Below are 115343 nucleotides of genomic sequence, written 5' to 3' on the forward strand. Positions count from 1 at the left end.
GCCCGCGCCGGGAGCCGGGGACGACGCGAACCACCGGGGCGGTGCGGACCACCGGGGTGACGCGGACCACTCGGGCGGCGCGGACCCCCTTGACGATGCGGAACCCCGGAGCGCCGCGGACCACCGGGACGACGGCGGTGCCGGGGCCCGCACGGACGAGGTGACCGTCGACCACTGGTACCGCACCGGAGACCGCGTCACCGTACGGGACGGCGCCCTCGTGCACCTCGGCCGAACCGACCACCAGATCAAGGTGCGCGGTCACCGCATCGAGCCGGGCGAGGTCGAGGCCGTACTGCGTGAACTGGACGGTGTGCGCGAGGCGTACGTGCTCGCGGTACCGGACGCCCACGGCTCGCCCGAACTCCACGCGGTGGTGACCGGCGGCGCGTGCGATCCGCAGAAGCTGTTCGCGGAGCTCACCGACCGCCTCCCGCCCTACATGCGACCCCGCCGCATCTCGGTCCTCGAAAGCCTGCCCCTGAACGCCAACGGAAAGATCGACCACCGTGCGCTGCTGACAGAGCTGTCCCTCACACGCTGACCGGCACCGCGCGGGCCCGGCCTCCCGGGGGAGGGGCCTGCCCGCCGCGGTTCAACCCACCATCCCTATGAGGCAGCACCCACATGCTCGACGTCATCGTGGTCGGCGCGCGCGTCGCCGGCTCCGCCACCGCCCTCCAGCTCGCACGGGCGGGCCACCGTGTCCTGGTTCTCGACCGCGCCATGTTCCCCTCCGACACCCTCTCCACGCACCTCATCCACCAGCCAGGAGTGGCGGCTCTGGCCCGCTGGGGCCTGCTGGACGAGCTGAAGGCCACCGGCTGCCCCCCTCTGGAGCGCGTGGGGTACGAGGTCGCCGGCATCCGCGTCGAGGGCTGCGGGCGAGGCGTGGACGGACAACGGGCCGCCTACGCCCCCCGCCGGCACATCCTGGACCCCCTGCTGGCCGAGGCCGCGGCCGAAGCCGGCGCCGAGATACGGCAGGGCTGCCGGGTGACGGGGCTGCTGCGCGACACCACGGGCCGGGTCGTCGGGGTGGAGGGCACCCACGCCGGGAAGGCCTTCCGCGAGCACGCGCGCCTGGTCATCGGCGCGGACGGCATGCGCTCCACCGTCGCCGGCCTCGCCGGAGCCCCGGTCACCGTCGAGCACCCCCGACTGACCTGTGCCTACTACTCGTACTGGCAGGACGTGCCGGCCGACCTCGAACTCTACGAGGCTCCCGACCGCTGGGTCGCCGCCGTCGCGACCCACCAGGCCACCCTGGTCCTGACCTACTTCCCCCAGTCCCGCTTCGAGGAGGTCCGCGCCGACGCGGAGCACCACCACCTCCAGCAGGTACGGGCCACCGCTCCGGACCTGTACGAGCGGCTGCAGGGAGCCACACAGGTGGAGCGCCTGCGCGGCACCGGCGACCAGCAGAACTACTTCCGGCAGGCGGCGGGGCCGGGGTGGGCACTGGTGGGCGACGCGGGACACCACAAGGACTCCATCACCGCGCGCGGCATCAGCGACGCCTTCCTCCAGGCGGAGTTGCTGGCCCGGCACGTCGGCGGACGGCTCGACGGTGATCCGGCCATTCTCGACGAGGCCCTCGCCCAGTACGGAAAGGACAGGGACGCCGCCCTGATGCCCGGCTATGAGGCGACCCTGGCCGTGGGCCGTCTCGCCGAACAGCACCCTCAGCGACTGGCGTTGCTCCGCGCGATCCGACAGGATCCCGAACTCACCTCGATCTACTTCGACATGGTCGCCGGCACCGCCACGATCGGCGACCTCTACACCCCGAAGTTGCTCGCGCTGCTGTGACCGGATTCAATCGGTGCCGCCGCCCATCAACTCGCCTTGCCCATGAGTCTGTTGACCGGGTCTGATGGCGGTGGGCGAGGCGTACCGGTAGCACGGACTCCTGATACGGTGCGCCTTGATCACTGCCGTGGTGCTCCTGCGTCAAGGCGCCACGCCGCAGGCGGTCAGGACCGCTGAGCATCATCTTCACTGTCGTCAGCTCGCTGCGAGGATTCCATTCAGATGTCAGGCACTAGCGACCCGAAGGCGCGGCACCGGCTTGCCCCGCGCAGGTCTCTCCGCACGCAGCTGATCATGCCGATCGTCGCCCCCGCCATCGCCCTCACCGGCCTCTGGGGCTACACGGCCGCCGGTCTGGCCGGCGAGCAGATCCAGCTCCAGGACGACGCGGAGCGCACCGCCACGACAGGCGGCAGGACCCTGAACGTGGTGTCCGCCCTGCAGCAGGAGCGGCGCCTCACGGCCCTCTGGCAGACGAGCCGCTCGGCCGCGGCGCGCAGCGCCCTGGACCAGGCCCGCGCGAAGACCGACGCCGCGGTCGTGGAGTTCCGGGCCGCGCTGTCCACGACGGACGGCTCGCTCGGCGCCGCGGCGGGACGCCTCGGAACCTCCCTTGACGCGCTGGCCGGGCGACGCGAGGCCATCGACTCCCGCACCATGTCCTCCGCCGACGCCTTCACACACCTCACCGACGTCATCCAGAGCGGTACCGACCTGATCGGCGCCGCGGTACGCAGTGAGGACGGGCCGCTCTCCCGGGGAGGCAACGCCACCGCCACCCTGGTCCGACTCGTCGAGATGCTCTCGCGCGAGGACGCCCTGCTGTCCACCGGCCTCCCTCAGGGCGGCATCTCCGCCGCCGACCACCAGCGATTCGGTCACTCGGTGGGCGCCCAACGGGAGATACGGGCCTCGCTGGCGGCGGACGACCTGCCCGGCGACGCCCGCACGCGATACGCGCAGATCGTTGCCACCCCGCAGTCCTCCTCGATCGCCTCCATCGAGGACGCGGTCATCGCGGCACCGGCGACACAGCTGCCCTCCTCGACGAAGGCCTGGAGCGACGACGCCGAGACCCTCGTCACCGACCTGCAGAAACTCAGCGCCACCTCGCTGGACGAGCTGGCCGACGCGGCCTCCGACCGCGCGACCGGCCTGCTCATCGGCCTGATCGCCGGAACGACGCTCACCGCGGCACTCCTCACGGCCGGCGCGGTCCTGGGGCTCAGGGCCCGCCGCTCCACCCTGGACGCGGTGGCGGAACTCCAGCGCCGGACCGAGGAGATGGCCCGCCAGTGGCCCCAGGCGCTGGCCCAGTCCGAGCGGGGGGAGCCACTCGCCCCCTTCCCCGAGACGCCGCCGCTCCTGGCCGCCGGTGAACTCCAGCTCCTCGGATCCGCGATCGAGGGACTCCGCCACACGGCCATCGACACCATACTCAGCCAGTCCCGAGGGCACGCGGGCGCCGAGAAGGTGCTCGGCCAGCTGACGCGACGCACCCAGACCCTGATCCACCGCCTCATCGCGCTCCTGGACGACCTGGAGCGCAAGCACGGCGACTCCGATCTCCTCAAAGACATCTTCAAGGTGGACCACCTCGCCACCCGTGTGCGACGGCACGCCGAGAACCTGGTGATCCTCGGCGACACGCCCCCCAGCCGCCGTATGACCGAACCGGTGACCATCACCGACGTGATGCGCAGCGCCGTCGCCGAGACCGAGCACTACACCCGCGTCAAGGTCGAGAACCTCCCGGCGACCAAGCGGATAGCACTGGCCGGCCGTGCGGTCGCCGACGTCACCCACCTGCTCGCCGAACTCGTGGAGAACGCCACCAACTTCTCCCCGCCCTACACCCAGGTCGTCGTCAGCGCGCTGCATGTCGCCGAAGGCGTCGCTCTGCACGTCGAGGACCACGGCCTCGGCATCCCGGCGGAGCAGCTCGCCCACGCCAACCACATCCTGGCCCATCCGCAGAAGCCCGACATGGCGGCCCTCGGCGCCGACCCGCGCCTCGGACACTTCGTGGTCTCCCGCCTGGCCCAGCGCCACCAGATCCGGGTCGAACTGCGCCCCTCGGTCTACGGCGGCACCCTCGCCATCGTGTTCCTGCCGGTCCACATGCTCGAGGAACTCGACTCCCCGGTCATGGACCAGCTCAGGGCCGCAGCCAGGGTCTCCGTCAACGCGATCAACACCGGTACGGGCCCGCAGCCCGGGGGCGCTCCCTCCTTCGGATCCGCGACCTCCGCGCTTCCCGACCCGACGCCGCACACCGCGCCGTCGGACGGCCCGCCCGCCCTCGTCGGGGTACCCGGGGGCCGTGACGAGCACGACCTCGCCGCGGACGCACGGGACATCGGCGGAGCCCCCGTCGCGCCTCCGCGGGAGACGCACAGCCGAGTCCCGGACTACAGCGGATTCCCCACGTACGGTGGTGCCGGACTCGTCTCGCCGCACCACCCGGACAGCACCGAGTCCGTCGACGCGCACCAGCGGCCTGCGAGCCCCGAACCGCCCCGGACCGCACCCGCTCCCCGCCAGGCGCCCACCGGCCGCCCCATGACCGAGGCACCGGTCCCGCCGATGCCCACCCGCCGTCCCATGGCGGACGCGCCCGTCCCGCCGGCGCCCACCGGCCGTCCCATGGCCGACGCATCCCTCCCCTCGGCGCCCACCGCCTCCGAGAGCCCGTACGGAACGCCGGGCGGCGACAGGCCGAACCTCGGGCAACCGGCCACACTGCCCCAGCGCACCCGCGGGTCCAGCCTTGCCGTACAGCTGCGCCGTGAGGCAGCGGAGGCCGGCAGCCGTCTCGACAACGAGGGCGGAGGTCCGCCCTCGCCCGAGGCGTCGGCCCGCATCATCGCCGCCATCCGACGCGGGATGGACCAGGCCACCGGAACCCACAGCGCACCACGCAACGACGGTGGACGGGCGTACTGACCATGGGACCCAACGAACTGCGAAGGAATGCAATGACTGAAGTGGCCACCAGCAGGCAGCTGGACTGGGTCCTGGACGATCTCGTGGGCCGTATACCGGAGATACGCTGCGCCATCGTGCTGTCAGGAGACGGTCTCCTCATCGGGAAGTCGCACGACCTTGGCCGGGACGACGCCGAGCGCCTCTCGGCCCTGGCGTCCGGCATGCACAGCCTCGCCCGGGGTACGGCGCAGTACTTCCGGGGCGGCGCGGTCCAGCAGACCGTCATCCAGATGGAGCACGCGTTCCTGTTCATCACCGCCGCCGGGCAGGGGGCGCGTCTGGCGGCCCTCGCCTCGCAGGAGGTCGACGCGGGCATGATGGCCTACGAGATGGGAACCATGGTCAAGCAGGTCGGAGCGTATCTGAGTGCCGCGCCGCGCATTCCAGGCCACCACACCGTCGCACACAGCCAGGATGCCTGAGCCGCGCGAGCTCGACGGGGCGATTGCCGGACGTCACCTCCGGCCCTACACCATCACCGGTGGTCGTACTCGACACAACCACTACCACTTCACGCTGATCACCCTGGTGGTCACGCGATCGCCCGACGTCGACCATCCCCACCTGACGCCGGAGGCGGCGCAGATCCTGGAGCTGTGCCGCCACAGGGCCATAGCGATCGCGGAGATCGCCGCCCATCTGGATCTCCCCGTAAGCGTCGTCAAAGTCCTCTGCGGTGATCTCCTCGGAGACGAGAAGGTCATCGTGCAGGCGCCACCCTCACAGTCCGACAGACCGAGCGTGGAACTCATCGAAAGGGTTATCGATGGCATCCGCCAGCTCTGAACAGATCCATCTCCCCACGGCCGTGAAGATCCTCGTCGCGGGTGGATTCGGTGTCGGCAAGACAACGATGGTGGGGTCGGTGAGCGAGATCGCGCCGTTGGAGACGGAGGAACGACTCACTCAGGCCGGCCAGAACATCGACAGTCTCGACGGAGTGGAAGGCAAGACGTCCACCACGGTCGCCATGGACTTCGGCCGCATCACGATCAGCCCGGAACTGGTGCTGTACCTCTTCGGCACGCCGGGCCAGGAACGCTTCTGGTTCATGTGGGACGAGATCGCCCACGGCACCCTCGGCGCGCTCGTCCTCGCGGACACCCGCCGCCTGGAAGCCTCCTTCGGCTCGATCGACTTCTTCGAGGAACGCGGCATCCCCTTCGCGGTCGGTGTGAACTGCTTCAACGGAGAACGGGCCTGGACCACGGAACAGGTACGCTCCGCCCTGGACCTCGACCCTGTCGTGCCGGTGGTCCTGTGCGACGTCCGCACCCGCGAGTCCAGCAAGGAAGTCCTCCTCGCGGTCCTGGAAGCCGCCCACCGCAAGGCGTCCCCGCAGTTCTCGACGACGGCGCCGTGACGGACCGGCAGAACCCGGGGCCGTCGGCCGTCAGCCCCGGGGCAGCGCGGTATACGCCTCCTTGGGCGTGAGGACCGGCGTGGAGCGGGACGCGGCGGCCGCGGTCGGGGACAACGTCCGGTGGATCATCTCGGCCACGGCCTGGAGCGTGTTCACACCGTAGTTCCGCAGTTCCCCGTGCCGGTGTCGTCGGTGAGCACGGAGACGGTGTCGTCGTGGCCGCCACCCTTGAACGTCCCGATGCCGTGCACGCACCGGCCGGGTCCCCGCCTGCCGAGGGCGGCGTCGACCTCGCTCCACAGCTTGGCGGCGAGCCCTGCCTGGCCGGCCGAGACCCGTCCAGCGTTTCCGTCAGGAACTCGACCGTGGCGACCGAGGGCGGGGACGCGTCGAAACAGAGGCGGTCCAGTACCGGCCGACCGACCGTACCCGGATGCCCCGGTTTGCGTGCGAGTCCAGGGGGCACGCGGACTCCCATGAGTCCTGGGACCCCGAAGAACCGGGACGCAACAGCGTGACCCCGCGAGAGCACGCGAAAGGGTGAGAGCCGATGTCGACCGGAATGGTCCTGATCGTCGCCGCGGTCGTCGCAGTCGTCGTTGTCGGGTTCGTCGCCGGCACCGCGGTCCATCGCCGCCGACGGGCGGTACTGCGCGACCGCTTCGGGCCCGAGTACGAACGGGCCGTCGAGGCGACCGGCAGCAGACGGGCCGCGGAGCAGGAACTGGACGCTCGCGAACGACGCTTCGCCGAACTGGAGATCAAGCCTGTGCCCGGCGAGGCGCGGGAACAGTACGCCCGACGGTGGATGCGCATTCAGGAGGAGTTCGTGGACCGGCCCGAGGCCGCGGTCCGCGACGCCGACGAGCTGGTGGCGATGCTGATGCGTGACCGCGGCTACCCCGACGAGGGGCACGAGCAGCGGCTGCGCGACCTGTCCGTGCGACACGGCCGGGTCCTGGAGGACTACCGGGCGGCCCTGGAGGTCCGCGCGATGAGCACGGGCAAGTCCGCCACCACCGAACAGCTGAGGGGCGCGATGATGCACTACCGCACCCTGTTCGACGACCTGCTCGCCGACGGCGAGCCGACCGGCACCCGCCGGTCCTGACGCGGAGGCAGGAGAAATGACACACCACGACACGTCCGAGCGCACGGCGCGAGCGGCGAGCCGACGCCACCTCGCGGACCCGACGAGCCGACGCCTCGAACCGCAGGCAGACCGTTCCGAACCCACGGCCGACCTCCCGGACACGCTCGCAGAGCAGGGTCGTTCCGGCGTCGCACGCCCCGAGCCCGGAGCGGCCGCAGGCAACGCGGAGAGGGCGCCGGAGCACGATCCGACGGTTACGCCGCCCGCGCCGCGACACGCCCAGCCGCGGTCTGCCGACCCTCGACCCGCCGACCCCGGGCCTGCCGACCCCGGGCCTGCCGACCACCGGTCTGCCGATCCCCGGTCTGCCGACCCCGGGCCTGCCGACCCGCGACCGGCTGACTCCCGACCCGTCGACGCCGGGCAGGTACCACCCCAGCGGACGACAACCGCGTACCCGTCCGCGCCGACGGCCGCGCCCCAGCACCCGCCCATGCCGATCACGCCCCCCGGCCACGGCGGCCAGGGCCGCCACGCGGCGCCCGGCCCCCAGATCCCCCGGCAGAACGCGCCCGACGCCGCTGCCGCGGAGCACCTGCCGGACCCCGCCCGTTCGGCGCGGCCTGGTGGCGACCCGGGCGCGGAGGAGATCCCGGACCTGCTCGGCCCCGCGGAGGAGGACGAGTTCCGCAGGCGCTGGCACGAGGTGCAGGGCCGGTTCGTCGACGACCCCCGCCAGGCGGTCCACGCGGCGGACGTGCTCGTCGGGGACGTGATGAGGGGACTGGCCGACACCTTCGCCCAGCACCGGCAGGCCCTGGAGGGGCAGTGGAGCCAGGGGCTGGAGGCCGACACCGAGAGTCTGCGCCGGGCCCTGTGCCAGTACCGCGCCCTGTTCCACCGACTCCTGTCCACCTGACATTCGTCCGCGGATGACCCCCGCCCCCTGCCCCCTGTGCCCGGCGGTGCGTCCGGTTCCCTCGCCCGCACCGCCGGGAGGGCTCGGCCCTGACGAGGAGGAGGGGGCTCCCTACCCCCCCATGGACGATCACGGACGATCACCGCTGTGCCCGTTTCTGGACCCGGTCGCGCCCTTGCCGGACGTAGGCTGTCGGCCATTCGTCAGGAGGCTCGGTGGACGCGCGGGCGGGCGGGGAGATCGGACTACTCCCGTCGTGTATCCGCCAGTTGGAGCCTTCACCTCTTGTACGTGGAGCCTGACCGGCGGCTGCCCCCTCCATGAAAGGCAGGGAGGGGGCAGAAGAACCGCGGAGGGCGGAGACGCCGGAGCGGTCGGCGGGCCCGGTTCCTACGGGTGCGGGGCGGAGGCTACTTGAGGCCCAGCTCGGTGCACTTCTCGGCGAGTTCAGAGGAGCAGATGTCGGCGGCCGTGTAGATGCCTTCCTCGACGACCGTGGACTTGATGTTCTTCTTGTCGACGACCACCGGGTCCAGGAGGATCGACGGGACGCCGTTGGTCTCGCTCTTGGCGCGGAGCGGCACATCCATCAGCAGATCGACCGCGAGCTCGGCGGCCTTGGGGGCGAGCTCGAGCGGGCTCTTGTAGATGGTGAAGGTCTGGGTGCCGGCGATGATGCGCTGGATGCCCGCGATCTCGGCGTCCTGGCCGCCGACCGGGATGTCCTTGATGCCGGCGTTCTCAAGCGCGGTGATGATGCCGCCGGCCATGCCGTCGTTGGCCGAGTAGACCGCGTCGATCTTGTCCTTGCCGACCGAGGAGATCGCGGCGGACATCTTCTCGCCGGCGACCTTCGGGTCCCACTCGCCGGAGGCCTCGTAGGCGATCTTGCCGACCTTTTCGTCGAGGGCGGTGTGGGCGCCCTTCTTGAAGAGACCTGCGTTCGCGTCCTTCTCGTCGCCGTTGATCACCACGACGTCGGCGGAGGCGGCCTTCGCGCCGAGGGCGGCGAGCAGGGCCTCACCCTGGAGCTCGCCGACCTTGTTGTTGTCGTGGCTGACATAGGCGTCGGCGCCCTCGATCAGACGGTCGTACGCGAGAACCTTGACGCCCTTGCCCTGCGCCTCCTCGACCCAGCCGGCGGCCTTGGTCGCGTCGACCGGGTCGAGCGCGATGACCCTGACGCCGTCGGCGATCAGCTGGTCGAACTGCTGCTTCTGCTTGACCACGTCCGAGACCGCATTGTTGTACACGATTTCGCAGGTGAGACAGGCACCCTTGACGGCCTTCTCGAACTGGGGTCTGTCCAGTGCCTCGTACCGCGCGGTCTTGTTCTCCGGAAGGAGCAGGCCGATCTTGGTCGAACTGCCCTTGTCACCGCTGTCGGCGCTGTCGCCGCCGGCCTGGCCGCAGGCGGCGAGCGAGAGGGCCATCGACACCGCGGCCGTGGACATGACGGCGCGACGCGTCACTGCGTTCATTGGGGTTGCCTCCCTGACGAGGCCGCGACGTTGCGGCCGAGGTGTCACGAAGTCAACTTGTCCGTCACATTGTCGTCAAGAAGTAAACGTTTAACGAGATGGCAACGGTAGTTACCGTTATGTAGGTGAATCCGAGGTGGGACACGAACGTGTGATGGGGTGGGCGGCGCGTTGATCACACCCGCCCTGTCGGCCATCCTCATGTTGACCTTCGGCGGCCCCGCCCGGTCTGCCGCTGCTGGTTCCGAATCTCCGCGGCGCCACTCGGCGGCCACTGGACCCCGCTGGAGTGTTGCTGATGTGCTGCTGATCACCTTGCCTGCCACCGACAAGAGGAAGGATCCGATGCCGGAGCCGGACCACGAAGAGGCACGCAGCTCCGTCTGAGAACGTGCCGGCACCACCACCCATAGCCGCAGGAACTGCCGCCCTTGCTGACGCCGAGCGCCTGGGCCAGGGCCTCGCCCGGCCGGCCTCGGGGCAGCCGACGGCAAGCGCACGCGGCCCTTCCTCGATCACCGCAACCGACCACGAGTCAGCACTGTCGAACCCCTTGGGCACCGGGGATGCCCGAGCGAGCCTATGACCGGGGCGTGCCGTGCCACCGCCACGTGGTGAGACGGGGCTGTCCGGGCAGTTCGCCTCGTCCGGTGGCCCACAAGAGGGTGGGCCAAGGATCGGTGGAGGACGACGCGTCCGGAAACAGTCGAGCGAGCACGCGAGAGCACAGATCGGCCGGCGGGCTCCATGCGAGACCGAGCCCCTGGGCCAGGTCATGTGTGTGCACCAGGGTCTCCACGATCCCCATCGCGGCGAAACCCTCGGGATCCGAAACGCCGAAGACGTGGTGGGCGCGGGTCTGCGGCGGCGTCGTGCGCACCATGGCGACCAGCAGCGCGGAGCTCGCCTCCAGGACCTGCAGCAGGCCGACCGGCCCCGCCTTGCGGCTCGCGTGAACCGTGTTCGCCGGGCCGCCAGGGCGTCGGCTCTCGTACACGAACGGCACCTCGCGGTCCAAGGGCGGTGTTCTGAGGCCCAGTTGCGCAGCGTAGGCGAAGAGGTCGTCACTGAGATGCTCCACGGTCTCCCAGCAGTCCCAGTCCAGCGAACCGGCCTTGTCGTCCCACGCGGCGGGGGGCGCCTCGCGCAGGACTGCCACGGCGAGTTGCACGGCAAGATCGAGGTCGTCCGCGGTGACGGGGGACTGGGAGGGCGACGTTTCGCCTGATGGGGACATGGCAGGACCGTATCGCGGCGGGAGTGGACCACCCTACTGTTTTGATCATCGGTCGTGAGTGATGGTCGACGCGCCCGGCGCCCGGTACTGGATTTGTTCGGCTTTGCGCAGCGCATCGATGGTTTCGTCGACGGCCAGGAGAACCGTCGTCTCGAAGGAGCTGAGCGCGCCGCCGCCACTGATCGCCAGGGCGACCGCGGCCATGGACACGTTGTCGGGCGCTTCCCACAGGTTGTAGCCGTCGTGCGTGCCGAACGCGTACCAGAAGCCGTGGAGCTTCCCGCCGACGGACTCGATGTACGCCTGAGCGGCCTTCGCGCGGTCCTCGGGGTGGACGGTCAGCCTCGCCCAGGTCTCCGGTGTGTAGCTGAACCTCGACAGATAGAGCGGCATGATGTCTCCCTTTCGTTGCACCAAGGGATGCCCGGCGGGGCGGGGGACGCCCCGGATGCGGCCCGCGTGTCCCCTGAACGGCGGGGAGCCCGGCATGCCGGTCAGCGGTCGTAGACGATCAACGACCTGGTCAGAGCTCTTCCGGTGGGCCCCGTGCTGGGGCGTCTACGTCGATCGGGTGCACAGGCGGTGTGGCGTCAGGCCGTTCCGGGCTCTGTCGACTCCGATGGACGGGTGACGGGACGAACGCGCGGCGAAGGACCGGCTCGGAGCGCGTACCTGCGCGCAGTGCGGCGCGGGCGCCGCCGCGGTACGGGCGCTCCCGACGCCGGCGGCCGCGGCCGGTCGCAGTGGCCCGTGCTCGCGGTGGCCGTCCTGCCCGGTCTGGCGGCCTTGGTGGCGCTGCTCTTCACCTGGCGGGAGGTACGGGTCGCCGAGCAGGGCCAGCTCACCGCCCGGTTCAACGACGCGATCACCAATCTCGGTTCCCCGTCGCTGGACGTGCGCTTCGGTGGGATCTACGCCCTTGAGCGCATCATGCAGGACTCACCGCGCGACCAGCCCAGGATCGTCCTCGTCCTCTCCGCGTACGTACGCCGTCACGCGAGCGTTCCCGCGACGGGCTTCGTGAAGGAGCCGACGGAACCGCAGCCGGGGCAGGAGGCGCCCGCCGACCGCCGGCCGCCCACGGACGTCACGGCCGTGGTGAACGTGCTGGCCCGACGTTCGCCCGGCCACGACGGGGACACCCAGGTCGACTGGAACCGGGCGGACCTGCGGGGGCTGTCCCTCTCCACCTGGAGCTTCAAGGACATCGCGAAGGTCCCCGAGGGCAGCGCCCTCCCCGACGAGCGTGCCCCCTTCGGATACGTGAACCTCGAAGGGGCGGACCTGCGCCACGCCACGCTGTCGGGGGTGGACCTGACAAGCGCCTTCATCGGCGAGGCCAACCTGAGCGGAGCGCAACTCCTGCGATCCGACCTCCGAGACGCCGACCTGACAGGCGCGGACCTGTCCGGGGCGAACATCGTGGACACGAACCTGACCGGCGCCGATCTCAGCGGCGCGGTTCTACGAGGGACGTCGCTGGCGCGCCCGGACGTGCTCGTACGCCTGAATCCCAACGACCTGTCCCGCGCTCTGCTCTGGGACGCGGACCTCACCGGCGCGGACCTGTCCGGGGCGAACCTGACGGAGGCGGTCCTGGTCGATGCCGACCTGACGGGCGCGTCCCTTGTGCGCGCCCGCCTCCGCGGTGCGAAGTTCAGCACCTTGGACACCTCTCTCCAGGCGAGGATCGTCTCCGGCACGGTCACGGAGAGCGCGAACCTCACCGACGCAGACCTGACGGGAGCCGATCTGCGGGGCGCCGACCTCCGCAAGGCCAACCTGACCGGAGCGACCCTGAACGGAGCCGACCTGACCGACGCGGACCTACGGGGCGCCCGCCTCACAGGCGTGACACTCGACGGCGCCAAGACGAAAGGGGCTCGCGGTCTGCCGACGTAGAGGTCGGCCCGTAAGCGATCTCGCCCTGCAGTGATCTCGATCGTGTCAGGTGTGATCACGGGGTCGGACCCGTCCTGGACAGCCCCGTCTCCCAGGCTGAGCCCGCGCGCCTTCGGCCAGTTGGTGACCACGCTTCGCCGCGAGGGCGCCGGCTCCCCGGGCCGGGGGCAGCCGTGGGGCCTGCCGCCTGAGGACCGGGTGCTGTCGGTAGTCGGTCATTGCCGCACGAACCCGACGATGCCCGGCAGTCGCAACGACTGCCGGGCACGGGAGGAGCCTGGCGCGAAGGGCCGCCGGGCAGGCAGGAACCTCATGACGGCCGACGGAGGCTATCCGGGCACCGGCCCCCTCATGCCCCACCGCCATCTTCCCGGGGCGAAGGAGCAGGCCCCGGGAGACGGCACCCGCCTCGCCGTCCTCGGAAAAGAATCAGGCGAGGCAGAACTCGTTGCCTTCGATGTCCTGCATCGTGATGCACGACTCGTTGACGCCATCGGCGCGCTGCGTCAGCACGTGTTTCGCGCCGAGCGCCATCAGCCGTGCGCATTCGGCCTCTAGTGTGGCCAGGCGCTCGTCACCCACGAGCCCTGTGCCGACCCGCACATCAAGATGCACCCGGTTCTTGACGACCTTGCCTTCGGGAACTCGCTGGAAGAGCACGCGCGGGCCCACACCCGAGGGATCAGTGCACGCGAAGTAGACCTCGTCCTCGGGCGGCAGCGAGTGGTGGTACTCCTCCCACGTGGCAAAGCCCTCCGGGACTGCCGGTACGACGTACCCCAGCACCTCGCACCAGAAGGCCGCGAGACGCGCAGGTTCCGCGCAGTCGAAGGTCACTTGGAACTGCTTGATCGTTGACATCGGCGCACGATAACAGGGGTCCTGCTCATCTCCCCGGGCGGGTGGATCCACACGTTGCCGGTAGGGCGGCCGCTGCCATCCGCTGCTGTGTTGTGCGGCGGTAGAACGCCTGGCCGGGGAAGACTCCCCGGCGGGCTCGCCGGCGCAGAACGGCGGAGCCCGTGAGATGCCTGGACGTCGGCTTCGACTGTGACGGGTAGTCAGGCAGCCCGGCCCTGCAGGGAGGGCTGACTGTAGGAGCCGGGCAGATATCGCGGGGAAGCAGTGGCCCTGCCCGCGGTCGGCTCAGCGCAGAGAGACGGGCCCGGGCTCCGTCGCGGCGGGATCCTGCCTGGCTGAGTTCCCGTCAAGCCGCTTGAGACCTGTCCGGCGGATCATGCTGGACAGGCACCCGTCCGGGGAGCCAGGCGGCGCGAGCGGTGAACCGGGGCCGCCCGCCCGGATCAGTGGTGCCACGCGTCACCCTTCACGTTGTGGATCATGCGCTGGAGGACCTTGAGGGTGCGGGCGTACTCTTCGTCCGGAATGCCCTCGTGTACCTGGCGGCGCAGCTCCGACTGCCGCGCCGCCGCACGGGAGTACAGCTCCGCGCCCGACTCGGTCCGCAGCAGGTGCCCGTCCTCGTTCTGAAGGACCAGGCCCCGGGCGACGAGGCTGTCGATGTCGCCGGGCAGGTCATCGTCGGGGCCCGGGTAGTAGCTGAGGAATTCGGTCAGTTCCGCGCGGCCCCAGCCCGTCGGGCGCTCGCTGAGGTGGTGCAGGACCCACCAGGCGGGCTGGGTCAGGCCGAGGACGCCGAGCGCGGTCCGGATGTTCTGGACGACGGCCTGGCCGGCCGCGTTGGCCCAGTATCCGATGGGCTGGGCGATGAGGCCGGCGTCGTCGTGGGAGGGGGCGAAGGGGGCTGAGGTGCTGCTCGAAGTGGTCATGGGAAGACCGTAGAAACTCAACTTGACTTGAGGTCAAGCGCCTTGGGTAACGAGTCGGGCCGGACGGCCGACGGGCGGACTTGTCCGGTCGCTCATGTTCGGAGCCAGACAGTCACCCGCGAGAGTGGCCGAAGTGGACCCCACTTCCGCGTTGCCGTAGCAGTGCGACAACAGGGCCTTCTGGAACGTACGTTGGCTTCGACGCCGTTCGAACTGCCACAAGGCCCTGCTCTCGTGCACGGCAGCCGCCGCAGTCTCCCGGTCGACTGACTTCTGGACGAGATCGGTACGACGGCAGTCGCGTCACCTCGTGATCGCTGGGACGGACGAATTCGCACTGCCCTCCAGGTAGACGGTCGGCTTGGTGACGCCCCGACGCCGCGTCGCGGGTTCGAGCTCGGTGCCGCGACTGACGAACCTGGCGAAGAGTCGTGTCTTACCGGCTCGAGGCGCGGCCAACCGCCCCCGCTACGTCCTACTTCTCCTCCGGCTCCCAGGCGCGGAGCAGGTCGAGCAGCCCTGCGTCTCCGTCAACGTGCAAGGAGTCGGCCTGGATCCGGTCGTACAAGTAGAGGACCAACTCACTGGCCGTGCCATGGACGGAGGCGCCGGCCGCGTCCGGGTCCTCGGCGGTCGAGGCAGTGGGCGCGGGGATGCGGGCGGAGCGTGCGCCGTCGCCGTCGACGGTGAGGCGCCAGGAGCGGCCCTCAGCTGCGTGGAAGTCGAAGGCCGTGGGCTTGTGCGGCCAGGCACTCGGCGTTGCGCAGACGGTGAACAGGAACTCCTCCACACCGTCGAGTGTCAGCTCGACCGGCAGCGGCTGCGGGGTGCCCCAGGCGAGCTGGGCGTCGTAGGTGTGCACCGCGGTCTCCTGGACCCGGTGCCGGGCGACACCGCCGGCGGTCTGCGGTGACTGCGACGCGGGCCACCACGTCCAGCAACCGCTCTCCGGTCCCGCCGCGCGCAGGGCGTCCAGCAGAAGCTGCGTCGACGCGTCCAGCCAGGCCAGCAGGGCCTCACGCTCCTGCGGCACTTCCAGCGCGGCGCGCGCGGCGACGGCCTCGGCCGGGGGAGCGTCGGCGGGCCCCGCGCCGACGATGGCGGCCCAGAAACGGTCTCCCCCACCCAGGTGCTTCACCAGATCGAACAGCGTCCACCCAGGGCAGGTCGGCACCTGCGCATCGAGACCGGGCGCGGCGGCGACCACGGCGCGGAAGGCGGTCGACCGTTCATCGATCAGTCGCAACAGGTCAGGGAACTCAAGATTCTTTTCCACGCAGGGTGTCTATCACCATGCTCCGATGATCGGACAGCGATTTTCACAGTCGCCGCCCGTTGGCCATTGCGGACGTCCTCGCCTCCCACCGCTCGGGTGACTGTGGGTGCTCTGGCCTCGCCGCGCGGCCGGGCACCTCGGCGACGTGACGTCCACCCGGTGCGCGTCGCGGTCATGCTGCCCCTCGATGTGATGGACGCGGAGGTCACGACGGCGGAGTTCGGACCAACAGCGGTCACAATGCGGCGGGTTCGGGCGTCTGGGGCATGTACAGGTCGGCGAGGAGTCCGCCGCAGGTCACGGGTGCGTCGTCCCGAGCATCGGTGGATCCGCCGGAACCGTGACAGTTTGGCGGGTCGCGAAGCCGCGGCGGGGCCGGACGGTGGACAGCTGGGGTGCTGGACAGCTGCGGGCGGGACACAAGCGGTGCGGGAGAGGGCCATGCACCTGGCGTGTACACCAGCAGTGCTCAGCGTCAGGCATGGGCAGGTTGTGGGTCCTGTGACCGAGCGAGCCGAACACCGTGCCGCTCGATGGCTCTGCACCCAGAGCGGCCTCACGCTGACGGACCCCACTCCGCTACTGTCCAACCGTGCGCCGATCGGACGCGGAGCCAGTGACACCGGAATCAGTCAGGGGCGCGCACGCGCTGCGGGCCGCAAACGAGGGTTGAACTCGTGAGGTCGCAGGGGCCTGACGAGCTCTGCCGCCCAGCTCCACCCAGGGACTCCTCCGCATCTCGCGCGTCCGATTAGTCTCCCGCCATGACCAAAGATCTCGGCTTCACCTGCTCGTGCTGCGGGGCGCACCACCCAGAGCTCCCGATGAACTATTCGACCAACGCACCCCACGTATGGGACGAGAGTTTCTCCGAACGTTCGGACAGTCTGCTCTCCTCTGACCAGTGCGTCATCCAGGCCCAGTACTACTTCGTCAAGGGACTGATCGAGATACCGGTCATCGGTAGCGACGACGTGCTCTCCTGGGCCGTCTGGGTCTCCCTGAGCCGCGAGAACTTTGCGCGCGCCGCCGACAGATGGGACACCCCCGGCCGCGAGGCTGAGGAGCCGTACTTCGGCTGGTTGAACACCGAAGTTGCCCTTTACTCGCCGAGCACCATCAATCTCAAGACCTACGTACACACCCGTCCCGTCGGCCAGCGCCCTCGTGTCGAGCTGGAACCCACAGAGCACCCTCTCTCGGTCGAACAGCGAACCGGGATCACCCTGGCCCGGGTCCGCGAGATCGCTGAAATCGCTCTCCACCCCACCACCGACAACGCCTGACCGAGCCGGAAAGCGAGGACCTGATGAAGCAGCTGTCGGAGATGGGATGGCGCTCCGCATCGCGGAGTACAGCGTGGGCGGCACCTCGTAGGCAGCGGTCTCAAGAGGTTGAACGTCGTCCGGCTGGTCTCCGGCCGAGAGGTGGACGGCTGCCCTCCTACGCCGAGGATGCAGTCCTTCCGGGGACGTCGATCCAGTGCTGGTGTCATGGGTGAGACAGGTCTTGGTGGCCGTTCGGTGGGGCTGGGCGTGGCCGGGTTCAGGGTGTGCGGCCGCTCGTCGCGAGGGCGCGGACGAAGGCGGGGGCGGTGGGGTCCATGGGCGCGGGGGCGGCGAAGCCCTCGTACGTGCGGTACATCTCGGCGTAGCGTTCGACGACGTCGAGAAGGTGGGTGCCGGTGTCCTCGGGCAGGGTGAAGTCCTGGCCTGTCGCGCGAGCCAGGTCCCAGCCGTGCAGGGCGAGTTCGGCGAGGAGCATGTCGGCGATCTCGCCGGCGGGCATGGTGGTGCCGCCACCGAGGTCGATGTCGCCGTCCCACGCCTCGGGCTTCGCCCAGGCCGTGAGCGCCCGGTCGAGCTGGGCGGCGTACTGCTCGGGCCAGTCGGCGTCCGCGGTGAAGTCGCGCGCCACCAGGTCGTCGGGGAGCTGAGTGCGCAAGGCGCGGTGTTCGAGGCCGTGGGCGGTGTAGAGGACGAGGTGGTTGGCGAGCTCGCGGACGGTCCAGCCTGTACAGCCGGAGGGTCCGGCGAGCTGCTCCGGGCTGATGCCACGGGTGACCCGGGCCGCTTCGAGGGCGCTGCTGGTGAGGTGTGCGTGGATCTCGTTCATGCCGCCCACGCTAGGGACCCCGGTCGCGTCGGTCTTGAACTTTCCCGACACCTCTTCGGGTGGGAGCCGGTCGAGTGTGTGGGATGAGTGGGGGAGCGGGCGAGGGGGAGAGCGAGCTTCACGTGTGGTGGGAGGGGTGAGGCGCCCGCCGACGGGCCTTCGGTGCGCGTTCGTGAGCGGGGGCGCCCGGGGCCCGGAGGCGACGTCCGCTCGGAACGGCCATCGCCCTCCGGGTCCGGGTCAGGTAGCCCCAGCGGATCTGCGGTTGGGAGGGTGGTGGGGGCCACCAGCGACTCACCTGTGGGTGACTGGCCTGCCGCACGCTGATTGCCAGGGGCGTCAGGCGGTGTCGGGGGCGCTGCCGGACGCGGTGGGGGTCGGTTCCTGTTCGCGCAGGGCCCAGGGGGAGCCGTATGCGGTGAGCAGGTCGAGGAAGGGGCGCGGCGGGAGGGCCTCGGGGCCCAGGACCCCCGGCCCTGACCAGGCGCCGGTGGCGAGGAGTTCGAGGGCCACCACCGGGTTGATGGCGGTCTGCCAGACGACGGCCTGCGAGCCGTACTCACGCATGGACCACTGGTTGTCGACCACGTGGTAGAGGTACACCTCGCGGGGCAGGCCGTCCTTCGTGCCCTTGACCCAGGTCCCGGCGCAGGTCTTTCCGGTCATCCGGTCCCCGAGTGCCGCCGGGTCGGGCAGGCAGGCGGCGACCACGTCGCGGGGCGAGACACGGGCCGGGCTGCCGTCCTCGCCGCGGACGGCGACCGGCGTGGTGGAGTCCAGGCCCAGGGCGTGCAGCGTCTTGAGCTTGTCGATGAAGTCCTGGCCGAGGCCGTACTTGAAGGTGACCCGGCGGGCGCCGACCCAGCGCGGGATCAGGAGGACCTCCTCGTGCTCGACGTTGACGCACTCGACGGGGCCGATGCCCTCGGGGAAGTCGAAGACCTCCGGCTCGCTGAACGGGGCGGTGGTGAACCAGCCGCGCTCGCGCTCGTAGACCACGGGAGGGTTCAGGCATTCCTCGATCGTCGTCCAGATGTTGAAGGAGGGCGCGAAGTCGTAGCCCTCGACGGACAGGTCCGCGCCGTCACGGATGCCGATCTCCTCGATGTCGTCGAAGAGCTCGTCGGCCGCGTAGCGGGCGAAGACGTCCGAGAGACCGGGCTCGACACCCATGCCGACGAGCGCGATGCGGCCCGATTTCTCCCACTCGGCGGCCCGTGCGAACTGCTCGTCGCCGAGTTTCACCCCGCAGATGTGGTGCGGGTCGTCGGGGTGCGGACGGGAGAGGGACATGGCCATGTCGAGGTAGTGGCTGCCCGCCGCCAGCGCGGCGTCGAACAGGGGCATCACGAAACGCGGATCGGTGGCGTTCATCAGTACGTCGCATCCGCGCTCGGTGAGCAGCCGGGTCACCGCCTCCTCGTCGGAGGCGTCGACGCGGCAGGCGCTGAACCGCGTCTCCTCGCCGCCGAGGGCCGCGACCGCGGCCTCGGCCCGGGCCAGGTCGTAGTCGGCGACGACGAAGTGGTCGAAGAAGCCGCGGCGGGCGGCGATCTTGGTGATCGCGCTTCCGACACCGCCGGCGCCCACAAGCAGAACACGCATGGCGCAGTCCTTTCTCGGTGAGGCGGGTGCCTCAGGGGGCTGATGGAACCCGGTGCTCCGAGTTAAGGTCAATGATGTTGGCATAAGGCGACGGACCCGGACGGCGACACGGAAGAGCGTGGCGATGGCGAAGGAAGTGGTCCCCGAGGAGGCCCGCAGACGGCGGCGCCCCACGCGGCAGGGGACGGTGCTCTCCGAGCGGCTCATAGTCGAGACGGCACTGCGGATGGTGCGCGAGCACGGGAGCGCAGGCCTGTCCGCGCGGCGGCTCGGCGCCGCACTGGGGGCGGACCCCAGCACCCTGTACCGGTACTTCGACGGCATGGACGGGCTCACACGCGCCATCGGAGAGGAGCTGATCGGCCGGGCGCTGGCCGGCTGGGCCGCGACGGGGCAGTGGCGTGCGGACCTCCGCTCGCTGGGCCTGCGCATCCACGCCGCCTACCTCGCCCATCCGCAGGCCGCGCTGCTGACCGCGAGCCGGGTGACCGGCCGACCGCGGGAGATCGCCGCCGATGAGGCGATCCTCGGGAGCCTGCGCGGCGCGGGGTTCGCAGATGTGGACGCGGTGCGGATCTATCACGCCTACATCGATCAGTGCCTCGCCTTCGCGGCCCTCGACGCGGGCGCCCTCGCGCTCACGGCGAAGGTGCGCGAGGCGGACGAGGAGATGTGGGAGTCGACGTATGCCCGGCTGCCGGCCGACGCGTACCCGAACATCGCGGCCACCGCCGGGCTGCTGGCCGAGCGGATGCCTCACAGCGCGTACCCGGTCGCGCTGGACATGCTGCTGGAGAGCGCCGAACGGCAGTTGGAGAGCGGCGCCGAACGGCAGCTGGAGGCCGGCGGCGGCTGAGTGGGCGGACTGTCACAACGCCTCTGGTCGGCCGGCCCGAGTATGCCTCGGCCCACTCGCGACGCCGGTGATCCCTGGTCCGGCACGCGCCTCCACCTGCCGCCCGCACGTCGTTCGGCTCCTGCTGCCGAGGTGCGGGGAGCGTCGTAGCCTGAGAGGAGACGAATTGCTGTTCCCTGGCAGGCGCACAGGGAGGACGCATCGATGCACACCTTGTTGCTGGCCACGATCATCGACGGCGCGGCGACGGAGTCGTGCGACTATGACGTTGCCGTCGACGGCGGTGCCTTTCAGCCGGCGTCAACCGCCACGCCGGGGCCCGCCGAGTTCCAGGTCGACGACGGGGCGAGCTTCCTGGACATCAGGGCCACGCCGCACGCGCCCGATTTCTGGCCGGTGCAGGGGCGGTTCAAGTTCCAGTTCCCGGGTTCCCCGGACCTGATACCCATCGACGCGCCGGACTCCTTCGGGCCGCCCCGGAGTTCCGGAAGTCCCGGCGCGTTCCTCATCGTGGTCGACACCTATCTGTCCCGGCTGCGGGACGCCTCTGCGGCCTGCCTTGCCTCGCTCGCGGCGGTCCCGCCGTACCGGCTGACGTCGGTTCCCGGCTCCTGGCCGCCGGCCGCCTGGGAGACTCCCCCGGTGTCCGGCATCGACTGCTTGGATCCCGCTCCGGTGGCGGGAGGCGTCCTGCAGGCGACCTCGCACACGATCGACCCGGCGGGTGAGGACGTCGTCTTCGAGCGCAAAGGGACAGCGGTGCCGCAGTTGATCGCCGTCAACTGGCCCACCACCGCGGCTCCGTACTCGGCCGCGGCGCCGACCCCGTTCCTCGTCTACCTCCACGCCAACATGAGCCAGAGCGCGGCGTCGTACTACCTGGGGCCGTACCCCTTCCATTTCGACTACGTCTTTTACGGGCTGTGGAACTACCTCAACTACCGCCAGAGCCCCTTGACTCAATGGCCCTTCTCCCTCGGCCTGCCCTACCAGGTCGCGATGTCGGGCAAGCCGGTGGTCACCGTGCTTCCGTGCAGCCATGTGAGCAAGGAGATCGGGTCCTTCCGGGGCGCCGCCGACGTGGCCACGACGCTGCGGGACATCCAGGGGTGCATGTTCCGCAGGGCCGGCGTCTACGACCCTCCGCCCGACCTGGGGCGGGTGGCACTCGCCGGATTCAGCGGTGCGGGCGGCTTTCTCGCCGCCTTCCTCAACGACCCCGTGAACAGGACGGGTCCGTTCTACGCGAACCACCTGCGCGAGGTCTACAGCTTCGACGTACCGGACGACACCGTGCTCGGCCTGGCCACCGCGATCACGAACTGGCGTGCCTCCGTCACGGCGACGGACACCCGGGCAGCCGTCTACCGGCAGACCGACCACATCGCGCTCCACTCGTACTACCCGCTCGCCGAACGCCCCGCGTCCGGACCGTTCGTGACGACGACCGGGGACGGCAGCCGGACCCTCGGTCTGATCGGGGCCGGCCACTGGCGCGCCGCGGCCGCAGCTCGCGGCCACCCGACGATGGGCTACACGTTCGAAGAGGTCCATCACATGTTCCCCAGCACCCTGCTCGTCGACGCGCTCCGCCGCAGCGGATTCTGACCGCGCCGCCCGTACGGAGGCTCTGAGATGACCCGCGCCGAACTCATCGAACTGCTCGTCTCCCAGACCGGTGGTCTCAGACCCGACAGCGGGACCGCGCAGGCGGAGCTGACGGATCTGCGCACCGCGATGCTCCGGGCCTCGAACGCACGCGGCACGCACGGAGCCTCGTCCGGAACCGACCCCCGGATCGAGACCGGCACGGGAGTCGGGGGCGAGGCTCCGCGTACCTCTGTTGCTGGTAACGGTGTTGGGGGCGAGGATCTGCGTACTTCCCACTGCGGTAACGGTGTTGGGGGCGAGGCTCCGCGTACCTCCGACTCCGCTACCGGTCCCGGAGGTGAGGCGCTGCACACCGAACTGGACTACCTGGTGGGACGGCATCTCGCCGCCGACGCGGCGGACGGACCCGCACCCCGGCTCGTACGGCGGACGTCACCGCAACCGACGGAGAACGAGGCGACACCCGACTGGGCCGTCGCGGCACGACCCGACCGACGCTTCGGACCGTTCAGGGAGGCCGGTGGGCGGCGCGTCTGGTTCGACCTGTACCTGCCGTGGGAGAGGAGGTTCCTCGTACGGCTCGGGGCCACGGGGCCCGCTCTCGCCGTACTGCCCCGGAACGTGGGGCCGGACGGGGAGATCCCGGCCGGAACGGTGTGGGTCGCGGCCAACCGACTGGTGTCCACCGCCCCTGCCGACGGCTGGGTCGGCCTGCGCGTCACCGGCGGCACACTCGGGGTCGAGGGAGGAAGCGCCCAGCTCACACCCGGTCAGCTGACCGTGACCGCCGACAGCCTGGTGACCCTGACCCTGACCCTGGAACTGGAGCGAACCCGCGAGTCGGGCGGCGGCGAGAGGCCTCCCACGGCCGACGAGGTCCCCGCCGTCCGTCGACTGCCCGGTGCCGAGGCAGAGGCGACCGGCTGCGCGCTGCCGACGACGGCGGTCCTGCGCCTCGACCCGGACGGATCCGGGACGGTCGGCGACCTCGACGCGTCGCTCACGGTCTACGGGCACGAGGTCGTCCTGAGCCGCCGCTCCGGCGGCGCTCGCCTCCCGGAGTACAGCCGCAGGCTCCGCCGCGTGCTCGTTCCACTGGCTGCGGCCCCCGAGCGCCTGACCGTCTCCACCACCGAGGCCGCGCTCTTCACCCCGTCCGGCAGCGGGAAGATCCGGCGCGCCTGGTGGAGCCTGCCGGTCACCGTCGACCCCGCCGGACTGCTCGGTGAAGGGGCCGGCACCGGCAGCCTGCTGCTCTCCGTCTCCTCGGGGCTGCGGGCCGACTGGTACGGGCATGAGGGCGGCCCCGTCTCCCTCGCGTCCGCCGAGATCGACGCGGACGGCTCCTCCCTCCGGTTTGCGGCAGGCCCGGCGGACGAGTCCGCCCGCCAGGTGTTCCGGCTGTGGGAGGAGACCGGCGGCCCCGGAGCCGAAGCGGGGGCGGGGGCGAGGGCGACGCGCTCGACGGTCGAGGTCTCTCTCCCGCGTGCGTTCACCTTCACCTTCTCCAGTCACCACACCGGCACCACCCCGGGGGCGGGTACCGGAACGGGTACGGGCATAGGGACCGGAACGGGCACCGGCACCGACGAGTTCGACGCCCGCGGCGTGGCCCACACCTGGCTCGACCGACCCGTGACCGCGGGCGGCACCCGTCTCGACAGCGTTCTGCCCGTGACATACCGCCTGTTCCACGAGGCGGAGGGCTTCCGGCTGGCCCTCACGACGCATCCCGGGGGAGGCGGAGTCGGCGAGTCGCAGGCGCCCCTCGCCCTCGCTCTCACCAACGCCCTGCTGACGGTCACCACCCCGGACGGTCTCCGGCTCGACGGGCCGCTGGCCGCACCCGACCGGCTGGACATGGGCGAGCTCGGCCTCTCCTTCCGGCTCCGCCATCTGCTCCCCACCCTCCCCGACCCCTACGCGGCCAACTTCCGCACGCCGGCTCTCCGCAGCACGAACCGTGCAGCCCCGGCCGTCCAGGCCCGCGTCAGCTGGGCCGATCCCGCGGCGGCCTCGCTCGACATCCGTGTGCTCCCCGACGCCGAGGGGGAGGCGGACGTGCCGGCGGAACTCGTGCCCGATCCGGAGCCCCTGCCGCTCGAGGTCGGTGCGCGGGAGCCGAACCTCCCCGCGGAGTTCGAGGAGTGGCTCGGGGCCCGTCAGTGCCGCAGCGGCCTCGCGCTGCTCGATGTCTCGTCCCACTCCGACCAGCTGGGCGTCACCGTCACGCTCAGCCGACAGGAGCGACGGGTGCCCCTCAGCGTCGACGGGCTCACGCTGCACGCCGAGGCCGCGCACACGCTGGTCTTCCTTCTGCCGCAGTTCCAGTGGGAGCCGGTCCGCAACCGGGCCAACCCGCTCACCGGCGACGAGGAGGCGCTCCTCACCTTCGCCGGCGACGGCGGACCGACCCTGGTGGGCGCGCGCTCCGACTCCGTGACCCTCGTGCCCGTCACCCCGGTCGCGGTGGCCCGGGAGGTCGTGCGGGCGCACGAGGAGGACGACGTGCCCGCCGCCGTGCTGTGCACGCTGCCGTTCGGCATGAAGGCCGTCGTGCGGCTCGACCCCCTCGACCAGCGCTTCGCGGAGCCCGCCACCCTCCGACTGCGGCGCACCCACTTCACCGGATTCACCGGAGCCCGGCAGATCGCTCTGCGAGCGGGCGTCCCCGCGTCCGCCGGCCTGCGGCCGGCACCTCTCCTGATCGGTCGGGCGTGGCAGTCGGCGACCTTCGAAGGAGCGGGCCCGCCCCATCCGCGACCCGACTCGGTTCTCGGGCCCCTCCGGGAGGACTTCAACGCGTCTTTCACGGGCGAAGTCCCTTTGTCTCGGATCGACTTCGGCGGCTACGGTGCCGGCGTCGTGAGCCGCTGGGTGAACGACTCTCCGGCGGAGGTCCGCGTCAGCCAGGTCACCTTCGACGGATACCACGGGCGGACGGCCTTCGAGCGGATCCAGCTCACCACCCTGCTCGTGCCGTGCTTCGCCGTGCTCGTGCGGACCATCACGCTCGAACGGTACGGCAGCGGCGCCGTCGTCCGCTGGGACAGCGGCTGGACGGCCACCACACCGGGCCGGTTCCGGCACCCGAGGATGGGGCGCATCGGCCACCCGGGCGCCGTACGCGGCCTGTTCGACATCCGCGAGATCCGCGACACCGACGTGTACGTCGAGATCCCGGCCTCCGGCGGCGGGGCCTCGGTCCGCATGCAGGCGGTCCGCTTCGACACCGATGTCGAGATCGGCGGAGTGCAGGAGGGGCAGGGCGCCGAGGGCCGCGTTCCGGGCCGCGGACACCTCGGGTTCGTGCAGCGGATCCCGCTCGAACAGCCCCTTGCCGACATGGAGGTCGGAGCACTGACGCCCGATCAGCTCAGAGAACTCTTCGACAGTCAGGGGCCGATGGGCGGTCAGGTGGACTGCACGGTGAGGGTCGGGTCCTCGCCGCACACGATGCGGGTGCACGGCGTGTACGCGGACTCCGCGGGCGTCAACCCGGGTACGGGCGACGAGGAGTTCGCCGTCGCCCTCTACGGAAGTCCCCGGCTGCCCGCGGCCGGCCGGTGGAGCGTCGTCCGGGTCGACAACACCCGTCGAACCGTCGGGCCGGTGGACGCGCAGCGGGGCGTGCCACTGATTCAGCGGAACAACGCCGTGTCTCACGAAGCGAACCGGTACCCGATGCGCTGGGCCGATCCACGGCACCTCTTCCGCAACTCTCCGGACTCCGACTACGCGTTCCTGTACGCGGGCGAGAGCCAGCGCGTCCTCTACCCGCGCCCGAGGGTCGGCTACCTCGATGCGAACATCAGCAGCCCGCTCGTGCCGCTCTACGCCGACCCCTACACCATGTTGCGCTCCGGTGGCCTCTTCCCCTCGCTCTCCGAGGCCATGACACTCAAGGAGCCGTATCCGCTGTCACTCGCGTCCGGACGACTCACGTTCGTCCCCGACACCGTCACGGCCACGCCGGGCGCGCACCACCAGCGCCTGGTGAACACGACCGCCTGGAACGCCGAAGCCCAGTACGACCAGGCCGAGTTCACCCTGTGCACGGCCGACGACTGGAGGATGTCGGCCACGGCGATCAAACAGCGCCTGGAGTTCAGTCCGGTGAAGGAGATCCTCGTCTTCCAGCACGGCCTCACCTCCCCTGCCACGGGAACCACCGGCTTCCCCCAGTGGCAGGTGAGTCCGGGCAAGGCGCTGGAGCCCGTCGCCGAGGTCCTGGACCTGCTCCGGAAGCTGGTCCCCGGCGTCGACGCCGCCGGCGGGCACGAGGAGCAGGGCCTGCCGGGTCCGCTGCACGTCAGCTCCTCCTTCACCGGCACCGGCTACCGGCTGGCGGCGGTCGCCGACTTCCAGATCCAGGGCGAGCAGGGGGAGGGAGTGAACTGCGGCATCGGGAAGGTCCGGGGCGGACTCACGCTCGGCGCGGAACTCGTCGCGGATCTGCTCGCGGCCGAGGTCGGCGGTTCGGTCTTCCTCGAGATCCGCGGCAGCTACCAGCAGCTGATCTTCCCGTTGATCTACGCAGGCGGGGAACTCCGGTTCCGCATCCGGGGAGACGCCTCCGGCACCACCGCCGTGGAACTCGACGCCTGCTCCGTCGGTTCGGTCGGCGGCGACCTGATCCCCGGGCTCGTCGAACTCGAAGCGTCCGTCACCTACGGCTACTTCATCGGCTACGACGACGCCACCTCCCGGTTCCGTCCCGGGATCGTGCTCGGGATGTCGGGGCGCGCCATGCTCCTGTCCGGACTGCTGGGCTTCAGCCTCTCCGTCGAGGGCCGGCTGGTCCTCCAGCGCGCCGAGCTCGATCCGTCCCACCCGAAGAACGCGGAGGTGCGGCTGCGCGGCGACATCCTCGTCGCCGGCACGGTGACCGTCGCCTGGGCCGTGAAGAAGCGCAAGTCGTTCCACACCACCTATGACGTCAAGGTCGGCTGGGAGACCCTCGCCGTGGCCGCCAAGGCCGGGATCCTGCCGGTGCCCTGACCCCGCCCCGTACGCGCCCCCTCCCAGGAGACAGGGAGACCGGGAGACAGGAGGCCTCGATGCCCATCCACAGCGCACCGCTGAACATCCTGCTCCTGCCCCGACGCTGGGAGCCCCGAGCCGGAACGTCCACGCTCACCCTCGCCGTACTCGTCATCCCCAAGGGCGACCCGAGGGCGCCGTTCCTCGGCACGCCGACCGCGTTCGCCGACGCGGACCTCTCCTTCGACGCGGTGCTCGTGCCGAGTCCCGACGCGCTGCCGGCCCCCGACGCCCCCGCCAACGTGCGCCTCCCGCTCGCCACCGTGCGGCCGGCCCGCAAGCGGGCCCTGTTCGACGCCCTCGCCGGTGCCTTCACCATCCGTCCGGCGAGCACGCCGGACGACCCGGGACAACCACAGGGCGTGAAGAAGTTCCTCCCGCCCAGCTACCGGCAGGCCACCCACTACACGGGCTCGGACTCCCCGTTCTTCGTGACGGACCGGTCGTACGACTGCGCGCTCAAGGCCACGGCACCGTCCCCCGCACCGGGGGAGCCCGGCATCGGGCTCGACTGGGAGGAGATCCTCGCCCTGGTGCTGCGCCAGCCACTGCTCGCGACCGAGCTGGGACTGATCCACGAGACGCGGCTCGACTTCCCGGCCGGTGCTCCCTCCACCGACAACCCCTTCGCCCGAGGCGGCTATCTCTACGCCGACCTCGCCACCGACGGCGACTACGGGACCGAGACCGGGAGCACACCAGGTCTCCTCGCCCGCTTCGCCGCGCGGATCCCCCCGCTGGACGCGGCCCACCGGCGTCCCGTCTTCGCCGCTGTGCTCTTCCCCGTCGATGGCACCGGAGGCGACACCTTCGACGAGGTGTTCGTCGAGGCAGACGCCTACGACGGCGGGTTCGCCCGTGCGGTGCACGGCTCCCAGGCACGCACTTCCGCACAGGTCGAGGTGGAGGCGGAGCCACCGGCCGACGCACTGCCGCCGGTCAAGGACACGGGGATCCGGCTCGGCTGGGACGACGAGCAGGTGACGATCTGGGTCAACCGGCAGTTCGACGTCAACGCTTCCGGCCCCGGTGCCTCGCCCGACGCGCCCCTGGGGGTGGCCGGCTACCGGGTGGACGTCCGGGAGGAGCCCCCGCCCGGCACTCCGGCCGGCTCCTCCTGGCACTCCCTCGTCGCGGTCCGCGCCGACGCGCTCGACCTGGCGGGCGTTCCCCTCGGCGCGTACGACGGCGAACTGTCCGTCGAGACCGTCCCGGTCAACCACACCTTCGACCCGACGGGTCCCTTCTGGCTGCCGAGCTACTTCACGGCCTGGACCGGCGGCTCGGTCGTCCTCACCGACCCGGAGGCCTTCCGCATCACCGGAGACCCGGACCTCGGAGCCCGGGCCGTCTACCGGGCGGTGACGGCCGGCACGCCCGCGCTCCGGTACGGACGCACCTACCGGTTCCGGGTCCGGCTCATGGACCTGGCGGGCGGCGGACCCACGGTCTCCGACGCCGAGGACCCGACCGCGGGAGCCGCACCGACGGCGACGGTGCCGTTCCGCCGCTTCGTACCACCGGGGGCCGTGCGGGTCGCCCCCGACGGGGGACTGCTCGCGGACGGGAGGACGGCGATCCATCGGATCCACCGCCCGCTCCTCGGCCACCCCGACATCGTCCACACCGGATTCCCGAACGCCATGGACCTCCTTCTCGCCGATGCCGTCACGGCCAGGGCGGAGCAGCGGGAAGCGGCTCTGCCCGACCCGGACGCCACCCACGTACGCATCGACGTACTGGTGCGCACACCGGCCGGCGACCCGGCCGCCGGCCGGGCAGGCCGGGCCGGGACGTCCGCCGCGGCCGATCCGGCGACGGCCACGGACGCTCACGGCTCCGACTCCGGCTCCGGCCCCGACTCCAACTCCAACTCCGGCTCCGACACGAGCCTGCCCTATGTCCCCCTGTACTCCGTGGTCAGGGAATTCCCTCCGGGCGTCGACCAACCGCTGGTGCTGCGCTCCGTCTTCAAGGACGAGCATCGCGCGGACGCCCTCAAGGACGTGGACCTCGGTCCACTCGACCCGCTCTGGCTGCCCACCGCACGCGACGTCCGACTGGTCCTCACCGCCGTCGGCACGGCGGACCCCGCGCTCGCGTACTGGGGCTCGCAGCAGGCGCGCACCGGTTCCGCGTCCGTCGCCCTGTCCCTCCGCGTGCCCTCCGCCGACGAGCGTGAGCTGCTGCGCGTACCGGCGGACGGTCGCGACATCCAGGCAGTCTTCCTGCAGCCCGATCCGCCGTCCTCCCCGGCGCTCGCCGCACAACTCGCCGTGGCGGGACGCCGCCGCCATGACGCGCCCTCCGATCTGGTGGACCGCCTCGCCGACCGGCTGGGCCTGGTGCGGTCCGGACTCACGCTGTCGGCACCCGCCGGCACCCGCCTGGTCATGGGCGTGTCCAACGGGCTGCGGCACACCCTCAACCCCGACCGTTCGTCCGTCACCTTCGCCTCCAAGGACGACCTGGCCCTGCGCTGGCTCGTCTGCGTACGCCTCACCGTCGCACGCGACTGGACCTGGGACGCGCTGGAACCCGTCGCCTTCACGGTCCGCCGTGACGGCGAGACGGTCGGCGAACTCGTACTGCCGGCCAGGGTGAACGAGACCGCGGCGCGGCACACCGAACCGGGCGACGGATCGGGGACGGGGGCGCCGGGAACGGGATCCGGGCCCGGGGGCGGCGCCTCCGGTGCCGACGGCGCGCGGAACCGGGACCGTACCGAACTCCTCTTCGTCGACGCCTACGACCCGACGCGTGTCGCCGGAGCTCCCCGCGAGGCGCGACTTGACTACACGCTGACACCGTCCTTCCGGGGCGACGAGCAGTCCGCGCTGCAGGACCCCGACCCCGCGTGGGAGCTGAGGCTGCCCGTCACCACCCCGCCCACCCAGGTACCCCGCCTGCTCTCCGCGGGGTTCGCCGCTTCCGGAGCCGTACGCGACCCCGACCGGTACACCTTCACGGGCGAACGGCGCCGCATGCTCTCCGTGGAGCTCGACCGGTCACCGGACGATCCGGACGACCGCTACTTCGCCCGCGTCCTCGCCTACGGTCCGGACCCGATGCTCCTCGACGACGTCGTCGTCCTGCCCGAGCCCGCCGAACCGCCGCTCGACGTGGACGAGCCCGTCCGCGTGGTCACGCCGAGCAGTTCCCGGGACTGCGCGGGCATCACCGCGATGCAGCAGCTCATCCCCGCCGAGCCGCCCCCGGACGGCCTGCCCGGGGCAGGCCACCACTACCTGCTGCCGCTCCCTGAGGGTCTCCACCCCGACGCCCCGGAACTTCTCGGCTTCTTCGTCTACGAACTGAGGGTCGGCCACGACTGCACTCGCTGGTCCACCGCCCGGGGCAGGTTCGGGCTGCCGTTGCGGGTCGCCGGCGTACAGCACCCGCCGCCCCCGCTGCGGTGCGCCGTGACCCGGACCGAGCACGCGGTGACCGTCACGGCCCCGCACGCGGCTCCCGTCCACGAGGGCGCCGACATCCGACCTTTCCCGCCTCGCACGACGATCAGCGCCCTCCTGTACGCCCAGGTGCGGCAGGCGGACGGGGCGGACTGGCGCAACGTCCTCCTCCGGACCCACTCCGCACCGGAGCCGGACGACCAGGTGTACGACCCCGCCGACCGGCCCTACTTCCAGAGCGTGATCACGTTCCCGTACGCCGACATCAGGGGCACCCTCGACGCCCTCGGTCTGCCTGCCGACGCCTCTCTCAGCGTCCTCGCCGTCGAGCTGCTCCCCACCGCGTCCCCCGAGCGCGACCCGCTCACCGCCGGCCTGGGCAGCACCGGCATCCTCCGGACGTCCCCGCTCACCGCGGTCCCGGCCGTGTGCCTCCCGCAGCGGCTCGTGTGAGCCCTTCGCCCTCACGGGAAGTCGGCGTCACGGCACGGCCCTTCCTCGGGCGCGACCCGCAGACGACCCGCGAGAGGGGAGCGCCTACGTGTCGCTGCCCGTCTCCGGGTGGGCCCCCGGGCCTTGAGGGCGGGCGACCAGGGGCGTGGGGGAGAGGGTGGAGGTCTCCTCGCCGGGCTCGAGGAGGGTGTCCGCGGCGCCCACGACGAGAGGGTCGGGTTCCCCCACGGCCTCGGGATCCTTGCTCTCGTAGTCGATGCGCCAGAGGAGGCTGCGCATGGCCTCCAGACGCCCGCGCCGCTTGTCGTTGCTCTTGACGACCGTCCAGGGCGCGTGCGCGGTGTCCGTCGCCCTGAACATGTCGACCTTGGCGGCGGTGTAGTCGTCCCAGAGGTCCAGCGACGCCAGATCGGTGGGGGAGAGCTTCCACTGGCGCACCGGGTCGACCTGCCGGATCGCGAACCGGGTGCGCTGCTCGGACCGTGACACCGAGAACCAGAACTTCACCAGGTGGATGCCGTCGTCGACCAGCATGCGCTCGAACACCGGGCACTGGCGAAGGAACAGCGCGTACTCGTCGTCCGAGCAGAATCCCATGACGCGCTCGACGCCTGCCCGGTTGTACCAGGAGCGGTCGAAGAAGACGATCTCGCCGGGGCCGGGGAGGTGGGTGACGTAGCGCTGGAAGTACCACTGCCCGGCTTCCCGATCCGTCGGCTTGTCCAGAGCGACGATGCGGGCACCCCGAGGGTTCAGGCGCTCGGTGAACCGCTGGATGGTGCCTCCCTTGCCGGCGGCGTCGCGGCCCTCGCACACGACGACCAGCCGCGCGCCGGTGTCCTTGGCCCACCGCTGCAGTTTCAGCAGCTCGATCTGCAGGGTCCGCTTGGCCCGCTCGTACTCGCCTCGCCGCAGCTTGCGGTCGTAGGGGTAGTTCTCCCGCCAGGTACGGATCGGGGCACCCTCGGCGTTGAGGAGAACGGGCTGTTCGGGATTGGTCTCGTCCACGCTCAGGCCGCTGAGCAGCTCCGCCCGGTCCCCGTCCCCGTCACCGGCGTCTCTGATTCCCGTCACACCCTTCACCTCATTGCCGTGTCGTCGGCTGCGGGCCCGTCCACGTCGCCGGGGCCGGAGTTCTCCGCAGCGCTCCTGCCCCGATCATGAAGGACCGTCGGCGGAGCCGGCGCTCTTCTCCGGGTCCCCGCCGCGAGTCCACCCGGTCGTCGGTGAACAAGGATCGCGCGTAGGTCTCGCGTTCGGTTTCCCGCTTCTGCTCGCGAACCGGTGGACCGGCGCGATCGTCCGGCTTCCCCTCTCACCGTTGGCCGCTCAGCGAGACGGGGGCCGTGGGATCCGTGGCGGACGCATCCCAGGGGGCCGGCGTGAGCTGGTCCGTCCACGCCGCCAGCGCCTCGCCGTCCACGCAGACGATCCCGCACGTGGCGGCGTACTCGACGGCCGGCGCGGTGAAGGAGCTCGTGGTCACGACGACGGCCACGTCCGCCTCGTGGATGGTGAAGCAGGTGCCGCCGAACCTCTGCAGGTCCTGGGAGCCGACGTGGTTGTCCGGTGCGTAGTGCTTGCACTGGACCACGACACGCCGGCCGTCCACGGTGACCGCGATGACATCGGCGCCCAGATCGCCCGCTCCGCCCACCACTTCCACGGGGGTACAGCCGTCCCTCGCGCAGAGCGCGGCCACCGTGTGCTCGAAGCCGTCGGCGTCGACGGCCGAGTGGTCCAAGGCCTCGCCGCCGATGTCGGGCGTGACCGGGGCGATGACCAGGTCGTCCCGCCGGACGTCACGCCCTCGCCCGTGCATGCGGAAGGGCAGCAGGTCCCTTCTGGCGGTCGACAGTCCGACGGACAGCACTCCCAGGGCGCCCAGCGCCACGAGGACGGCCGCGACGACTCCTGAGCCGCGGCTTCCCGCCGCCTGGGCTGCTTTGAGGAAGAGCGTCAGCCCAGCGACACCTATCCCCACGAGCCCCACGGCCAGGACGAGATCGCTCCAGACCCTCCGGCTCCTCCTGACCGCGTTCGTGCCCACGCCGGTCGCCTTCATCCGAACCCCTCCCACCCTCACGAGTCGACGGTCCGTCTGTCCGCGCAGGGGGCCTCGAAACGTGGCTGCCGAAGGGGAAGCCCGTGGCGTACGTCTCCATCCAGGTGCCGTCCCGCTGCCGTCCCGCTGTCGTCCGTCCGGCCGCAGGACGGCGCTCGGCCGTGGCGCGCGAGAAGGTGCCGCATCGCCTCGACGATCGACGGCGGGCCCGTGGCACGGGCGAACGGGGGTGACGTGCGGGCGTGGCCTGCTTGACCGGTCCCTCCACCACCTGCAGAGTCGGGATGCGGCACCCGTACCACCGCCGCTCACTCCGCCGGCCGGCCCGCCCGTCCGCCGGCACACCACCCTCACGTGCGGGAGCGGCTGACTCGATGGTCCTCGACCTGATTGTGATCGGTACGGCCATCAGCCTCGGACCCCTGCACAACAGCGCCTTCATCCTGCTGCTCTCCTCACGGCGCGGCTTTCGCAAGGGGCTGGCGTTCCTGTTGTCGTGGTTGGCCAACCTCGTCGCGGTGATCGCCTGCGTGGTGCTGCTGACCGGTGGCCGGCCCCCCGCGCACAACAGCGCTCCCTCGACCGCCGCGGTCGTCGGGAAACTCGTCATCGGGGTGGCACTGGCGCTGTACGGCGTGCACCGGCACCGCCGCCCGCGCCCTCCGCACGGCCCGCCGCGCTGGGCCGCCCGGATCGACGGTGCCTCCCTGGCCACGGCAGCCGCCCTCGCCTGGCTGCTGCAGCCGTGGGCGCTGGTGGGCGTGGGCGCCGCGACCGCCGTCGACGCGAACCTCTCCACCCTGACCGACTGGCTCGCTCTGAGCGGCTACTGCCTGCTGGCCACGCTCAGCCTCGTCGTGATGGAGGTGTACGCGGTCCGGGCGCCCGCAGCCGCGAACGCCCGGCTCAACGCCCTGCGGAGCTGGCTGGAGCAGCACCAGGAGCAGCTGATCGTCGGCCTCTCCCTGTTCGTCGGCCTGTGGGTGACGGCCCGGAGCATCTACGAGCTGGTCGCCTGACACGTACGGCCGCGGCGGCGACGTGCGTCCTTCACTCTGTGCCGTTCGCCGGGGCCGACCGGGTTGTTCCGGCCCGGCCGGCCCCGGCGAACCGGCTCACCTGGACTGCGTGAAGAGAGTCACACCGCTGAAGCCCTGTGCGGCGGCGAGGCTGAAGTAGACCCAGCCGGACGGCGGGTTGTCGATCGTCAGCGTCTCGCCGTTGCCCGCCTTGGCGGACTTCGCCTGGTGGTTGCCGGTGGTGGCCCAGCTGCCGCCGCCGTAGTACAGGTCGGCGTTGCCGGTGCCGCCGCCGCTCGTGATCGTCAGCTGCTTGACGCCGGCGGGCAGGTACACGAAGTGGTAGCTGTAGTCGCCGGTGGCGGCCGCGAGGTGGTCCCGGCGGCAGTTCTGGTCGAACTGGCGGGAGTCGCTGAGCGTGCAGAGCGGGGCGGGCGCGGCGGCCTCCGGCAGCGGGCCGCAGTCCTGGGTCGCGCAGGTGGTCGTCAGCCAGGTCGCGAAGCCCGCGTCGTAGCGGGTGCCGATGGTCTCCTTCAGGAAGGTACGCGCCCCGGTCCAGTCACCGGCGCGGTACTTGGTCAGCACGGTCTCGACGTCGGCCGGGTGCGCCTGGAGCATGTAGCGGACCGCGAGGAAGCCCCAGCGGTAGACCCGGTTCGAGTTGACCTCGGGGTCCTCGTCATGGCCGTAGACGGTGTCGAACAGGTCGCTCAGCTTGTACGTGTTCCTGCGGGCCTCGGCGATCGCGTCGGCGTTGCGCTCACCGCGGTAGCCGAACGAGATGTTCTCGGCGATGCCCTCGACCCACCAGATGGTCGGCGTGGTCATGCCCGCCTCGAAGTCGCCGTACATGTTGAAGCGGCCGTCGAGGTAGTGGGTGTACTCGTGGTTGAGGTTCCAGATCTGGAAGTCCGGGCGCAGCCAGTGGGCCTCGTGGGCGATGAAGCGGGCCTGGTTGCCGGCGGTGGCCGGGTCGCCCTCCTCGTACATGCCGCCGTTGTCGACGTCGATGTTGTAGATGGCCCAGGCGTACAGGGCGTACTGGGTGTAGTCGTCGAAGACGACCACCTCCAGGTCGGTGTTCACGTCACCGGGGATCGCCCCCTTGTCGCCGATGATCCGGTGGAAGTAGGCGTCCTGGTTGACGAGACTGGTACAGGTGCTCGCCAGCTGGCCCGGGGACATGTCCTGGGCGCGGATCTTCAAGCCCGGGGTGCACGTGTGCTGGATCGGGAGAATCGCCGGGAGCACACGCTCGCCCAGGTCGCAGATGGCGTAGGCCGCGCAGTTGTTCCTGTCGTACTGCCGCGTGTACCAGCCGAGGTTCATGGTGAGAGGTGCGGTGGGGCCGACGTTCGGGTAGCGGTTGATCAGGTCCTTGAGCAGCGGCCGCAGCCGGTCCTTCAGCTCGGGGACGTCGAGTGCGTGGCCGAGGTAGCGGCCGACGTTGCTGACGACGTCCAGGCGGTTCAGCTGTGCGCCGTTGCGCGTGATGAAGCCGGCCCAGGTGTCGAGGATCGCGGGGTCGGCCTTGAGGGCCGCCCGCCAGCCACGGCCGTCGTCCTTGGCCTTGAACCCGTTCTCGACGACCCACTCGACGTGCTGCATGGCCAGGTTCATCTGGCCGGGCCACGTGCCGTCGTAGCCGGCGAGCATCCACTTGACGACACCGGCGTACCGCCCGGCCGTGTGGGTGCTGTCGATCAGCGTGACGACCTCGTTGAGGATCTCGCCGTTGGCGTCGGTGACGTCCTTGCTGCGCGGGGAGGCGAAGTACGCGTCCAGCGCGGCACGGGCCGCGGTGTCCAGCGCCGTGCCGTAGTCGCCGACGACGTCCGCGTTGTTGTCCTGCACGTAGTAGCCGGCGCGCAGGAACAGCACCAGCTGGCCGATCGCGGCGTGGTTGTCGCCCGCGTACGTGGCGGAGGCGTCGCGCAGAGCGTTGGCGACGGTCACCATCTGGGCCTCGTGGAAGGCCTTGCGGGCGTTCTCCCCGGTCAGGTTGAACAGCGGGTAGGTGCAGTTGATCCGGGGGAGGGACGTGAGCTGCCGGACCAGCAGGCTGCCCGAGGCGTTGACGACGCCGGAGAGGTCGCCGCACTCGTCCGCGGCGGCGGCCGAGGACCGCCGGCCGGCCTTGACGGACGTGAGGGTCGGGGCGGGCGCCTGGGCGGACTCCTCGGTGCTGTCCTGCGAGGAGATCCGGAAGCGGGGGCTGTTGCTCATCGCGTCGGGCGACTTGGGCACGGGGATCGACCGCGGCGCCGAGGCCGCGGGTCCCTGCGCGGTCGCACGGGCCGGCGTGGTGGCGCCGGCGGAGGCGGCTTGGCTCTGCGGGGTGAGCAGGCCGAGCGCGATGAAGACGGCTGCGCCGAGCGCGGGAAGTCTGCGCGCGTTGGCTCTCGATATCCGGAACGGATGCATCTGCGGGGGCCTCCGGGGCCGTTGAAGCCACGTGTCGGGAAACGCGGCGATGATGTGTGACATGTAAAATTGCACAGACTCTCGCGGGTCGGAAGAGTTCCGGCCGGATTCAATGCCTCGGGGAACGGAAACGCCGTCGACTTCGGGCAGGGGAACGCCGCCGACTCCCGGTGCGGCCTACGAACGGGGAGGCATCCGTGAGGGCCGGGACCCGCCCGACGACGCTCACAAACGCCTGTCTCCTGCCCCCGGCGTGCTTCAGTCCGTCTCCACCGCGGTCTCCCGCCTCGAACGGGGCTCTGGACGCCTGGCCCGCAGCGCGGCTCCCGCCGCAGCGGTCTCCTGTGTCGCCGGCGGCCGCACAACGATCGATCAGGCCCGGCGGACGGCGGACGGTCCGCCCTCCGTCGGAGAGGGAAGCAACGTTTCCGCACCGGGTGTCATCCCACAGGGCGACCAACCGTGCCCACCGATCCCTTCAGGCGGAAGACCACCGTGGACCACCCCTCCGTTCTCCCTGCTCCCTCCCTCTCCTCCGCACCCCCGGAGGGAAGACGCCGGACCGGCTACCGGGCCACCGTCGAATCCGTCTCCCCCTCAGCCCACCGCGACACAGCCGACCAGCACGAGGCGTGCTTCCTCGGCGTCAGCCTGGACAACAGCAGTTTCAGCCCCGCCAGGTTCGACGCCATGCTCACGTGGGTCTCGCGCCGCTACAGCCGCTGCACCGTGCTGATCGGCGACAGCATCCACCGCCTCACCCTGGCCTCGACCCGCGGCATGGACCCCGACCGGGCCCTCGCGCACGCCCTCGACCTGGGCCGGCAGTTCATCCACGACCGACAGCCGGCCCTGGACGCCCACCGGGCGCAGACCGAGTTCACCTTCGTCACGTGCGGCGAGGTCCAGGAGACCGTGGAGTACGCCGAGTTCCACCACGCGTTGCGCACCCTGTTCGCCAAGGACGACGACTTCCGCGCCTCGGTGGAGGCCTTCGGCCGCGCCTATCACGCCAAGCGGTCCGCCACGGTCGACGACGCGGAACTCCGGCGACGCGTCGACACATCAAGCGCCTATTTCCTGGAGGAGTTCGCCGTCTTCTGCTGCCTCACCCGCCGCGACCTGCCGGTCATGGTCTACCCCGGGCAGTTCAGCACGCTCGCCGAGATAGCCGCCGGGCACCATCCCCAGGCCCCCGACGAGCTCCGCGACCTGACCCTCGTCTCCCTCCGCGTCCGGGGCCGCTAGGTCCTGTCGTCAGACTCCCGTCTGCCCCGCGACGCCACGCACGCGCTCTCGCCGCACCGGGCACAAGCCCGAGTACGTCCAGTACGAGGGCTTGCGCCCGGCACGCCGAGAGCACGCACCTGACGCCGCGGGGCCGCCCTTCGGGCGACGACGGGAGTTTGACGACAGGGCCTAGCCCAGCTCCGTACGTCTCCCGCGAAAAACCTGTGGAACGGCGGCGCCGTGCGCCCGTACCGTGCTGCCGAGCCACGTCGTCGAGCCGAAGGCAGGCCCTTGTACACCGTCTGAGACCCCCCGAGCGCTGAATCGTCGCGCGTCGCGCCCTGCGCGACGTGCTCCTTCTTGCTGTGGATCTCTCACTGAAACCGGTGTACTCCTGTGCTCAACAGCTGGGTGGTCATGCCCACCTGCCTTCCTGCCGTCCTCCGCCGCTGCCACACCTGCGGATCCGAACGCTTCGGGGCGAACGGCAAGTTCCGCGTCAACGCGCACCACAAGCTCCTCGACGCCTGGCTCCTCGTGCTCTGCACCTCCTGCGGGGAGACGGCGAAGCTCACGGTCCTCGAGCGGGCGAACGTCCGCTCCGTACGACCCGAGCTGCTCGACCGGATGCACGACAACGACCCCGGCCTGGCAGCCGAGTTGCTCCAGGACCCGGCCCTACTGCGCCGCAACCGCGTCGCCCTCGACTGGGACGGCGCGTGGCGCCTCGACACCGGCGGACCGGATCACCTGGACGGCGACACCCTCGACGTCTCGGTCCGCTTCGCCGCCCGGATCCGCGTACGGCCGGTCCGGCTGATCGCCGAAGGCTTCGGTGTGTCACGGGCCGAGGTCGAAAGACTGATCGCGGAGGGCAGGCTCGTCTCGGCGGACCGGCTGAACGGCCGGCTCTCCGGCGACTTCACGTTCATGCTCAAGCGCTGAATCCTCCGCGGGACCAGGGGACTGTCCGGCGGCGTCCGCCACCGGACAGTCCCCGGACATCCCTAGTCCTGCCAGTAGAAGAGCAGCGCGTCGACCGTGAGGGGGTTCCGTCCGCCGAAGTGGTAGACGCAGAGGTCCGTGACCCGGATCGCTCCCGTCTCCCCGTCGATCCAGCGGAAGCCCGCCGATTCGAGCGCACGCCGGGCGGCGTCGGGAGCGTTCTCCTCGGCGGTCGCGAACGGACCGAGAGTGCTGATCAGCAGCCGGTGCCCGCCGACTCCGATCACGTGGTACGTACCGTCCCCCTGCTGGTTGTCGTCGCCGCAGGAGACCGGGGGCTCCGGCGCCAGGCCGGCCGCCGTGAGGGCGGCCGTCGCCCGGCGAAGCCGGTCGTCCGGGTCGGGACGGGCGGGCGGCTCGGTGCAGACGGCCTCGAGCCGCCACCGCGGGTCGCTCAGACGCTCACAGCCGGGACCGTACTCGTGGACGATCGCGCCGCGGAGCTCCTCGTCCAGGCCCTCGACCTCGACCCGGGGGCGTCCCAGACGTTCGTAGACCGCCTTGGCCTCGGCCCTGTCCTCGGTGAGGCCGTACAGCGCGTACGCCGCCCAGACCTTCGCCTCGGTCGTCGGCGCCTCGTCGAGGTAGGCGCGCAGACGGTCCGCGTCGGTCGCGAGCGACTGGGCGACGTACCCGACCCGCCGGTCCGGGTCCGCGAGCGCGTAGGTCACGTCCTCGTCGGCCCGGTACCGCATCCGGACGCGGAACTCCCGGTCCTCGGGGCGGTCCTCGCCGAGTCGCGCCAGGATCGCGTCCGCTCCGTACCGGTCCACGAGCCCGTCCAGACCGGCATCGCCCGCGTGGCGGACGCGCTGCCACGGCGAGGCGGCGAGCGTCGCCAGTTCCCGCGCGGCCGACCGGTCGCCGAGCAGGCCCCGCGCCTTCAGGAAGGCCTCTTCCATGCCGTACGAGGTGTCGGACGAGCGATCCTCGTGCCGCAGCCACGGCAGCAGCTCCGTCCGGTCGGCGAGCAGGTCGAGGAGGGCCCTGCGCACCTCGGCGGTGTCCTGGGGGTCCTGGACGCACGCGATCAGCTCGGGGACGTACCGCTCGGGGACGCGGCCGGTCAGCGCGAGCACGCACGCCCTGCGGCGCCACCACGGGTGCCGGGGGTCCGCCACGTAGCGGGCGAGTTCCTCCGGGCCGGCCTCCCGCAGGCCTGCGGTGTTCTGGGATCCGGCCTGCGGTATCAGGGCCTCGATGCTTCGCATCCGGGGATGCTACTGCCCGGGCAACGCCCCGAGCAGGCCTGTTTCGCCGGCGCGCACGCTCTGCCCGATGGGGACACCATGGACGTATGACGCTGCCGGGCGAGCGTGTCCTCGCCGTCGTCGAGGCGCCGTCCGTACTCGGGTTGCGGCCGTCCGGGGTGCAGGAGCTCCCGGACGCCGTGCTCGGCGGAGTGGCGCGGGTCGCGCGGGTCGAACCACCCGCGTACGACCCGGTGCGGGACGCTGGCACCGGAGTGCTGAACCCGGGCGGGATCGCGCGGTACTCCGCTCAGCTGGCGCAGGTCGTCGGCGAGGTCCTCGACTCCGGGCGCTTTCCCGTCGTCCTGGGCGGCGACTGCAGCATCCTGCTCGGGAACCTGCTCGCCCTGCGGCGCAGGGGCCGGTACGGGCTGCTGTTCCTCGACGGACACACGGACTTCTACCAGCCGTCCGCCGAGCCCACCGGCGAGGTCGCGTCCATGGAACTCGCCCTGGCCACCGGGCGCGGCCCCCGGGAGCTCGCCGACCTGGAGGGGCGGGGGCCGCTGGTGCGGGACGAGGACGTCGTCGCGTTCGGCTTCCGGGACGCCGACGAGTCCGCCGCGGCGGGGAGCCGGCCGCTTCCGCCGGGGCTGTACGCCCTCGCCCTCGACGACGTGCGGGCGGCCGGCGCGGGGGAGGCCGCGCGCGGCGCCGTCGCCCGGCTCGCCGAGCGGGACGGGTTCTGGGTCCACCTCGACGTCGACGTCCTGGACGACGCGATCATGCCCGCCGTCGACTACCGGCAGCCCGGCGGGCTGAGCTGGGCCGAGTTGGAGGACGTGCTGAGGACGGCCCTGGGCCACGAGCGTGCCGTCGGGTTCGACGTCACGATCTTCAACCCGCGGCTCGACCCCGACGGGACGATCGCCGGCCGCCTGACCGACTGCCTGCGGCGGGCCCTGGCCGTCGAGGGCCCGCCGGTCTAGCACTCCGGCGGTTCCGGGGACCTGTCGGCCGGGGGACTGGTGGGGACCACGGGCGGTCAGGATCGACCACCGCGCGGCGAGCCGGCCGCAGTCAGCGCCGTCCTCCCCGCCTGCGTCGTATCCAGATTCCGGCGGCGGCTCCGGCCAGTGAGGCGACCGCGAGGCCGATCGTGGTCAGCCAGGGACCCCAGGTCTGCGCGTCCTCGTCCTCGGCCGCGGTGCGAGACGCCGACGGGGACCGGGAGGCGTCCGGAGCCGGCGATGTCTCCCGCGCTCCCGAAGTGGTGTGGGTCGGTGCGGCTGCGGTTCCGCCCGGAACCGATGAGGCAGGGGACGACGTGGGGACGGCCGCAACCGTCAACTGCCGCTCGGCGTGCCCCAGTGCGGGCTGTCCGGCTGAGACCGTGACCTTCCAGACGCCGGACGGCAGGGTTTCGGCGGTGGTCCAGTCGGTGGGGCGGGCGCCGCGGACCAGTTTCCAAGGGCCCGCCGTGCGGGAGCCGTCCGAGCTGACAGCGCTGACCAGTGCGGCGACCCGCTCGTCGACGGGGTCGCCGTCGTTCTCCCAGGTCACCTTGGTCAGGACATGGCCGTCCCGGTGCCCGGTGATGACCACTTCCAGGTTGTCGCCGTGGGCGGCGGCGGGCTGCGGCAGGGCGAGACCGAGGACGAGCGCTGTGGTGAGGACGAGTGCGGGTCGGGTGGCGGTGTGCATGGCGGTGCTCCGGTCCGGTCTGGAGGGAAGGCATGGGGCTTGCGCGGCTGAGGCTGACGAGTCGTGGCCCCGTGAGGCGCTCGGGGGGCGCGAGGACGGCGGTTCGCGAGGGCGAGGGTCCGCGAGGACATCGGTTCGCGAGGGCGAGGGTCCGCGAGGGCGGGCCACCGATCGGCGGCCCGCCCGAGGTGCCACGCGGATGCGACCCGCGGGCCGGCTCAGCCGGCCTGGCGGGCCGTCCAGCTCTGCGCCGGCCGTCCGTCCACGCGCTGCAGGTCGAGCAGCCAGGACCCGTAGTACGGGCGGTTGCTGACGGTCAGTGCGTAGGACCCGCTCCGGTCGGTGAGCGTGACCGTGCCGTTCGCCACCGTCATCCGCCACTGCTGCGCGGAGGAGCCGGCGGCACAGGGCTGCTGGGCCACCCACATCCCGGGGGCAGGCGTGCCGCCCGGCTGCAGGCACTTGGCGGAGGCCGCCGACCGGACGCGTACGAGACCGCTGCCCGCGTCGTCGAAGTACCACTGCTGCTGCTCGTACCCGTTGCTCTGGGCACCGACCAGGACCGTGCCGTCGGCGCTCCGCCCGCCCCACAGCTGGGCGCTCAGCCCGGTGCTGCCGTTGGACAGCAGGTAGCGGGTGCCGGGAGTGGTGGTGCCGCCCGCCCCGGCGGTACGGAAGCTCGTGGCCCGGCCCGGTCCGCTGTCACGGCCCTGGCTGTCGCGGACGGAGACGGCGGCGGTGTGCGAGGTGCCCGGCCGCAGGTTGTAGATCCGCAGCGCGGTGCCCTGGACCCAGGTCAGGTGCCTGCCGTCGAGGAGTACCTGGTACCAGGACGCTCCGCTGACCCGCGGCCAGCTCACCACGACGGAGTCCGCCTGGATCTGGCCGACCGTCACGTCCGGCCCGGCGCCCGGCCGCGGCCCGGTCGGCGTCGGCGTGGGGGTGGGCGTCGGCGTGGGGGTGGATGTCGGGCTGGGCGTGGGGTTCGGCGTCGGGTCCGGTCCGGTACCGCCGCCCTTGGCCCGCATGAGGAACTGGTTGTCGGCGATGTTCCAGTGCGTGGCGAGGTAGCTGCCGGGCCGCGGACTGGTGTGGAAGTAGTCGTCGTGGTTGCAGTCGAGGATGTTCTCGGAGGCCCGGTTGGTGCAGACGTTGCGCATCTGCGGGTAGTACGGGGTGTCCGAGTAGCACATCACGTCCCACTCGTCCGTACAGTGCGCACCCCGGCTGGTGTTGGGCGCGCTGTTGTTGACCGCTCCCAGGTTGTGGCCGAGCTCGTGGGCCGCGGTGTGCCCGCCCCAGCAGCCGCTGTCGGTACGCCCGTACGAGGGACCGAAGTTGCTCAGGTTGGACTGGGCCGGCCGCTCGTCCCCGGCGAAGGTGCCGATGCCGCAGTACACCTGGGCCTCGGCGAAGATCATGTACTTGCGGTCGCGTCGGTCGAGGCCCTTGGCGGCGAGCGCGCGGTTGGTGGCGCTGAACTCGGCCAGTGCGGAGTCGGTGAGTTCGATGTTGAGGACGGTGGGGGTGCAGTCCGCGGCCGTCACGTACCGGATGTGGCGGACGCCCCCGGTCTCCTCGGCGCTGGCCGAGTAGATGAGGTCGGCGTCGGCGGCCCATTTGCGGAAGGACGCGAGGTACTCGGAGTACCGGTCGCGTCCCGGGCCGTGGACGTACACGACCTGGACACGGTTGCCGGTGCTGCCGTCGCCGTCGCACTGGACGGTCTGCCCGGCGGGCCCCGCGGCGGTCGTGGTGGTCCCGGTGGCCGCCGGAGCGGCGGCGGTGGAGGGGCTCGGCGGTGCGGCGGCGGTCGTGCGCGGTGCCTGCGCGTCGGCGGCGGGCGTGTCCTGCGAGGGCCCCCGGCTCGTCCGGGGGGCGGGGCGGGGCGCGGCCGGCTTGGCGGGATCGGCCGCGGGTGTGACGGACTTGACCGCCGGGGGAGTGTCCTTCTTGATGTCGACACCCTTGGGCGGCGCGTCGGGGCCATGGGTGCAGAGCCCGGTGGCCGTGGCGTAGACGCCCGCGCAGCGGTCTCCCTCAGGGGCCACCTTGAGCCCGTCGTACACCATGCCCTTGGCCGGCTCGTTGGCCGGCTTCTTCTGGATCGGTTCGGGCTCCACGCTCCTGGCCGGCGCGGCGGCGGGAACGGCGGTGTCGGTGATGGCGGTGACGGGGGTCTCGAGGCGGGCGAGCGGAGTCCTCTCCGAGTCCGCGCGTCCCGCCCCGTAGGCGATCCCGCCGGCGACGACCGCCGCGACGGCCATCGCGGCTGTCACGCCTATGAAGGGTCTGCGAGACCGTGCCCCGCGTACCTGACTCTCCTTCGGCTTCCTATGTCTAGGCATGCACACCTCAACTCTTTGGTCAGAAGACTGGGTGCGCGGAAGCCTGTCAGAACCTCCCCGTGAAGAATTCGGACAAAGGGGAGAGCGTTCAAAGAATCCATTCCGTTACCTACGCTTCCGTTTCTGATGAACACTCAACTGCCGTGCAAACAAAGGCAGTTGCTTGAATCGCGCTTCCTTGGTCCAGGCCTTTCGGGTGATCCTGTTATCTAATCGAAATAAACTCTGGCGGTTATTGACGCGAATTCAGTGAAGGATTCACCTAATTTCTCACCTCGCGAATCCCCTCGATCACCACCTGTGAGCACCTGGCCGACTCGGCCGCGAACGACAGGAGACGAGGGCTTCCCTGGACGGTGGGACGAGCCGGAAGGAACATGCCGCCGAACGGGGCGTTCTCGCGTGTCCCGTCACCACCCTTCACCGGGCAGGCGCCGGAGTGGACAACCCTTGCTGCAGGCTCCTCAGAAGGCTTGCCCGGTCGGGCGGCGGACCGGGTGCCGTCTGAGGGGCTGCGGAGAGGGTGGAGGTGGGCGAGTGCCCAGAGGGCCGCTCTTGTCCCTGCGCGGGATCACCAAGCACTTCGGCGGGGTCGTCGCCCTCGACTCCGTCGACCTCCAGGTGGACCGGGGGCAGGTGCTCGGCCTGGTGGGTGACAGCGGAGCCGGCAAGAGCACCTTGGTGAAGGCGGTCTCCGGGGTGATCCCGCCGGATGCGGGGACCATCGAGTGGCAGGGCGTCTCCGTCGAGCTGCGCCGGCCCTCCGACGCCCAACGGCTCGGCATCGCCACCGTCTACCAGGACCCGTCGCTCGTGGACCGCCTGGACGTGGTCGCCAACCTCTACCTCGGCCGCGAACTGCGCAGGTTCGGGGTTCTGCGGCAGATCGAAATAGAGAAGCGGACCCTCGCACTGCTCGAACGACTCGCCATCAGCCTCCCCGGCATCAGGACCCCCGTCAGGGCGCTCACCCTGGGCCAGCGTCAAACGGTCGCCATCGCACGGGCGCTGCTGGGCGGGCCTCAGCTCGTCGTCCTGGACGAACCGACCGCCACGCTCACCGTGGGACAGACCTCGCGGATGCTCGACCTGATCCGCCTGCTGCGGGACCAGGGGCACGCGGTGATCATGGTCAGTCACAACCTCGACGACGTTCAAGCCGTCGCCGATCGCATCACCGTGCTCCGTTTGGGCTGCAACGGAGGCGAATTCGAATCCCGGTACACCAGCCAGGAGCAGCTCGCGGCCGCCATCAGCGGCGGCCATCCGCTCGCGGTGACTCTCCAGCAGAGCCTCCTGCCGCGCGGGCTGCCGGCCCAGGACGCCGTCGAGGCCGCCCACCGGTACCTTCCCGCACATTCGGGGGTGGGCGGAGACTGGTTCGACGTGATCCCGCTGTCCGGCGCCCGTGTCGCACTCGTGGTCGGTGACGTCGTCGGACACGGCCTGCACGCCGCCGCCACCATGGGACGCCTGCGCACCGCCGTGAACAACCTCGCCACGCTCGACCTGCCGCCCGATGAACTCCTCACCCACCTCGACGAGGTCGTCGCCCGCATCGACGACGAGCAGACGGCCGGCGGCCGCGAGGACGCCGTCATCGGCGCCACCTGCCTCTACGCCGTCTACGACCCGGTCACCTGCCGCTGTCAGCTGGCCCGCGCCGGGCACCTGCCGGCCATGCTGGTGAGCCCCGACGGCACCACGGGCATCCCCGAAACGCCGGTCGGACCGCCCCTGGGGCTGCGCGGGCTGCCTTTCACCACGGTCGAGTTCGACGTCCCCGAGGGCAGTCAGCTGGTCTTCTACACCGACGGGCTGGTGGAGTCACGGACCCGCGACATCGACGTGGGCCTGGAGCGGCTGCGTACGGTCCTGTCCCACCCCGGGCGCAGTCCGGAGGAGACCTGCCAGGCCGTGCTCAGGGGCATGCTGCCGGCCGACTCGGCCGACGACATCGCCCTGCTGGTCGCGCGTACCCGCGCGGTGCCCGGCGACAGGATCGCCGAGTGGAACGTCCCGCCCGACCCTTCGGCGGTCGCCGCCTGCCGGGCCGCAGCCACGGCCCAGCTGCGCCGCTGGGGTCTGGAGGAACTGGTCCTCGGTACGGAGCTGATCCTGAGCGAACTGGTCACCAATGCCATCCGGCACGGCGGCAGCCCCATCGGCGTGCGTCTGGTGTACGCGCGGACGCTGATCTGCCAGGTCGCGGACGGCAGCAACACCTCGCCACGAGTGCGGCTGGCCGCGGACACGGACGAGGGCGGACGGGGCCTCTTCCTGGTCGGGCAGATCGCCCAGCGCTGGGGGACGCGATACACCGAGGCCGGGAAGATCATCTGGACCGAACAGCGTCTGCCCTGACGCGGGAGACCCCCGTACCCGGGGAACCACGGCGCACCCCGGCGCCCGGGCGCACGGAGGCGCGCGGAGGCGCGCGCGAAGGCGCCTGCGGGTCGAACACCTGACTCCCGGCCGCCTGCCCGAAAGGATGAACGGCGCCCGTCGACGGCGTTTCGCCCCGATGCCGCCGTCACCCTGCTGACGTGCGCAAAGAGCTCGAAAACACGGTCCCGCCCCAGCGGCCGTCCCCTCCCGCAGCCGTCCCGGCCCCACCTCCCCCGGCCCCGCCCCGCCACCGGCACGCGCCGTCGCTGCGGGACCGGACGCAGTACTGGGTGGACCGGACCGTGGTGAAGGGCATGACCACGGCGGCGGGTTGGCTGGCGCTGGTCTGCCTGGCCGTGGTGGCACCGGCGAGCGCCCTCCTCGTCTGGACCGACAACCGCTCGCCCGACACCGTCCAGGGCAAGGTGGCGACCGTCTGGCGGACCGTCGGCCAGACACTCCGGCTCGGCGGCGAGGTCGGCCCGCCGCTGCGGATGGTCCTCTCCGTCCTGCTGGCCCTCGTCTCCCTCCTCTACGTCTCGACCCTCGTCGGCCTCGTCACCACGGCGATCACCGACCGGCTGACCGAGCTTCAGCGCGGCCAGTCGACGGTCGTGGAGCGCGGCCACTCACTGGTCCTCGGTTGGTCCGAGCAGACCCCGACGCTCGTCGCCGAGCTGCTCGCCGCTCATGCCCAGCGGCGGAACAGCGCGGTCGTGGTCCTCGCCGACCGTGACAAGCTCGACATGGAGCGGGAGTTGCGGGCGGTCCTCATCGCCGCCGGCGGCGGCCGACGCGTCCGGCTGCTCTGCCGCCGGGGCCGCCCCGCCGACCCGGCGGCTCTCGCCCGCGTCAGCCCGGCCGCCGCCGGGGCGGTCGTGGTGCTTCCGCCGGACACCCCCGAGGCCGACACCCAGGTGGTCAAGACGCTGCTCGCGCTGCGCGCCGTGGTCGGCGACACGAGGCCGGTACGGGTCGTCGCGGCGGTCCGGCAGACCCGGTACGTCGCCACCGCTCGGCTCGCCGCCGGGCCCGGAGCAGTCGTCCTCGACGTCGACGGCATCGCGGCCCGGACCCTCGTGCAGTGCGTCATCGAACCCGGACTTTCGCTGGTCCTGGAGGACCTGCTCGACTTCGCCGGGGCCGAGCTGCACGTCCACCGAGTCCCCGGGCTCGCCGGCCGGACCTTCGCCGACCTGCGGGCGGCATGCGTGGACGCGTGTGTGGTGGGCCTCGTACGCCCGGACGGCTCTCCGCTCCTGAACCCGCCGCCGCAGACGGTTCTCGGCCCCGGCGACGCCGTCGTCGTCCTGGCGGAGGACGAGACCCCACCGACCTGGACCGAGCCCCCGGCAGCATCGCCCCCACCGACCTGGACCGAGCCCCCGGCCGCATCGCTCCCGCCGACCTGGACCGAGCCCCCGGCGGCGCCGTCCCCGCCGCCCCCGTCCGTGAAGACCGCGACCTCCGCCGACCTCCGCGCCGCCCCCCGACGCGTCCTCGTCCTCGGCTGGAACCGGCGCGGCCCGGAGGTCGTCGACGGGCTCGCCCGCAACGGCTGGGAGGCGGTTCGTGAGCAGGCCCTCCCCGCCCCCGACCCGGACCACCACGTCCTCGTCCTCGGCGGCCCCGACGGCCACCCCGACCCCGACGAGCACACCCTCGTCACCCTCCTCGGGCTCCGCGCCGCCGAGCGCGAGTCGGGCCACCGGAGCCCCACGGTCGCCGAACTGACGGACGCCCAGCACCGCCCCCTCGCCCCGGCCGGCCCGCACACGGACCTCGTGGTCGGCGGGCGGCTCGTCGGCCTGCTCATGGCCCAGGTCTCGCAGACCGTCGAACTCGCGGCGGCCTTCGACGAGCTGTTCTCCCCGACGGGCAACGCGGTCCGCCTCCGACCCGCCACCGACTACGTCCCCGCCGGAACCGAGGCGCCCTTCGCCGCGCTCGTCGAGGCCGCCGGGCGGCAGGGCGCCACCGCCCTCGGCTACCGCCCCGGCGACTCCCGCGTCCCGCTCCTCAACCCGCCGAAGACCGGAACGCGCCGCTGGTCGCACGAGGACACCCTGATCGTCGTCACCACGACCGGAATCCTCCAGCCCCATGAGCGCCCCGCCCAGCCGGCCGACACACCGGTCTCTCCCTGAGTCGTGTCCCAGCGGTACGGGGACCCTGTCCAGCCGGGCGAGCCGACCGGAGAAACAGATGTGCGATTGTCGGTCGCGCGTGATAGTCACTACCTCCACGGGAGAGTGATCACTGACCTCCCCGTTCGAACATGCAAGGGGTGGGGACATGGCGTTGCTCGGTGACTGGGGGATCACGCTGGGGAAATGGGCCGGTCGGCCCAGCGCTCGGGTGCAGAAGGACTCCGGCGATCCCGCGGTCGGTCGTGTACGGGAGGCCGCCGAGGCCGGGAACTGGAACGCGGTGCGCGAGGTGCTCGAGGCGCGTCCCGAGAGCGAGGACCGGGTCGAGCTCCTGTGGGCCGTCGGCGACACCACCGGGGTGGAGCGGTGGATCGAGCCCGTCCTCGAAGCGGAACCGGAGGCGGCGCTGCCCCGCCTCGTGGCGGGGATCCGCCACATCAGCTGGGGCTGGGAGGCCCGCACCGGCGCCTTCGCCTCCCAGGTCTCGCGCGAGCAGTTCGACGTCTTCCACGCGCGCCTGCGCAAGGCCGAGACGTGGCTGTACGAGGCCGCCGAGCGCGAGCCCCTGTGGGTATCCCCCTGGTACGGCCTCCAGGTCACAGGCCGGGGCCTCCAGGTGGGGCAGGTCACGGCGCGGCGCCGGTTCGAGGCGACCACCCGACGGGACCCGCGCCACCTCCAGGCGCACCAGCAGCAGTTGCAGCAGCTTTGCGACAAGTGGGGTGGCTCGCACGAGGAGATGCACGCCTTCGCGCGCGCGTCCGCGTTCGGTGCCCCCGGGGGGACTCTGCTCGGCCAGCTCGTCGCGGTCGGCCACATCGAGGAATGGCTCTCCCTCGACTCGGGGCAGGACGCGGCGTACATGGGCCGTTACGAGGTGAGGGCCTCCCTCCACGAGGCCGCCGACCACTCCTTCCGGCACCCGGACTTCGTCCGCGAGGGCGCCTGGCTCCAGGTGCTCAACACCTTCGCCATGGCCTTCTCCCTCGCCGGGGAACGGGACGCCGCGCGGGAGTGCTTCCGGGCGACCGAGGGACGCGTCACCGAGTTCCCCTGGTACTACCTCGACGGATCCGACCCCGCGACGGCGTACCGCAAGCGACGCGCGGCAGCCGGACGCTGACGCGTCCGAGGCACGGGCGCCAGGCCCGTACCCCCCTGCCTCCGTTTCCGCAGCGGGACGCCGACGCGTCCGTGACGCCGGCACCGACACCCCGCACCCCTTCCGTCTCCGTCGCCACGCGACTCCCGATCCGCCCACTCCCGCCCGCACCGTCGCCGCTCCGCCCTCGTGGCGCCGGCGCGTCCACCGAAAGACTCCGCCAGGTGTCCCACTCCTCATCCGCACACACCTTCCAGGTCGATCTGCGAGGCCTCGTCGACCTGCTCTCCCACCACCTCTACTCGAGCCCCCGCGTCTACCTGCGCGAGCTCCTGCAGAACGCCGTGGACGCCATCACCGCCCGCCAGGCGGTCGATCCCGGCGCACCCGCGACCATCACCGTGCGCACCGGTGAAACCCTCACGGTCACGGACACCGGCATCGGTCTGACCGAGGCCGACGTCCACCGCTTCCTCGCCACGATCGGGCGCAGCTCGAAGCGGACCGCCGACGGCGCCCTCGACGGGGCCGGGCTCGACGCCGCCCGTGGCGACTTCATCGGCCAGTTCGGCATCGGCCTGCTCGCCTGCTTCGTCGTCGCCGACGAGATCACGGTGGTCAGCCGGTCCGCGAAGGACCCCTCGGCCCCCGCCGTCGAGTGGCGCGGTCACTCCGACGGGCGCTACACGATCCAGACCCTGCCCGCCTCGGCCGTGCCGGAGCCGGGAACGACGGTGCGGCTCACCCCGCGCGCCGACAACGCCGAGTGGACGAGCCCGGAGCGGGTCGTCTCCCTGGCCCGGCACTACGGCGGTCTCCTGCGGCACGAGGTCGCGGTCATCGGGCCACGCGGCGAGAACCACCAGGTCAACGAGGCGCCCCCGTGGGACCGGGACCACCGCTCCCCGCTGGCGCGGCGCGAGGCCTTCACCACGTACTGCCGCGGCCTCTTCGACTTCACCCCGCTCGACACGATCGAGCTGGACCTCCCGGCGGCAGGGCTGCGGGGTGTCGCGTACGTCCTCCCGACGGCCGTGAGCCCGGCGCAGCGCGCGGGGCACCGGGTGCACCTCAAGGGAATGCTGCTCACCGACCAGGCGCCCGAACTGCTGCCGGAGTGGGCCTTCTTCGTACGCTGCGTGGTCGACACCACGAGTCTGCGGCCGACCGCCTCCCGGGAGGCGCTGTACGAGGACGGCACCCTGTCCGCCGTACGGGACGCCCTGGGCGAGCGGATCCGCGACTGGCTCACCGGGCTCGCCGCCAGCGACCCGTCGCTGCTGCACCGCTTCATCGACACCCACCACCTCGCGGTGAAGGCGCTCGCCCGGCACGACGACGAGCTGCTGCGGATCGTGCTGCCGTGGCTGCCGTTCGAGACCACCGACGGCAACGTCACGCTGGAGGAGTTCGCCCGCACGCACCGGACGCTGCTCGTCACCCGCAGCGTCGAGGAGTTCCGTCAGGTCGCCCCGATCGCCGCGGCCGCGGGCCTGGGCGTGGTGAACGGCGGCTACACCTACGACCGCGACCTCGTGCACCGGCTCCCTGAGATCCGTCCCGGCACGGCCGTCACGGACCTCGACCCCGCCACCGTCACCGCGCACCTCGACGCCGTCGACCCGACCGCCGAACTCCGGGCCGCCGCGTTCCTGTCCATCGCCCGGGAGACGATCGGCGTCCACGACTGCGACGTGGTCCTGCGGGACTTCCAGCCCGTCACCGCCCCTGCCCTCCTCCTCGACAACAGGGACGCGCGGCACGAGCGGACCCGCTCCAGCCTCGCCGCCGAGAGCGACGGCCTCTGGGCCGACATCCTCGGCTCCCTGCGGCACGAGACCCCGCGCGCCCAGCTCGTCCTGAACCACCTCAACCCGCTGGTCCGCCAGGCGATCACGATCACCGAGCGGGGGCTCGCCGTCACGGCCGCCGAGGCCCTCTACGGCCAGGCGCTGCTGCTCAGCCGCCGCCCGCTCCGGGCCGGCGAGAGCGCCCTGCTCAACCGGGCCTTCATCGGCCTGCTCACCCACGCCATGCACCACCCCGGCACGGCCACGCCCGGCTCCGAGCCCCGGAAGGAACTGTAGATGCTGGACACGCCCGAGGCCGTCGTCGAGGCGCTCCGCGAGAACAACGAACGTCCCCACGGCCTGCCCCGTACCGTGACCGCCGAGGAGCTCGTCGAGGCCGCCGAGCCCTTCGACAAGCCCGACGTCCTGGTCACGGCCCTGCTTGAGCTGATGGCGGCGTACGAGTTCACCGGCGAGCACCGCAAGTCGCCCGTGGTCTTCGCCCGGCTGCTCAAGCTGTGGGACACCGCTCCCGAGTCGTTCAGCCAGTGGGAGGCCCACCAGGTCTTCTGGCGGTTCAAGTGGGTGACGACGTCCCTGCTCCAGGTCCCCGAGCTGCCGCTGGCCTCCGTCCGGAGCTGGATCGAGCAGATGCGCAGCCGGTACGAGGAGGCCGAGCACGGCATGCAGCCGGTGGCGGCGATGGGCTACCACGTGGCGCTCCACACCGGCAGCGGTGTCGCCGACGCGTACGACCTCTGGGCCACCCGGCCCCGGACCGAGCTGAGCGACTGCGAGGCCTGCGAGACCCGGCACTTCGCCTGGCACCAGGTGGTGGCAGGCGATGACGCCGGCGCGCTGGACACCTGGCGGCCGGTCTTCGACGGGGCCCAGTCCTGCACCGAGGAACCGCAGGTCAGCCAGGCGCGCGCGTTGCTGCCGCTGCTGCGCCTCGGGCGTACGGACGAGGCCCGCTCCCACCACCTCACCGGCTACCGACGGGTCCGCGGCCTCACCGGCATGCAGGAGGAGGTCGGTCTGCACCTGGAGTTCTGCGCCCTCTCGCGCAACGAGGGCCGCGGCCTGGAGATCCTGGCGGAGAACCGTCCCCTCTTCGAGGCGACGGGCGCGCCGCTGGCCCATCTGGAGTTCCTCACCGGTGTCGAGGTGCTGCTCACCCGGCTCGTCGAGGACGGCCACGGGGACACCCCCGTGGCCGGGCCGCCCGGACGGAGCTGGACGGCGGGCGGGCTCTCCGCCCACGTACGCTCCGAGGCGGACCGGCTCTCCGCCGCGTTCGACGCGCGCAACGGCACGTCGGCCGTCGGAGACCGCCGCCGCGCACGTCTCGAACGCCGCCCCGTGCTCGACGAGCCGCTGCCGCTCGGGCTGAGGTCGTCCACCACCCGCTCTCCGGCACCGGCGGGCACCGCGGCCGGGGTGGGCGCGGCCGGGTCCCTCGCCGCGGCCACGGCAGGGCCGGAGGTGCCCGACGACTTCTTCTCCCTGGTGACCGAGGCACGGCGGATGGCGCTCCTCGGACACCCCGGGGACACCCGTCTCTGGACCCGGATCGCCGAGCTCGTCGCCGACGGCGGCACCGCGCACGACGACAGGCTCGGCCCTGAGGAACTGCTGCGGGCGGAACTGGCCGAGCAGCGCGCGTACCGGCTCCTGCAGGAGGACCGTCACGCGGAGAGCATCGCCGAGCTTGAGCTGGCCGCCGGAGTGTTCGACCGGCTCACGATGCCGTGGCAGGCGCTCTCCACGCGCACGCGTGCGCTCGCCTGGGGGACCACGTCAGAGGCCGCCGCAGGCCTGGCCCGTACGGCGGGGGACGACGACCACGCGGACGGCGACAGCCCACGGGAGGGCACGGACGTGGACGGCGACGGTCCGCGCGCGTCCACGAGGGCGGACGCCGTCCGGGCCGCGCTCGACGCCTGCCTGCGCGAGGCCGAGCGGCTCAGCACCGAGGCCCCCTTCACCGGCGAGCCGCAGCCACTGGGCGAGGCCGAGGCCGTCGCTTGCCCCGACCTGGCGTCGGATCGCGCGCTGGAGTACCTGACCGTGCTGTACTCGTCGCTCTTCGCCGCCTACCAGGACCTCCAGCAGCACCTGCCGGAGGCCCCCGACGCGGTGCTGGAGCGGTTCGAGGAGTCGGCCCGGAGGCTGCGGTCCGAGGCGGAGCGCCTCTCCGCCCGCCACCACGTGGCCAACACACGCCAGTTCGTCGCCGACATCGCCGTCCAGCGCGGTGACACGGCCCTGGCCGAGTCGGAGCTGCGCGCGGCCCTGGAGGACGTCGAGGCCTCCGGGCGGCCCTGGCGGGGCTCGCGCCCGCGCGCGCTGCTCGCCCAGATCCTCCTCGCCGAGCAGGCGCCGGCGGAAGCGGCGGAGCTGCTGCACCGGGCGATCTCCGACGCGGTGCGGTACGACGACACGGACTTCCCGCTGGCCCCGACGTACGCACTGCTCGGCCACGCGGCCTCGCACCTCGGGGACTCCGCCGGCGCCGTGCGCCACCTCTCCGAGGCGGCCGCGCGGTTCGACCAGGACGGGACGCACGACGAGGCCGCCCAGGTACGTCTGCAGCTCGCCGACGTCCTCGCCGGCACGGGGCAGCAGGCGGACGCCGTCGCCGTACTGGAGTCCGTCCTCACCGACGAGGCGGCCTCGTCGCTCGACGAACGCCTTGTCGCCCAGGCCCGGCTCACCTTGGCACGCGGGATGCGTGAGCTGGAGGAGTTCCTCGCCTCGGCCGAGGAGTTCCTGCGTCTCGCGGACACCGTCGCGGCCTGGGAGGACGACCGCACGATCCACACCCTGGTGGCCGCGGAGGCGGCGACGACGCTGGCCATGGCCGACCGCTGGGAGGCGGCGGGCACGGCGTACGAACGGGCCCTCGCCGCGCACGCCGAGGCACCGCACCCCCCGCTGATCCTCCACATGATGCGCGAGTTCGCCCGCCTCACCATGTCCGCGCGCGAGGAGGACGGCGTCGACGCGGCTCTGCAGCACCTGGCGGACGCCGACGCGGTCGTCGCAGCGGTGCCGGACGGCGCCGAGGACTTCCACCCCTGGTACGAGACCGGCGAGATCCACTACCGCCGAGCCCGGGTCCTCGCCCAGGCGGAACGCTCCGCGGAGGCGCTGACCGAGGCGGAGGCGGCCATCGCCGCGCACGAACAGGGCGGACAGCGGGGCGAGCTGGCGCGTGCCGAGGCGGTCCGGATCGCGGCCCTCATCGAGGGCAACGGCCTGGGCCGCTTCAAGGAGGCCGTAGCCCGCCTCACGGCGGCGGCGTCCCGCTGCCGCAAGGCGGACCTCGGGCAGGCCGCCGAGGTCCTGGACGCCCTGCGCGAGGAGTACGCGACGCGGTAGCGGGGACGGAACGGCAGCCGCCCCCGGACCGAGAGGGTTCGGGGGCGGCTGCCGTGGTTCACGGTCACGCGAACGACATCAGGAGGCGACGGCCATGTCGAACACATGGATGGCGGCATTGTCCGGCAGGACGACGAAGTCGACCCGCTTGGTCGCGTCGAGCGGGATCGAGTGGGCGAACACGCGGTAGGCGATGCCCGCGTTTCCGTATCCGCTCGGGCGGTTGCGGCCGTCGGACGACGCGACCAGCGTCGCGCCGTGGGCGTCGGCGGGGGCGAACGACCAGTTGGGGAAGCCGAACGAACCCTTCGTGGAGGTGCCGTCCTGGTAGTAGACGGTGGCACTTCCCGTCGCGGCGCTTCCGACGCCCGAACCCAGGAACACGAGCCTGCTGCCCTGGCCGCTCAACGCGACGGCCTGTCCGGCGCTCGATACGTTGTCCTTGGTGCCGCTCGGCACGTCCGGCCAGGTCAGCTTCGCGCCCAGCGCGCTCACGGACGCGCCGCGGGCCAGGCCGACCGCCGCGAGCTTCTGCGCGGAGAAGCTGTTGCCCTCGCCGTCGTAGTCGCCAGGGGCGGTGTTGCTCTCGTCGGTGATCGCGACACCGTTGTAGGCGGCCTCGAGGCTCTCCACGGGCTCGCCCGTGCGTTGGGACAGGGTGCCGACGGCGGAGCCGGCGCCGTCACCGCCCTTGTACGTCACGGCAGCGGTGAACGTCCGGACGGTGAAACCCGGGCGCTGCTCGGGCACCTGGATCCTGAACTCGGTCTCGGCCGTCTGGCCCGTGGCCAGGGCGCCGCTCACCACGCGTTCGGCCGGCTGCACCGCCCACCCCACCGGCCCGGTGAACGACACCTTCAACGACCGCATGCGGTCGGGCCCCGCGTTCCTGACGGTCACCTTCACCGCAGAGATGGCCGGCCCCTGGAGGTCGACCGGCGCGATGACCACCTCCGTCTTCGCGGGGGCGGGCGCCGGTTCCGGTCCGGCCGCGACCGCCTGCGCGGGGACGAGAAGCATCGCCCCTGTCACGGCCGCGGCTCTGAACAGGGTGAGCACTCGGGCTGATCGCACGGTCAGTCTCCTTCGCGAGAGTGGGGGATTGTCAGGCGACCGGGGGCATCTCGGAGGCACGGGAGTCCAGACCCATCCGCAGGTTGACCCAGGAGCCACGGGTGAAGTCGGGGATCTCGACCGGACGGCCGCCCGCGGCCAGGGACTTGACGCTCAACGGCACGGGGGAGCACCAGGCGGCCGAGTCGTAGACGTCGATGTCCGGGACGAGCCCGGCGCGCATCAGCTGGACGGTGCGCCACTGCAGGACGTAGTCCATGCCGCCGTGACCGCCGTTGTTGGCGGCGTCGTCACCGATCTTCTTCCACAGCCAGTGGTCGAACTCCTTGCGGTAGGAGTCGAAGGCACGCCAGGAATGACCGCCGTGGTCGGGTTCGACGTAGACACGACCGCCGCTCGTGGCCATGACGCCCGCGTAGTCCTCGAAGATGCCGCGGCTGCCCGCGAGGCTGTTGATCCGGCTGTAGGGGCGCGGCGAACTGACGTCGTGCTCGGCGCGGATGACCCGGCCCTTGGCGGTGTCGATCAGGCAGGTGACGAGGTCGCCGTTGACGTAGGTCTCCTTCCACGACGGGTGCGACCTGGGCACGAAGCGCTCGCGGTAGTCGGCGAGGCCCTTCGGTTCGGTGGCGGTGGCCCGCAGTACCGCCATCCGGTCGCCGCGGTTGATGTCCATCGCGGCGGCGACCGGAGCCAGCCCGTGCATGGCGTAGAAGGACGCGGTGCTGCGGGTGTGCCAGCGGCGGCGCCAGGCGTCGGTGTAGTACGTGTCCGAGAAGAGCAGCTCACGCAGGTCGTGCAGATAGCCGCCGTGGCCGTTGGTGATGTCGCCGAACAGGCCCTCGTGCGCCATCCTGAGCATGGCGAGCTCGTTGCGGCCGTAGCTGCAGTTCTCGGCCAGCATCAGATGGCGGCGCGTGCGCTCCGAGGTGTCGACGAGGTCCCACAGTTCGTCGAGCTCGGTGGCGATGGGCAGTTCGACGATGACGTGCTTGCCGGCCAGCATCGCGGCCTTGCCCTGCTGGTAGTGGAACTCCCAGGGCGTCGCTATGTAGACGAGGTCGATGTCGTCCCGTTCCAGCATCCGCGTGAACGACTCGTCCGAGCCGCCGTACTCGGCGGGGCGGGGCTTGCCCTTCGCGACGAGTTGGTCCGCGGTCCGCCGGGCGCGGTCCGCCCTGATGTCACAGACGGCGGTGACCGTACAACCGGGGACGACGGACCAGCCCTCGGCCATGCCCGAGCCGCGGTTGCCGAGACCGATGACGCCGACGCGGACGGTCCCGTAGGAGTCGTACGGCACATCGATCATGGACTTCTGGCCGGGCCTGCGTCGCGGCATGGGGGCCGGCACGGCCCCGGCCTGTGCCGCGGGGGACGCCTGGGCGGCGCCGACACCGGCTGCGAGTGCCCCGGTGGCCAGAGCTCCTCCCAGAAGCAGGCGGCGTGATACTGCGGGGATGTGAGGCATGCGGAAACGCTCCTCGTCCGTATCGGCGTGATCGGCATCTCTGACGGTCAAGACTCTGGCGGGGTGAGCACAGACATGTCAATAGATGCTCGTTAGCCCCTAGTTACGAACAAGAACAAGCATGCAGAGGGCGTGGTGAGCGCAGATGCGTGCCGCGGAGACACGCGCACGGCGCCGGGCTGGAGCTCGGAAGCCGGCGCCGGGGGAGGCGTGAGGGCCCGGGGTGTCAGTCGAAGCAGCCGGTCTTCGCACCGTCCGTCTCGGAGCCGACCTCTATCTCGAATCCGGAGCCCGAGTCGAACTCCGGTCCGGCGTCGTAGTCGTACTCGAACTTCAGGTCGCCGGCCGTGGTGAACTGCACGGTCAGCAGCAGGGCTTCGCCGTCTCCGCCCTTGGTGAAGCACAGCCCCGCCGTTGTGTCGGGGGTGTTGTGATCCGAGGGGTCGTGCTGCAACTGCCAGCCGTCCGCCTCGGCGGTGGTCCGGTAGAAGTCCACGACCTTCTGCCGGGAGCCCGGGAAGGCGTAGACACGCGCGGCGTACAACCAGGCGTCGCCGGTGTCGTCGACGCAGCGCGAATCGACCGAGTCGAGTCCCTTCGGGGCGGTCGCCCCTTCGGGAACGGACCGCAGGATCGACTGGGAGCGCAGGTCCTTCAGCCGCGCCGCGGAGTCGTCACATGTGGTGAACGGGGACAGCGCGGAGCAGGCGGTCAGGCCGGCGGTCATCAGGGCGGTGGCCAGGAGCAGGGCGACGGGCAGGGCGAGCGGCCGGGCGGGGCGCGTCGGTAGCGGCATGGAGTCTCCCGGAGGTCGTGGAGGGGGCGGAGTCTGGGGCGACAGGTCCGGAGGCGGGGAGGAGCCGGGACCGGACGACGCAGGGGTACGAAGGCGGGAACCGGCCCGGAGACGGCACCCGGGTGCCGGGGCACGCCCTCGAAAGGGCCTGCCCCGGCACCCGTCGGCCGAGCCGGCCGGGTCAGCGGGTCAGCGGACGCAAGGGTCCCATGACCGCTGGGGGGTCACTTCTTCAGGTATCCGTTGTTGTAGAGCCAGTTGCCTGCGGCGTACAGATACTGGAACAGGTAGCCGCGATTGGCGTAGTAGCGCATCCACGACCGGTTGTAACTGCTGGCCACGAAGTTGCGTGCCACACGGTTGTTGTACTGGTCCTTCTGGGAGTCCTTGCTCGTCTGCCCGTACTCGTGGGCGTCGCCGAGCCGCTTCGCGGCACGCGCGCCGAAGAAGTAGGTCAGCGCGGACATCCAGATGAAGTGCCGCAGCGCGTTGTTCCGGGACTTGCTGCCGGGGAGCTTCCACAGCAGGACACCGGACAGCATGGTGGCGAAGGCGCAGCCACCCGCTCCCAGGCTCCTGCAGGCCTTGGCCTCCTCGTACTTCTTGCGCCAGGCCGAGACACGGCCGTCCAGGTCGAACTGGTTGACCGGGTCCGCGTTGGCGTAGTCGTAGGCGTTGGCACTGCCGCCGCGGACCGGGTCGAGGGACAGGAAGCGTCCGATGGCCGGGTCGTACAGGCGGGCGCCCATGAGCTTCAGTCCGGTGACGGTCTCCGACGAACGCTGGTGTCCGCCGAGCCAGCTGTACCGGGTCGCCGACTGCCCCGCCCTGGGGTTGCCGAACTCGTCGGCGTCCAGGACTGTCGGGGCGATCGCCGTGTCGGCCGGCAGCTGCAGGGTGATGTCACCGTGCAGGTTGGCCAGCTGCAGGACCGTACCGCCGGCCTGGGCGGTGGTCGCCGCCAGGTTGCCGTCGGGGCCGACGACGTTGCGGGTGGCCGCGCCGCCGCTCGTGTTCTCCACGATCCAGCGGGGGCTGTCCCCGTCGGCGTCGTAGTGGTTCAGACGGGAGGCGGTCTGGGTCCAGGTGCCGGAGACGTTGGACTCCGTGGTCCAGGACCGTTGACGCAGACTGGAGTCCAGCGCCCAGGTCTGCCGCTCGGTGCCCGCCGTCTGCCGCTGCACCAGGTCGTTGACGTGGTAGGCCAGCGTGGTGCCCGGCTTGGCGGTGGTGCGGCCGAACGCGTCGTAGACGTAGCCCGTGCCGATCAGCCGGTCGCCGGTGTCGTACGTGGACGACGTGGTGGTGGCGCCGGTCGTGGTGCAGTCGGCGTTCACCGCGGCGGTGGCCGTGGCCAGCGTCTTGCGGTTGGAGTTCTTGTCGAAGGTGTAGGCGCGGGTGGTGCAGACCGCGTCGGTGGCGGTGTCCTGCGCCTGGGTCAGGCGGCCGGCCTTGTCGTAGGTGTACGCCTGGGAGGCGGTGACGCCCGGGGTTCCGGCGTGGGTGGCCGTCTGGCCGTGCACCGTCTCGGTGATGCTGTCGGCGATCACCACGGAGGCGTCGCTGTTGCGGGTGACCGTGCGGGCAGTGGTCGCGCCCGCGGGGTCGATGGAGTCCTTCGTGGTGTACCCGCCGGGCAGCCCCTGGGTGGACAGTTCGCCGTCCGCGTCGTAACGGGCGGTGAACGTGCCGGCCACCGAGTCCGTCATCGAGGTGAGCAGACCGCGCGGGTCGACGGCGGTGTCGTAGGTGTACGTGGTGGTCGACGGCACCGTGTCGGTGACGGTCGTCGGCCGGTCGAGCGCGTCGTACCTGGTGGTGGTGGTGCCTCCGTCGGCGTCGGTGTACGTGAGCTGACGGCCGAGCTTGTCGTAGGTCCTGCTGATGGTGCCGCCGGTCGGTGAGGTGGTGCTGACCGGCAGGCCCGTGGCGCTGTCGAAGGTCGTGGTGCTGACCGGCACGGCGGCGCCGACTCCGCCCGAGATGGTCAGAGTGGTGACCCTACCCGCCGGGTCGTAGCCGGTCGTGGTGGTGCGGGTGACCGAGTTGGCCGTCTCGATGATCTTGGTGGCCTGGCCGAACTGGCCGTACTCCAGGACCTTGGTGGGCAGTTGGGCCGGGTTGGCGCCGCCGCCGGTGATGTCGGCCGCGGGTGCGAGGCGGCAGATCTGGTCCGCCCACTCGGGCTTGCCGCCGCAGGTACCGGTGCCGTCCGCGGTGTAGTAGGTGACGAGCGTCGTGCCGGCGTCCGAGCCGCTGGACGCGGGCTGCGACTCGCGGTTCACCCGGCCCTGGGCGTCGTAGCCCGTGGTCGTGGTGATCGCCAGGCCGCCCGGGTCGACGGTGGAGCCGGTCGGCTGGCCCTTGACCCAGTCGTAGGTCGTCGTGGTGACCCGCGGGTCTGCCGTCAGGGTGGGCCAGGAGCGGGGCTGCGCGCCCACCGTGACCTTGGTGACCTGGTCACGGACGACGGCGGTGCCGTCGGTGGGGCGTCCGGTGTCGAACTCCCGGACGGTGTGCTGACGCGCCATCAGCTGAGTCCCGGCGGCGGCCAGGGTGGTGGAACCGCTGGTGAGGTTCGCGGCCAGGGTGACACGGTGCAGCGGACCGTACACGTCCGTCTCCCGCTCGCCGCTCGCGTCGAACACCGAGGCGTTCGACAGCAGCTGGGCGCGCTCGGCGGAGGCGAGTGATCCGATGCCCAGGTCCGTCAGGGCGTCCTTGAGCGGGGCCGTGGCACCGAGAGCGAGCTCGCGGTTGGCCGCGGAGAGCGTGCGGACCACGTTGCCGAACCGGTCGTACTCGGTCACCGACAGGCGGTGTCCCGGTTCGGCCTTGTTCACGGCGCGGCCGCTGGCGTCCAGGTAGTGGATACCGGCCCGGCCGTAGTCACCCGCGGCGAGCGAGGAACCGTCGTTGGACGCGGGTACCTGGTCGGACGGGAAGACGGCCGTGGCGTCGGTGGGCGTGTCCGACTGGCCCCACGAGGCCGTGGCGGCGGCGCCCAGGTTCTCCGGCGCCGCGGAGCCGGTCAGCGGCACTCCGTAGACGACGTTGGTGACGGCGGTGCCGTTGGTCTGGTCGGCGCTGCCCGGGGTGAGCGTCGCCCGGGAGACCTTGAGCAGCATGCCGGGGCCGGACGCGGGGCTGGAGCCCGCCTGGCCGTAGGTGAACGACCAGGGCAGCTGGCCCGCGGACTTGAACGAGGTGACCCGTCCGGCCGTGTCGTAGTCGTAGGCGGTCTTCAGGGCCGGGGAGATCCGGGGGTCCCAGGTCTCGCGGAGCCGGCCGTCGGCGTCGTAGGCGTAGCTTGCGACCGTGGTCGCGGTGGCTGCCGAGCCGCCCGGGGCGGTCGCCCACAGCCTGACCGAGGAGACCTGGTCCTTCACGTCGCCGAACGTCGTGGACGTCGCGGTGGTGGAGGTCGCGTAGACGAACTCCAGGACGCGGCAGCCCTTGACGGAGGAGTCGGCGGCGCAGGCGGAGTTGGACACGGCCGAGTTGCCGGCGATGATCTTCTTGGGCCGGGCGATCTTGGTCTCGCCGAGCGTGAGGGTCTCCGAGACCGTGGTGGTCGTGGAGTTGTCCACGCCCTCGATCCAGGTCGTGCCGGCCCGCCAGGTGGTGCCGCCCGCCTCGACGGGGACGAAGGTGGTGGTGCCGCCCTCGGTGCTCCTCAGGGTGAAGTCGCCGCCGAAGCCCCCGGTGAGGGTGTAGTCCTCGGAACCGGGCTCCGCGATCCAGCCGGTGCCCGCCGCGTCGGCGGTGAAGTGCATCTGGCTGTCGTCACCTGCGAGTCCGATGCTCAGCGAGGTCGGCGACGTCTTGTGCAGGTACGAGAACGGCGTGGAGATCTGATCGGCGGCCGCGCTGTACAGCCACTCCTTGCCGAAGATCGGGGCCTGCGCGTTGGCGGCTCCGGCCTGCGGGGAACGGGACGAGGCGCTGCGGGTGATGCTCATGCCGAAGAACGAGGCGTCGCCGCCGGGGAGCGTGTAGTCACCGGTCAGCAGGTTCACCGAGCCGGGGCCGACGCTCTCGCCGGCCGCGCCGTCGGCGTTGCGGTCGACCACGACGCCGACCGGGTCGGAGGAGCCGGTCGCGCCGGCGCCGCCGGTGAACTGGGCGCGGAGCTGCACGACGCCGTCGGGATCGACGGTCGAGGTGGCGTTCCAGGTGAGCTGAGGGGTCTTGCCCGCGGAGAGCGCGAGCGGCCAGGAGGCCACAGGGCTGCCGCCGGAGGTCACGTCGCCGACCGGGATGTTCGTCCAGGCGTCGGCGTCACCGCGCCGCCACTGGAACGTCACGGCGTCGAACTTCGGCGACTCGCCCTCCGCGGCCAGCGGCACCCGGGCCGCGGTGCGGGTGCCGTCGTCGGGCAGGGTGACTCCGCCGGGGCCGACGTGGAAGGTGTACGAGATCGGGTCGGACTTGTTCTCCGCCTTGTCCGTGCTGCGGACCTGGAGGACGTTGGTGCCGGCCTTCTCGGGCGTCAGAGTGATCTTCACCGGGGTGGTTCCGCTGGTCGGGACCTTCTCCCAGACCGCGCCGTCCAGGGACCACTCGATGCCGTTCTGGTCACCGGAGGGCGGGGTGACGGTGAAGTCGCCGCTCTGACCGACGCCCTTGACCCAGGCGCTGCTCGGGTAGTCGGTGGAGGTCACCGCCGTGGGCGCGGAGGGGGCACTGGTGTCGACGGTGAAGTACGCGTAGGCGGACCAGCCGGTGTTGTAGTGCAGGCCGTCGTACGGCGACGTGCGGAACTTGTACGTCTTGCCGTTGGTCAGCAGACCGGCGGGCACCGCGACCGCGGTCGGTTGCCCGGAAGCCACGAAGGGCGAGACCAGGACGTCTCCGACCTGCGTGCCGGTGGCGTTGTCGAAGATCTGGAAGGTGCCGTTGACCTTGTCGTTGTTGGGGTCGACGAAGGTGTCCTGCAGGGTCGGCGTCGCGGTGCCGGCGAACCACGTACCGCTGGAGTCCTTGAAGAACGGCGGGCCGGCCTGCTGGTCGGTGCCGGTGCGCGGCCGGTAGTTGTACGTGATGACCAGCTTCGGCGGATTCGCCGTGGCGTTGCCGGAGTTCACGCGCTTCCACTGTCCGGTGACGCTCTCGTCGGAGGCGCGCAAGCCCAGGTGGGACTTGGCGGACTTGGCGGAAGCCCACTCCTGCACCAGCGTGGTGACGTTCGCGTTGATCCAGCCGTCCGGCTGGGTGGTGCAGGAGGCGTTGCCCCGCGTCTCCGACGAGGTGGCCTTCTCCGCGATCCACGCAGGCTGGGCGGTCCACCGGGAGGAGGTCGACGCGGCCCCCGCGGACCACACCTCCCACGGCTGGGTCGGGCACGCCGAGCCGGTGTAGTTGCCGGAGTGGAAGTTCCACAGCGACAGCTTCGCGTCCGTCACCAGCGCGTCGGCGATCGGCGCGGTGTTCCACGAGATGAACGAACGCGCGGTACGGAAGGTGCCGTCGGCGTTCTTCGTACCGGGGTTGCCCAGGTCCAGCTCGACGTCGTTCGACCAGTCGACCGTCTCGCCCTGCTGCACGTAGGTGTCGAACACGTTGGACAGCGCGGACGTCGAAGGGTCGACCGTCACCGGGTACTTGGTCGTCGGATCGGCGAGGAACGTCGCGTCCGGAGTGATGACCAGGTCGATCGTGCTGCCTTTGTGGACCACCTTCATGTCGACTCTGACCCGGCGGGTGTGCTCGCCGGAGACGGGATCGACGGTGGAGTCCCACATCACGGGGGCCGGCATCACCGCGGACTTCTTGCCGTTGCGGCCGGTGAACAGCACGCTGCCGTCGGCCTGCGCCTTCGCCGTGAGCCCCTTGGCCTTGAGCGGGAGGGTGTAGGAGAACCCGTCCTCGGCCGGCTTCCTCTTGAGCTCCACGAACTGCTCGAAGCCGGTACGCGTCGCCTCGACGACCAGGTCCGCGCCCGGCACCGCGTCGGTGTACTCGGCGCGGGTCCCGTCCAGCTCGGGCTGAGGCAGACCACCCTTCCACTGCAGGGTGATGCCGTTCTCACCGTCGCCGAGGGTGACCAGGTCGACGGCCTTGGCGCCCTGCGCCGCCTCCAGCGAGCGCGCTCGGGTGCCGGACCGGCCGGAGATCCGCAGACCGCGGGGGTGGGCCTTGGGCTCGACCGCTCCCGAGGCGTCGGCGACCAGGTCCAGGTCGACCGGGCGCCAGTCGCCGCTGCTCTCGTCCTTGAAACGGATCGGGCCCGCGGTGATCTCGGTGGTCAGCGAACCGTTCGCGTTGACCCAGGTGGTCGAGGTCTCGGTGCGCTCGGACAGCGCCTCGACCCGCCGGTCCGAAAGCCGTGCGGCGACCCGGGCCGAAGGAATGTCCGCCGCCTGCGTCGCGTACTGCTTCGGCGCGGACGGCTGCCCCTGCTGATCCGCCGCCAGAGCGGTGCCGGCACCGTCAAGGAGGGTGACGGCCATGACCAGGGCGATGGAGCCGGCGACGTACCGGCTGGGCGCACCACACCAGGCCTGTTCGCGCTATCTTGGCGTGAACGAATGATTTCTCATGAAGTTTCCGATTCTGGAGACGTGAATCAACGCGCCGCATGATCAAGTCTGCGACTCAGGGGAAACTTAGCGAGCGTCAAAAGAGCAGCAAAACAACGTTAGTTGATCAATTCAGAGTTCAAACCAGGCGGCCTCCAAGTGACTTCTCTCACGTTTCAATGGGGCGCACGCCGAGAGCGAGTTGGGATGTCCTGGATTCGTCCCGCTGCCGCCCGAGGGCACGTACGGCTCGGGGATCGTGCCGCTGAGCAGGGACGACTCCGCCGCCCTCTGCTCGAACCCCTGCTGCCGGTACCTGCCTGCCGGCGGAGGCGGTCGTGGCCGGAGAAGCGGCCCTGGCGGGACGTCGTCGACGCGATCCGCCGCATCGTCGACAACAGCGGCGAATGACGAACACTGTCGGCGGACTTCCCGCCCTGGGAGACGTGCTAAGGCTCCTTTTGGTGGTGGGGCGGAAGAGGGATAAAGGCCTCTATCGGCTCACGAGGGGAACGGTCCGGGTCGGTGCCGATGCCGAAGGCGCGCAGCGGCTCGGCGACGATCTCGCCCGCCTCGTGAGGCCGTCGGGCGATGTGCGAGCCGACGGCCGTCGCGGGGGGCAGGGGAGGGGTGCCGCGCGGAGGGCGGCGAGTTGGACTCGGTGGGGTCAGTTCGCGAGTGCGGCGAGGGCCAGCGTGCGCGCCTGGTCGAGGGCGTCGGCGGCAGCGCAGGGGACGTCCGGCTGGACTCCGGTGCCTTCCCAGTTCGTGCCGGAGACGGGATTGACGGCCCGGCCCATGGGGACGGTGACTTCCAGGTGGGGGTGAACCGTCCAGCCCTTGCAGGGGTGCGCGCCGCCGCGGGTGCGTTCGCCGACGACCACGGCACGGCCGAGCTGCTGGAGGTTGTACGCCAGCTCTTCGGCGGCGGAGAACGTGCTGTCACTGGAGAGCACGTAGATCGGCTTGCTGCCGCCGAACCGGGCGCCGGGGACGTGCGGCAGGCTCCAGGACTGCTCGCTCCGATCGCCCTTGCGCCAGTGCATCGTGTTGAGGTGGGTGCGCCGGTCCAGGAGGTAGCTGCAGACGAAGGCGACGGTGTCGGGATCGCCGCCGCGGTTGGCGCGGAGGTCCACGATCAGTGCCTGGGCCCGGGAGGCCAGGGTGAGCGCTGCGGCCAGCGGTTCGGCGGCCCACTCCAACGGGAACAGCATGGGTGCCAGCTCCACCACGGCGATGCCCCCGTCGAGCAGCCGCACCAGGGGCGCGCCGCCCAGCGAGGTGTCGAAGTCCCGGCGCATGGCCTCCAGCGTGGCGGCCCCCTGCTCCGGGGACACCGGGTCGGCGTGGTGCTTCAGTCTCAAGTGCCGGTCGCCGTTGACGGACTGCAGGTCCGCGGTGACCAGGCGGGCCAGCTCCTCGGTACTGTCGACGTCGTAGGCCCCCTCGGCGAGGCGCTGTCGCAGCAGGCCGGCGACCTGCTCGGCTATCTCGGGGAACACGTACTGCTCGGTCACGAGGCGGGCCGTCTGGTCGATAACAGGGCCCGTGGGAAGCTTCGTTGAAGTCGTCATGGCAGGAAGTACAGCACCCCCTTGCGTAAGCGTCAAAGAATTTAGACACTTTCCCAATGCGTGATGAGCCTCCCTACCAGCCACCGCCCGAGGACGTCCTGGAGATCGGTGCCCCCGAGCAGTTCGCGGCACTCGCCCACCCCTTGCGCCAGCGGCTGCTCTTCGCCCTGGGCCACCGGCCCGCCACCGCCGGCCAGCTCGCGGCGCAACTCGGCGCGAAGAAGGGCAACGTCGCCCACCACCTCAAAGTCCTCCGCGAAGCCGGACTGATCCACATCGCCGAGACCCGCCAGGTCCGCGGCGGGACCGAGCAGTACTACCAGCGCGCAGCCCGCCACATGATCGTCGCCCATCCCCAAGCGGCAGGCACCGCCGCGATGCTCACCGCCGTCGCCCAGGAACTGGACCGCTCTCCCACCGACCCCCACCTGACGCTGCGCCACCTGCATCTCAGCCCCGCGAAGGCCAGGGAACTCGGCGAAACCCTCACCCGCCTCGTCGACGAAGCCGAGGAGAGCCCGGAGGACCAACCTCTGCAGGGAGTGCTGGTGACGCTCTACCAGCAGGCCCCGCCCGCCGGCACCACCAACCCCGCCTGACAGCACCGACCTCACGAGGCAGGACGGCGCCTGGGCAAGGCCGCCCCCGCCTTTACGATCGTAGCCATGTCGATCACATCGTCCATGCCCGTCCTGCAAGGACGCGACGCGACCTTCCTGCGCGCGGTGCAGGGTGGGCTGGTTCTGGAACGCCCCGGCGAGAGGCTGATGATCCCCCTCAGGGCGATCGCGCGTGTCCACGTCGACGCGCGCAGCGTGACGGTCGAGCTGAGGGCCCCTGCCGGGGCGACACCGTCCGTCCGCCGGATCGAGGATGTGAGCGCTGCCGCAGCCGCTGCCTTCACCGACGCGGTGAACGTACTGCTGTCCGACCCGGTCGAGGACCTTGACGGCGGCGTCCTCGTCGAGGTGCGCACCTTCACCGGCACGTGGCTCCAGAAGTTCCGGCGCAGGCTGGGGCGGGTCCTGCTCGGTTGCCTGGGCGGGGTCCTCGCCCTGTCCCTGACTACAGCCGTCGCGGGGGACGAACGCACCGCGGTGACCGGGGCCGCCTTCATCATGGCGTTGGGCGTCATGGCGGTCGTGGGCATCGGGATCGGCGCGGTGTGCGCGGTGCCGTGGTTCCACGAGAGTCGCCGGCACAGGCGCGGGGTGACCGTCACCGCGGTGCAGGCGGACGAACCGGGGACGTACCAGTACACGGACAGCACCGGCACCACCCGTACCTTCTCGCACCCGAGCCCCTTGCCGTCCGTCCAGGCCAGCTACGACCCGCGGGACCCATCGGACGTGTTCGTACTCCAGGGTCGTTCCACGCGGCTCCTCGACATCACCCTCGGACCCTGCTTCCTCATCGCGGGAATCGGCGGGATCGCGGTCGTGATCGGGCTGGTCGTCATGACCGTCCTGGGCAAACCGCTGTTCTAGCCGACTCGACACAACCGACGGCCTCGTCCATCTGTGGCGTGAGGTGTCTGTCGGACCACAGTCGCCTCCGGCCCGCCGGGCAACGCCCTGCCGCGCCGGGCACGAGCGTGCCGTCGCGCACTACTGCGACAGACTGAGCGCGAGGCTCTCGGTCGCATGGCCGCCCAGCGGGAACGGGATGTGACCCATCACGGGCCCGGCCACGATCGCCGCCCCGGTGACCGGCTCGAAGCCGTGCTCGGCCATGAGACGGCTCGCGACCGGATTCTGTGCCCCGGCGCCGACGACGTGCCAGAGGGTCAGGTCCGTGCCGAGCTTGGTCATGATGACGTTCTCGGCCCGGAGCAGGCGACTGATCTCCTGGACCAGATCCATCCCGCGAAGCTCCGTCGGTATGCGTGTGACGCGGCCGTTCTCCACGAGGAGCAGACCGTTCGCTCCGCTGCGTTCCGGTGTCGTCTGGGCGGGGACGGACCAGCCGGCCGGGTGTGGCGCCGATGCGTTCCCCGCGTCGCTGTGCGAGGGCCTCGCCCTCACCACCGTTCCTCCGACCAGCGCCGCGACCAGCAGGGACCCGGCCTCCAGATACTGCAGCAGGGGGTCGTCGCCCAGAAAGAGCAGTCCGGCTCGGTGCCCGGCCGCTCCCGTGAGCAGCGCGAAACCGAGCTCAGCGCCCACGTGCTGGGTCACCATGACGAGACCGGCCCGTCCGCCGGAGTCTTGAGCGGCGATGCCATCCATGACGGTCGAGTAGAGCACCGTGCCGGCCGTGCCGACACCGAGGCCGAGGCAGGTCAGGTTGACATGGGCGCTGAAGACGGAGCCACCCGTGGCCAGCTGGACCAGCGGCCCGACCGTTGCGACGAGCAGACCTGACACCAGCAGGGGACGCGGACCGACGCGAGGCATCAGTCGGGCGGCGATCAGCAGGGAACCCACGAGGAACGAGGCGGCCAGCAGAACGAAGGCCGCAACCGTGGGTACCGGTCCGAAGTTGGCGTTCAGAAAATTGTCGAGGGGCGCGAGCACGGTCGACAGGGCAAGCCCGATCATGAACAACGCCAGCGACGCGCCGAAACCGTCGCGGGTCCTGGTCGGGTAGGCCGGCAGGATCGTGCTCCGGGCCTTCGCCTGCCGCCGGGCGAAGACTGCGAGCAGGGCGATGCCGCACGCGAAGGACACGGAGGGCAGGGGAGCCCCCCACCCGGCGGCCCCCGACTCCGCGAAGCCGAAGACGAGGGCGGCGACGCCGAACGCGCTCGACAGCGCGCTGGGCACATCGAAGCCGGCGGGATCGCGGCGGCCGGCCGGGTCACGGACCAGGGTGGCAGTGCCGATGAGCGCGATGAGAGCCAGGAGGACGGTGACGTACATGGACACGCGCCACGAGGTCACAGAGGCGAGCGGCACCGCGAGGAACATGGTCATCGCGGAACCGCCGAGAGCGACCACGGAGTAGAGCCCGACGGCTCTCGTGCGCGCCCTGGGCTCGGTGAACAGGGCGGCGATCAGGCCGAGGGAGGCCGGGGCGATCAGGGCGGCGAAGACGCCCTTGAAGATCTGACACCAGATCAGCGCGCCGGGCCCGGGGGAGACCGCGCTGACCGCGGTGCTCACCGCGAATCCGGTCAAGCCGATGAGTAGCGTCGGCTTGCGGCCGAGGAGGTCCGCGAGGTGGCCGCCGACGAGCAGCAGCGCACCGAAGGCCAGGGCATAGGCGACGTAGATCCACTGCTCGGAAGTGTGGCCGAGGCCCATGTCGGCGCTGATCTCGAGCAGCAGCCGGGGCGTGGCCGTCGACAAGTCGAGCAACACAGCCAAGTGCGCGACCACGCCCATCGCAAGGCCCCACCCACGCCTGGCGTGAGGACCTCCGTCACCGCCCGCCGGACCGAAGGGCGCGGCCGCGGCCGCGGATGCGGGTCGGGCGCCGTGCAGTGGGGTCCCCGGTGGTCCGAATCCCGCCACGGGGCCGGAGTTCGCCAGGGCTGTCGGATCGTGTGGGTTCGGGACGTACGGAGCCGGCGATGAAGCCGGCGGCAGGGGGTACGAGGTCGGCTGGGGCGCAGCAGCTGAGGAGGCTGCTGCCTGGACCCTCGGGTCCGGCTGCGAGCCTCGCACCTGCGGGGTGAAGTCCAGCAGCTCGGCTGCCCGGCGACCCAGCTGGGCCAGTACCGAGCCGGGCAGCCACTCCTCGGCCCGGTCCGTAGCGGTGTGCTCGATCACCTGGGCCGGTGTGGGCCGCTGCGCCGGGTCCTTGTTCAGGCACGCGCGCACGAGAGGGACGAGTGAGTCGGGTACGCCGGTGAGGTCAGCCTCCTCCTCGGCGATCCGGAACAGATGCGCGTTCAGCCCGGTGTCCGTGGCACCGAAGAGAAGGCGCCCGGTGGCGGCGTAGACGAGGACCGCGCCCAGGCAGAAGATGTCATTGGCCGGAGTGAGTTCGTGCCCCCGTACCTGCTCAGGAGACATGAAGCCGGGGGAGCCGATCAGCATGCCGGTGCGGGTGAGCAGACTGTCCCCACCGATGCTGTCGAGTGCGCGGGCGATCCCGAAGTCGATGACCCGAGGCCCGTCGACGGTCACCAGCACGTTGGAGGGCTTCAGGTCGCGGTGGATCAGGCCCGCCTCGTGCACCGTCTGCAGAGCGAGGGCGAGACGATGGGCAAGGGTGTGAACCGAGTACTCGGGCAGGGGGCCGAACTCCTTGCCGACCACGGTGGTCAGGTCGGGGCCGGGTATGTACTGGGTCGCAACCCACGGCACGGCCGCCTCGGTGTCTGCGTCCAGAACGGCAGCCGTCCAGTCGCCGCCCACCCGCCTGGCCGCGGCGACCTCGCGAGTGAACCGCCTGCGGAATTCGGGATGCTGGGCGTGATCGGCCTGCACGACCTTCACCGCGACCGTACGGCCGAGATCGGACCGGCCCAGGTAGACCAGGCCCATCCCGCCCTCGCCGAGTCGGGCTATCAGACGGTAGGGGCCGATGTGCGTCGGGTCCTGCTCTGTCAGCTGTTCCATGATGAAAGGGGTCAGCCCTTCATGCGGGGGCTCGGTCGGCGGCCGAACCCCCTGCTGAGGGGGGCGTGCCCTGCAGGGGGGATCTGCGTCGACCTCGCACCGGAGGCGGAACCGCTGATGGATCTGCGGTACTGCGGGACGCGCGCGGACTCCCCGTCGTACGCGACCGTGTGGCCGCCCGGAGCCGGCACCGGCGCGGTCGGTCGCTCGGTGCGGATGTGCGTGATCTCGTCCCTGACCATGTGGCCATTCCCCCGTCGATAGGATGAGGAGATCCAAAGTAGAGCAACTACCCTTGGCCTCGCGCCGGGTTGCTGGAAAGACCGAGGAACCGTCGGGGTTCGCTCAGCTCCGCCTCCGGTTCACGACGAGGAGGACGACTGCTTCGGTCTGTGGATGATCCACGACGGCCGACTTGTGGACGTCTCTCCGCCGCGCACCCGCGGGGTGTTCTGGCCGAGAGCTCGATGTCCGTCTCAAGCACTGGCGCGGCCCGGCCACCCGCCACGAAACACGCCCGGCCGCGCCCTCGCCGGCACCCTCACGCCAGGTGGTCACCGGGCCCTACTTCACCGGCGACCTTCTCGCTGGTCGTCGTGCTCGGCGGGCGGCTCCTGGGGCGGGCGGCTCTCGGTTGCCTGATATGTGGCCTGTGGGTACGAGCCACCGCCGGCCTTCATCGCCCTGGACTCGCTCTTGAGGATGCGGGCCGCCTTGCCCGCGCTACGGGCGAGGTCGGGCAGTCTCCTGGCTCCGAGGAGCAGAATGACGACGATCAGGATGATCGCTGTCTCACTGATTCCGAACACTGACTTCCGTTCTCTGCAGAGCTGACGCGCTCGGTGCGTCAGACGTTGACGCCGAAGTCGGCCGCGATGCCGGCGAGTCCGGAGGCGTAGCCCTGGCCCACGGCCCGGAACTTCCACTCGGCGCCGTGGCGGTAGAGCTCCCCGAAGATCATCGCGGTCTCGGTGGCGGCGTCCTCGGAGAGGTCGTAGCGGGCGAGTTCGGCGCCGCCGGCCTGGTTGACCACGCGTATGAAAGCGTTGCGGACCTGGCCGAAGCTCTGGCCGCGGTTCTCGGCGTCGTGGATGGACACCGGGAAGCTGATCTTCGTGATGTCGGCGGGCACGGCGGCCAGGTCGACCTTGATGGCCTCGTCGTCGCCGTCGCCCTCGCCGGTGAGGTTGTCGCCGGTGTGCTCGACCGAACCGTCCGGACTGGTCAGGTTGTTGTAGAAGACGAAGTGACGGTCGGAGACGACCTTCCCCGTGTCGTTCAGGAGCAGGGCGCTCGCGTCGAGGTCGTAGTCGGTCCCGGTGGTCGTACGGACGTCCCAGCCCAGGCCGACCAGGACGGCTGTCAGCCCTGGCGCCTCCTTGGTCAGCGAGACGTTGCCACCCTTGGAGAGGCTTACACCCATGTCGTCTTCCTTCGGGGCTTGTAGCGTGCTGGAGCCCGTAATTCTACAGTGATGTAGAGCGAGTGGGAAAGGGTGAATCACGCTGCCGCCGTGATGCGACGGCAGCGCCCTCCAACACCACGGAAACGGGGCCGGGCTGGTGGCGGCCGTGGCGATTCCACTCCGCCTCGTGGCGCCTCACGAGGCCTGCCTGTCATTCCTTTACAGTGGTGTAGAAGCGTGGGTGTTCGCATGAGCACCCATGCGACCGAGGACGAGAAGGAGTGAGCGAGCCGCAGTGGGTGAGCCTCCCCGTGCCAGCCGTGCACCCGCCTGCCCGGACGAGCCGAGCCGGGGCTCCGGGGTGGCACGGTGACCGAAGTGCCACTGCTGCTCATAGCCTTGGCCCTGACGTCTGCCCGTCCGGTGTGCGTGGCGGCCGAGTTCCCCCTGACCGCTGTCGAGCGCGGTGAGCTGGAGCGTGCCGAACCCCGCCGCGTCACCGCAGACACTCGGCTCCGATCACTCCCGATCACCGCCCCGCCCACGAAGGAGCACCTTCTTGTCCGCCAGATCGACGCACCCCTACCTGCGGGGGTGCGGTAGCCGATGAACGCCGCTCTCGGCCTGCTGGCCGTCCTCCTGCTGACCGCCGGCACCGGCTACTTCGTCGCCCAGGAGTTCGCCTACGTCGCTGCCGACCGGCTCGCGCTCGCCCGCGAAGCCGAGGCGGGCGACAAGCGGGCGGCCCGCGCACTGACGGTCCTCGAACGGCTCTCGTTCATGCTCTCCGGCGCCCAGCTCGGCATCACCGTCACCGGTCTGGTCGTCGGCTTCCTGGCCGAGCCGTCCGTCTCGGCGCTCCTCAAGCCCGCGCTGGAGGGGACAGGACTGTCCGACGGCGCAGTCTCCGCGATCTCCGTCATCCTCGCCTTCGTCCTGGCCACCGTCCTGCAGATGGTCCTCGGTGAGCTCGCGCCGAAGAACCTGGCCCTCGCCGTACCCGAGCGGCTCGCGAAGTCGCTGGCCGCCTCCACCCTCGTCTATCTGCAGATCGTCGGACCGGTCGTCCGCGTCTTCGACGGCGCCGCCAACAGGCTGCTGCGCAAGGTCGGCATCGAGCCGGTCGAGGAACTGCACCACGGCGCGACACTGGAGGAGCTCAGCCACCTCATCGGCGAGTCGCACGAACAGGGGGAGCTGCCGCCCGCCACCGCCGAGCTGCTCGACCACGCACTGGAGTTCTCCGAGCGGACCATGGACGAGGTCATGGTGCCGCGCGCCGACGCCGTCTTCGTACGCAAGGACGCCACCCTCACCGAGGCCGTGGAACTGATCGCCACGTACGGCCACTCGAACTACCCGGTCCTCGGCGATCACCCCGACGACATCGCGGGAGTCCTGGGCGTGAACGAGCTGATGCGTCTGCCCGCGACCGCGTTCGACACGACCACCGCGGGCGAGGCCGCGCGCCGGCCGCTCCTGCTGCCCGACACGCTCCGGCTGCCGCAGGCGGTGGCACAGATGCGGGAGCGCGACGACGAGTTCGCCGTCGTCCTGGACGAGCACGGGGGCGTCGGGGGCGTCGTCACCTACGAGGACATCGCCGAAGAGCTCGTCGGCGACATCGCCGACGAGAGCGACAAGGTCGTGGCCCTGGCGGTGCCCGACGGCAAGGGCTGGCGCGTGGACGCGGGCCGACGCCTCGACGAGATCGAGGAGGCCACCGGCATCGCCCTGCCCGAGGAGGACGACTACGACACGGTCGCCGGGCTCGTCATCGACCGGCTCGGTCGCTTTCCGACCATCGGGGACCGGCTCACGGTGGACGACGTCCGGATCGAGGTCCTCAGCCTCGACCGCCACGTCCCCGAGCGTGTCCGCATCGAGAAGACCGGCGTCGAGCAGGCCGAGGAGGCCCAGGCGTGAGTTTCCCCACGGCCGTCTTCATCACCGTTCTGCTGCTGATCGGCAGCGGATTCTTCGTCGCCGCCGAGTTCGCCCTCGTCGCCGCCAAGCGCCACCGCATCGAGAAGGCCGTCGATGACGGGCAGCGCGGCGCCAAGGCAGCGCTCGCCGGCATGCGCGAGCTGTCCCTCATGCTGGCCGGCGCGCAGCTCGGCATCACCATCTGCACTCTCGGCCTCGGCTCCATCTCCAAGCCGGCCATCTCCCACGAACTCGACCCCCTGCTGGTCAAGCTCGGCCTGCCCGCAGCTCTCAGCTACGGCATCGCCTTCGCCGTCGCCATGATCCTTGTGGTGTTCCTGCACATGGTCCTCGGGGAGATGGCCCCCAAGTCCTGGGCCATCGCCCACCCCGAGCGCTCCGCGATGCTGCTCACCCCGCCGTTCCGCGCGGTGGTCAAGACCGTCCGTCCGCTGATCTGGGTACTCAACAAGGTCAGCAACGCGCTCGTCCGCATGTGCCGCGTCCAGCCCCGCGACGAACTGACCGCAGTGCACAACCGCGAGCAGCTCACTCACCTCGTCAAGGAGTCCGAGCGCCTCGGCCTGATCAACAAGGCGGACTCGCAGTTGATCACCAGGTCCCTGACGGAGCCTCAGACCCCGGTGGCGCTGCTGCAGACCCCGGCCGCGGACATCGTCACCGTCCCGGCCGACGCCGATCTGGACACGCTCCTGGCCCAGGCGTCCCAGGCCGACCGCGCACGCCTCCTGGTCCGCGACGGCGACACTGTCCTCGGCTCGGTCCACGCCCGCGACGCACTGGTCGCCCGGACCCGCGGCAGAGCCCTCACCGCCCGCGACCTCGCCCGACCCGTCCCCGAACTGTCCACCCTCACGACCGTGTCCCACGCCGTCGAGCAACTGCGACAGCGTCGCGCATCCCTCGCCCTCGTACGGAACGAGCACGGCGAACTTACGGGGCTCGTCAGCCTCGACGACCTCCTCGTGCGGATCACGGGACCGCACACAGACTGACGATGCGCTGTCGGGTCGGCCTCTGCGACGTCACCCGGCGGCGGATCGGCCAGGCGCAGAACCGGGCCACGGCGAGGGCGAGACCGGTGCGGAGTCCGGTCTCTGTATGCCGCTGGCCCCGACGCGGGCACGCTAGGCTGCCGATCTTCGGGGGACGGGGGCTTGGCATGTGGCAGCGGGGCATACGGACGGTCGTGCTCGGCGCGACCATGGTGATCCTGGCCGGCTGCGGTTCCGAGACCGTCGATACCGGGGAGGAGGCGACAGGCGCGAGCACAGCCTGGACGCTCGCCGCTCCCCTCCGCATCGACGGCGTCCGTACATCCGACGGAGGGCGTTCTCTGGCGGTCGACGCCGAAGTGCCCGACGGTGCAGGCGACTGCGTGCGCAGCCTGCGCGGTGAACTCGACACCGTCGAGCACGGCACGGTGTACGTGAGGGTCACGTACGAGACCCGTTCTCTGGACCGGGCCTCCGGCTGCACCGGGACGCAGCGGGTCGAAGCGACGGTGAAGCTGGGCGAGCCTCTGGGCGCGCGCAGGGTCATGGTGAACAGCCGGGACGTGTACACCCCCGCCGGTGCCGCCCCGCCGGCGCTGCGGCACTGCGGTGAGAACGGCTGTGACCCCACGCCTCCGCGTTGCACCCCGTCCTCGTACCGGCAGGCGATCAACGATACGGACATCCCCGAGCACACGAGTGGGGAGGAGCGCGGCTGCGACGACGCGTGGCTGGTGCTGGACCTGTCGACCCGGACGGGGCCGGTGTGCGGCGACCCCGGCGACGGCTGCTCCTCGGGTGTCTCCCAGCGCTGGTTCTACCGGGCCGAGACCTCGGGCTGGCGGCCGGTCACCACGAACGGCGACGCGGGGTGCGCGGGCGTCCACAAACTGCTGCCGGAGTTGCCCGAACGCCTCTGCGCGTCGCTGCCCCGGCTCGACCGCGGATGAGAAACACGCGGCCGTCGGCACGCAGGGGTGCGGGACGTCGCTGCGCCGAGAGGTTCCGAGACCGACCGCGCCTGCCGCGGCGGCGCAGAACAGGCACGGTGAGCGAGTGTGCCCCGTGGCTGGTGGACGGCCGAAGGTCCGCCGCCGCGCTGCCGGCCGCTGTCATCTGGTGAGGCTGCGACCCGGACCGTGAGGCGCTGACCTCGGCCGTCGGGCCGCAGTGCGCGCGCCGGGCTGCGGTGCGCGCGCCGGCTGCCCGGGAGCGACCTCGTCGGCCTGCGACGGTACGTCGCCGAGGTGCGGGCGTTCCAGGGGTCTGAGCTGCTTGTCGTGGGCGAGCCCTTCGCCGGTGTGGGCGGGCACGGTGGGTGACAGGGGGCCCTGTCCGGATCGCGGGACTGCTTCGGCTTCCGATCATCCGCCCCCGGATGTGCTCCCCGCCACACGATGTCACCCCCCGTGATTTACTAGGACGTCCTAGTATCTCTCCAGGTACGAGCTCCATCGCAGGCTCCGGAGGGCCCCATGACCGATCTGCACCGTCCCGAAAACCCCGTACGTCTCGTCACCGCTTCCGCGCTGTTCGACGGCCACGACGCCTCGATCAACATCATGCGGAGGATCTTCCAGTCGCAGGGCGTCGAGGTGATCCACCTCGGGCACAACCGATCGGTCAAGGAAGTCGTCGACGCGGCCCTGGAGGAGGACGCCCACGGCGTGGCGGTCTCGTCCTACCAGGGCGGGCACGTGGAGTACTTCGAGTACCTCGTGGAGTCGCTGCGCGCCCAGGGCGCGGATCACGTCCGAGTCGTCGGCGGTGGCGGGGGAGTGATCGTCCCCGAGGAGATCTCCCGGCTGCGGGGGAGCGGGGTCACCATCTTCTCCCCCGAGGACGGGCAGCGGCTGGGCCTCGCAGGGATGGTCAACTCGGTCGTCGCGGAATGCGACTTCGACCTGTGGGACACCAAGCCCGCGGACGTCGGCGCCGTACTCGCGGGCGACCGCTTCGCCATCGCCCGCGCCATCACCGGCGCCGAGCTCGGCAAGCTCCCGACCGCCTTCCTCCAGGAGCTACGGACCGCCTCGGCGGCCCGGACCGTACCGGTCCTCGGTATCACCGGCACGGGCGGCTCGGGCAAGTCCTCCCTCACCGACGAGCTGGTGCGCCGGATCCGCGTCGACCAGGAGGACAAGCTGCGCATCGCGGTGATCGCCGTCGACCCCACCCGCCGCCGCGGCGGCGGCGCGCTCCTCGGCGACCGCATCCGCATGAACTCCCTCGACGGAACCCAGGTCTACTTCCGAAGCCTGGCCACCCGCGGCAGCCGCGAAGTGCCCCAGCACCTGTCGGACGTGATCGACGTCGTGAAGGCCGCAGGCTTCGACCTGGTCATCGTCGAGACCCCCGGCATCGGCCAGGGCGACGCGGCGATCGTGCCGTTCGTCGACACGTCCTTGTACGTGATGACGCCCGAGTTCGGAGCCGCATCCCAGCTGGAGAAGATCGACATGCTCGACTTCGCCGACGTCGTGGCCATCAACAAGTTCGAGCGGCGCGGCGCCCGCGACGCCATGCGCGACGTCGCTCGCCAGCTCGTCCGCAACCGCGAGGCGTTCACCAAGCGGCCCGAGGACATGCCCGTGTACGGCACCTCCGCGGCCACCTTCAACGACGACGGCGTCACCGCTCTCTACCAGCACCTGAAGACCCTGCTGGCCGGCGAGGGCCTGGACCTGACCTCCGGAACCCTGCCGACCGTCGACGTCAGGCACTCCTCGGGCATCCGCCAGGTCGTGCCCTCGGACCGGGTGCGCTACCTCGCCGAGATCACCGAGACCGTCCGCGCGTACCACTCCGAGACCCTCGCCCTGGCCGAGGCCGCCCGCCGGGTCCAGCGCCTGGCCGCCGTCCGGGAGGAGCTCGTCGGAGCCGGCCTCGACGACACCGACGTGCACTCCCTGCTCACCGGCGCCCGCAAGCAGCTCCCGCACGACGTCATGGAACAGATCGAGGGATGGCCCGCCCTCGTCGCCTCGTACGCACAGGACGAGCTGGTCGTGAAGGTACGCGACCGGGAGATCCGCACGCGGCTCGTACGCGAGTCCCTCTCCGGCAACAAGATCCCCCGCGTCGCCCTGCCCCGCTACGCCGACCACGGCGAACTGGTGCGGTTCTGGCGGGCGGAGAACCTCCCCGGGCACTTCCCCTTCACCGCAGGAGTCTTCCCCTTCAAGCGGGACGGGGAGGACCCCGCCCGCATGTTCGCCGGCGAGGGAGACCCGTTCCGGACCAACCGCCGCTTCCAGCTGCTCTCCGAAGGCCAGCCCGCCACCCGCCTGTCCACGGCCTTCGACTCCGTCACCCTCTACGGCCGCGACCCCGACGAGCGCCCCGACATCTACGGCAAGGTCGGCACCTCCGGAGTCTCGGTCGCCACGCTCGACGACATGAAGGCCCTCTTCGACGGCTTCGACCTGGTCGCGCCCACGACATCGGTCTCCATGACCATCAACGGTCCCGCGCCCACCATCCTGGCGTTCTTCCTCAACACGGCCATCGACCAGCAGCTCGAAGCCTTCCGCACCGCCGAGGGCCGCGAACCCTCCGGAGACGAGGCCGCCGAGCTGCGCGCCAAGGCCCTCGCCAACGTGCGCGGCACCGTGCAGGCGGACATCCTCAAGGAGGACCAGGGACAGAACACCTGCCTGTTCTCGACCGAGTTCTCCCTGCGGATGATGGCGGACGTGCAGGAATGGTTCATCCAGAACCAGGTCCGCAACTTCTACTCGGTGTCCATCTCCGGCTACCACATCGCCGAAGCCGGCGCGAACCCCATCAGCCAGCTGGCCTTCACACTCGCCAACGGCTTCACGTACGTCGAGGCGTACCTCGCCCGCGGCATGGACATCGACGACTTCGCCCCGAACCTCTCCTTCTTCTTCTCCAACGGCATGGACCCCGAGTACTCCGTACTCGGCCGCGTGGCCCGCCGCATCTGGGCCATCGCCATGAAGGAGAAGTACGGCGCCAACGAACGCTCCCAGAAGCTGAAGTACCACGTCCAGACCTCGGGCCGCTCGCTGCACGCCCAGGAGATGGACTTCAACGACATCCGCACCACGCTGCAGGCACTCATCGCCATCTACGACAACTGCAACAGCCTCCACACCAACGCCTACGACGAGGCCGTCACCACCCCCACGGAGGAGTCCGTCCGCCGGGCCCTGGCCATCCAGCTCATCATCAACCGCGAGTGGGGCCTGGCGATGAACGAGAACCCCCTCCAGGGGTCCTACATCATCGACGAGCTCACCGACCTGGTCGAGCAGGCCGTCCTCACCGAGTTCGAGCGGATCAGCGAGCGCGGCGGCGTCCTCGGCGCCATGGAGACCGGCTACCAGCGCGGCCGCATCCAGGACGAGTCGATGCTCTACGAACAGCGCAAGCACGACGGCACCCTGCCGCTCATCGGCGTCAACACCTTCCGCAACCCGCATGCCGACGACGCGGAACCCGTCGCCATCGTGCTGGCCCGGGCCACGGAGGAGGAGAAGCAGTCGCAGCTGGACCGCGTGCACGGCTACCAGTCCGCCCACCAGGAGCCCGCGCACGAGGCCTTGGCCGCTCTCAAGAGCGCCGCGATGGAGGGACGCAACGTCTTCGCCGTACTCATGGAAGCCGCCCGCGTCTGCTCACTGCAGCAGGTCACCGACGCCTTCTTCGAGGTCGGGGGCCAGTACCGGCGCAACGTCTGATCTCGCGGGCCGGCCCACCGACCCGCGCGACACGAGGCGGAACCACGACGGGGGCACCCTGCGGACACAGACTGCGGTCGGAGACCGGGTCCGTGCCGCGGGGGCGCCCCTTGGCAATCAGCCTGTCTCCGCGGTGCTCACCGTAGCCAGACGCCGGTTGTACTGGATCACTTCGTACCTCTGGTCGCCGGTGACCACGACCTCCGGGCGCGTGGGTGTGGCGGGGAAGAAGTCGGTGGCGCCCACGGACGTGCGGGCGGCCACGTACGCCTGCCCCTGGGGGAACGGGTACATGTCGAACCTCGTCTGTGCTGATGCCGGCAGCCCCTGGGGGTACTCGCCGGCTCGAGGGTAGGCCGTCGTGTAGAGGGAGACCGACTTCGCCCCGCTCGCGGGACGGACGATACGCGAGTTCGGGGCGGGGCGAGTGTGCACGCCCCCCGGGTTGTGGATCCATCCCTTCTGCCCACCGAACCAGATGGCCGTCCAGTCCCCTCGCATGTCGGCGACCACGAACTCCTGCCCCCACACCACGGTGGATCCCCAGTCGTCGATGCGGTCGCTGCCCGCCGACCCGTCAGGGCGGAGGGCGAGGTCGGAGACGAGCGGAGCGTCGGCGTCGGGCTCCGTGCGCACGTAGAGGAAGTTGGACGGCTGCGTCTGGGACCGGCAGGTCGGGGCGCACACCGTCACCGTCTGCGCGTTCCTGCCGAACGCCGGGGCGATCGTGACCGCCTCTCCGACTTCGATGTTCCCGCCCGTCTCACCTCCCGCGGCCTCGCGCTCCTTGCGCTGATCGGCATTGAGGAGAGCCATGAACTTCTCCCAGTCCCAGTAGGGGCCGGGGTCCCAGTGTGCGTCCGGCGCGCGGGCCGGCCTGGGCGGAAGGACGTTGTCGTGGCCGATGATGTGCCGGCGGTCCAGCGGGACGTCGAAGCGCCGTGCCAGGTAGACCACCAGCGCGGCAGTCGCCTTGTACTGGGCCGGAGTGAACCAGGTGGGCCCCTGGGCGGCGTATCCCTCCATCTCGATACCGACGCCGTGCAGGTTCATCCAGTAGTTTCCGGCGTGGAAGGCGATGTCCTTGGTGGCGACCATCTGCGTTGCCGCACTGCCGTCGGCCTTCATCACGTAATGCGCGGAAACCCCGCTCACCGGGTCCTGGAACCAGCTGACCCCACCGTCGTAGGACCCTTCGAGGTCATGAATGACGATGAAGTCGACGTCCATGCCGTTCGAGTTCCGCGTGGACACCTGGTAGTTCGAGGCGGCAGCGGGAACGAACCGGCAGTTCAGCTCGCTGGGGCACTCCGGCACTGCCGCCGCGGCTGACGTCCGCAGCCCCAGGGACGCGAGCTGTGACCTCGTCGGCCGGACGGACGGCGACTTCGTCAACGAAACCCTCTGGCCGTCCTTGCGCACCTTCTGCCTGCCGGAGCGGATCACGTCGAACACGCCATCGGCGAACCGTTCCGCCGCGGTGGTGTCGGCGGCCTGGCTGTAGTGCGCCACGGCCCCGTACCAGCTACCCGGGTCGGGCGACATCTCACGGGTGATCTGCCGTTGGTACGAGGCGAGCAGAGCGGCGCCGCCTCGAAGGTTCTGCAGCTCGTCCCGCTTGAGAGTCGAGGACGCGACGCCGATCATCGCGGCGGCAGCCTGCAACGTGTGCTCGGAAGGGTCGTCGGTGCCCGTGGCGTCCACCGGCCCTTCGCCTGGGCGATGGTCGTACGTCCCCCCGGACGTCGTGTCCGTCAGGTGCATGGGACCGTAGCCGCCCTTGGTGCTCGGGCGCCCGTCATTGGCCTCCCACCACGAGGACTCGTAGCTGACGCCGAGGAGCACTTCCCTCGGCACACCGAACTCCGCTGCCGCCTGCTCGGCCGCCCGCTCGAAGCCGCCGGGTGCGGCATCGGAGGGCCGCGCATTCCCAGCGGTGGCACACCCCCAGATGAGGGCCACCGCCACTCCCGCAGCGCTGAAAGTCCGGTGGCCGTGGCGCCTGTGTCTTCTGGTCACACCATGTCCATTTCGCTGTGGCGGGCGTAGTCCGGTCCAGGGGCCGACGCTGCGGCCGTCACAGCGAAAGGGACGGAGGCCTCCCGGTCCCCCCGACACGCCCAACGCACTCGGCCCCGTCACCGCACCGGAGCAGCGATCGCATGCCCATGCCTGTGCCCTCGCCCACGCGCCGTCGCGCTCGTGAGCACGGGAGAGGCTTTCGCGGCCATGAGTGGGCATCCGCCGCCACGATCCGGCCGCCCTCGGCACCTCCGTCCCCACGAGCGCTCCCAGAGCCTGTGCGAAGGCTTGACGCCGCCTGCGGGGCGCGGTGCCATGGGAATGACGTGAGGGGGCACACGATGCTCGACGCGGATGACGACGACGCGGGCCAGGGTGCTGAGGACGACGGTGATCGCCCGGATCGCCTTCCGGACCCGCACCGTCCAGGGCCCGAGGACCACTTCTGGGTGGCCGTGCTCGTGCTGATCGTGGTGGTCCTTGTCCTCGTGGGCATCCTTTCGAACGTGGACATGAACAACAGTGGTGACACAACCCAGGACTGGGACACCGTCTGGCATTGAGCGTCAAGATTGTCCTGATGCGACGAAGTCCATGAAGAAGGTCAAGGCCCGGGTGTCGACACCCTCTGAAGGACAGACCCGGGCCCCCGGAATGGCCACCTGCACATCGCGCCCGCGCCCGCGCCCGCGGAGATGATTCAACTCTCCACTCTGGAAAGGCCGCCGCGACCGGCAACGGCGACTACGCGGCCCCCGACCTGTACTGCCTGACGGCATGCTCCAGTCCGCCTCTTTCGTGTCCGAGAAACGCGGCGGCTTCCTCGTACGGGTCGGCGAGCCGCTGGGCAAGGCTGTACGTGGTCACAGGCCCATGCTGACGCTTTCGGCCGATGGTTCGGAGGGAAAGCGCGAAACTTCCGAACGCTTAGGCGCGACGTTTCAGCCAGCGGCCGTTGCTCGAGTCGCGAGTCTGGAGCCTCAAGACGACCGGAAGCCTGTACGGAGCCTGGCGAGAGCATGGCCACGGACCCGCGGGGCAGACGGGAAGCATGGCTGTCCTCAAAACCAGTGTCCTCGTCCTCGACTCCACCGATCCGGAACCGCTCGCGCGCTTCTACGCGACCCTGCTCGGCGCCACCGTGCAACCCGCGGGAGACGACCACGACCTGCTCCTCGTCTCCGGTCACGCCGGAGTGGTACTCGGGATCCGCCGTGACCTCGGGCAGGCGCCGCCGAGTTGGCCGCGTCCCGAAGACTCCCAGCAGGCTCATCTGCAGATCCTCGTGGCCCCTGACGCCCTCGATGAGGCGGAGCGCGAGGCCGTGTCGCTCGGAGCTCGGCCCATCGCCGCCGAGCGCGACGGAACCCGGACCGACCGGCGCACGGACGTGCGCCGCTACACCGACCCCGGTGGTCACGCCTTCGTCCTGGCCACGATATCCCCCGCCGATTCCAGCCCACCGTCACAGCGCTCCTGACCTCACGAACGGCACCTACCGTCCCAGGCAGCTGCCCGGATCGGGTCCGCGGACCCGATCCGTCGACGAGCGGCGCACGGCTCCCGCGTGCGGGCACGGGGGAGGGCAAGGGGGGAGGGCAACGAGAGCTTCCGAGCTCACGCAGGGCGCGTGCGCTGAGCTGACGACGTCCTCTCGGGCTGCAGCCGAACGGATGACCCCGTTCCGGTGGATTGGCTGAACTGTACGTAGACCAGATAGGTGCCTGAGGCATGTAGTGGATACGGCATCAATCTCGAAGCCGCCGATTCGCCCTTGCGAGGCCCCCATGACGGAAGCCGTGGCGTTCCCCCAGAACCGGACCTGCCCCTACCACCCGCCCACCGCCTATGACCCGTTGCGCGAGGAGCGCCCGCTGTCGCGGGTGACCCTGTGGGATGGACGCTCCGTGTGGCTCGTCAGCGGACACTCCGCCGGCCGGGCACTGCTCTCGGACCCGCGTCTCTCCACCGACTCCACCCGGCCCGACTTCCCTCTCACGACCGAGCGGGCCTCGTCGGTGCGTCGACGCCGACGCGCCGCGCTGCTCGGCTGGGACGACCCTGAGCACAACGTCCAGCGCCGGATGCTGATCCCGAGTTTCACGCTCAAGCGTGCGGAACGGCTGCGCCCGCGCATTCAGGAGACCGTGGACCGGCTCCTCGACGCGATGGAGGCTGCGGGACCCCCGGCCGAGCTGGTGAGCGCGTTCGCGCTGCCGGTGCCTTCGATCGTGATCTGCGACCTGCTCGGAGTCCCGTACGAGGACCACGACTTCTTCGAGGAGCAGTCTGCCCGGCTGCTCCGCGGACCGACGGGCGAGGACACCGAGGACGCGCTCGCCCAGCTCGAGGGCTATCTGGGCGACCTGATCGAACGCAAGCGGCGCAAGCCCGGCGAGGGCGTGCTCGACGACCTGGTGGCACGGCAGCTGGAGGATGGCGGGCCCGACAGCGAGAAGCTGGTACAGCTCGCCACGATCCTGTTGATCGCGGGGCACGAGACCACCGCGAACATGATCTCCCTCGGTACGTACACCCTGCTGCGCCACCCCGAGCGGTTGTCCGAACTCGCGGCCGAACCGCGTCTCGTGCCGGTTGCCGTCGAAGAACTGCTGCGGTTCCTGTCGATCGCGGACGGGCTTCTGCGGGTCGCACGGGAGGACGTGGAGATCGGCGGCACGATCATCCGCGCGGGTGAGGGTGTGGTCTTCTCGACCTCCGTCATCAACCGGGACGCCGCCGCGTACGCCGATCCCGACACCCTGGACTGGTCGCGCTCGGCACGGCACCACCTGGCATTCGGCTTCGGCATCCATCAGTGCCTGGGGCAGAACCTGGCGCGCGCGGAGATGGAGATCGCCTTCGGGACGCTGCTCCGCCGGCTGCCGGGGCTGCGGCTGGCCGTCCCCGCCGATGAGATCCCGTTCAAGCCCGGCGACACGATCCAGGGGATGCTCGAACTCCCCGTCACATGGTGAAAGGACCACACGGATGCGTATCTCCATCGACGGGGAGCTCTGTATCGGCGCCGGGCAGTGCGCCATGACCTCTCCGGACGTCTTCACCCAGGACGACGACGGGTTCGGGAAGGTGATTCCGGGCCAGGACGGGGGCGGCGGAGGCCCGCTGGTACGCGAGGCCGCTCGCGCCTGCCCGGTCCGGGCGATCAGCGTCGAGGGGTAGGTAGGCGCAGGCGCACGCGCAGACGACAGGCGCCAGGCGTAGGCGGAGACGCAGGCGACAGGGGCAGGGACGGGGACAGGGGCAGTGAGGACGACTCTGACTCCACGGTCTCCGGCTCGGGGTCGGGGTCGTCCCCATCGGCCTCTGTCACCACTCATACTCGGCTACTTCTCGGCCCAGTACGCGGCCCGCACTTCTCCCTCCGCGAAGTCCCGGCGCGGGAGACGCAGACCGAGGGACTCCTCCAAGGCGTGGAAGTACAGCTCGAACGTGTTGGTCAGTTCGGGGTGGTCCAGCTCGGCACGCCGGAGTCCCCGATTGAGGAAGTCCAGCTCCCCGCCGCGCAGATAGGGGGCGCGGCCGCGCTCGTACCAGATCAGCTCCAGCATGCCCCAGTCGTCGTCGACGCGGCGGCCGTCCCGCACGTAGTCGAGGGAGTAGATGGCCTTCGCGGAGGTGGCGGTCAGCCAGACGCTCTCCTTGATCCCGAGTGCGGCGTACGCCTCCTTGTCGGCGTAGGCCCCCGGCGGCGTGTCGTGGTGCAGCAGGAAGGTCCACCCGCCCGCCTGTCCGAAGCAGCAGCTCTCCCACTGGCGGTCCCAGTGGGCCCGGCCCCCGTCGACGGCCTGGAGGTCCTTGAGGCGCGTACCGGCTGCGACCTGAACGGGGTCGGCCCCGTACAGCAAGGCCAGTTGCTCTGCGTCGACGGGTTGCCCGGGCGCCGTGCGGAAGAAGGAGAGAGTCGTGTACGGGGCCTGGTCACGCCAGGACTTTGCTATCCAGGCGAGCCCCTCCAGCGGGTCTCGTCCGCACACCTCGACCGTCCCTGTGTCGTCCCCTGCGGCGTCCAGGCCGCCACTGCGGAACCGCCTGCCCCAGGCCGGATCGATCCGGTCCAGTGCGACTGCCGTCTCCTCGGGGCCGCCGCAGTGCCGGCGCATCGCGGCCTCGGCGATCAGGTAGAGCACCTGCTCGAGGTCTCGGGTAGCGAAGACCTCCCGGTAGGCGCCGTGATGCCCACGCACCGTGCCACCCTCGTCCAGCAGCAGACAGAGGCCGCCGTCCTCCACCTCCTCGGCGCGCTCGGCACACGCCTCCAGCTCGTCGTCCGAGAGGGCCACGGGTGGCAGCCCCACCTCGTGGAGCAGGGGGTGTCCGGCGGCCGTCCGCCGCCACGCCTCCGCAAGTGTCCGCTTGGTGATCTCCATTGCGTCAGCATAAGAACAGCCACTGACAACGGGCCGATCGTCTCGTGTCTCGAAACCGGCATGGTCCCGCCCGTCAGCGGCGCCACTCTGGGCACACAGTTCAAGGCACACCCCAGCAGACATGGCGTTCCCCGCGAGTGGGCACGGCAAGGTCCAAGCGGTCCGCCGACGTGACGACGAGCGGAACCGGGGGAGTCGGTCGACGTCATCACCACGCCACGCGAGCGACCTCGGACATCGACAGACAAGCCGTCCACTCCCCGGTCACGCGGGGTGGGCGGTGCATCCGAAAGCGGCCAGACACTCAGACGCCCGGCCGGCCGCCCGGGCACTCGGACGTCCGGACGCCCGGAGGACCGGAAACGGGGAACTCTTCCGCTTGCAACGAGACCTTCGTCGTCTCCTTCCTCACTTGGCCGCTGAGGCAGGAAGCTTCGAAAGGCGCCGGCGGAATCCCGGAAGGAGGTGGTCGGGCCGACGATCACTCGGTGGTTACGCGAGGCAACTTCGACGCCCGATCCCACGTCTGGCAGTCCGTACCAACCCTTCCGGAACGGAGCCACTCGGTGCTCATAGGACTGCTGACCGCCATCGCCGCCTCGATCTGCTACGGCACGGGATCCGTCCTGCAGGCCGTCGGGTCTCGCAAGTCCGCCCGGCGTGACGCGGCCGCGGGCCGGCTCACAGAGCGCGGGGGGCCCAGTCTGTCCTCCACGGCGAAGGCGGCGACGACCTGGGAGTTCGTCGTCGGCACGATCCTGGACTTCATCGGATTCGGTCTCGGGGCGCTCGCGGCCCGGCTGCTGCCGCTGTTCCTGTCCCAGACCGTGATCAGCGCGAATCTGGTCGTCACGGCGGTCCTGAGCGTCCGGCTGCTCGGGATCCGGCTCACCCGCGCTGAGTGGACCTCGATCGGTGTGGTCTGCTCCGCGCTGGTGCTCCTGGCGAGCGCCGCGGGCCCGGAGGGCGGTGGCCACACTCAGGTCGCCACGCACTGGTGGCTGCTGGCGATCGCCTTGCTCCTGATGGCGGGCGGAACAGCTCTCGTACGCCTCCTGGGCGCGCGGGCGGCCATCCTGGCCGGTCTGCTCTCCGGGCTCGGCTTCGGCGCGCTGGGCGTCGGGGTCCGGATCCTGAACGGCGTCGACCCCTTCGACCTCGGCGCGCTCCTTGCCGACCCGGCGCTGTACGCGATTCTCGTCGCCGGTATCGGCGGCATGTATCTGCACACCGTGGCGCTCCAGATCGGTTCAGTGAACGGGGCGACGGCGGCGTTGGTGGTGGGAGAGACGGTGCTTCCCGGCATGATCGGGGTGTGGTGGCTGGGTGATGCCTCACGCCCGGGTTTCGCCTGGCTTGCCGTCCTCGGCTTCGTCCTCGCGGTCGTGGGCGCGGTTGCGGTGGCGTGGTTCGGCGCGCCGGAGGGCCACGGGGCGGAGGCCGAGGACGCGCCGGAAGGCCCAGAGACGGCGCCCGGGAACGCTCCGGAAGCTCTTGAGACGGTGCCCGGGAACGCTCCGGACGCTCTTGGGACGGCGCCCGGGAGCGTTCCCGGTCCCGTACGCGTTCCCTGACTCGGCCCGCACCAAGCTGTGTCAGCCAGGCGTGCTCCTATCGAGGCGGATGGTCGGTCTCGACTCCCTGCCGGAGCGTGACCCTCGGACCAGCGGTACCGCTGGCCCCGGTTGGTCGTATGCGGGACTACGGCCGGTCCAGGACGTCGGCGACCGCCGCCAGAGCCGCCTGCCAGGGGTACGTCGCCGGGTCGCCCTGACCCGGTTCGTGCGGCACGAAGCCGCCCTCGCCGTAGACCACCCGGACGCCGGCGCTCCTGAGCGTCTCGAGCGATCGGTCCCACTGAGGATGCGCCGTGTACGCCCGGTTCACGCACGGCATCACGGCGATGGGGATGTTCTTCCCGACGCCTTCGGCGACAACGCCGACAAGCCACTTGTCCGTGATCCCGAGGGCCCAGGCGTTCACCGTGCTGAAGGTGGCCGGCGCGACCACGATGGCGTCGGGCTTGGGCCAGATGTCCGGATGGCCCGGCATGCGGTAATCCCACCTGACCGGGTGGCCGGTGAGCACGGCCAGGCCGTCCAAGGATTCGCTGAGCCAGCGCGCTGCCGTCGGCGTGAGGCCGAGGCACACGTCCCAGCCGTCGGCCTGTGCCTCCTCGATGACCCGGGCGACGTCGAAGACAGGTGTGGCCGCGCTGCTGAACAGGTACAGGATCCTAGCGTTCATGATCCTTATATGATCATATGGAAGCGCCTCTGAATCGGGGGAGTCGGGGCCGAACGCATCTCGCGCGATGCTGGTGCGCGTCTGGCGTTTCAGGTGGACGGCCGGTTCGCTGCTGGTAGCTCGCCTCGTGCTTGCGGCTCCGGGTCGCCGCAGTGGCGGAGTGCCACTGGTCGGCCCGGCAGATACCTCCCTGCAGGTGCGACAACTCGGACCTGCAGGCAACGTGCGGAGCTACGGCCGGTTCTAGGAGGAAAGGGACCGTGGGAGCTGCCGCCTCGCCGACCACGAACCCCAGCCAACGGCCGGCATCGCCAAGATCTCCTCGACAACCCTGGGTCATGCCATCAGATCCTCCGTCACGGGCAGGCACTCGGCGAGCAGGTCGACGATGTCGCGCCAGGCTCGCTGCGCGTGCCGTGGGTGGTAGCCGACGCCGGGAACCACGGAATGGTCGACCGGCGGATGGTGGAACGCGTGCAAGGCGCCGCCGTAGACCGCGAGGCGCCAGTCGACGCCCGCTTCCTGCATCTCGGCGGTGAACGCGTCCCGTTGCGCTGGCGGCATGATCGGGTCCTCCGAACCGACCCCGGCCCACACCGGGCAGCGAATGCGCGCCGCCTCGCCCGGTCGGCCCGTGGTGAGTCCGTTGACTGTCCCGATCGCGCGCAGGCTGACGCCGTCGCGCCCGAGTTCCAGCGCGACGGCGCCCCCTGTGCCGTAGCCGATGGCGGCGATCCGGTCGGGGTCGGTCCGCGGTTCGGTGCGCAACACGTCGAGCGCCGCATGGCCGATGTCCCGCATCCGGTCGGGATCAGCGAGCAGCGGCAGGCAACGGGTCAGCATCTCCTCGGGGTCGCCCAGATAGCGCCCGCCGTGAAGGTCGAAGGCCAGCGCCACGTAACCCAGTTCGGCGAGAGCATCGGCCCGGCGGCGCTCGACGTCGCTGAGCCCCATGCCCTCTGGTCCGAGCAGCACCGCGGGCCGGCGGTCGACACCGGCCGGGAGCGCGAGGTGCCCGATCATCGTCAGACCGTCGGCCGGATACTCGACCGTACGCGTCGTCATCGTCGTCATGAGACCGGACTGTAGTGATCGTCGGTCCCGGTCCGACTGGTGTTCCGCCGCTGGCAGAAGCGCGCGGGGTATCCCTTTGCAGCACGGCGAGTGCCTGCGGTGATTGGTGGGTGTGCCGGTCGAGCCAGGCCTGCAGATCGTCCAGCTCGCGGCGGCCGGCCGGTCTGCGGCTTTCTTTCCGCGGTGGGAGGAGCCGTTGTCGACCATCCAGAACACGCGCTTCGCGCCGGCCGCCGCGTGCAGGACGACCTGGGCGCGCCGGCGCGGTCAGTGATCGGTTCTTGTGGCCGTACGTCATCTTCTTCAGCCGCTCACGCGCGGAGGCGGTCAGGAAGATCAGGCGTGCGGAAGCGAGAAAGGCGACGTGGGAGAGCCGTTCGCGAGAAGTGGATGACGGCGGGGTTCGAAGAAGCGGGACCTTTCCTGCGGTGTGACTCCGGTCAGCGGGTGGCGGTCAACGCCTCACGTGCGGTGGTGAGGATCTCCTCGGAGAGCGGGGTGCCGTTGGTGGCCCGGGACAGGACGAGGGCGCCGAGCATGGTGCACAGCCTGGTGATGCCGTCCTGGTCCTCGGTGGCGAGCCAGTCGGCGAAGTCGGCCACTCCCCGGGTGTAGACGCGGCGGGCCTCACCGTCTCCGCCGGTGCGGGCGATGTCGGTGGCGAGTGCGGCGACGGGGCATCCGTCGGCCGGGCTGTCGCGGTGCTCGATGGAGAGGTAGGTGTCGATCAGCGCCTGCTGGGCGGCGCCGTGCCGTCCTTCGTACTGTTCGATTCGTTCCTTGTGGTGCCGGGTGAGTTCGGCGAACGCGTGGGCGGTGGCTTCGTCGACGAGCTCCTCCTTGGACGCGAACTGCTTGTAGAAGCCGCCATGGGTCAGGCCGGCCGCCTTCATGAGGTCGGCGACGCTGACATGGGTGCCCTGTTCCCTGAGCAGTCGGGACGCGGTTTCCACGACCCGCCTGCGGTTCTCCTGTGCCTGTGCCTGCGATACGCGGCCCATCGGTCACGCCTCCCCATTGGATGTCGAGTGAAATCTATTCTAGACTCTGATTTAGATGTTGGACGTAATCTAATGCGTGCGGTCTCCACGCCGCTCGCAACGCTGGGAGTGCTCATGGAACTGAAGGACGCGGTCGCGGTGGTCACCGGCGCCAACCGGGGGCTCGGGCGGCATCTGGCCGCCCAGCTCGTGGAGCGCGGAGCGAAGGTGTACGCGGCGGCCCGCCGCCCTGAGACGGTGGACCTGCCGGGCGTCATTGCGCTGCGGCTCGACGTGACGGACGAGGAATCGATCCGGAACGCGGCCCGCGTCGCATCCGACGCGACGCTGCTGGTGAACAACGCGGGCATCTCCACCGGAGCACCGCTGATCGCGGGCAGTCCGGACGCGGTGCGCCTGGAACTGGAGGTGAACTTCTTCGGCCCGCTCGCTGTGACACGGGCCTTCGCCCCGGTCATCGAGTCCAACGGCGGCGGCGGCGTGCTCAACGTCCTGTCGGTCCTGTCCTGGCTGCACCCGGCCGGCCTCGGCTCCTACGCGGCGGCGAAGGCCGCCGCCTGGGCGCTGACCAATGCGAGCCGGGAGGAACTGGCGCCCCGCGGGATCGACGTCTCGGGTCTCTACGTCGGGTACATGGACACCGACATGGCCGCTGGCGTTCCCGCCGACCAGAAGGCCGACCCCGCCGAGGTCGCCGACCGGGCCCTGTCCGGCATGGAAACGGGCCTGCCCGAGATCCTCGCCGACGAGGCCACCCGGTACGTGAAGCAGAGTCTGGCCGCCGCGCCGAACGCGGCGTGAAGCCCGCCCCGCCGCCCCCGCCGCATCGGTGCGGGGTGTCACGAACCAGCTGTAGACGCCAGAGAATATTTCGTACCGGTGCAAACCTGGTGCCAACAGAGACGCCGTCCTGCGGACGGGACACGGAGCACCCGATGAAGGCCTTCCTGATCGAGAAGTACGGTGACCAGTCCGCGGTGCGCGCCGCCGAGATGCCCGCCCCGGAGCCGGGCGCCGACGACGTCCTGGTGAAGATGCACGCGGCGAGCGTCAACCCGCTGGACTTCAAGATCCGCGACGGTGACTTCAAGATGATCCTTCCGTACCGCCTCCCCCTCGTCCTGGGCAACGACCTCGCCGGAGTGGTGGTCCAGATCGGCCCGTCCGTCACCCGCTTCGCCGTCGGCGACGAGGTCTACGCCCGCCCCGACAAGAACCGCATCGGCACCTTCGCCGAACTCATCACCGTCCACCAGGACGACCTGGCCCCCAAGCCCGCCGGTCTCACCATGGCGGAAGCCGCCTCCCTCCCCCTGGTCGCCCTCACCTCCTGGCAGGCCCTGGTCGAGAAGGCGCAGGTCCAGCCTGGGCAGAAGGTCCTGATCCACGCGGGCTCAGGTGGCGTGGGCACCATCGCCGTCCAACTGGCCAGACACCTGGGCGCGCACGTGGCCACCACCGCGAGCGCGGCCAACGCCGAGCTGGTCAAGGAACTCGGCGCAGACGTCGTCGTCGACTACCGCAACCAGGACTTCGAGGAGCTCCTGGACGACTACGACGTCGTCCTGGACACCCTCGGCGGCGAGACCCTGGAGAAGTCCCTGCGGGTCCTCAAGCCGGGCGGCAAGGCCATCAGCATCGCCGGTCCCCCCGACGCGGCCTTCGCCCGCGAGCTGGGCGCGAACCTGGTCCTGCGCCAGGTGATGAACGCGCTGAGCCTGAAGACCCGGCGCCACGCCAAGCGCCACGGCGTCACCTACTCCTTCCTGTTCATGAGGGCCGACGGCGACCAGCTGCGCGAACTCACCCGGCTCGTCGAAGCCGGAGAGATCCGCCCCGTCGTCGACCGCGTCTTCCCCTTCGACCAGACCTGCGAGGCCATGGAGTACGCCGAGAAGGGCCGCGCCAAGGCCGGCAAGGTCGTCGTCGCGATGGCGTGAAGGTCAGCCCTCCACCCCCACACCCCACAGGAATCCATCATGAACGCACCGCCCAGTTCCCGCGCCCTGTCGTCGTACAAGGACGTGACGACCCGTTCGGTGTCCGTGCGCGGCGTCGACTTCGTCTACCGGCAGCTCGGCCCGGAAGGAGACGGCGTACCGCTGATCCTGCTCCACCACCTGACGGCGGTCCTGGACAACTGGGACCCCCGCGTCGTCGACGGACTCGCCGCCCGGCGCCGGGTGATCGCCTTCGACCACCGCGGAGTCGGCGCGTCGGGCGGCTCCACCCCCGACACCATCGAGGCGATGGCCCGCGATGCGGTGCTGTTCATCCGAGCCTTCGGCTTCGAGCGGGTCGACCTGCTCGGCCTGTCCATGGGCGGCTTCATCGCCCAGGTCATCGCAGCCGAGGAACCGCAGCTGGTGCGCAGGGTCGTCCTCGCGGGCACTGGCCCCGCAGGAGGACCGGGCATCGACAAGGCCGGTCCTGGTGGCCAACGGCGAGAGCGACCGCATGGTGCCGAGCGAGAACACCCTCGACCTCGCCGCACGGCTGCCCCGGGGCGAACTCGTCCCCCTCGACCCGGACGCCGGACACGGCGGAATCTTCCAGTACCACGACGAATTCGTGACCAGGGCCCGCGCATTCCTTGAAGCGCAGCCCGATGACTGACAGGTAGGGCGCCGACGCCCGGCCTCGAAGACGACCTCCAAAGAACTTACGGCGGCAACCACTTGGCCGCGCTGCCGGAACCGCTGAATCGACCGCTACTTCGACGACTTCGCCCCCGTCGACTCCCTGCCGCGCCCGCCACGGCCCGTCAGGACATGGTCACGGCGGCCATGGCGCGCCCACCATGCGGCCGGCGTGGGCGGGAGGTTGGGGCGGGGGCGTGGCGGCGCGGCACAGGCGGTCAGCCGAAGGCTTTGACCGCCTGGTAATAGGTCCATGCCGTGCTGTTGCATGCCGTCTTCGTGGCACCGCTGTAGTTGAGGCACACGCGCTTCAGGTCCTCGTACAGGGCGCTGTCCAGACGGGACTTGTTGGCGCTGAAGGTACCGGCGGCCTTGTAGTTGCGGTAGCCGAAGTCGTGTCGGGCGCACGACATCGAGAAGGGGAAACCGAAGGGGTTGTCCGGCGAGGTGGAGCAGTAGTCGGTCGACCAGTCGAAGGCGTAGGCGGACCATGCACCCTGATTGGCCCTGGCTGCGGCCCAGACGTTGTAGCTCGACGCGCTGGTCTGCGTCCAACTGGAGAGCACCTGGGGTTTGTCGGCGGGGGCGGCGGTGGCGACGTTGGCGGTGACGACGGTGGTGAGCAGGGCCAGGGCCGAGGCGGACAGGCCGACGGCAAGTCTTTGGTGCATCCCACACCTCCATGAGGCTACGGCTCGCCTATGAGCCGCAGGTACATGACAAGATGATTGACGGGGCAACAGCGTTTGTATAGACCTTGACGCGTTGGCTTTCGTGCGAAGACTTCAGCGGGCGCGGGCCTGGGAGCGGGCGCGGTAACCGCGCGGCACCTTCTGACGTGGTTGGGCGGCTCGGCCTTGTCGGTCGAGACACGACCTGGATTCCAGCATCACCTACACCGTCCAGCTGATCGAGGGCTGCCCGGCCGCGTCTGGCGTGGGATTCGCGAGGGTCGATAGGGTCGGCCCATGTCCAGTCCTGGAGACGTGCCGCCGGAGATCCTGAACAGGTTGCGGTCGATCTGCCGGCAGCTGCCCGAGTCGTACGAGGAACCAGCCTGGATCGGTGTGCGCTGGCGAATCCGTACGCGGACGTTCGCCCATGTCTACACGCCGGACGTGGAACGCTCCCCGGTCTACGCATCGTACGTAACCGCAGGTCAGGAGCCGGTCGTGATGACTTTTCGGGTAGCCGCGGACGACCTGCTCGGCCTGACCGCCACGGGGTTCCCGTTCTTCCGTGCCGACTGGGGCCACAACGTTGTCGTTGCCGTTCTCGGTGACCACACCGACTGGACCGAGCTCGCTGAACTGATCACGGACAGCTACCGAGGGATGGCTCCGAAGTTCCTCGCAGCCAGGCTTCCTCCCCTGCCACCGCTCAGCTGACCGGCCGTGGGCCTCGTCTCCCGCCAGACCTGGGAAGGAGGGCGGGATGGACCGGCCGCCGGGTGCTGGGTCCGTCGCGGCCAAGGCCAGCCGCCCGCTGGCGTTGTGAACAGCGTTCGTGGCCGGCTCTGTCCTTCCGTCGGAGGGGGGAGCAGTGCCCACTCGACGTGGACGGCGGGTGGGGGAGTCGTCAACGGCTTCGCTCGCAGCGCGCAGCTCGCCATGGAGGTCCTGCGGACGCCGGTACGGGGTGCCGTGGTGGAGGGCTCGGGGCGGCCTGCACGACGACTGTCCAGCGGGTCGGGAGGGCACCGGCGGGTGCGGGGACCAGGAGCATGTGGCGTCGGCCGACCGGTCAGGAATCGAGAAGCCCCGGCTGCCGCCCGGCCCCTAGCGTGACGGTCATGGCAACCACCGCTTCCACCGCAGCCCACACGTCCCTCACGTCTGTCACCCTTGAGGTGGCCGACGTTGAGGCCGCTCGTCGTTTCTACCACGCCTTCGGCGTGGACACCTACATTCGCCTGCGGGCGTCCCACGCACCCACCACCGGGTTCCGCGGCCTCACTCTCGCGCTGACGGTGTCCGGTCCGGCCACCGTGGACGGTTTCGTCGGCGCCGCCCTGGAGGCCGGCGCCACGGTGCTGAAGCCCGCAGCGAAGTCGCTGTGGGGCTACGGCGGTGTCGTGCAGGCCCCGGACGGGACGATCTGGAAGATCGCGACTTCGGCGAAGAAGGACAGCGGCCCCGCCACCCGTGAGATCGACGAGGTCGTGCTGCTGATCGGCGTCGAGAGGGTGAAGGCCACCAGGGAGTTCTACGTCGGCCGGGGCCTGAGCGTAGCGAAGAGCTTCGGTGGCAAGTACGTCGAATTCACCGCCGGCCCCTCCAGTCCGGTCAAGCTCGCGCTGTACAAGCGTCGCGCCCTGGCCAAGGACCTCGGGGTGGCCGATGACGGCACCGGATCGCACCGGATCGTCCTGGGCGGCACGGCCGACGCCTTCACCGATCTTGACGGGTTCGACTGGGAGCCTGCTGTCTCCCTCCCCGCCCATACGTCCTGACCCAGGCACCGCCCATACGGACCGACTGACCGGCGAACACGCGCCGATGCGAGAACGACAGGAGATGGATCATGAAGTTTCGCACCCTTGTCGAGCCGCCTGAGCCGATGCGGGGTCTGGCGGTTCCGCCCGAGGTGGTGGCAACGCTCGGCGGGGGAGCACGGCCGCCCGTGACGATCACGCTCAACGGGCATTCCTGGAAGAGCCGGGTCGCCCTCGTGCGAGGTCGTCGCCTCCTGGGCCTCAGCAATGCCAACCGGCGGGCCGCGGGTGTCGCCATCGGCGAGGAGGTCGAGGTCGAGCTGGAGCTCGACACCGAGCCCCGCGTCGTCGTCGAGCCCTCGGACTTCGCGCGGGCCCTCGACGACAACCCCGTCGCCCGAGCCGCGTACGACAGCCTTCCTCGCAGCCGTAAGCGTGAGCATGTGCGCGCCATCGAGAGCGCGAAGCGGCCGGAGACGCGCCGACAGCGCGTCGAGAAGGCCCTGACCACCCTGCAGGGCTGACCCCGCTCCGGAAGGAAAGCCCCCGGCCGCGGCACGGCGGGGCACGCGGCACCGCAGGGCCCCACGGCACCGCAGACCGCGCGCTGAGTCCCGGCCCTGCCCACTTCCCTTGAAAGGACACCATGTCGAAGCGACTGATGACGGGTCTGTACTGGTTCCTGGCCCTGGAGTTCACCCTGGGCGCCGTCACCAAGTTCTGGCCGGGCGACACGATGTTCAGCTCGGCCTACTCCACGAAGTTCGCCGACTGGGGGTACCCACCCTGGATGCGTTTCGCGGTGGGTGCCCTGGAGGGCATCGCCGCCGTCCTGCTCGTGGTTCCGGACCGGCGAACGCGCTTCCTGGGCGCCACCACGCTGATGTTCGTCCTCACCGGCGCCGTCACCACCCACATCGTCAACCACGACCCGGCCATCGAGAGCTGGGCCGCCCCGACCCACCTGTTCATCATGGGCGTCCTCGCACTGGCCAACTGGCCGGCCGACTGGCGCGACCTCCTGAGGACCTCAGCGCACGGCCCCTACGAATCTGGCGCACACCCCACGGAAACGACCAGATCGCGGCACCTCACAGGCAATCCCTGACGTACTGCTCCGGCTGCGCCTGGCGGGCCCTGCCACCATGCTTCTGGTCTCGAAGTCGACCACGCACCGCCGATTCCTGATCTGGTCGAGCGCCGACGGCGTGGGCCGCCAGCACGAGGAGCGCACTCCGGCTGTAGATCGTGAGCGTGGCCCAGGTCACGGCGCGCGCCGCCATCCGTGAACGCCTTCATGCCTGCGGAGTCCCTACCCTGAGTCTGAGCGGGAGTGCGCGCATTCCCGCAGGTTGCGGTGCCGTGGCAGAGCGGCCCATGGCGATCGCCGTGCGCGAGGTCCAGCCCACGGCGACTGACGGAGACGGGGAGCGGACCTTCTCCCATCTGTCCGCGGGTTCAAATCCCGCCGGCGCCGCAACCGAACCGGTGAGCCTCTGGATAGGGCAACCGCTAAGACGTCATCTCATTTGGTGAGTCTGCGATAGCAGATGAGGGTGCAGGCGATGCTGGTGAAGGCGAGGAAGTGGTCGGCTTTGCGTTCGTAGCGTCCGTGGAGGCGTCGGCAGCCGGCGAGCCAGGCCATGGTGCGTTCGATGGTCCAGCGGTGCCGGTCCAGTCGCTGTGAGGACTCGATGCCTTTACGGGCGACGCGGTGGGTGATGCCGCGCCTGCGTAACCATCGCCGCAGGTGGAGGTAGTCGTAGCCCTTGTCCGCGTGGAGCTTTCCCGGCTTGCGCCGCCTGCGTCCGCGGCGGGAGCGGACCGTCGAGCACCACGCGGTGCAACTTGGCCCACACGCTGCTCACAAGCCGAACGACGCTGTCGGCAGTTGCTGCCACGTGCAGCCCGACGGGGCCACGAAAACAATCGCCGCCAGCACCTCCCGGTCGCCATGCCGACGCCGACCACCACTCTGAGGCCGCGACGGCGCCTCCGGCCCCACCCGCTGGAACAGCTCCCACGGCTCATCCGGCACCAGCCGCTCAACAATCCCCATGACTGTCGCGCCTACGACTTGGTGGAGCAGATGGTCTCGATCCAGGTCGCATGGAAGTCACGGCAGACAAGGAGGAGGGTGCCGTCCCAGCAGGCGATCTCGTGGCTGCAACCGTCCCTGTGCGGCAGGATCTCGTCGAGAATCACAGTCCCGAGGTCCGTTCCTCGGTCCTCGTCGGCGGGATCGATGATGAAACTGGACACCCCTACGTAGCGGATCAGCAGGTCCTGGTCGTGCTTCCAGCAGTTGTGCCGGAACTCGACCTCCACATCCTCACCGCCGGCGCCCCGGACGGCCCGAAGCGTCAGGTCCTTCACACATCGCCTGCTGCCGAAGTCGTAGTGGTCCGCGTCGGTGGCGAAAGCCCGGGCGCCCGGCGGCAGGTCGCCGGAGATCGAGGGCAGGTGGCTCAGGTAGCGAGCCGGGTCCAAGGCCCCTGACAGGTCACCGACCTGCGCGTCGAGATTGACGTACTCCATCGACCTTCGCCCCTGACGACCTCCCACTGGCCGACGAACCGCCGCACAGACTCACCAAATGAGATGACGTCTAACTGATCGTTTCAGAATGAGGTTCGGAGTCGTCGCAAGCAGATGCTACTGCAGGCGAGTTGCAGCAGGCCGAGGTGGAGGTCGGCGCGTATCTCGTAGCGGGTGCGGAGTCGTTTGAACTGATGGAGCCAGGCGACGGTCCGTTCCACAACCCAGCGGGTCTTGCCCAGGCCGGAGCCATGTGAGACGCCTCGGCGGGCGATCTTGGGTGTGATGCCGCGGGCCTGCAGGATGCGCCGGTACTTGTCGTAGTCGTAGCCACGGTCGGCGAACAGTCGACCCGGCCGGTGCCGGGCTCTCCCGCGGACTCCGCGGATGCGGGGATCGCGTCCAACAAGGGTGTCAGCTGGGTGACGTCATGCCTGTTTCCCCCGGTCAGGGTGACGGCGAGGGGCGTGCCGTGCCGGTCGGTGATCAGGTGGTGCTTGCTGCCCGGCCGTGCGCGATCGACTGGCGAAGGTCCAATTTGATCCCCCCTTCAACGCCCGGACGTGCGAGGCGTCGATCGCGGCGTCGTCCATGCCGAGCACGCCGGCCTTGCGCAGTTCAGCCAGGAGGACCTCGTGCAGACGGGGCCAGACGCCGGCTTCGGTCCAGTCCCGCAGCCGCCGCAGGCCGTCACCCCGCTGCACCCGGTCCGCTCGGTGGGAACGTCTCTCCAGCTCACATTCTTGGGGTGGCGCACTCATCGATCACGACACCCGGCACCACAGTTGCAGGGACGCGGCACGTGTGGGTTCAGCCGATGACGAACTGTTCGAGACCCGTCTCCGACAGCGAATCCTGAGAGTCCAGACGGGCCGCCTCGGCAACCAGCCAGTCGTACTCCTCCCGCAGCACCGGGATGCGGTGGTACTCCACGCTCCGCGCGAGGTGGTCCAGGGCGAGCTCTGCCTCGTCATTGTCGATGAGTTCGAGAACCGACTGCAGCGCCTCGGCCGGTCTCGGGTTCTCCGCCGTCCGGCGGGCGATCGCCACGACGGTGGCGCGCAGGAGGGCATCGGGGGGCTCGATGGGCTGGCTCATACCCCAAGTGTGCCCCGAACTCATTCTGAAACGATCAGTAAGAGCCCCGGCCTCCCGTCACTTGCGTTGAGCCGGGACACCGGGGCGGAACTTGCGCCCTTCATGGGGTGCGAGGAGGAGCGCAACCGTCGCGGTTGGCCGACCGGTATCGGCGCCTCCCTGGTCGAACGCGGAGGGAGGGCGAACCCAGGTATGGGGCCGCCCTCCCTCTTTCGGATGCTGCTTACGGCTTGCGTCCGCACCATGCCACGAGGCGGTCGATGGCCGGCGCGTCCGCGTCGACGTCCACCGCGGCTCCGAACGGCGCGCCGTCACGCGGTCCGGTGGGCAGCCCGCGCCTCATGGCGGCGTACGAGATCGCCACGAGCTCGGGGTCCCAGTCCGGGAGTTGGCCCGTCGCGGTGGCCACGTCCCAGGTGTGCACGGTGAATTCCGAAGTCCAGACGGCTGCTGCGGCCGCGCCCGGAAGGCTGCCGAACGGCAGGGTCAGCGTGCGGCTCAGGATCGCGGGATCCGCCCACGCCGCCTCGACCTCACGCACTGCGGCGTCCCACGCCCCCTGCCATTCGGTGTCCGCGAGGTCGTCGGCGACCGTGGGGAGACTCGTCACATCGCCGCCGCGCCCGGCGAGCGCGATCCGGCGCAGGACGGCGACGAGGTGCCCGGCCAGTCGCCGGACGGTGAATTCGGTGCAGGGCGTGGGTCCGTCGAGCTGCTCCGGGCGGACTGCGGCGACGGTACGTCCGGCCAGCTCGATTGCCTTCAGCAGATGCTGCCGGGGGTCGCCGGCGGCCTCAAGGGTGTCATCAGGCGTGACAGTGGACCGCGGGGTGTTCTCGGTGTGAGTCATGACCTCATCCTGGAAGCTGAACAGGCCACCTCCTGGCCACTTTCCGGAAGAGAATGGTCGGTATGAGAGCCGATCGCCTGGTGGCAACCCTGCTGTTCCTCCAAACGCGCACCCGTGTGACCGTGGCCGAGGTCGCCGCCGAGCTCGAAGTGTCGCCGCGGACCGCACGCCGCGACCTGGAGGCGTTGTCCACCGCGGGCATCCCCGTCTACTCACAGCGTGGCCGCGGAGGCGGCTGGTCGCTGGTCGGCGGCGCCCGCACAGACCTCACCGGGCTGACCGCCGAGGAGATCCGGGCCCTGTTCCTGCTCGCGGGCCCTTCGTCCACCACGCCCGAGCTCCGTACGGCACTGCGCAAGTTGGTACGTGCGCTGCCCGCGCCTCTGCGCTCGGGTGCCGAGGCCGCGTCGCGGGCCGGCCTTACCGACGGCACGGACTGGTCCCGCGCCGAGGTCACGGCCACCGGGCCGCACCTCGACGCCCTCCGTCGGGCCGTGGTGGACGGGATCCAGGTCCGGCTCGGGTACGCCGGCCCCGGCAAGCCCGTCGGCGTGCGAACCGTCCATCCGCTCGGGCTCGTGGCCAAGGCGGGCCGCGACTACCTCGTCGCCGAGACGGAGCAGGGTTTGCGGACCTTCCGGCTCAGCCGGGTCGCCTCGGTCGAGGCGACCGGCGAGCCCGTCGTACGGCCGCACGGCTTCGACCTTCCCACGGTCTGGCGCTCGTTCGCCGCGAGCTTGGAGGAGCGCCTGTACGCGGCGACGGTTCGGGCCCGTGCCGAGCCGGGTGCCATGGAGATCCTTGAGAGGCTGTTCGACGGGCGCCTGCATGTCGGTCCCACGCTCCCCGACGGGTGGACGGAGATACGGGTCGACGGGCCGACACCCGAGGTCGTCGCGACGCAGTTGGCCGGGCTGGGGGCCCGCATCGAGGTGCTGGACCCGCCGGAGGCGAGGGAGCGACTCTCACGTCTGGCGGTTGAGCTGGCCGACGTGTACGGACCGCCAGGCTCTCTCTGAGAGAGCCGACAAGGCGGTGACCTCCGCACCACGTGCCGCGCACCACGCACCACGTGCCACCGCGCGCCTGACTCTGTGTCCCCTGCCCCTTGCGCCCCTCGCATCAACATGAGGTTGGACAACGCTCAGTACGCGGGCTCCGGTGGGACTACCGTGCGTTGCGCCGCCGACGCGCGCGCTCGAACTCGGCGACATCCGTCATCCAGGGACCGTGCTGTTCGAGCGCGGCGCAGCCGCCGCGGACGAAGGCGCCCACCAGGTTCCGGTACCCGCCGATCCCGTCGACCAGGCTGTACTCGACGCGGTACTCCGGCTCCGACCTGCCATTCCCCTTGCGTAGCGTCGTGATCCGGGCGAGGGAGTCCGCGTAGAAGTGGAGCTGGATCCCTTCGCCCATCGCCTCGTCCTCGATGGTGAACACTTCGTTGTCCGCGGCGGAGCGATCGGCGACGAACTCCCAGAACTCCGCGGCTGCAGTGCGGGGGCCGTCCTGTAGCCACTTCTTCTCGGCGCCCTTGTCGTCGGTGAACGTCAGGGCTGTCTTCCTCGCACTCCCGCCGAAGTCGGCGCCGTGGCCGGTCGCCTCCTCGACTTCCTCCATGGGGGTGTTCCTGGAGCGGTCCGCGGCCTCCGAGCACATCAGGAAGCCCACGGTACGCACCGCGTCGTCGACGAGCGCGGGGTGGGCACGGCGGACGGCCGCTTCGACCGTCGCCTCCATCCGCTTCCACCCGTGCGCATCGCCGCGCACACCTGACCGCGCTCCAGGAGACCGATGTCGGCCCCGTGGGCGATGAGCCGGCTCCTGTCCCACCGGATGCGCTGGAAGAACGCGTCGACGTCAGCGGGCGCGGCAAGGAGGATCGGGTCCAGGAGCGCGACGGCGGCGTTCTCGTCGAGTCGGTCCCGGGTTCCGGCGGCGTCGCACAGGGGGAGGACCGCACTCCACAACAGCAGGTGTCTGGCCAGGTCCTCCCGGATCACCGCAAGATGGGCCTCGGTGATCGAGAACGTGAACGTGCGAGGCTCGTGGTTGGCGTCGGCCCCGGCACCGAGCATCAGCTTCAGCTCGCCCGCCTCGCGGATCACGTTGGGGATCCAGCCGCTCGAGCGCGTGAAAACGATGTCTCTCATGGACTCAGCCTTCCCGAGGTGGCACCGGCCGGCATCGTGGCGATGTTGTCTCCCTGCCCCACCCCGCCCCACCCCGCCGCAACCCGCCCCGCACCATCCTGTTCACGACCATCGTGCGAATTCGACGTCGAGACGATGGTCGGTGCGCACCCGGACTTCGCCTCCGGCGGCCTCGGCCGGGGCGTCGACTCGTTCGATACCGAGGAACTCGATCAGCTTGAGCAGTTCGGCCCGTTCGGCTCGGTCATCGTCGACACCGTGCGAGCCGAAGAAGACGTAGTACTGGTCACTGGGGTCCACGTAGCCCGAGTCCGCCCAGATCCGAGCGACTTCTTCGACCGCTCCCGTCTCCGTCGTGAACGTCGCAGCGCGGGCGGCACCTCGCGTCTCCGGTGACGCGTGGAGGTCGGCGAGGCCGGAGAACCACTGGCCGAAACGGTCCAGGCCGGCGTATCCGTTCTCGAAGAACAGCATGGCGCTCGGAAGGTAGCGATTGCCCCTGTCGACCTGAAGGTGTTCCGAACAAGGTTGGTCCCCATCCTTGATTCGGGAGATCACACCTTGCCCGGGCATCAGTACCAGACTCTGCCCCGATGCTGCATCCTTGATGGTGTAGGTGCCGGACTCCCGACCACGGAAGAACGCAGAGAACGCTACGTAGGCTTCCTGAGGATCACCCACGGAGACCTCTTGATCGTTGCCGTCACCGACGGTGAAGACGAACTGTTTCGGTCCGGGGTTGTAGGGGCGAGCCATAAGCGTCCTTCGTTTACGTATGAGGCCTCCCAGCGTAGTCGCATGGCCAACACAGGGACGAGGGACGAGGAGTGCTCCGAACAACCCGCACCCACAGCTGGGCGTGGCTGCTCCTTGCACGGCCTACAGCTGCCACCACCACGACTCGAGGTCCTGAGCGTCGGCGAACTCCACGGGGCTTGCGTAGGGGGAGGATTCCGCGAGGGACAGAGCCTCGGTACGGCGGACGACGGCGCGCAGATCTCGTACGGCGGTCATCGCGATGAGGTCGTCGATGTCGTACGGGCAGCCCGCGGAGCCGCCGAGAAGGGTTTCGCAGCCCAACGAGTACCACAGGCCGATGAGGTCGCGGTCCTGCTCCTTCTCCGCGGCCACGGCGATGTCGCGGACCACGTCGATCAGAGGAACGGGACGGAGCGGGGCGGCGTCCGGGCCGTGGAGTTCACCGGACGTGACCATGCGCCGCCACAAGTCGGTTCCGGCATCGCAGTACAGCAACGGCGGTTGCACGTAGCCGTCCTCCAGCCAGGACTCGTAGCCGTCGAAGTCACGGGAGTCCTCGTCGAACGTGCGCAGACCGGTGAACTCCGTCAACGCGTCGAAGTACGCGGACCGTTCCGCGTAGTCGGGGTGTCGGTCCACCCGGAACTGGTACGTGTACCCGCAGCGCAGCAGGGTGTCCATCACGCGGAACCTCGTGAACGAGACGTCGTGGCGGCTTTCGAAGTCGTACAGGACGGCGATCTTGTCCCGGAGACGGGAGTCCTCGACTCTGCTGTGCCGGTCCAGGACACGGACCGAGTCTGCGACCAGGTCCTCGATGATGTGCTCGGACATCCGGGTCTCCCTCTCTGCGCGCCCGCGGCGCTGTCGAAGCCAGCCAGCCAGCCAGGCGGCGGTGGAAGGCGAGTCACCCGTGTGCCCGTCTTCGCGTACGGCTCGCGAAACGGCTCACCGTCCACCGTCCAACGCCTACCGTCCAACGCCTGATGTCGCAACGCCCAACGCCCCAGGCCGTCGAAGGGCGTCTGGGGCCCGTCGGGCGCCAGGAGCTTGCCGTGTGAAATGACCAGTCCTGCTCGGCCCGCTGGAAGAACTTCACCGTCATGTAGCCGTGCGCGAGTTCCACCGCGAGGTGCTGGGTGAGGGAGTGCGGAGCGGCCTTGGCCATCGAGTACGGGGAGGAGGGGTGGCGGCGATTGCCTCAGAGCGAGTGCCGCGCATCCCAGTGGCCGGCCAGTCCCGCGTACGCGGGCGAGGAGGCGAGGAGATCCTCATGGGTGCCCAGACAGGTGTCGGCGCCGTCGAGGAGGAGCGTGTGCCGGGCCCGCCGGGCCGAAGCGAGGCGGTGGGCTATCACGATCAGCGTGCCCGGACGGGCCGCGAAGGCGCGCTCAGCGCGGGCTTCGGCAGACGGGTCCAGATGGCAGGTCGCTTCGTCGAGGATCACGACCTCGGCCGGGGACGCGAACGCTCGTGCCAGGACCAGGAGCTGACGTTCTCCGGCGGACAGCTGGGTCACCGGGTCGTGGATGTCGGCGGCCAGGCCGCCCAGGCGGTCGAGCAGCATTCCGGCCCCTACCTCCTCGGCCGCGCGCGTCAGGTCGGCGTCGGTCGCGTCGCACGCCAGATAGCCGAGGTTCTCGCGGACCGTGCCGTGGAAGACGTACGCCTCCTGAGGTACGAGGGCGATGCTTCGGGATCGGAGAGCCGGGTCCAGGCGGCCGAGGGTGGCCGAGCCGAGTCGGACAGTGCCCGAGCCGGGGGTCTCAAGGCCTGCCAGGAGGCCCGCCAAGGTCGACTTGCCGATGCCGCTGGCTCCGACGATCGCCAGGTGATCACCCTCCGGGATCTCCAGTGAGAGGTCCCGCAGGACGGGTTCGGCTTGAGGGCCGTAGCTGAAGGCGAGGCGGTCGACGGTCAGGTGGAAACCGACCGGCCGGCAGGCCGACGCCTCGGCGGGTTCGGCCTGTGCCGTGGGCGTCACGGTTTCCGCCAGACGGGTCAGGGTGCTTCCCAGCTGGGTCCAGTAGCCGCTGACGGAGCCCGTGACCGACGCGAGCGCGCCGATGAGAGAACCCGTCACGTAGGTGATCGCGCCGACCAGCTCGCCGGTGCTGATGCGGCCCGTCGTCACCAGCCAGGGGCCGGCGAGCAGCAGCGCCAGGAGGGGCAGGTGCCCGCCGAGAAAGACGAGAAGAACACGTACCGCTCCGAACCGTGCCGCCGAGACGGTGGCGTGGACGTACGCGTCCGTCGCCTCTGCGACCTGGTGGACGGCGTGCTCACGCGCGGCGAGGGCGAAGATGTCGCGGGCGGCGCCCAAGGACTCACCCGTCCGCACGGCGACCTGCTCCTCGGCCAGGATGAGCGCGCGGCGGCGGCGCATCATGGGGCGTAGCGTCAGCGGGAAGACCAAGAGGACGCCGAGCAGTGGAGGCAGCACCACGGCCGCTGCGATCGGGTCGAGCAGCAGCAGTCCGATCACCGCCGCGACCAGGGTGACAGCGAGTGGGCGGGCCGTGCGCAGGAGGGTGGCGACGAGGTTGCGTACGAGCTCCACCTGCCGGGTCAGTCGTGACACCACCGCCGCGTCGGCCCGGCCGCGTCGGGCGGCCTGCTCCACGGTGGCGGCGACGAGGACACGCACGAGATGGTCGCGGAGCGGTTCGACGACAGCGGCGAAGTGCGGAAACATGGCCCGCTCCGCGCCGGCCCTCGCTCCGTAGAGGCAGGCCAGCAGCGCCAGCCAGGCGAGGCCGGTAAGGGGGCGGTCCGCGAGGAAGCCGCGGTCGATCGCGGTGGCGGTCACCCATCCGGACGCGAGTGCGGGTGACGCCTCGACCAGTGACCAGGCCGCGAGGCGGGTCAGCGGGCCGCGGCTGCCGTCCAGTCCGGACTTCAGGAGACGCAGCCCGTCGCTGCTCACCACGCTAGACACCGGCGGTCTCCTGTCCGTCGCGCGCGGGCGTGCCGGCTGCTGCGAACACCGCGCGGTAGTCCTCGTCGCGCCACAGTTCCGTGTGGGGCGCGAGCGCCACGATCTGTCCGTCCTCCAGCCAGGCGACCAGGTCGCAGCGGGCGGCGGTCGCCGCTCGGTGGGCCACGATCAGCCGGGTGCGGCCGTGCAGCCGTGTGGTGAGCGCCTCGGTTACCTCGGCCTCGGTGACGGTGTCGAGGCCGGAGGTCGCGTCGTCCAGGACATACACGCGGGCGGGACGGACCAGGGCGCGTGCCAGACCGATTCGCTGCCGTTCGCCACCGGACATGGGCGCGCCTTCCAGGGGGGTGTCGTATCCGAGTGGAAGCCGGCGGACGAAGGCGTCGGCGCTGACGGTCCGGGCGGCCTCGACGACGTCGGCCCGCTTCGCGCCGCGGCTGCCGTAGCTGATGGCCTCGTGAATGGTGGTGCCGGTGAGGGCGGGGCGGTCGAAGGCATAGGTGACCTGGCGGCCGAGTTCCGTCAGCGGCAGCTCGTCCACCGGTACCCCGTCCAGCAGGACCTGCCCGCTGTCCGGGTCGCAGAGCCGGCCGATGAGGCCGGCGACCAGGCTCTTGCCCGCGCCGGAGCGGCCCACCAGAGCCGTCGAGCGCCCGGCCGGCAGGAGGAGGGACAGCCGGTCCAGGACGGGCATGCCGTCTCTGGAGAGAGTGACCTCGTGCAGCACCACCTCGCCCCCGCCGGCCGGGAGGCCGGGCCTCGTGCCGTCGACGGGCCCGGGACGGTCGAGGATCTCGGCGAGGCGGGCGGCTCCGGCGCGAACCTGTGCCACCTCCAGGAGGATGTCGACCTGGGCGAGCGCGCCGCAGGCAAGGCCCAGGTACCCGGACACGGCGAGGAGTTCCGCCGGTCCGGTCCGGCCCGACGCCACTCCCAGTCCAGCTACCGCCAGGACCAGGACCTGCGTGAGCGGGATCAGCAGCTTCAACTGCCACATGGTGCCGCGCTGAAGGTTCCACAGGGCCTGTCCAGCGCTGGCGAGGCCGGGCAGCGGGGCGAGCACCCGGTCGGTCTCGGCGGCGACCGTACCGGCGGCCCGGATGGTCCTGGCTCCCGCGAGCGCTGAGAGGAGACGCGCCGAGAGGGCGGACTGAGACTCCATGTAGTCCGCCTGCGCCGCCGTCGCGCCCCCGATGAAACGCCGCGACACGAGAACGACCACCGGCACGGACAGGGCGAAGACGAGTCCGGCCCAGGGGTCGATCCACCACAGCAGACCGAGCGCGACCACGGAACTGGCCAAGGAGATCACAGAACTCGCGACCGTCACCGTGAGTCCCGCCACGCCCGGCGCGGCCTGCACCACCCGCGCCGTGGCGTCACCGGGTGGCAGCGAGGGGCGGCTGCCGAATGTCAGGAGATGACTCACGGTGCGCAACTGCAGCCATGCGCCCGCACGTCCGACCGCCGACGAGCTCAACGGGGCTGTCGTGGCGTCCAGCACGCCGGACGCCAGGACGGCGGCACCGAGCAGCGCCACCGGTCGCGCGGCGTCACCGCCGTCCAGCGCGGCCTTCACCGATGCTGCGAGCAGCGCGGGCGTGGCCAGGCCCAGCAGTGCCCTGGTGACCATGAGGGCCACCAGGGCCGCCAGCCGGCCTCGGACACGGGCCGCCGTGCTCAGCAGCAGTGCACGGCTTCCGTCCCGGGCCATGTCGGTCTCTCCTTCTTGTCGTGCGATCCGTGCCGAGGCGGTCAGGGTGTCGCCTCCTGCGCTACCAGGTGGTGGCGCAGGTCCGGGTGAGCTGGTCGTCGAGGGTGATGCCGCAGTCGACCGCTTCGAGGTGCGTCTCCTCGCCGCGCAGCAGCTGCAGAGCGTCGATGTCGGGATCCGGCATGCGGGGAACTCCCTTGCGTGGGACGGGCCGTAGTCCGGCTACGGGACGGAGAACCAGCACGTGATCTTGCAGGAGGCGGTGCAGGGTTCCTCTTCCCGGTCGCCGACGTACAGCCGGTTCTCTTCGGCGAGCAGGAGCTGGAGGGCGTCCGTCTCGATCTCCATGGGAGGGATCTCCATTCGTGCGGGGAGGGCGTCAGTGGTGTGGGGAGGGTGGTCGGTGGTGTGACCGGCCGGGCGCGCGGGCGCGCCCGGCCGGCCGGGGTCAGCCGGTCACCAGACAGGTCTGGTTGCACGTCTGCGCGCAGGTCTGCGCGCAGGACTCCGCGTCCCGGTCGCCGACGTACAGCCGGTTCTCCTCGGCGGTGAGGAGCTGGAGTGCGTCCGCGTCGATGTCCATCACGCTGTGCCTCTCTTCTTCCATGGGTAAGGTGAATGGCCGGCCGGGCGCGCCTGCGTCGCGCGCCCGGCCGGTGCGTCAGAAGACGTTGCTGACGTTGCACGTGATGTCGCAGCTGTAGTTGCAGCTCATCGCGCAGGTGAAGGTTCCGCAGTCGCCCGCGTCACGCTCGCCGATGTAGAGCCCCGTCTCCTCGCTGTTCAGCAGCTGGAGGGCGTCGAGCCCGAGGCCGATGGTGGTGTCCATGTCCGTAGTCACCTCCTCTCCGATGTCGTTTCGGCATCCCGCCCGGTCACCGGGTCAGCCGGTGACGGTGCAGGAGATCCCGCAGGTGCCCTTGCAGGTGGCGCCCTCGCACGTGATGCCGCACGACTCGGCGTCCCGGTCGCCGAGGTACAGCGAAGCGTCGGCGGAGCCGAGCAGCTGGAGCGCGTCGATCTCGAGTTCCATGTCCATGGATTCACCCCCTTTCTTCGGGGTTTGACGTCAGGGGTGGGCGATGGCCGCGAGAGGCGGCCTGTGTCCCTGGTCCGCCGCAGCCCCGCGGGGGGTGTCGGGCCGGGCCAGGAAGTCGGTGATCTCTTGCAGGTGCGGGGAGCCCGCCAGCGGACTGAAGGCCATGTGGCCCCGGTCCGCGGGTTCGCGGTACGTGACGTGGCCGTGGCCCGCTTCGACCAGCCGCCGTGCCAGGGCGCGTGAATGGGCGACCGGGATGGTCTCGTCGAGCCGCCCGTGAAGCAGCAGCACCCGGGCCCGGATGCGCTCGGCCAACCGCAGCAGATCGCGAGGTCCGAGGGAGTCGGCCACCTCACCGTGACCCGCCAGCCGGTCGATGAGATTACGGGTCGGAACGGGTGCGTCCGCGTACAGCGCAGGTACGGAGGTGAACGGTGCCACGGCCACGCACGCTGACCACCCGTCCGGATCCGCCGCCGCCGCAAGCAGCGCCAGGAAGGCCCCGTAACTGCTGCCGAACACCGCCGGCCGGGGAGCGTCCGGCCCCCGCGCCTCCTCGACGAAGGCGCGCAGGGAACGGATGTCTGCGAGGTCGGGGCCTCCCCACGCGCCCCTGATGGCGTCGGCGTGCTCCCGCCCGTAGCCGGTGCTGCCGCGTTGGTTGGGCGCGATGACGGTGAGGCCGGCGGTGGCGAACAGCTGGAGGAGGGCTTCGAAGCCCAGGGTCCAGTGCCGGTCCGGGCCGCCGTGCAGTGCGATGACCACCGGCGCGTCGCCACGCCAGTCAGGGCCGTAGACCACGGCTTCGAGCGGGCCGTCCGCGCCGGGCACGCGCTCCAGGCGCGCGGGGTGCAGGGTCGCCCGGTCCGGCTCTGCCCGCAGGGCGTTCCCACCTGGCGGGACCCAGCCGAAGGAGGTGGGCCGGGTCGGATCCGAGTGTGCCAGCCACAGCCCTCGCCGTGTCCAGGCCGCCTCGGGTCCGACAGCCCCCAGGGGCCCCGCCACCCGCTGGACGGTACCGGCCTCGACTCGGTGGACGGCGAGTTCGGACCGTGCGCCCCGGTTGACCGCCAGGGCGAGGCGGTCTCCCGTCGGATCCAGAGCCAGCGGGGTGACGGTCGACTCCGCGGTCTGCGGTATGTCCAGGAGGCGTACCGCTGCGTCCGTCACTGTCGCCAGTCGAAGCCCGGCGCCGGTGTCCGCCGCGAGGAGTACCCGCCCCGCCCGGGACAGCAGCACATGAGCCCCGGCACCGGGAAGGTCACTGGTCAGCGGAGCGAGACGACGCCCCTCGGGGGCGGCAGGGTCGATCCGCAACGGGGTCGGTGTCCCGTCGACGACCGCGGTCACCGCCAGAGTGGCTCCGACGGCAGCCGCGCCGCCCAGCCGTCCGGGCAGCCGGGTGACGGGCGTGAGCCAGGATTCGACGTCCCCGATCCGAAAGACCGTGGAGTGGCCGTCGGAACCGTACGTGACAGCCGTGGCGATCCAGCCGGGCAGGCCGAGACCCGGCAGCAGGCGCAGCGGTATCTCCGACGGGCCGATCGGCCGGTGACCGCCGGCCGTGTCGAACAGCTCGAACCTCTGCAGTCCGCCCGGCTCGTGCCAGGAGAGCAAGGCGCGCCCGTCGTCGGTGGCCACGCACTGGGTGAGCGGCAGGTCCCGGCTGAGGGCGACCCGCAGCCTGTTCTGCGGGCCGGCGTCGGTGAGTTCCCAGGTCTCCAGGTGGCGGGCGCCGACCTCGTCCTGCGCCACGCACACCGCTCTCAGCCCGCTCGGGGAGAACGCCCTGCCACCGCGCTGAAGTGTCCTGGGGGTCACGCGGGCGCCACCCCTTCGGACGAGGTGGGCCGCCCGGCGGCGTCCAGGAGCGGGCGCGGACCGCCGTGCCGCAACCGCAGCAGATAGGAGACGGTTCCGGCTACGCCCACGCCGTAGTCGACAGTGACACGGCTGCCGCTCTCGTCGGGCAGCAGCGCAAGGCCGTCCCTGAGCGCGTGCCGGGAGTGGAGTACGGCGGCCAAGTCCTCGGCCATGGCGTGATATCGACCGCCGAGGGCCTGGTCCATGTCGAGCAGGAAGTCGCCGTTGCCGGCCAGGCCGTGGCAGACAGCGGTCCCGGTGGACCAGCGGGCCTGGTGCACGGCGGTCGCCGCCTCCTCGGCCAGCTCCCGCGCGGTGGCTTCGCCCGTGGCCCGCCACAACCGGATCAGGAAGGTGCCGACTCCAGAGGCACCGCTGCAGAGGTGGTACAGCATCCCGGTGCCGTTCTCCGCCGCGCGGTCGGTGCGCCATCGGGCGCCGCGGCCGCCGCGTTCGGCGGCCCGGGTCAGGGTGTCGCCCACTTCGAGGGCGAGATCGAGGAGGTCCGCGCGGCCGGTGGCCAGGGCGGCTTCCAGGACGAACATTCCCACGCCGGCCACGCCGTGGGCGTAGCCGAGGTGGGTGATGCCGGCGAGCTGGGAGTCGAAGTCCGCCGGGACCGGCCAGAACACGCCGTCGTCGCCGCGTACGGCCGCGGCGGCGAGGCCGTCGGCGCAGACCGAGGCACGATCCAGGAACTCCTGGCGGCCGGTGGCACGCCACAGCTTCAGCTGCGTCAGACCGGCTCCGGCCGCGCCGTGGAACAGGTCCGGGTTCGGCCAGTGCAGAGGAAGTGCGAGCGCGAGACGTTCCGCTCGCTCGGCGAGGTCGGCGTCGTTGAGCCGGCGGGCCGCGTCGTGGAGTGCCCAGGCGGTGCCGGCGCGGCCGAAGGTGAGGCCGGGAAGGGGCGGCCGGCCGCCGGTCAGCTCGACGCGGGCGGCGAGCCAGGAAGCGGTCTTGGCCAGGGCTGCTCGAAGGGCGGGGCGGGGGAGTGCCGCGTCGGCCTGCGTGAGCGTGAGGAGAACCCCGGCGGCGCCGTGCTGCACGTTGCACGGGTCTGTGCTGTCACCGAACGGGGTGCTCTGCCAGAGCCGTTCGGCGCCGTCGTCCGCAAGCGTGGCGAGCGTATGGGTCAGGCCGTCCTCGACGAGCCGCGCCACCGGGTCGCCGTCGCCGCCGTCGCCGCCACCGTCACCGTCGACGTGCATGTCGCGAGGTTCCGGCAGGGAGGCGCGAACAGAACGCGGAGGTTCCGCGTGACTGTCCAGCCAGGTCAGGAGCCGCGCCGTGTGCCAACGGTCCGCCGGCCCCTGAGCGCACAGGCCGCGCACGGCCGGGGCCAGTGTCCGGGCTGCCGCGTTGTGCGCGGTGGTAAGAGCGAGGACGCCGTCGAGCCGCTCGACCACGGGACGGAGGTTCGTCGGCTCGTCGGCCGCGAACGCAGGGCTCGTTCCGGTGCTCAGGAAGAAGAGGGTGGCGCCCACGGCGAAGAGATCCACGGCGACGTCGGGCACGGGACCGTACCGGGGGCCGTCCACGTACTCGGGCGCGCCATAGCCGGGCGTGTAGGCGCGGGTTCCCCACGCGCCGGGGCCGGCGGCGAACTCGGGGTCGATGAGGCGGAGGGATCCGTCGGTGGTGACCATCACGTTGTTCGGGGTGAAGTCGCGGTAGACCAGGCCGCGTTCGTGGACCGCACCGAGGAGAAGGGCGAGCCGGCGGCTCATGGCGCGGACTTCGTCGATGGGCAGACCCGTGCCGAAGTCGTGCAGTGCGGCGTACCGTTCGTTGATCCAGCGGGTCAGGGTCACCCCGGGCACCACGGTCTCGACGAGGAACGTGCGGTCCTCGTGGTCGAAGATCTCGACGAGCTCGGGGCCGAGACCCGAGAGCGTGGTCAGTGCCGCCGCCTCCGCGCGCAGTCCGTCTCGCGCGTCGAGGCCCGTGTACCAGCTTCCGACATGAGCGCGGGCCTCCTTGACGATGACTTCGTCGCCGGTCCGCTGGTCCAGCGCGCGGTAGACACCGCCGCGTGCGGAGTGCCGGATCGCGTGGTGGACGGCGTAGCGGTCGCGCAGCAGTACCTGCCGGGGTGAGGCCGGCGCCTTTCCCGGCCTGCCCGGCGGGCCGGGGAACGGCAGCTCCGCCCAGGCGGGCGGTGAGAACCACGGGTTGCGCCGGTCCTCGACCGCGCTGCCGTCGGGGGACTGGAGCCTTGCCTGGTGCACCCCCTCGTTGCTGAGGTGAGGGACACCGCGGAACGCGCCGTAGCGGTAGTGGACCAGGCTGCCGGTGCGGTAGGGACGGTCGGACAGGATGCGGGGGCCGGGCAGTCCAGCGGTCGCCTGGTCCAGTTCCTCGGCCAGGGACCGCAGTTGGTCGTCGTCCCGGGGGTAGGCGGTGAGGAACTTGCCGCACTGCGCGCGATCGAACCGTATGCCCGTCAGTTCCTCGACGTACTCGGCGCGGGCGGCGAACTTGAACGGACATCGCTGCCGTACGAGCACCCGTGCGGCCCGCTGCAGGACCTCGGGGGCGGAGAGCGGGGTCGCGGACACGTGGAGCTTCCAGCCCTGCACCCGGCGTTCCTGCGCCACCGGCCCGACCCGGCACCAGAAGCCGCCCTCTTCGGTCTTCCAGTCGGGGGCGCCCGCATCGTCGATCACGAAACGCACCAGGGTCTGCAGGGGGAAGCCGATGTCTTCGGTCCGAGGGGGGCCCAGTGCCACGAGAACTCCAAGATCGCGCGTGCAGGTGATGCCGAGGGGAAGGGCGGGGTGCGTCACCGGCCGCTCCATCCCGTCGGCACGATCGATTGTTCGCGCTGGCGCCCTTCCGCAGCATTGGGGAGACCCCTATGCCGGGGAAGAAGAACTCGACACGTGTGCAGGGCGATCGGTGAAGGAGCCCGCGAGCGTGCGAAGGGTGCTGGTGTCCTGGTGCCGGGGGCGGCTACCTGCCGCGGCGCAGGACTTCGGACAGTGCGACCCGGGAGGAGACTCCGAGCTTGCGGTAGGCGCGGGAGATGTGGGTCTCCACGGTGCGGGTGCTGAGGAAGAGCTGCTCGGCGATCTCACGGCTGCGCAGCCCTGCAGCGACCAGGCCGGCGATCTCGCGTTCGCGGTCGCTGAGCAGGGCCAGTGGGGGGGCGGTGCGGCTGTCCGCGGAGAGTGCGGCACGCAGACGCGCCACGCGTTCCCGCACGAGCCGTGCCGCGTGGGTACGGGCGACGAAGTCGGCGGTGTCGAGATGGCGCACGGCGGTGTCCGGGCCCTGGTCCTCGTGAAAGGCGCGGGCGCCGGCCGCGAGGGTCCAGGCGTACTCCACAGGCATGCTCGCCGACCGGAAGGTCTCCGCGGCGAGTTCGAAGAGCTTCGCCGCAAGGTCGTGCTCGTTCTCGGCCAGGTGGAGCTGGGCGCGGGCGCGGCGTACGTACGCCTCCTGGACCGCCAGCCCGAGCCGTTCCGATTCCGCTTCGGCGATCTCGAGCAGGCGGTGTGCCTCTTCGCGGTCTCCGCTGTCCAGGGTGGCCGTCACCAGCAACGCATGCAGCAAGGGGCGTGAGAAGGGCCGGACTTGGGGCAGCCGATGGGCGCCGATGGTGTCCAGGAGCGTGCGTCGGCACCCGGCGGCGTCACCGGCGAGGAGTTGGGCCTGGGCGAGCAGGCCTGTGGCTGACGCGGCCCACCAACTGGTACCGGGTGCGGCGGCGCTGGTCGCCTCCTCGACCAGGGCGACCGCCTCATGGACGGAGGCCCGGCCCTGGGACCAGACGAGCGCCGTGGCCCGGATCGCCTGCGCGAGGGTGACGGCGGGCCGTACGCCCAAGGAGCGGGCCAGGGTTTCGGCCGTCGAGGCGTGCTGCCGCGAGGCGTCCAGACGTCCGGTCCACTGCTCGGCCATGGCCAGCCCCAGCAGCCGGTGGAGCTGGATCGGCCGCTGCGGGCCCCTCTCATGGGCGGTCAGCCCCCGATGCATGTGGCGGGCGGCGTCCGCGAACCGTTCCAGGTAGAGCTCGGCGCTGCCCAGCAGCGCGAGGGTCTCCGGTGTGCGGCCGACGAGGGGATCGGGAAGGGCGTCGACGAGCCGGGCGCAGTGGTCGACTTCTGCCGCGGCTTCCTGGAGGTCACCAGCGTGCGTCGCGCACAGCGCGCTCAGGACCCGCAGCACGGTGCGGTCCGCGGTGTTCATGTCGTCGGCCGTGTCCGGCGTCTGTACGACCTCCGCGAGGAGGTCGCGGGCCTGCTCGTGCTCGCTGCGCAGGACGTGGACCAGCCCGTACTCGATGATCAGTTCCGCCGCGTCGGGCGGGAGCGGGACGGGCAGCGGTCTGGGCAGCAGAGCCAGGCCGGCTCCGACGATGGCTGTGGCCTCCGCGTAGCGGCCCAGCCGGCGCTCGGCCTCCGCGCACAGAGCGTGCGCCCTGAGCGACTGCCGATGGGCGAGTGCCGTCGGGCGACGGCCCAGCAGTTCGTGCGCGCGGGTACGGGACTCGTCAAGCCGTCCCGACGCGATCAGCGCGCGGCAGTAGGCGAGTTCCAGCTCCGTCCGGTCGGTGAGGTCGCCCTCCCCGTTCGGCGAGGCCTCCAGAGCGAGGCGAAGCCAACGGGTCGCCGCCGCCGGTTCCTGCGGGGTGATCTCGATGGCCGCCTGGGCCAGAGTGCGTGTGGCCAGTGCCGCGTCGGTGCCCAGCAGCCGCTCGGCGTGCCTGGCCCGCTCACGGACCCGGCCGCCGCCGGCCAGGAGCTCCAGGGCCCGGCGGTGGGCCCGCAGCCGGAAGGACACTCCGGCGAGCTCGTACGCGACATGGCCGACGACGGGGTGGCGGAAG

General features: G+C 70.9%; 85 protein-coding genes and 7 pseudogenes (2 of these 92 cut by a window edge). 45 read left to right on the forward strand and 47 right to left on the reverse strand.

The window, feature by feature from the left end; all coding sequences use genetic code 11:
* The 6 genes from ACIP84_RS15190 to ACIP84_RS15215 form a co-directional block, all read left to right on the forward strand.
* Positions 1-544: the final stretch of an amino acid adenylation domain-containing protein gene (locus tag ACIP84_RS15190; protein WP_401798171.1), read on the forward strand. The gene continues 1115 nt to the left of window position 1, outside the view; 544 of the gene's 1659 nt are visible here — the last part of the coding sequence; its start codon lies beyond the left edge, outside the window; it ends in the stop codon at positions 542-544.
* Between the two features lie 83 nt (positions 545-627).
* Complete coding sequence (locus tag ACIP84_RS15195) at positions 628-1812, forward strand: FAD-dependent oxidoreductase (protein ID WP_401798172.1); 1185 nt, start codon at positions 628-630, stop codon at positions 1810-1812.
* A gap of 222 nt (positions 1813-2034) precedes the next feature.
* Positions 2035-4758, forward strand: coding sequence for a nitrate- and nitrite sensing domain-containing protein (locus ACIP84_RS15200; RefSeq protein ID WP_401798173.1), 2724 nt, complete (start codon positions 2035-2037; stop codon positions 4756-4758).
* A gap of 32 nt (positions 4759-4790) precedes the next feature.
* A complete protein-coding gene (locus ACIP84_RS15205; RefSeq protein WP_187620541.1) occupies positions 4791-5222 on the forward strand; it encodes a roadblock/LC7 domain-containing protein in 432 nt (143 codons plus the stop codon).
* The gene (locus tag ACIP84_RS15210; protein WP_319312842.1) at positions 5215-5586 is read left to right on the forward strand and encodes a DUF742 domain-containing protein; all 372 of its coding nucleotides are present in this window, start codon (positions 5215-5217) and stop codon (positions 5584-5586) included. Before ACIP84_RS15205 ends, ACIP84_RS15210 begins: the two co-directional genes overlap by 8 nt.
* Positions 5567-6163 carry an ATP/GTP-binding protein gene (locus ACIP84_RS15215; RefSeq protein WP_355963518.1) on the forward strand — a complete coding sequence of 199 codons (597 nt, stop codon included), beginning with the start codon at positions 5567-5569 and terminating at the stop codon, positions 6161-6163. The genes ACIP84_RS15210 and ACIP84_RS15215 overlap by 20 nt, the downstream gene beginning before the upstream one ends.
* 30 nt (positions 6164-6193) lie before the next feature.
* Here the strand turns inward: ACIP84_RS15215 and ACIP84_RS15220 are convergent, their stop codons facing one another.
* Complete coding sequence (locus ACIP84_RS15220; protein WP_401798174.1) at positions 6194-6319, reverse strand: hypothetical protein; 126 nt, start codon at positions 6317-6319, stop codon at positions 6194-6196.
* A 394-nt stretch (positions 6320-6713) separates the two neighbouring features.
* On the opposite strand from ACIP84_RS15220, the gene ACIP84_RS15225 reads away from it, so the two are divergent.
* Together ACIP84_RS15225 and ACIP84_RS15230 are read left to right on the forward strand one after the other, a co-directional pair.
* Positions 6714-7274, forward strand: a complete 561-nt coding sequence (locus tag ACIP84_RS15225; protein WP_401798175.1) for a hypothetical protein — start codon at positions 6714-6716, stop codon at positions 7272-7274.
* Positions 7275-7749: 475 nt separating this feature from the next.
* Positions 7750-8175, forward strand: coding sequence for a hypothetical protein (locus ACIP84_RS15230; RefSeq protein WP_401798176.1), 426 nt, complete (start codon positions 7750-7752; stop codon positions 8173-8175).
* A gap of 410 nt (positions 8176-8585) precedes the next feature.
* On the opposite strand, the gene ACIP84_RS15235 is transcribed toward ACIP84_RS15230, so the two are convergent.
* The 3 genes from ACIP84_RS15235 to ACIP84_RS15245 form a co-directional block, all read right to left on the reverse strand.
* Positions 8586-9656 carry a sugar ABC transporter substrate-binding protein gene (locus ACIP84_RS15235; RefSeq protein WP_401798177.1) on the reverse strand — a complete coding sequence of 357 codons (1071 nt, stop codon included), beginning with the start codon at positions 9654-9656 and terminating at the stop codon, positions 8586-8588.
* Positions 9657-10236: 580 nt separating this feature from the next.
* Positions 10237-10893: a maleylpyruvate isomerase N-terminal domain-containing protein gene (locus tag ACIP84_RS15240; protein ID WP_401798178.1), complete on the reverse strand. Its 657-nt coding sequence runs from the start codon at positions 10891-10893 to the stop codon at positions 10237-10239.
* 45 nt (positions 10894-10938) lie between these two features.
* Positions 10939-11286: a GYD domain-containing protein gene (locus tag ACIP84_RS15245; protein WP_401798179.1), complete on the reverse strand. Its 348-nt coding sequence runs from the start codon at positions 11284-11286 to the stop codon at positions 10939-10941.
* A 234-nt stretch (positions 11287-11520) separates the two neighbouring features.
* Between ACIP84_RS15245 and ACIP84_RS15250 the strand changes: the two genes are divergently transcribed.
* Complete coding sequence (locus tag ACIP84_RS15250; RefSeq protein WP_401798180.1) at positions 11521-12795, forward strand: pentapeptide repeat-containing protein; 1275 nt, start codon at positions 11521-11523, stop codon at positions 12793-12795.
* Between the two features lie 429 nt (positions 12796-13224).
* Here ACIP84_RS15250 and ACIP84_RS15255 read toward each other — a convergent pair whose 3' ends face one another.
* The 3 genes from ACIP84_RS15255 to ACIP84_RS15265 form a co-directional block, all read right to left on the reverse strand.
* Positions 13225-13656, reverse strand: a complete 432-nt coding sequence (locus ACIP84_RS15255; protein WP_401798181.1) for a VOC family protein — start codon at positions 13654-13656, stop codon at positions 13225-13227.
* A 443-nt stretch (positions 13657-14099) separates the two neighbouring features.
* Positions 14100-14585, reverse strand: coding sequence for a MarR family winged helix-turn-helix transcriptional regulator (locus tag ACIP84_RS15260; protein WP_355963538.1), 486 nt, complete (start codon positions 14583-14585; stop codon positions 14100-14102).
* A 475-nt stretch (positions 14586-15060) separates the two neighbouring features.
* The gene (locus ACIP84_RS15265) at positions 15061-15861 is read right to left on the reverse strand and encodes a maleylpyruvate isomerase family mycothiol-dependent enzyme (protein WP_401798182.1); all 801 of its coding nucleotides are present in this window, start codon (positions 15859-15861) and stop codon (positions 15061-15063) included.
* A 764-nt stretch (positions 15862-16625) separates the two neighbouring features.
* Here ACIP84_RS15265 and ACIP84_RS15270 point away from each other — a divergent pair.
* The gene (locus ACIP84_RS15270; RefSeq protein WP_401798183.1) at positions 16626-17147 is read left to right on the forward strand and encodes a DUF2199 domain-containing protein; all 522 of its coding nucleotides are present in this window, start codon (positions 16626-16628) and stop codon (positions 17145-17147) included.
* A gap of 259 nt (positions 17148-17406) precedes the next feature.
* On the opposite strand, the gene ACIP84_RS15275 is transcribed toward ACIP84_RS15270, so the two are convergent.
* Together ACIP84_RS15275 and ACIP84_RS15280 are read right to left on the reverse strand one after the other, a co-directional pair.
* The gene (locus tag ACIP84_RS15275) at positions 17407-17976 is read right to left on the reverse strand and encodes a TIGR03086 family metal-binding protein (protein ID WP_401798184.1); all 570 of its coding nucleotides are present in this window, start codon (positions 17974-17976) and stop codon (positions 17407-17409) included.
* A gap of 339 nt (positions 17977-18315) precedes the next feature.
* Positions 18316-19581 carry a saccharopine dehydrogenase C-terminal domain-containing protein gene (locus ACIP84_RS15280; RefSeq protein WP_401798185.1) on the reverse strand — a complete coding sequence of 422 codons (1266 nt, stop codon included), beginning with the start codon at positions 19579-19581 and terminating at the stop codon, positions 18316-18318.
* 124 nt (positions 19582-19705) lie between these two features.
* On the opposite strand from ACIP84_RS15280, the gene ACIP84_RS15285 reads away from it, so the two are divergent.
* The 4 genes from ACIP84_RS15285 to ACIP84_RS15300 all read left to right on the forward strand — a co-directional run bounded on the left by ACIP84_RS15285 (position 19706) and on the right by ACIP84_RS15300 (position 30957).
* A complete protein-coding gene (locus ACIP84_RS15285) occupies positions 19706-20437 on the forward strand; it encodes a TetR/AcrR family transcriptional regulator (RefSeq protein WP_401798186.1) in 732 nt (243 codons plus the stop codon).
* A 204-nt stretch (positions 20438-20641) separates the two neighbouring features.
* The gene (locus ACIP84_RS15290; RefSeq protein ID WP_401798187.1) at positions 20642-22045 is read left to right on the forward strand and encodes a hypothetical protein; all 1404 of its coding nucleotides are present in this window, start codon (positions 20642-20644) and stop codon (positions 22043-22045) included.
* Positions 22046-22072: 27 nt separating this feature from the next.
* Positions 22073-27049, forward strand: coding sequence for a hypothetical protein (locus ACIP84_RS15295; protein ID WP_401798188.1), 4977 nt, complete (start codon positions 22073-22075; stop codon positions 27047-27049).
* Positions 27050-27108: 59 nt separating this feature from the next.
* A complete protein-coding gene (locus ACIP84_RS15300; RefSeq protein WP_401798189.1) occupies positions 27109-30957 on the forward strand; it encodes a hypothetical protein in 3849 nt (1282 codons plus the stop codon).
* An 84-nt stretch (positions 30958-31041) separates the two neighbouring features.
* On the opposite strand, the gene ppk2 is transcribed toward ACIP84_RS15300, so the two are convergent.
* On the reverse strand, positions 31042-32031 hold the full coding sequence (gene ppk2 / locus ACIP84_RS15305; RefSeq protein WP_401798190.1) for a polyphosphate kinase 2: 990 nt from the start codon (positions 32029-32031) through the stop codon (positions 31042-31044).
* A gap of 241 nt (positions 32032-32272) precedes the next feature.
* Positions 32273-33007: a restriction endonuclease gene (locus ACIP84_RS15310; RefSeq protein ID WP_401798191.1), complete on the reverse strand. Its 735-nt coding sequence runs from the start codon at positions 33005-33007 to the stop codon at positions 32273-32275.
* 389 nt (positions 33008-33396) lie between these two features.
* Here ACIP84_RS15310 and ACIP84_RS15315 point away from each other — a divergent pair, with 389 nt between their 5' ends.
* Positions 33397-34041 (forward strand): GAP family protein, encoded by a 645-nt coding sequence (locus tag ACIP84_RS15315; protein ID WP_401798192.1) that lies wholly within the window; start codon positions 33397-33399, stop codon positions 34039-34041.
* A gap of 96 nt (positions 34042-34137) precedes the next feature.
* Here the strand turns inward: ACIP84_RS15315 and ACIP84_RS15320 are convergent, their stop codons facing one another.
* Positions 34138-36465 (reverse strand): collagenase, encoded by a 2328-nt coding sequence (locus ACIP84_RS15320; RefSeq protein WP_401798193.1) that lies wholly within the window; start codon positions 36463-36465, stop codon positions 34138-34140.
* 462 nt (positions 36466-36927) lie between these two features.
* Here ACIP84_RS15320 and ACIP84_RS15325 point away from each other — a divergent pair, with 462 nt between their 5' ends.
* Both ACIP84_RS15325 and ACIP84_RS15330 read left to right on the forward strand, forming a co-directional pair.
* The gene (locus tag ACIP84_RS15325) at positions 36928-37713 is read left to right on the forward strand and encodes a tRNA-dependent cyclodipeptide synthase (RefSeq protein ID WP_401798194.1); all 786 of its coding nucleotides are present in this window, start codon (positions 36928-36930) and stop codon (positions 37711-37713) included.
* A 378-nt stretch (positions 37714-38091) separates the two neighbouring features.
* A complete protein-coding gene (locus tag ACIP84_RS15330) occupies positions 38092-38640 on the forward strand; it encodes a DUF1062 domain-containing protein (RefSeq protein ID WP_401798195.1) in 549 nt (182 codons plus the stop codon).
* 62 nt (positions 38641-38702) lie between these two features.
* On the opposite strand, the gene ACIP84_RS15335 is transcribed toward ACIP84_RS15330, so the two are convergent.
* Positions 38703-39911, reverse strand: coding sequence for a hypothetical protein (locus tag ACIP84_RS15335; RefSeq protein ID WP_401798196.1), 1209 nt, complete (start codon positions 39909-39911; stop codon positions 38703-38705).
* An 86-nt stretch (positions 39912-39997) separates the two neighbouring features.
* Between ACIP84_RS15335 and ACIP84_RS15340 the strand changes: the two genes are divergently transcribed.
* Positions 39998-40879 (forward strand): arginase family protein, encoded by an 882-nt coding sequence (locus ACIP84_RS15340; RefSeq protein WP_401798197.1) that lies wholly within the window; start codon positions 39998-40000, stop codon positions 40877-40879.
* 91 nt (positions 40880-40970) lie between these two features.
* Here ACIP84_RS15340 and ACIP84_RS15345 read toward each other — a convergent pair whose 3' ends face one another.
* Together ACIP84_RS15345 and ACIP84_RS15350 are read right to left on the reverse strand one after the other, a co-directional pair.
* Positions 40971-41594, reverse strand: coding sequence for a hypothetical protein (locus ACIP84_RS15345; protein ID WP_401798198.1), 624 nt, complete (start codon positions 41592-41594; stop codon positions 40971-40973).
* Between the two features lie 218 nt (positions 41595-41812).
* On the reverse strand, positions 41813-43873 hold the full coding sequence (locus ACIP84_RS15350) for an RICIN domain-containing protein (protein WP_401798199.1): 2061 nt from the start codon (positions 43871-43873) through the stop codon (positions 41813-41815).
* Between the two features lie 606 nt (positions 43874-44479).
* Here ACIP84_RS15350 and ACIP84_RS15355 point away from each other — a divergent pair.
* The 6 genes and pseudogenes from ACIP84_RS15355 to ACIP84_RS15380 all read left to right on the forward strand — a co-directional run.
* Positions 44480-44983: pseudogene (locus ACIP84_RS15355) on the forward strand (ATP-binding cassette domain-containing protein); the annotation flags it as partial.
* A 222-nt stretch (positions 44984-45205) separates the two neighbouring features.
* Positions 45206-46306: pseudogene (locus ACIP84_RS15360) on the forward strand (SpoIIE family protein phosphatase); the annotation flags it as partial.
* A 314-nt stretch (positions 46307-46620) separates the two neighbouring features.
* Complete coding sequence (locus ACIP84_RS15365; protein ID WP_401798200.1) at positions 46621-48477, forward strand: NAD-binding lipoprotein; 1857 nt, start codon at positions 46621-46623, stop codon at positions 48475-48477.
* A 148-nt stretch (positions 48478-48625) separates the two neighbouring features.
* Complete coding sequence (locus ACIP84_RS15370; RefSeq protein ID WP_401798201.1) at positions 48626-49603, forward strand: hypothetical protein; 978 nt, start codon at positions 48626-48628, stop codon at positions 49601-49603.
* A gap of 203 nt (positions 49604-49806) precedes the next feature.
* Positions 49807-51669: an HSP90 family protein gene (locus tag ACIP84_RS15375; protein ID WP_401798202.1), complete on the forward strand. Its 1863-nt coding sequence runs from the start codon at positions 49807-49809 to the stop codon at positions 51667-51669.
* Positions 51670-54756, forward strand: a complete 3087-nt coding sequence (locus ACIP84_RS15380; RefSeq protein WP_401798203.1) for a hypothetical protein — start codon at positions 51670-51672, stop codon at positions 54754-54756.
* Between the two features lie 78 nt (positions 54757-54834).
* Here ACIP84_RS15380 and ACIP84_RS15385 read toward each other — a convergent pair whose 3' ends face one another.
* The 5 genes from ACIP84_RS15385 to ACIP84_RS15405 form a co-directional block, all read right to left on the reverse strand.
* The gene (locus ACIP84_RS15385; protein ID WP_401798204.1) at positions 54835-55830 is read right to left on the reverse strand and encodes an NEW3 domain-containing protein; all 996 of its coding nucleotides are present in this window, start codon (positions 55828-55830) and stop codon (positions 54835-54837) included.
* Positions 55831-55861: 31 nt separating this feature from the next.
* Positions 55862-57301 (reverse strand): Gfo/Idh/MocA family protein, encoded by a 1440-nt coding sequence (locus ACIP84_RS15390; protein WP_401798205.1) that lies wholly within the window; start codon positions 57299-57301, stop codon positions 55862-55864.
* A 226-nt stretch (positions 57302-57527) separates the two neighbouring features.
* Positions 57528-58097, reverse strand: coding sequence for a hypothetical protein (locus tag ACIP84_RS15395; RefSeq protein WP_401798206.1), 570 nt, complete (start codon positions 58095-58097; stop codon positions 57528-57530).
* Between the two features lie 224 nt (positions 58098-58321).
* Positions 58322-64549: a DNRLRE domain-containing protein gene (locus ACIP84_RS15400; RefSeq protein ID WP_401798207.1), complete on the reverse strand. Its 6228-nt coding sequence runs from the start codon at positions 64547-64549 to the stop codon at positions 58322-58324.
* A gap of 736 nt (positions 64550-65285) precedes the next feature.
* Entirely contained in the window at positions 65286-66191 is a 906-nt protein-coding gene (locus ACIP84_RS15405) for a S41 family peptidase (RefSeq protein WP_401798208.1), read from the reverse strand.
* A gap of 56 nt (positions 66192-66247) precedes the next feature.
* On the opposite strand from ACIP84_RS15405, the gene ACIP84_RS15410 reads away from it, so the two are divergent.
* The gene (locus ACIP84_RS15410; protein WP_401798209.1) at positions 66248-66790 is read left to right on the forward strand and encodes an ArsR/SmtB family transcription factor; all 543 of its coding nucleotides are present in this window, start codon (positions 66248-66250) and stop codon (positions 66788-66790) included.
* A gap of 66 nt (positions 66791-66856) precedes the next feature.
* On the forward strand, positions 66857-67678 hold the full coding sequence (locus ACIP84_RS15415) for a hypothetical protein (protein WP_401798210.1): 822 nt from the start codon (positions 66857-66859) through the stop codon (positions 67676-67678).
* 120 nt (positions 67679-67798) lie between these two features.
* Here ACIP84_RS15415 and ACIP84_RS15420 read toward each other — a convergent pair whose 3' ends face one another.
* The 3 genes from ACIP84_RS15420 to ACIP84_RS15430 form a co-directional block, all read right to left on the reverse strand.
* Positions 67799-70699, reverse strand: coding sequence for an MDR family MFS transporter (locus ACIP84_RS15420; RefSeq protein ID WP_401798211.1), 2901 nt, complete (start codon positions 70697-70699; stop codon positions 67799-67801).
* Positions 70700-71268: 569 nt separating this feature from the next.
* Positions 71269-71508: a twin-arginine translocase TatA/TatE family subunit gene (locus tag ACIP84_RS15425; RefSeq protein ID WP_401798212.1), complete on the reverse strand. Its 240-nt coding sequence runs from the start codon at positions 71506-71508 to the stop codon at positions 71269-71271.
* Between the two features lie 38 nt (positions 71509-71546).
* Positions 71547-72122, reverse strand: coding sequence for a TerD family protein (locus ACIP84_RS15430; RefSeq protein WP_355964594.1), 576 nt, complete (start codon positions 72120-72122; stop codon positions 71547-71549).
* Positions 72123-72710: 588 nt separating this feature from the next.
* Between ACIP84_RS15430 and ACIP84_RS15435 the strand changes: the two genes are divergently transcribed.
* The 4 genes from ACIP84_RS15435 to icmF all read left to right on the forward strand — a co-directional run bounded on the left by ACIP84_RS15435 (position 72711) and on the right by icmF (position 79752).
* A complete protein-coding gene (locus ACIP84_RS15435; RefSeq protein WP_355964595.1) occupies positions 72711-74030 on the forward strand; it encodes a hemolysin family protein in 1320 nt (439 codons plus the stop codon).
* Positions 74027-75046 (forward strand): hemolysin family protein, encoded by a 1020-nt coding sequence (locus ACIP84_RS15440; RefSeq protein WP_401798213.1) that lies wholly within the window; start codon positions 74027-74029, stop codon positions 75044-75046. Before ACIP84_RS15435 ends, ACIP84_RS15440 begins: the two co-directional genes overlap by 4 nt.
* Before the next feature lie 167 nt (positions 75047-75213).
* Positions 75214-75996, forward strand: a complete 783-nt coding sequence (locus tag ACIP84_RS15445) for a hypothetical protein (RefSeq protein ID WP_401798214.1) — start codon at positions 75214-75216, stop codon at positions 75994-75996.
* 525 nt (positions 75997-76521) lie between these two features.
* Positions 76522-79752, forward strand: coding sequence for a fused isobutyryl-CoA mutase/GTPase IcmF (gene icmF / locus ACIP84_RS15450; protein WP_401798215.1), 3231 nt, complete (start codon positions 76522-76524; stop codon positions 79750-79752).
* A 117-nt stretch (positions 79753-79869) separates the two neighbouring features.
* On the opposite strand, the gene ACIP84_RS15455 is transcribed toward icmF, so the two are convergent.
* The gene (locus ACIP84_RS15455) at positions 79870-81609 is read right to left on the reverse strand and encodes an N-acetylmuramoyl-L-alanine amidase (protein ID WP_401798216.1); all 1740 of its coding nucleotides are present in this window, start codon (positions 81607-81609) and stop codon (positions 79870-79872) included.
* 506 nt (positions 81610-82115) lie between these two features.
* On the opposite strand from ACIP84_RS15455, the gene ACIP84_RS15460 reads away from it, so the two are divergent.
* The 4 genes from ACIP84_RS15460 (at position 82116) to ACIP84_RS15475 (ending at position 84957) form a co-directional block, all read left to right on the forward strand.
* The gene (locus ACIP84_RS15460; protein WP_355964600.1) at positions 82116-82337 is read left to right on the forward strand and encodes a hypothetical protein; all 222 of its coding nucleotides are present in this window, start codon (positions 82116-82118) and stop codon (positions 82335-82337) included.
* Between the two features lie 488 nt (positions 82338-82825).
* Complete coding sequence (locus ACIP84_RS15465; protein ID WP_401798217.1) at positions 82826-83254, forward strand: VOC family protein; 429 nt, start codon at positions 82826-82828, stop codon at positions 83252-83254.
* Positions 83255-83561: 307 nt separating this feature from the next.
* A complete protein-coding gene (locus ACIP84_RS15470) occupies positions 83562-84752 on the forward strand; it encodes a cytochrome P450 (RefSeq protein ID WP_401798218.1) in 1191 nt (396 codons plus the stop codon).
* A gap of 13 nt (positions 84753-84765) precedes the next feature.
* A complete protein-coding gene (locus tag ACIP84_RS15475; RefSeq protein ID WP_355964603.1) occupies positions 84766-84957 on the forward strand; it encodes a ferredoxin in 192 nt (63 codons plus the stop codon).
* 164 nt (positions 84958-85121) lie between these two features.
* On the opposite strand, the gene ACIP84_RS15480 is transcribed toward ACIP84_RS15475, so the two are convergent.
* Positions 85122-86165, reverse strand: a complete 1044-nt coding sequence (locus ACIP84_RS15480) for a hypothetical protein (RefSeq protein WP_401798219.1) — start codon at positions 86163-86165, stop codon at positions 85122-85124.
* Between the two features lie 566 nt (positions 86166-86731).
* On the opposite strand from ACIP84_RS15480, the gene ACIP84_RS15485 reads away from it, so the two are divergent.
* Positions 86732-87739, forward strand: coding sequence for a hypothetical protein (locus tag ACIP84_RS15485; protein WP_401798220.1), 1008 nt, complete (start codon positions 86732-86734; stop codon positions 87737-87739).
* Between the two features lie 127 nt (positions 87740-87866).
* Here the strand turns inward: ACIP84_RS15485 and ACIP84_RS15490 are convergent, their stop codons facing one another.
* The 3 genes from ACIP84_RS15490 to ACIP84_RS15500 form a co-directional block, all read right to left on the reverse strand.
* Complete coding sequence (locus ACIP84_RS15490; RefSeq protein ID WP_355964606.1) at positions 87867-88412, reverse strand: flavoprotein; 546 nt, start codon at positions 88410-88412, stop codon at positions 87867-87869.
* Between the two features lie 336 nt (positions 88413-88748).
* Positions 88749-89486: a dienelactone hydrolase family protein gene (locus ACIP84_RS15495; protein WP_401798221.1), complete on the reverse strand. Its 738-nt coding sequence runs from the start codon at positions 89484-89486 to the stop codon at positions 88749-88751.
* Between the two features lie 440 nt (positions 89487-89926).
* On the reverse strand, positions 89927-90487 hold the full coding sequence (locus ACIP84_RS15500; protein WP_401798222.1) for a TetR/AcrR family transcriptional regulator: 561 nt from the start codon (positions 90485-90487) through the stop codon (positions 89927-89929).
* 114 nt (positions 90488-90601) lie between these two features.
* Between ACIP84_RS15500 and ACIP84_RS15505 the strand changes: the two genes are divergently transcribed.
* The 4 genes and pseudogenes from ACIP84_RS15505 (at position 90602) to ACIP84_RS15520 (ending at position 93103) form a co-directional block, all read left to right on the forward strand.
* Positions 90602-91288 carry an SDR family oxidoreductase gene (locus ACIP84_RS15505; RefSeq protein ID WP_401798223.1) on the forward strand — a complete coding sequence of 229 codons (687 nt, stop codon included), beginning with the start codon at positions 90602-90604 and terminating at the stop codon, positions 91286-91288.
* Between the two features lie 134 nt (positions 91289-91422).
* Positions 91423-92427, forward strand: a complete 1005-nt coding sequence (locus tag ACIP84_RS15510; protein WP_401798224.1) for an NADP-dependent oxidoreductase — start codon at positions 91423-91425, stop codon at positions 92425-92427.
* A gap of 39 nt (positions 92428-92466) precedes the next feature.
* Positions 92467-92916, forward strand: a pseudogene (locus ACIP84_RS15515) (alpha/beta fold hydrolase); the annotation flags it as partial.
* Positions 92879-93103 carry an alpha/beta fold hydrolase gene (locus tag ACIP84_RS15520; RefSeq protein WP_401798365.1) on the forward strand — a complete coding sequence of 75 codons (225 nt, stop codon included), beginning with the start codon at positions 92879-92881 and terminating at the stop codon, positions 93101-93103. The pseudogene ACIP84_RS15515 and the gene ACIP84_RS15520, both read left to right, overlap by 38 nt.
* Before the next feature lie 241 nt (positions 93104-93344).
* On the opposite strand, the gene ACIP84_RS15525 is transcribed toward ACIP84_RS15520, so the two are convergent.
* On the reverse strand, positions 93345-93797 hold the full coding sequence (locus ACIP84_RS15525) for a phospholipase (RefSeq protein WP_401798225.1): 453 nt from the start codon (positions 93795-93797) through the stop codon (positions 93345-93347).
* 297 nt (positions 93798-94094) lie between these two features.
* Between ACIP84_RS15525 and ACIP84_RS15530 the strand changes: the two genes are divergently transcribed.
* The 5 genes and pseudogenes from ACIP84_RS15530 to ACIP84_RS15550 form a co-directional block, all read left to right on the forward strand.
* The gene (locus tag ACIP84_RS15530; RefSeq protein ID WP_401798226.1) at positions 94095-94514 is read left to right on the forward strand and encodes an MmcQ/YjbR family DNA-binding protein; all 420 of its coding nucleotides are present in this window, start codon (positions 94095-94097) and stop codon (positions 94512-94514) included.
* Positions 94515-94918: 404 nt separating this feature from the next.
* Positions 94919-95578, forward strand: a complete 660-nt coding sequence (locus ACIP84_RS15535; RefSeq protein WP_401798227.1) for a glyoxalase — start codon at positions 94919-94921, stop codon at positions 95576-95578.
* 71 nt (positions 95579-95649) lie between these two features.
* Complete coding sequence (locus tag ACIP84_RS15540) at positions 95650-96084, forward strand: YdeI/OmpD-associated family protein (protein WP_401798228.1); 435 nt, start codon at positions 95650-95652, stop codon at positions 96082-96084.
* A gap of 122 nt (positions 96085-96206) precedes the next feature.
* Entirely contained in the window at positions 96207-96668 is a 462-nt protein-coding gene (locus tag ACIP84_RS15545) for a DoxX family protein (protein WP_401798229.1), read from the forward strand.
* An 8-nt stretch (positions 96669-96676) separates the two neighbouring features.
* Positions 96677-96786, forward strand: a pseudogene (locus ACIP84_RS15550) (IS5/IS1182 family transposase); the annotation flags it as partial.
* Positions 96787-97085: 299 nt separating this feature from the next.
* Here the strand turns inward: ACIP84_RS15550 and ACIP84_RS15555 are convergent.
* From ACIP84_RS15555 to ACIP84_RS15575, 5 genes and pseudogenes are all read right to left on the reverse strand, one after another.
* Positions 97086-97619, reverse strand: a pseudogene (locus tag ACIP84_RS15555) (transposase).
* 11 nt (positions 97620-97630) lie between these two features.
* Positions 97631-98098, reverse strand: coding sequence for a hypothetical protein (locus ACIP84_RS15560; protein WP_401798230.1), 468 nt, complete (start codon positions 98096-98098; stop codon positions 97631-97633).
* Between the two features lie 83 nt (positions 98099-98181).
* Positions 98182-98819, reverse strand: a pseudogene (locus tag ACIP84_RS15565) (IS5 family transposase); the annotation flags it as partial.
* Positions 98820-98908: 89 nt separating this feature from the next.
* Positions 98909-99196 (reverse strand): hypothetical protein, encoded by a 288-nt coding sequence (locus tag ACIP84_RS15570; RefSeq protein ID WP_401798231.1) that lies wholly within the window; start codon positions 99194-99196, stop codon positions 98909-98911.
* Positions 99197-99419: 223 nt separating this feature from the next.
* Positions 99420-100046, reverse strand: a complete 627-nt coding sequence (locus ACIP84_RS15575) for a TIGR03086 family metal-binding protein (protein ID WP_401798232.1) — start codon at positions 100044-100046, stop codon at positions 99420-99422.
* Between the two features lie 62 nt (positions 100047-100108).
* Here ACIP84_RS15575 and ACIP84_RS15580 point away from each other — a divergent pair, with 62 nt between their 5' ends.
* Entirely contained in the window at positions 100109-101065 is a 957-nt protein-coding gene (locus ACIP84_RS15580; RefSeq protein ID WP_401798233.1) for a helix-turn-helix transcriptional regulator, read from the forward strand.
* Positions 101066-101213: 148 nt separating this feature from the next.
* Here ACIP84_RS15580 and ACIP84_RS15585 read toward each other — a convergent pair.
* The 13 genes and pseudogenes from ACIP84_RS15585 to ACIP84_RS15645 form a co-directional block, all read right to left on the reverse strand.
* A pseudogene (locus ACIP84_RS15585) lies at positions 101214-102199 on the reverse strand (DUF6357 family protein).
* A 102-nt stretch (positions 102200-102301) separates the two neighbouring features.
* On the reverse strand, positions 102302-102955 hold the full coding sequence (locus ACIP84_RS15590) for a hypothetical protein (protein ID WP_401798234.1): 654 nt from the start codon (positions 102953-102955) through the stop codon (positions 102302-102304).
* Between the two features lie 123 nt (positions 102956-103078).
* The gene (locus tag ACIP84_RS15595; protein WP_401798235.1) at positions 103079-103792 is read right to left on the reverse strand and encodes a hypothetical protein; all 714 of its coding nucleotides are present in this window, start codon (positions 103790-103792) and stop codon (positions 103079-103081) included.
* A gap of 367 nt (positions 103793-104159) precedes the next feature.
* Positions 104160-105896: an ATP-binding cassette domain-containing protein gene (locus ACIP84_RS15600; protein ID WP_401798236.1), complete on the reverse strand. Its 1737-nt coding sequence runs from the start codon at positions 105894-105896 to the stop codon at positions 104160-104162.
* Complete coding sequence (locus ACIP84_RS15605; RefSeq protein WP_401798237.1) at positions 105889-107610, reverse strand: ABC transporter ATP-binding protein; 1722 nt, start codon at positions 107608-107610, stop codon at positions 105889-105891. The genes ACIP84_RS15600 and ACIP84_RS15605 overlap by 8 nt, the downstream gene beginning before the upstream one ends.
* Before the next feature lie 61 nt (positions 107611-107671).
* Positions 107672-107794 (reverse strand): hypothetical protein, encoded by a 123-nt coding sequence (locus tag ACIP84_RS15610; protein WP_355964626.1) that lies wholly within the window; start codon positions 107792-107794, stop codon positions 107672-107674.
* Positions 107795-107832: 38 nt separating this feature from the next.
* Positions 107833-107958, reverse strand: coding sequence for a hypothetical protein (locus tag ACIP84_RS15615; RefSeq protein ID WP_355964627.1), 126 nt, complete (start codon positions 107956-107958; stop codon positions 107833-107835).
* A gap of 100 nt (positions 107959-108058) precedes the next feature.
* The gene (locus ACIP84_RS15620) at positions 108059-108217 is read right to left on the reverse strand and encodes a hypothetical protein (RefSeq protein ID WP_355964628.1); all 159 of its coding nucleotides are present in this window, start codon (positions 108215-108217) and stop codon (positions 108059-108061) included.
* Between the two features lie 54 nt (positions 108218-108271).
* On the reverse strand, positions 108272-108439 hold the full coding sequence (locus tag ACIP84_RS15625; RefSeq protein ID WP_355964629.1) for a hypothetical protein: 168 nt from the start codon (positions 108437-108439) through the stop codon (positions 108272-108274).
* A gap of 54 nt (positions 108440-108493) precedes the next feature.
* Complete coding sequence (locus ACIP84_RS15630) at positions 108494-108649, reverse strand: hypothetical protein (protein WP_401798238.1); 156 nt, start codon at positions 108647-108649, stop codon at positions 108494-108496.
* 30 nt (positions 108650-108679) lie between these two features.
* Positions 108680-110470 (reverse strand): alpha/beta hydrolase family protein, encoded by a 1791-nt coding sequence (locus ACIP84_RS15635; RefSeq protein ID WP_401798239.1) that lies wholly within the window; start codon positions 110468-110470, stop codon positions 108680-108682.
* Entirely contained in the window at positions 110467-113241 is a 2775-nt protein-coding gene (gene lanL, locus ACIP84_RS15640) for a class IV lanthionine synthetase LanL (RefSeq protein WP_401798240.1), read from the reverse strand. Before lanL ends, ACIP84_RS15635 begins: the two co-directional genes overlap by 4 nt.
* A 223-nt stretch (positions 113242-113464) precedes the next feature.
* Positions 113465-115343: the 3' portion of a LuxR C-terminal-related transcriptional regulator gene (locus ACIP84_RS15645; RefSeq protein ID WP_401798241.1), read on the reverse strand. Its footprint extends 953 nt past the window's final position; 1879 of the gene's 2832 nt are visible here — the last part of the coding sequence; the start codon falls outside the window, past its right edge; it ends in the stop codon at positions 113465-113467.

Origin of the sequence: Streptomyces sp. NPDC088707 (assembly GCF_044752725.1) — a bacterium.
Lineage (GTDB): Bacteria > Actinomycetota > Actinomycetes > Streptomycetales > Streptomycetaceae > Streptomyces.

Coding starts and splice junctions, on each gene's coding strand:
- ACIP84_RS15195 (WP_401798172.1), top strand. CDS start 628: ATGCTCGACGTCATCGTGGTCGGCGCGCGCGTCGCCGGCTCCGCCACC.
- ACIP84_RS15200 (WP_401798173.1), top strand. CDS start 2,035: ATGTCAGGCACTAGCGACCCGAAGGCGCGGCACCGGCTTGCCCCGCGC.
- ACIP84_RS15205 (WP_187620541.1), top strand. CDS start 4,791: ATGACTGAAGTGGCCACCAGCAGGCAGCTGGACTGGGTCCTGGACGAT.
- ACIP84_RS15210 (WP_319312842.1), top strand. CDS start 5,215: ATGCCTGAGCCGCGCGAGCTCGACGGGGCGATTGCCGGACGTCACCTC.
- ACIP84_RS15215 (WP_355963518.1), top strand. CDS start 5,567: ATGGCATCCGCCAGCTCTGAACAGATCCATCTCCCCACGGCCGTGAAG.
- ACIP84_RS15225 (WP_401798175.1), top strand. CDS start 6,714: ATGTCGACCGGAATGGTCCTGATCGTCGCCGCGGTCGTCGCAGTCGTC.
- ACIP84_RS15230 (WP_401798176.1), top strand. CDS start 7,750: ATGCCGATCACGCCCCCCGGCCACGGCGGCCAGGGCCGCCACGCGGCG.
- ACIP84_RS15235 (WP_401798177.1), bottom strand. CDS start 9,656: ATGAACGCAGTGACGCGTCGCGCCGTCATGTCCACGGCCGCGGTGTCG.
- ACIP84_RS15240 (WP_401798178.1), bottom strand. CDS start 10,893: ATGTCCCCATCAGGCGAAACGTCGCCCTCCCAGTCCCCCGTCACCGCG.
- ACIP84_RS15245 (WP_401798179.1), bottom strand. CDS start 11,286: ATGCCGCTCTATCTGTCGAGGTTCAGCTACACACCGGAGACCTGGGCG.
- ACIP84_RS15255 (WP_401798181.1), bottom strand. CDS start 13,656: ATGTCAACGATCAAGCAGTTCCAAGTGACCTTCGACTGCGCGGAACCT.
- ACIP84_RS15260 (WP_355963538.1), bottom strand. CDS start 14,585: ATGACCACTTCGAGCAGCACCTCAGCCCCCTTCGCCCCCTCCCACGAC.
- ACIP84_RS15270 (WP_401798183.1), top strand. CDS start 16,626: ATGACCAAAGATCTCGGCTTCACCTGCTCGTGCTGCGGGGCGCACCAC.
- ACIP84_RS15275 (WP_401798184.1), bottom strand. CDS start 17,976: ATGAACGAGATCCACGCACACCTCACCAGCAGCGCCCTCGAAGCGGCC.
- ACIP84_RS15280 (WP_401798185.1), bottom strand. CDS start 19,581: ATGCGTGTTCTGCTTGTGGGCGCCGGCGGTGTCGGAAGCGCGATCACC.
- ACIP84_RS15285 (WP_401798186.1), top strand. CDS start 19,706: ATGGCGAAGGAAGTGGTCCCCGAGGAGGCCCGCAGACGGCGGCGCCCC.
- ACIP84_RS15290 (WP_401798187.1), top strand. CDS start 20,642: ATGCACACCTTGTTGCTGGCCACGATCATCGACGGCGCGGCGACGGAG.
- ACIP84_RS15295 (WP_401798188.1), top strand. CDS start 22,073: ATGACCCGCGCCGAACTCATCGAACTGCTCGTCTCCCAGACCGGTGGT.
- ACIP84_RS15300 (WP_401798189.1), top strand. CDS start 27,109: ATGCCCATCCACAGCGCACCGCTGAACATCCTGCTCCTGCCCCGACGC.
- ACIP84_RS15315 (WP_401798192.1), top strand. CDS start 33,397: ATGGTCCTCGACCTGATTGTGATCGGTACGGCCATCAGCCTCGGACCC.
- ACIP84_RS15320 (WP_401798193.1), bottom strand. CDS start 36,465: ATGCATCCGTTCCGGATATCGAGAGCCAACGCGCGCAGACTTCCCGCG.
- ACIP84_RS15335 (WP_401798196.1), bottom strand. CDS start 39,911: ATGCGAAGCATCGAGGCCCTGATACCGCAGGCCGGATCCCAGAACACC.
- ACIP84_RS15340 (WP_401798197.1), top strand. CDS start 39,998: ATGACGCTGCCGGGCGAGCGTGTCCTCGCCGTCGTCGAGGCGCCGTCC.
- ACIP84_RS15345 (WP_401798198.1), bottom strand. CDS start 41,594: ATGCACACCGCCACCCGACCCGCACTCGTCCTCACCACAGCGCTCGTC.
- ACIP84_RS15370 (WP_401798201.1), top strand. CDS start 48,626: ATGGCGTTGCTCGGTGACTGGGGGATCACGCTGGGGAAATGGGCCGGT.
- ACIP84_RS15380 (WP_401798203.1), top strand. CDS start 51,670: ATGCTGGACACGCCCGAGGCCGTCGTCGAGGCGCTCCGCGAGAACAAC.
- ACIP84_RS15390 (WP_401798205.1), bottom strand. CDS start 57,301: ATGCCTCACATCCCCGCAGTATCACGCCGCCTGCTTCTGGGAGGAGCT.
- ACIP84_RS15395 (WP_401798206.1), bottom strand. CDS start 58,097: ATGCCGCTACCGACGCGCCCCGCCCGGCCGCTCGCCCTGCCCGTCGCC.
- ACIP84_RS15400 (WP_401798207.1), bottom strand. CDS start 64,549: ATGGCCGTCACCCTCCTTGACGGTGCCGGCACCGCTCTGGCGGCGGAT.
- ACIP84_RS15405 (WP_401798208.1), bottom strand. CDS start 66,191: ATGACGACTTCAACGAAGCTTCCCACGGGCCCTGTTATCGACCAGACG.
- ACIP84_RS15410 (WP_401798209.1), top strand. CDS start 66,248: ATGCGTGATGAGCCTCCCTACCAGCCACCGCCCGAGGACGTCCTGGAG.
- ACIP84_RS15415 (WP_401798210.1), top strand. CDS start 66,857: ATGTCGATCACATCGTCCATGCCCGTCCTGCAAGGACGCGACGCGACC.
- ACIP84_RS15420 (WP_401798211.1), bottom strand. CDS start 70,699: ATGGAACAGCTGACAGAGCAGGACCCGACGCACATCGGCCCCTACCGT.
- ACIP84_RS15430 (WP_355964594.1), bottom strand. CDS start 72,122: ATGGGTGTAAGCCTCTCCAAGGGTGGCAACGTCTCGCTGACCAAGGAG.
- ACIP84_RS15435 (WP_355964595.1), top strand. CDS start 72,711: ATGAACGCCGCTCTCGGCCTGCTGGCCGTCCTCCTGCTGACCGCCGGC.
- ACIP84_RS15445 (WP_401798214.1), top strand. CDS start 75,214: ATGTGGCAGCGGGGCATACGGACGGTCGTGCTCGGCGCGACCATGGTG.
- icmF (WP_401798215.1), top strand. CDS start 76,522: ATGACCGATCTGCACCGTCCCGAAAACCCCGTACGTCTCGTCACCGCT.
- ACIP84_RS15460 (WP_355964600.1), top strand. CDS start 82,116: ATGCTCGACGCGGATGACGACGACGCGGGCCAGGGTGCTGAGGACGAC.
- ACIP84_RS15465 (WP_401798217.1), top strand. CDS start 82,826: ATGGCTGTCCTCAAAACCAGTGTCCTCGTCCTCGACTCCACCGATCCG.
- ACIP84_RS15470 (WP_401798218.1), top strand. CDS start 83,562: ATGACGGAAGCCGTGGCGTTCCCCCAGAACCGGACCTGCCCCTACCAC.
- ACIP84_RS15475 (WP_355964603.1), top strand. CDS start 84,766: ATGCGTATCTCCATCGACGGGGAGCTCTGTATCGGCGCCGGGCAGTGC.
- ACIP84_RS15480 (WP_401798219.1), bottom strand. CDS start 86,165: ATGGAGATCACCAAGCGGACACTTGCGGAGGCGTGGCGGCGGACGGCC.
- ACIP84_RS15490 (WP_355964606.1), bottom strand. CDS start 88,412: ATGAACGCTAGGATCCTGTACCTGTTCAGCAGCGCGGCCACACCTGTC.
- ACIP84_RS15495 (WP_401798221.1), bottom strand. CDS start 89,486: ATGACGACGATGACGACGCGTACGGTCGAGTATCCGGCCGACGGTCTG.
- ACIP84_RS15500 (WP_401798222.1), bottom strand. CDS start 90,487: ATGGGCCGCGTATCGCAGGCACAGGCACAGGAGAACCGCAGGCGGGTC.
- ACIP84_RS15505 (WP_401798223.1), top strand. CDS start 90,602: ATGGAACTGAAGGACGCGGTCGCGGTGGTCACCGGCGCCAACCGGGGG.
- ACIP84_RS15510 (WP_401798224.1), top strand. CDS start 91,423: ATGAAGGCCTTCCTGATCGAGAAGTACGGTGACCAGTCCGCGGTGCGC.
- ACIP84_RS15525 (WP_401798225.1), bottom strand. CDS start 93,797: ATGCACCAAAGACTTGCCGTCGGCCTGTCCGCCTCGGCCCTGGCCCTG.
- ACIP84_RS15530 (WP_401798226.1), top strand. CDS start 94,095: ATGTCCAGTCCTGGAGACGTGCCGCCGGAGATCCTGAACAGGTTGCGG.
- ACIP84_RS15535 (WP_401798227.1), top strand. CDS start 94,919: ATGGCAACCACCGCTTCCACCGCAGCCCACACGTCCCTCACGTCTGTC.
- ACIP84_RS15540 (WP_401798228.1), top strand. CDS start 95,650: ATGAAGTTTCGCACCCTTGTCGAGCCGCCTGAGCCGATGCGGGGTCTG.
- ACIP84_RS15545 (WP_401798229.1), top strand. CDS start 96,207: ATGTCGAAGCGACTGATGACGGGTCTGTACTGGTTCCTGGCCCTGGAG.
- ACIP84_RS15560 (WP_401798230.1), bottom strand. CDS start 98,098: ATGGAGTACGTCAATCTCGACGCGCAGGTCGGTGACCTGTCAGGGGCC.
- ACIP84_RS15570 (WP_401798231.1), bottom strand. CDS start 99,196: ATGAGCCAGCCCATCGAGCCCCCCGATGCCCTCCTGCGCGCCACCGTC.
- ACIP84_RS15575 (WP_401798232.1), bottom strand. CDS start 100,046: ATGACTCACACCGAGAACACCCCGCGGTCCACTGTCACGCCTGATGAC.
- ACIP84_RS15580 (WP_401798233.1), top strand. CDS start 100,109: ATGAGAGCCGATCGCCTGGTGGCAACCCTGCTGTTCCTCCAAACGCGC.
- ACIP84_RS15590 (WP_401798234.1), bottom strand. CDS start 102,955: ATGGCTCGCCCCTACAACCCCGGACCGAAACAGTTCGTCTTCACCGTC.
- ACIP84_RS15595 (WP_401798235.1), bottom strand. CDS start 103,792: ATGTCCGAGCACATCATCGAGGACCTGGTCGCAGACTCGGTCCGTGTC.
- ACIP84_RS15605 (WP_401798237.1), bottom strand. CDS start 107,610: ATGGCCCGGGACGGAAGCCGTGCACTGCTGCTGAGCACGGCGGCCCGT.
- ACIP84_RS15610 (WP_355964626.1), bottom strand. CDS start 107,794: ATGCCGGATCCCGACATCGACGCTCTGCAGCTGCTGCGCGGCGAGGAG.
- ACIP84_RS15615 (WP_355964627.1), bottom strand. CDS start 107,958: ATGGAGATCGAGACGGACGCCCTCCAGCTCCTGCTCGCCGAAGAGAAC.
- ACIP84_RS15620 (WP_355964628.1), bottom strand. CDS start 108,217: ATGGAAGAAGAGAGGCACAGCGTGATGGACATCGACGCGGACGCACTC.
- ACIP84_RS15625 (WP_355964629.1), bottom strand. CDS start 108,439: ATGGACACCACCATCGGCCTCGGGCTCGACGCCCTCCAGCTGCTGAAC.
- ACIP84_RS15630 (WP_401798238.1), bottom strand. CDS start 108,649: ATGGACATGGAACTCGAGATCGACGCGCTCCAGCTGCTCGGCTCCGCC.